Genomic DNA, 115,343 nt, shown 5'->3' with positions numbered 1-115,343 from the left:
GTGCGGCCGTTGGAGGTCGGCACCGAGTTCTCCTTCCTGACCAGCCCCTGCGAGCAGGCGCCGGAGCTCGGCGCGGCGATCGAGCGCGGGCCCGCCGTGGCGTCCCCGTCCACCACCACCGACCCGGTCGGGGTGGGTGAGGAGTCCACCGAGGACCTGATGCGGCGGCTCACCGCCGAACGCGCCGAGCTGCCGATCGAACTCGTCAGGCCGGACAGCCGCCTGCTCGACGACCTGCACCTGAGCTCGATCACGATCGGCCAGGTGGCCAACCAGCTCGCTCAGCGTCTGGAGCTGCCACCGGCGCAGATGCCGATCAACTTCGCGACCGCCACCGTCCGGGAGCTCGCGGAGACGATGGAGACCCTGGCGCGTACGGCCAGGGACAGCGACGCCACCGCCACGCCTGTGGTCGCGGGTGTGGCCGGCTGGGCGCGGCCCTGGCGGCTCGACCTCGACGAGGTGCCGTTGCCGCCGGTTCCCGGCGACGCCACCGCCGCGAACGGTCGGTGGCACGTGCACGCGGCCTCCGACCACCCGTTCGCCGCGACCCTCGCCGCGTCGCTCGAACAGGCCGGGCTCGGCGGCGGCGTCCTGGTCTGCCTGCCGCCGGACTGCACCGAGGAACAACTGGAGCCGGCCCTGCGGGGAGCGCAGCAGGCCCTCGCCGCCGGCAGCACCCGCTTCGTCCTGGTCGGGCACGGCCGGGGCGCGGCGGCAATCGCCAGGACGTTGCACCTCGAGGCGCCGTCCGTGCTTGTCACGGTCGTGCACCTGGCCGCCGACGGCGACGGGGCGGTGGAGCTGGTGGTGCGGGAGGTCGCCGCGACCACCAGCTTCACCGAGGTGCACCACGAGGATGGGGTACGGCGCGTACCGACGCTCCGCGCGCTGCCGGTACGCCCCGCGACGACGGAGGCCCCGCTCGGCGCGGACGACGTGCTGCTGGTGACCGGTGGGGGCAAGGGCATCACTGCCGAGTGCGCCCTCGCCCTGGCCACCGACAGTGGCGCCAGCCTGGCGGTGCTGGGCCGTTCCGACCCGGCCGAGGACGCCGAGCTGGCCGCGAACCTGGCCCGGATCGCCGCCGCAGGCGTCACCGTGCGGTACGCCCGCGCCGACGTCACCGACGCGGCAGCCGTCCGGCAGGCGGTGCGGGACCTCTCCGCCGAACTCGGACCGGTCACCGGGGTCCTGCACGGCGCCGGCCGCAACGAACCCGCCGGACTGGCCAGCCTGGACCCGGCCGCGTTCCGCAGCACGCTGGCACCGAAGGTCGACGGCCTGCGGGCCGTGCTCGACGCGGTCGACAAGTCCCGGCTCCGGTTGCTCGTGACGCTCGGCAGCATCATCGGCCGGGCGGGGCTGCGCGGCGAGGCGCACTACGCCACCGCCAACGACTGGTTGGCCGAGGAGACCACGGCCTTCTCCTGGGCGTACCCCGGCTGCCGCACCCGGTGCCTGGAATGGTCGGTCTGGTCGGGCGTCGGCATGGGTGAACGGCTGTCGGTCGTCGAGTCGCTCAGCCGCGAGGGCGTCACGCCCATCACCCCGGACCAGGGCATCGCGATCCTGCGGCGTCTGGTCGCGGACACCACGGCGCCTGTCGTGGTGGTGATCAGCGGGCGCACCGAGGGCATCCACACCGTCCGGTACCACCAGCCGGCGCTGCCGTTGCTGCGCTTCGTCGACCGCGCGTTGGTCCGCTACCACCAGGTCGAACTCGTGGTGGAGACGGAACTCAACGTCGGCACCGACCGCTACCTCGAAGACCACGACCTGGACGGCAACCTGCTGTTCCCCGCCGTGTTCGGGATGGAGGCCATGGCACAGGTGGCCGCGGCCCTCTCCGGCGCCGACGTCCTGCCGGTCATCGAGCGGGCGGAGTTCCTGCGGCCCATCATCGTCGCGCCGCACGGTCACACGAGGATCCGGGTGGCGGCCCTCGTCACCGACGACGACGTCGTCGAGGTCGCGATCCGCAGCGAGGAGACCGGCTTCACCGCCGACCACTTCACCGCCCGGCTGCGCCTCGGCGCGGACGCCGTGCCCGACGGCCCTCCGGACCAGGTGCCGGACGGTCTGGCACCGGTCTCCATCGCCCCGCTCGACGACCTGTACGGCGGCACCCTGTTCCAGGGCCCCCGGTTCCAGCGGATCCGGCAGTACCACCGGGCCGCCGCCCGCCATGTCGACGCGGTCGTGGAGGCCGACGACTCGACGGCGTGGTTCGCCCCGTACGTCTCCGCGACGCTGCTGCTGGGCGACCCCGGCGTCCGCGACGCGCTGATGCACGGCAACCAGGTGTGCGTGCCGGACGCCACGCTGCTGCCCGTCGGCGTGGAGCGCATCCACCCCGGCGGGGAGAAGCTGTCGTCCGCCCGCGAGCTGCGGTACTGCGCCACCGAACGCGAGCGCGACGGCGACACGTACGTCTACGACATCGCCCTGCGCACGGAGTCCGGGATGACAGTCGAGCGTTGGGAGGGGCTGCGGCTGCGCGCGGTCCGCAAGCAGGACGGCGCCGGCCCCTGGGTGGCGCCGCTGCTCGGCCCCTACCTGGAGCGCGGGCTGGGAGACCTCGGGCTCACCGACGTCGCCGTCGCCATCGAGCCCGCCGACCCGGCACCGGAGCCGGGCGAGCGCTCCGCCACGCGCCGACGCGACAGCGCCCGCGCCGTCGGGCAGGCGCTCGGACGGCCGGTCGAGATCACCTACCGGCCGGACGGTCGGCCCGAGGTCGCCGGGGAGCACACCGTCTCGATCGCGCACGGCGCCGGCGTGACCCTCGCGGTCGCCGGAGTGGGCGTCCTCGGCTGCGACCTGGAGAGCGTGGCGCGGCGCAGCCCGCAGGAGTGGAAGGGCCTGCTCGGCCCCCATGCCGGGCTCGCCGAGCAGCTCGCCGGCGACTCGGGCGAGGACGCCGACACCGCCGCGACCCGGGTCTGGACCGCCGTCGAGGCGATGCAGAAGGCCGGCCTGCCGATGCGCGGTCCACTCGTCCTGGGCGGTACGGCCCGTCCCGGCTGGGTGCTCTTCGCCGCCGGGGGCGCCCGGGCCGCCTCGTTCGTCACGAGCCTGCGCGGCTTCGACGGACGCGTCGTCATCACTGTTCTGGCCGGTGCGGAGGGATGAGCATGGAGAGCTACTACGAGCTGCGGCACACCGTCGGGTTCGAGGAGACGAACATCGTCGGCAACGTCTACTACGTCAACTACCTGCGGTGGCAGGGCCGCTGCCGGGAGATGTTCCTGAAGGACCGGGCGCCGAGTGTCCTCGCCGACCTGCAGGACGACCTCAAGCTGTTCACGCTCAAGGTCGAGTGTGAGTTCTTCGCCGAGATCACCGCGTTCGACGAGATCGTCGTCCGGATGCGGCTGCTCGAACTGGCCCAGACGCAGCTCGAGTTCGGCTTCGACTACGTGCGTACCGGCCCGGCCGGCGAGACGCTCGTCGCCCGCGGCGCCCAGCGCGTCGCCTGCATGCGCGGCCCGAACAACCGGACCGTTCCCACCCGGGTCCCGGAAGCGCTCGAACGCGCTCTCGAACCCTACGCCGCCGCCGGGGTCCGACGATGACGACATTCGGTACGGACGAGTTGGCCGACCCGGTGCTGATGCGCCGCGTCTGCGGGACCTTCGCCACAGGTGTCACGGTGGTCAGTGTCGGCGGGGACGAGCCGCACGCCATGACCGCGAACTCGTTCAGCGCGGTGTCCCTCGACCCACCGCTGATCCTGGTGTGTGTCGGCAGGGACGCCCTCATGCACCAGGCGCTCGGCCGGGCCGGCGCGTTCGGCGTCTCCGTGCTGGCCGCCGACCAGGAGGCGGTGGCGCGTTACTACGCCGACCGGCGCCGCCCACTCGGGCAGGAACAGTTCGAGTTCACCGAGTGGCGGCCGGGCGCGCGGACGGCCGCGCCGCTGCTCGGCGGGGCCGCCGCCCACATCGAGTGCGAGCTGTGGCGGTCGTACGACGGGGGTGACCACACGATCTTCCTGGGCCGTCCGTGCGGGATGCGCCGGTACGACGACGGCGACGGCGAGGCCCTGGTGTTCCTCGGTGGCCGGTTCCGCCGGCTGGAGAGGGTGCCGTCGGCAGTGGTGACGTCATGACCGCCGTCACCCGTCCGACCCCGTCCCTGCCCGGGCCGTCGCGCGCGTCGGCGGTCAGCATGCTCATCACGATGGGCCGTGACCGCCTCGGCATGATGACGTCGGCGGCAGCCCGCTACGGCGACGTCGCGCTGCTGCCTGTCGGTCCGAAGGAGCTCTACTTCTTCAACCACCCGGACCACGCCAAGCACGTGCTCGCCGACAACGCGGCCAACTACCACAAGGGCATCGGCCTGGTGCACGCCCGCCGCGCGCTCGGCGACGGGTTGCTCACCAGCGAGGGTGAGCTGTGGCGCAAGCAGCGCAGGGTGGCGCAGCCGGCGTTCCAGAGCCGGCGCATCGCCGCGCAGGCCGGCATCGTCGCGGAGGAGGCGGTGGCCCTCGTCGACAGGCTGCGGACGCTCGGTCGCAGCGGCCCGGTGGACGTGCTCCAGGAGATGACGGGGCTGACCCTCGGCGTGCTCGGGCGCACCCTGCTCGACACCGACCTCGGGCGGTTCCCGTCGATCGGCCGCGACTTCGCAGTGGTGCAGGACCAGGCCATGTTCGAGCTGGCGTCGCTGAGCGCCGTACCGCCCTGGGTGCCGCTGCCGCGTCAGGTGCGGTTCCGACGGGCCCGCCGCCGCCTGCAGACGATCGTCGACCAGCTCGTCGCCGAGCGGGGGACCCACACCGGTGACCGCGACGACGTGCTGTCGCGGCTCATCGTGTCGGCCCGGGCCGAGGCCGACCCACGGGTCGGACGGCAACGGCTGCGCGACGAGCTGGTGACCCTGCTGCTGGCCGGGCACGAGACCACGGCCAGCACGCTGAGCTGGGCGCTGCACCTGATCGACAGGCATCCCGAGGTGCGCCACCGGCTGCGGGAGGAGGCGATCGCGGTGCTTGGCGACCGGCTGCCGACCTTCGAGGACCTGGGCCGACTGCGGTACACCGCGATGGTCATCGACGAGGTGGTGCGGATGTACCCGCCGGTGTGGATCCTGCCCCGCAAGGCGCTCGCCGCCGACGTGGTGGGCGGCTACCCGGTGCCGGCGGGCGCCGACGTGCTGATCTGCCCCTACACGCTGCACCGGCACCCGGACTTCTGGGACCAGCCGGAGCGCTTCGATCCGGAGCGCTTCGACCCGGCCCGCACCACCGACCGTCCGCGGTACGCCTACATCCCGTTCGGGGCGGGACCGCGGTTCTGCGTGGGGAACCACCTCGGCCTGATGGAGGCCGCGTTCGTTCTCGCCGTACTGGCCCGGGACCTGACGCTCACGACTGTCGCCACGCACGACGTCGTACCCGAGCCGATGTTGTCGCTGCGCATACGCGGCGGCCTGCCGATGACCGTGCGTCCGGCGGACTGAGGACATCACCGGGTGACCGCGGACCGCTGTCACCCACGACCGCACCACCCGACAGCCCGACCCGGCCGGGTCGGGCGCAACCCGAGGGGGATCGTTGCCACCGAAACCAGTGGGTCCGCTGCGCAGACTCATTCCCGTCGTCTTCGTCCTGGTACTCGTCGCGGGGCTGTTCACGATCTCGCGGCTGCCGTCCGCATCAGCGGCGGACCGACGCGCGATGGCGTCGCAGTTCGCGTTCACCGAACTGCCAATCGCCCTGCCGCCGGGTCTGCCGCAGCGCACGATCCGGACGGTGAACCCGAAATACGAGCACATCCGGTCCTGGATCTCGTCGGTCGGCGCCGGAGTGGCGGTCAACGACCTCGACGGGCAGGGCGGCGCCAACGACCTCTGCCTCGTCGACCCCCGCAGCGACAGCGTCATCGTGACTCCGGCGCCCGGCGGTGGCGCCCGCTACGCGCCGTTCGTACTGGATCCGGCGCCGTTGCCGATGGGATCGGCGATCGCCCCGATGGGCTGCACGCCCGGCGACTTCAACGTCGACGGCCGTACGGATCTGCTCGTCGTCTACTGGGGACGGACACCTGTCGTGTTCCTGCAAGCCGGCGACGCGGCGAGCCTGAGCCTCGCGTCGTACCACCCGGTCGAGCTGATCCCGCAGCAGCAGACCACCGACGGCCGCTACCGGGGGCCGCTGTGGAACACCAACGCGACAGCGGTCGCCGACTTCGACGGCGACGGCCGGCCCGACATCGGAATCTTCAACTACTTCCCGGACTCCCAGGTGCTCGACGCGCGGGGCCTGCCGAACGTGCAGATGAACCACTCCATGTCCCGCGCGCAGAACGCGGGCGGAGCGCACATCCTGCGGTGGACGGCGGCCACCACCGGCGCCGAGCCGAGTGTCACCTACGAGCAGCAGAGCGCGATCGACCCCCGGTACGCCACCGGCTGGACGCTCGCCTCGGCCTCCGCCGACCTCGACGGGGATCTGCTACCCGAGCTGTACCTCGCCAACGACTTCGGCAACGACCGCTTCTTCCACAACGTGTCGACCCCCGGCCAGATCAGTTTCGCCCTGGCGGAGGGCCGCCGTGGCCCGTTGGACCCCAAGTCGCTTGTCGTGGGTCACGACTCGTTCAAGGGGATGGCCGTCGACTTCGCCGATCTGCGCGGCAGCGGCCGGTTCGACGCCTTCGTCAGCAACATCACCGAGTCGTGGGGGCTGGAGGAGAGCAACTTCGTCTGGCAGAACACCGCGGCGAACCCGCAGGAGGCGCGGGATCGGCTCTCGAAGGGCATCGCTCCCTTCGAGAACAGGGCGTCGGCGAAGAACCTCGCCTGGGTCGGCTGGGGCTGGGACGTCAAGATGGCCGACTTCGACAACAGCGGACGGCTCGTCGTCGTGCAGTCCTGCGGCTTCGTCAAGGGCACCGTCAACCGGTTCAACTGGCTTCAGGAACTGGCCGCCAGCAACGACCTGATGCTGCGGGAGCCGGACATGTGGCCCAACGCGCAGCCGGGCGACGACATCGCCGGCTCGAACGCGCTGGCGTTCTGGGCGCCGGAGGACAACGGCCGCTACGTCGATCTGAGTCCGCAGCTCGGACTGGACGACCGAACCCCGACCCGCGGTATCGCGGTGGGTGACACCGACGGCGACGGCCGCCAGGACTTCGCGGTGGCACGCCAGTGGGGACCGCCCGCCTACTACCACAACACCAAGGCGCAGGTAGGCGAGTTCCTCGGGCTGCGGCTGCACCGGCCCACTCTCGGCGCCGCCACGGGCAACGACGCCCGCACCCCGGCGTACGGCGCGCAGGCCCGGGTGACCACGGCCGACGGCCGCACCCAGCTCGCCCAGCTCGACGGCGGCGGCGGGCACTCGGGCAAGCGCAGCTTCGACCTGTTCTTCGGACTCGGTGACCAGGGCGGCACGCCCGTCACCGTCGAACTGAGCTGGCGCGACCTCGACGGCGTCCAGCATCAGCAGACCCTGCCCCTCTCCGCCGGATGGCACGACCTCACGCTCACCGACCGAGCCCAGGAGCTGACCACACCATGACGGACGTCAAACGCGCCCCGGTGGGCGTGACCACCACGGCCGAGGTCGCCGACGCGACCCGCAACGGCAGCAGGCCGGACCGGGCACTTGCAGGCGTCGACACGCGACCGCCCGTACCCCGGGTGGACAAGCGCGACCCCCGCTACCTGGCCCTGCGGAACTTCGCCATCTCCATGTCCATCCTCAACGTGCTCGGCTACACGGTGCTCGGGTTCGAGCAGCCCTGGACCTGGCCGCTGTTCGCCCTGGCGATCGGGTACACGGTCGAGTTGGCGATCGAGGCGGTCGCCGCCCGCTCCCTGGGCCGCCGGCCGGCCTACAGCGGCAACGGCGCGTGGGGCGTCTACACGTTCCTCCTGCCGACCCACATCACCGCGCTCGCGGCCAACATGCTGCTGTACGCCAACGACATGTTCTGGCCGATCGCCTTCGCCGTGGTCGTGGCCGTCGGGCAGAAGGCCGTGCTCCAGGCCCCGATCGCCGGACGTATGCGGCACTTCATGAACCCGTCGAACTTCGGCATCACCATCACGCTGCTCGCGTTCTCCTGGGTCAACGTGGCGCCGCCGTACCACTTCACGGAGAACGTGCCGGACGTCTTCCGGATGTTCATCCCGATGGTCGTGCTCACCGCGGGCACGATCCTCAACGCGATGCTCACGAAGAAGGTCGCGCTGATCGTGGGCTGGGTCGGCGGCTTCGTCATCCAGGCCCTGATCCGGCACTACGTCTGGGACGTACAGCTCTGGTCGGCGCTGAGCATCATGACCGGGGTGGCGTTCGTGCTCTTCACCAACTACATGGTCACCGATCCGGGCACCACGCCCTCCAAGCCCCGCTTCCAGTTCATGTTCGGCGCCTCGGTGGCCATGGTGTACGGCGTCCTGATGCTGTTCAACGTCGTCTACACCCTGTTCTTCGCGGTCACGATCGTCTGCCTGGCACGGGGTCTGTTCTGGTGGAGCAGGTGGCTCACCGAGCGGCGCGGCGCCCGCACCGCGGTGCAGCCGGTGCCGCCGCCGGCGGCGGTGGAGCTGCCGATCGCCCGCTGACCCCGCCGATCGACCGAACCGGCCGGTCGTCCTCCCCGCGCGGGATACCGCAAGCAGGAAGACGACCGGCCGGTTCGCGGCGCGGAGAATCAGTCACTGCATCCCGCCGTCACAGATTTCGGAAAGAGGCTGCCATGACCGCCACACAGAGACCGGCCGTGCAGACCCCGATCTCCCCGACCCCGACACGCGCCGGCCGGCGCGGCGCGCTGATCGTGGGCAGTGTGCTCGCGGGAATCGCGCTGGCCCTGCTCTGGTCGTACCAGTTCGTCGACCAGACGATCGGCGACAACGTCGCCAACACCCTGCTGGGCCACGACGCGAAGGCGACAGCGATCGGCGGCACCGCGGCGGGCCTGCTGTTCGCGTTCGTCTCGGGATTGGCGGGCACGTTCACGGCCTGCAACATCGCCATGGCCGCCTCGGTCGGGCCGATGACACACGCCGGCGCGGGCGGCTCACCGGCGGCGGGGCTGCGCTTCATGCTCCGGCCGGTGGGCCTGCTGGCGCTGGGCATGGTCGTCGTCTCCGCCACGTACGGGTTCGTCGGAGTCCTGCTCGGCGACTCGCTGCCGCAGTTGTCGACGGCGACGACCGCCGGCGGCATGCCCGTGCGACTCGTGCAGTCCGTGGTGGTGTTCGGCCTGATCGGTCTCGCGTTCATCTATCTCGGTCTCGCAGCTCTCGACAAGGTCCCGGACCCCTTCGCCCGCCGCCCGTTCGCCCGCGTCTTCGTGCTCGGCATGCTTGTCGGCGCCTTCCTGATCGGCCGGCCGTACCCGTTGTTCCACAAGCTCTTCAAGTGGGCAGCCGACAACGGCAACCCCCTCTACGGTGCCGCGGCCTTCGTGCTCCAGTCGCTTGGCAACATAGCGATCGTGGGCATCCTGTTCGCACTCGTCGTCCTCGTCACCCGCGGCGGGCTGATCCGCTGGCTGTCCGCGCGACCGGCACGCACCCTCGCGGTCACCGGCTCGTTGCTGCTCGCGCTTGGCGTCTTCACACTCGTCTACTGGACCATCCGGGTTCCGGCGATGTTCGGCTACGGCTGGTTCCCGACGATGCCCTACAACTGAGCGCTGCCGTCGGCCTCGTTAGGCGATGGCAGGATCTCGACGTACCCGTCGGTGCCGTGCACGCGGATCCGCTGCCCGTCGCGGATCAGCCTGGTCGCGTCCGCCACCCCGACCACTGCGGGCAGCCCGTACTCCCGGGCGATGACCGCCCCGTGGGTCATGAGGCCGCCCACCTCCGTCACCAGGCCCTCGACCGCGACGAACAGCGGTGACCAGCTCGGGTCGGTGTAGGAGGTGACCAGGATGTCGCCGGGTTCCAGCTCCGCCTCGGCGATGTCAGGCAGGACGCGGGCCCGGCCCTCGACGACCCCACCGGAGACTCCGAGACCGACAAGCGCGCCGGTCGGCACATCGTCGCGCCGGTACGCCCCGGCGATGGCCTCACCCTCCGAGGTGAGCACCCGTGGCGGCGTGAGCGTCTGGTGCCACCGGAACGCGTCCCTCCGCCGCGCGACGAGGTGGTGGTCGACCTGGTGCGTCCGCACGACGTCGTGCAACTCCGAGAAGGTGAGATAGGCGATGTCGTAGTTGTGGCGCAGCACGCCGGCCCGCACGAGACGCTCCGCCTCGGCCAGCAGGGCCTGCTTGTATCCGAAGTAGCGGCTGATGATGGCGTACTTCGGATACTCCCGGTACCCGATGAAGGTGCGGACCCGGTCGATCATCCGCGCGGTCTCCTCGGCCTTCCGGTCCCCGTCCGGCAGGGCGCGCAGCCGTCGCAGCAGTTCCTCGCGCTTCTGCTGCGCCTCCTGACGCCCCTGCGCGAAGCGCCGTCCGGCGGCGCCCGGCTCGACGAGCCTGATGTTGTCGAGGATCAGGGGCACGAGCGTGGTGGGGCGTTCGCTCCAGCGTGGTCTCGTGATGTCGATCTCGGCGACGCAGCGCATGCCGTACCTGTCGAGGTAGGCCCGGATGGCGTCGCGCGCCCGCGTCCCGCCCGCGAGCCTCGGCAGCGCGTCGAGGAAGCCGTCGTCGTCGACCTCCTTGAGGAAGGCCACCACCTCCGGGTACGGGCGGATCACGTCAGCGACGTCGAGCAGCGCCAGCCCCATCTCCGACGTGATGTTGCCCGGGGCGGAAAGCGTGAGGGTGTCGGCGGCGTTCCTCTCGCCCAGCCATTCCCCAAGCTTCTCGTTGAGCCACCAGGTGGCCTGCATCCCCGCCATGATCGCCTGCATGCTCAGGGGATCACTGAGGAGTCGCTTGTGCTCCTCGAACGCGTCCAGCAGGAAGTCGAACAACGCCGGTCCCGTCACCGTCGCGATGTCACGCCGCAGGGCCGCGAGCGACGCCTCGCTGCGCTCGACCAGCTCGGCGACGATCGCCGGGTCGTTCTCGATCGTGGCGGGCGCGTCGCTGAGCCGCGGGAGACCGGGGCCGTCCTCCGCAAGCGTCGGTACGAAGTCGGGGCGGGCGAGGACGGTCTCCAGCGCATCCTTGGTCAACGGATCTGACGTCTCCGCCATCCGGAGGAAGCCGGCGCGGCTCGCGGGCGATGCCAGGAGCCGGGTGGCGTCGACGAACAACCTCCCGCCGGCCTCGTGCATCGGCGCCATGGCAGTCAGTTGCCACATGGAGAGCCCCAACGGCTTCATGGCGTCGGTCATCATCTGCTGGTGGCCGACGGAGAGGTAAACGTGGTTCTCCCCGTCCCCGGCCGTCGCCGGGATGGGGAACAGCGTCGTGATCGGCCGACTCTGCACGATCTCGATCTCACCGTCGACCAGGCACCATTCGACGTCCTGCGGGTCGCCGAAGTGCGCCTCGATCCGCCGCCCCACCTCCACCAGCCGCAGGACCTGCGCGTCAGTCAGCGCCGGCTGCTCCTGTCGTTCCGGGCTGACCGCCTCCTTCGTGGTCCCGCCGGTCGGCAGCGCCCGAATGGCGAGACGCTTGGCGGCGATCGTCCTGTCGACGATCGCGCCGTCGCGCACCCGGTAGGCATCCGGGTTCACCAGACCGGAGACCAGGGCCTCGCCGAGGCCGAAGCTGGCCTCCACGGAGGCGACCTTCCGGTTGGACGTCACGGGGTCGGCCGTGAAGAGGACGCCCGCCGCCTGCGCACATGCCATCTTCTGCACGACGACGGCCAGGTGGACCGTCCGGTGGTCGATGCCGTTGCGCTGACGGTAGGTGACCGCGCGCTCGGTGAAGAGCGACGCCCAGCACCGGCTGACGGCCGTTCGGACTGCCGCCGGGCCCCGCACGTTCAGGTACGTGTCCTGCTGGCCCGCGAAGGAGGCCGTCGCCAGGTCCTCCGCCGTGGCGCTGGATCGCACGGCGTAGGCGTCTTCCTCGCCGTGCTGACCGAGTGCCCGAGTGATGGCCGCCTCCACGTCGTCGGGCAGGGCGGCCCCTTCGATGATCCGCCGGATCTCCGCGCTGCGGTCGCGGATCGCCTCCCGGTCGTCCGGCTTCAGCCGCGACAGGTGGTCGAGCTGATCCTCGATCGAGGGCACGTCGGCCAGGACCCGTCGGAAGGCGTCGGTCGTCACGCAGAAGCCAGCAGGTACGCGGATGCCGTCGAGCCGCGACAGCGCCCCCAGCCGGGCGCCCTTGCCGCCGACGGTCGCGACATGCGTCTCGTCGACCTCGTCGAGACCTCGCACATACTGGTCGATCATCGTGCCCCGTTTCGTCGTCCGTTCCGGTGTCCGGCGGACGATTCTGCGGCAAGACCCGGGTCTTGCGGCAAGGCCCCCGTTGCGATATACGTTGAAGTGGGAACGGATACCAGTGGTGTTTTCCCCCTGGTCCCCGCCCTTGCGGCAGGCCGTCTCGCACGTCCCCTCCGGCCTCCACGCACTGCGCGATCCCCGTCGAAGCGCAATGCGGCAACGCCGCTCACACCGCCGTCGGCGCACGTTGCCGCGTCGACGCGGCGCGCACCGGGTATCGGAACCCGATCGGGTGAGTACGCGAGAGGGGACCGTGATGGCAGCGACAGCGCAGATCCTGTTCGTTCAGGGTATTGGCGCCGGCACGCACGACGAGTGGGACAACAGGTTGTTCGACAGCCTGCGGCACGCGCTCGGGGACTCGTACGAGGTTCGTTACCCACGGATGCCCGACGAGGACGACCCGAGCTACGTCGCCTGGAGCGCCGCCCTCCGGCGGGAGATCGCGGCACTTGACGACGGCGCCGTCGTCGTGGGCCATTCGATGGGCGGGGCGATCCTCGTCCACGCGCTCGCCGAGCGGCCACCCGAGCGGGACCTCGCGATGATCGTGCTGGTCGCCGTCCCGTTCGTCGGCGCGGGCGGCTGGCCCGGTGACGAGTTCGAGTTGCCGCACGACCTCGGCGCCCGGCTGCCGCGGGGCGTACCGGTGCGGGTGTTCCACGGGCTCGGGGACGAGACGGCCCCGCCGTCGCACGCGGACCTGTACGAGGGCGTCATTCCGCAGGCGCGGGTGTACCGGCTGCCGGGGCGCGACCACCAACTGAACGACGACCTCGGTGAGGTGGCCGCGGTGATCAGGCTCGGAGACGACGCCGGCACGTCACCGCCGCGCTGACCCCGCCTGCTTGCTGGCCGGGGGCGTCAGGGGTGCGTCCGACGTCACTTGACACGGTCGGCTAATCGTATTAGCTTGAAGCTAACGCAATTAGCCAACCGTGGAGGTTCCGATGACCGAGTACCTGACCGTCGAAGGCGGCACCCTCGCGTACGAGGTGACAGGCGCCTCCGGGCCGCTCGTCGTCCTCGCTCACGGCATGGGTGACAGCCGTGCGGCGTACCGCTTCGTCGTGCCGCGCCTGGTGGCCGCCGGGTACCGGGTGGCAGCGGTCGACCTGCGGGGTTGCGGCGAGTCGAGCGCGCAGTGGTCCTCCTACAGCCGCACCGACATCGCCGGGGATCTGCTCGCGGTGATCCGCCACCTCGGCGGTCCGGCCGTGCTCGTCGGTCACTCGATCTCCGGCGGGGCAGCCACCATCGCCGCCGCCCGGGCGCCCGAGATGATCACCGGCATCGTCGAGCTGGCACCCTTCACCCGCAAGCAGTCGATCAAGCTGAGCGATCTGCGGGTCGCCCGTTACCGCAAGGGCATGGCCCGTCTGCTCGGCACCGGCCTGCTGGGCAGCGTGCCGCTCTGGCGCAGCTACCTCGACATCGCCTACCCCGGGCGAAAACCTGCCGACTGGACCGCCCGTACGGCCCGGATCGACGCCATGATGCGCGAGCCCGGTCGAATGGCGGCGATGCGCAAGATGGGCCAGTCGGCGCCCGTCGACGCGGGGGCCCAACTGGCTAACGTCCGCTGCCCGGCCCTGATCGTCGAGGGCACGCTCGACCCGGACTGGGCCGACCCGAGGGCCGAGGGGGAGGCGATCGTGGCCGCGCTGCCCGCCGGGCTGGGTCAGCTCGAGGTCATCGAGGGCGCGGGTCACTACCCGCACGTGCAGTACCCCGACGAGACCGTGACCCTGCTGCTCGCCTTCCTGGGCACGCACGCCCGCGCCTAGGGCTCGCCCCGCCTCCGGAGCGCGCCGTCGACGCCGCGGTCAGGCCAGCAGTTGCTCCCGCATCCGCGCGCCCAGGTTGATCCGTCCCACCGCGCGCGGGCCGGCCGGATCGTGCACGTCCACCGTGTTGTTGCGGCGCATCAGCGCACGGACCGGCGGTGGCAACCGGGGCGGATCGTCCATCGCGGCGAGGATCTGCGCGGCGCTGGTGATCAGTCGATCGACGAGGGCGGCGGCGTCGGTGTCCACCCGCACCCGGCCGTACTCCCAGCCGGCGGTGGTGAGGTCGAGCACCTCGAACACGTGGGTCACCAGCGGGTTCGGGTCGGTCACCCGATCGAGGCGGGCCGCCCGGCCGCCGACCACCGCGACGGCGGCGGCCACCTGGGCGTACGGGTGGAAGCCGCACGGCAACGCGAACAGCGGCCACCGCAGGCCGGGACCGGCCTCCATCCACAGCGGCCGGTAGTTCCGCCTGTGCACCAGGAGCCGCCGGCCCGTCCGCCGGTGGATGTCCTGCGCCTGCGCCCGCAGATCCATGTGCGCCTCGTCGGCGACCTGGTGCAGAACCCGGGCCGCCACCACCAGGCCGTCGTCGCCGTCCAGCACTCCGGTCGCCGCGTCGACCTGCGCGGGGAACGGAACCCGCGCGTGGTTGCCGTATCCGTGCTGGAGGTCCCGCAGCAACGCCTGCTGCCGCTCCGGGTCGAGTTGCACCCGCCCGCCGCCCAGCAACCGCTGGAGCCAACGCATGTCGCCTCGTTTCAGCAGAGCCGTCCCGAACCGTGGCAATGCTATGCGCCTGACGATCCTCGGGTGCCGCAGGGGTGAGCGCGGCGTGTGCCGGCCGGGCGACGCGCGGGTCGGTGCCCGCGACCGCGCCCGGCCGGCCATGCCCTGCCCCCGGCTACCGGGGTCGGCCGCTCAGCTGCGGCTCCACCGCTGGCTGGCTGCGCCGTTGCAGTCCCAGATCTGGGCGCGTGTGCCATTCGCCGTGCCGTTGCCCACCAGATCCAGGCAGCGGCCTGAGGCGACAGCCGTGATCGAGCCGTCGGCGTTGAACCGCCACTGTTGGTTCGCCTGGCCGTGACAGTCCCAGATGATCACCGACGTCCCGTTGGCGGTAGCGGCGTTGAAGACGTCGAGGCACTTGTTGCCGTAGACCCGCAGCTCCTGAGAGCTGGTCGAGGTCCAGGACTGGTTGGCCTGACCGTGGCAGTCCCAGATGATGGCCGTGGCGCCGTTGGTCTGGGACGCGCCGTTGACGTCCAGGCACCGGCCGGCGGAGGTGCTGCGGATCGCCGACGTCGTGCTCGGCGGGGGAGTGGTCGGCGGGGGAGTGGTCGGCGGAGGAGTGGTCGGCGGGGGAGTGCCGCCGCCGGTGACCAGGAACATGGCGGCGCCATGTGCCGGCACCGACGCGCTGATCGTGCCTGTCGACGTCGAGGTGGTGTGGGACCACAGGTCACGTACGGCGTACGAGCCGGCGCTGCCGAGCCCGAGCGCGCTGGCCGTGGTGGAGATCGTGGTGGTGCCGCTGCCCCGGTTGAGCAGGACGGTGGCCACCCCGCCGGTGGACATCGGCTTGCGCCAGACCTCCAGGTCACCGGTGTCACTGATCTTGCGGCCCTGCTGACCGCCCCAGTCCTGGTTGACGGCGATCACGTCGGTGTTGGTCAGGATCGTGCGGGTGGCCGCCGACATGGTGCGGATGTCGTTGCCGGCAAGCAGTGGGGCGTTCAACAGCGCCCACAGGCTGAAGTGGGCCCGGGACTCGGTGTCCGTGGGTCCGTTGCCGACCTCCAGCATGTCCGGGTCGTTCCACGCGCCGGGCCGGGCGTACGACTCCTTGCCGACCTGCTGGTCGAGGATGCCCATGATGGAGTTCCAGTTTCCACCGATGTCGCCCGTGGTACGCCAGGAGTTGCCCACCCCCGCGCCCCAGGTCCAGACGCTGTCCTGCCCCCAGCTGCACAGGCTGTAGAGGATCGGCCGGTTGGTGGCGGCGAGCGCGTCCCGCATCGCGGTGTAGCGCTGCTGCGCGCTCCGACCGAGATGGTCGCCGCAGTTGTCGTACTTGAGGTAGTCGATCCCCCAGGACGCCCAGAGGTTGGCGTCGCGTTGCTCGTAGTTGATGCTGGCCGGGTACCCGGCGCAGGTGAGGGTCCCGGCCGAGGAGTAGATGCCCAGCTTGAGGCCCTTGTCGTGGACGTAGTCGGCGAGGGCCTTCATGCCGCTCGGGAACTTCTGCGGATCGGCGACCAGGTCACCGCTGCCGTTGCGCTGCTTGGTGGACCAGCAGTCGTCGATGTTGACGTAGCGGTATCCGGCCGCTGCCATGCCGCTGGAGACCAGCGTGTCGGCCGTCTGCCGGATGAGCGTCTCGTTGACGCTGCATCCGAACGAGTTCCAGTCGTTCCAACCCATCTGCGGTGTCCGGGCCAGCCCGTTCTCCAACGCCTGCGCGGGTTCGGTGGTGGTGAGCACCAGCGCGCCACTGACCACGGCGGTGCCGAGGGCGGCCGCGAGGAACGCGGGAAGCAGTAGGGCGATTCTTCGTCTGAGCATGTGCACTCCTTGCGGGTGGTTGGCGGCGAGGGCCCCCGGCCGGCCCGCAGGAGCCAATTGCATAGACCATCGACAATTTAACCCGTATGACATATGACGTCAACGTCCCCGGCATGCGGCGCTGGTCGAGGGTCGCCGGAGTTCGCCGCGCAGCCCTTCCGGCCCACACCGTGGGACAGTGTTTAGTGAGGGCTGTCTATATTGACGTCGCTCGGCGACGGCGACAGGATCTCGGCACCACCACCGCCGCGATCTCCCCTGGGAGGCGTCATGCCCCGTCCCCGCCTGCCGCTCCTGCGGGCAGCCACCCGACTCGCCGCGCTCGCCGCGGCCACCGCCGGTGTGCTGCTCGCCGTCGCCACACCCGCCAGCGCCGCGGTCCCCACCGGCCGCTACGTCGCGCTTGGCGACTCGTACACCGCCGGTCCGCTGATCCCCAGCCAGGTCGACCTGAACTGCCTCCGGTCCAACCGCAACTATCCCTCGCTGGTGGCCGCGGCCGCCGGCTCGGCGTCGTTCGCCGACGTGAGCTGCTCCGGCGCCACTACCGACGACATCCTCTATGGCGGCAGCGGCCAGCTGGGCATCACGGTGCCACCGCAGCTCAACGCCGTCACGTCGAGCACGGCGCTGGTGACGGTGCAGATCGGCGGCAACGACATCGGCTTCTCCGGAATCATCAGCGAATGCGCGGAGGCGAGCCTCAGCAGTCCCCTCGGATCGCCGTGCAAGAACCGGTACACCGCCGGCGGCACCGACCAGTTGCAGGCCCGGATCGCGGGCACCGTGCCCAAGGTGACCACAGTGCTGCAGGCGATCCGCCGGGCCGCACCGGGCGCGCGGGTCGTGGTGCTCGGGTATCCGGCGATCCTCCCCGACAGCGGGTACGGCTGCTGGCCCGTGGTCCCGATCGCCTACCAGGACGTGCCGTACCTGCGGACCATCGAGAAGTCGCTCAACGCCATGCTGGCCGGCGCCGCGGCGGCGAACGGCGCCACCTACGCCGACGTCTACACGCCGTCGATCGGTCGCGACGCGTGCAAGAGCAGCGGCACCAGGTGGATCGAGGGGCTGGTGCCGCAGAACTCGGCCGCGCCCTTCCACCCGAACGCGCGCGGTGAGCAGGGCATGGGCAGCGCGCTGCTCGCCACCCTGAACAGCTGACCGAACACGTTCGGGCCGGCCCCGTCGCGCGACGACGGCGGGGCCGGCAGGTCACGCAGTGGTACGGCGTCGGCGCGAGCCCTCACCGCTGCCGATGCTTGAGCCGGGCGGCCTGGCGTGTCAGGTGGTCGCGCTCGGCGAGGTTGGGTGCCCGGTGGGCCGCCTCCACGTACAGGCGTGCCGCCGTCGCGAGGTCGCCGTCGCGCTCGTGCAGGTAGGCCGCCACCGCCGTGTGACGAGGCAGCGCGTCGTCGAGCGCCGCGAGCGCCGCCAGTCCGGCGCGGGCGCCGTCGGCCTCGCCGACGGCCACCGCCCGGTTGAGTCGGACGACCGGGCTGTCGGTCAGGCGCGCCAGCTCGTCGTACCACTCGACGATCTGCACCCAGTCGGTCTCCTCGGCGGTGGGCGCGTCGGCGTGGAGCGCGGCGATGGCGGCCTGGGCCTGGAACTCACCCAGGCGGTCGCGGGCCAGGGCGGTCTGGAGGATGTCCACTCCCTCGGCGATGATCCCGGTGTCCCACCGGCCGCGGTCCTGCTCGGCGAGGGGCACCAGGCTGCCGTCGGGCGCGGTCCGGCTGGCACGGCGGGCGTGGTGCAGCAGCATGAGGGCAAGCAGCCCCGCCACCTCGGGGTGGTCGATCGCGGCGGCGAGCTGCCGGGTGAGCCGGATGGCCTCGGCGGCGAGGTCGACGTCGCCCGTGTAGCCCTCGTTGAAGACCAGATAGAGGACGCGCAGCACGGTGGCGACGTCGCCGGGTTGGTCGAACCGCACAGTCGAGACGATGCGTTTGGCCCGGCTGATGCGTTGCGCCATGCTCGCCTCGGGCACCAGGTAGGCGTGGGCGATCTGGCGGGTGGTCAGCCCGCCGACGGCGCGGAGCGTGAGCGCGACGGCGGACGACGGCGTCAGCGACGGGTGGGCGCAGAGGAAGTAGAGCTGGAGGTTGTCGTCCACCGCAGGCGTGGGTCCCGGCGCCGGCTCGGAGTCGACGAGGTCCTCCCGACGGCGACGGGCGGCGTCGGCCCTGGTGGTGTCCAGGAACCGCCGCCAGGCCACGGTGATCAGCCAGCCCTTGGGGTCCCGTGGCGGGTCGGCCGGCCAGACGCGGACGGCCTCGACAAGCGCGTCCTGCACGGCATCCTCGGCCGCCGCGAAGTCAGCTCCGCGGCGGACGAGGATCCCGAGCACAGCCGGCGTGAGACTCCGGAGCAGTGCCTCGTTCATCGCCCAGGTCACTCCGAGATGGTGGGCGGCTCGGTCAGGAAGGGGCGCACCTCGAGCCACTCGTGGATCGGCTTCCCGCCCGCCCCCGGAGCGGCGGACAGTTCCCCGGCCAGCTCGACGGCGCGCTGGTAGCTGTCGACGTCGATCACCATCCAACCGGCGATGAGGTCCTTGGTCTCGGCGAACGGGCCGTCGGTGACCGGCGGCCGTCCCGGGCCGTCATAGCGGACCCACGCTCCCTCGGGGGCGAGCGCCTGTCCCTCGATGAACTCGCCGGTCTCCTCCAACCGGGACGCGAAGTCCCTCATGTACTGCATGTGCGCCGAGATCTCCTCCGGCGTCCACTTGTCCATCGGTACGTCGTTGACCGCGGCCGGAGCGCCGCGGTAGTGCTTCAGCAGCAGGTACTTCGCCATCGTCGTGTTCCTCCTCGCTCGTGTGACCCGTTCCGGTCACCTTCACCTCGGGGACGGAGCCGCGCGCCGTTTCTCGACATGGCCGTAGAGAAATCTTGGTGCCGGGCGGAGGGAGGCGCCGGCGCACCGGGGCGAGCCGGCCCGCGCTCAGTCGGTCGGTCGCGCTGCCGGGCGGTAGTCGAACCAGTCGAAGGCGGCGCTGCCCTCGGTCACGTACATGCCGACGACCCGGCCGGTGAAGCCACCGGCGACCTCGGTGGACAGGTAGCGCCCGTCGAGTTCGGCAAGCAGGACGCGCCCCTCGGCGGTCTCCACCTCGAACGCGATCATGTCGGAGGTGGCGGGGCGTACGCCGAAGGGTTCGGCCGCGGACGCCAGGTCCGCCGCGGAGGTCACGGTCGGCGGGTAGAGGTCGTGGGTCCGGGTGGCGATCGTCAGGACCAGCGGGCCAGCGGGTACGTCGAGGGACGCGAAGACCTGCCGGAACGGGCCGACCCGGCCGACGACGCGGACCGTGCCGGCCCGAACCTCCAGGTCGTAGTGGTGCGCCTCGTCGATGCGGATGGTGAGCCCGGCCGTGCCGCTGCCCGGATCCACACGCGTGCCGGCGCGGCAGTCATGGTGGCGCTGGCGCGTGGCCACGATCGTCGCGCCGGCGCGATCAAGCGTCGTGCCGGCGGCGTGCAGGGTGAGCCATCCCGGCCGTTCGGTAAGCGACCAGGCCGTGTCGGGGCGGGAGCGGGGCGAGATCCAGCCGGGTGCGAGGGCGCTCGCGTCGAAGTCGTCGTGGTGGGCGCCGGGGTCGGGCGGGGCCGCGAGGGCCGGCGCGCTCCCGGCGGGTGCGGCGGTGACCTCCCGGACAGGGTCCACGACGGGCCACCCGTCGACCCAGCGGACCGGTGCGAGGAACGTCTCGCGGCCGAGCACGTGGAAGGGCGGCCACTGGCCCTTCGCCCGGATGCCGAGGAGCACCATCCACCAGCCGCCGTCCGCGGCCCGCACCAGATCGGCGTGCCCGGCGGCCTGTACGGGCAGGTCGGTGCCGCGGTGCGTGAGGACGGGGTTTGTCGGGGCGGGCTCGAAGGGCCCCCGTGGGCTGCGGGAACGGGCGACCGAGACGGCGTGGCCGGTGTGCGTGCCGCCCTCGGAGAGCAGCAGGTACCACCAGTCGCCGATCCGGTAGAGGTGCGGAGCCTCCGGGTACTGGCCGCCGGTGCCGGACCAGAGCGGGATCGGCCCCTCCAGCACCCGCCCCTTGTCCGGGTCGATCCGGTAGGCGTCCACTCCGGAGGTCGTCAGCCAGCAGGTGCCGTCGTCGTCCCACGCCAGGGACGGATCGACGTGTGGGAGGTCGAGGTAGACCGGCTCGGACCATGTGCCGGTGGGGTCCTCCGCGGTGACGATGAGGTGTCGGCCCAGGCTGACGTTTGTGGTGATCATCCAGAACCGGCCGTCGTGGTGGCGGATGGTCGGCGCGAAGACGCCTCGGGACGCGTCGGCGTCCGGCGGGATCTCCAGCTGGCTGGGCCGGTCGAGGATGTTGCCGATCTGTCGCCAGTTGACCAGGTCCCGACTGTGCAGCAGCGGTACTCCCGGAAAGTACTCGAAGCTGGAGCAGACCAGGTAGTAGTCGTCGCCGACCCGGCAGACACTCGGATCGGGATAGAAGCCGGGCACGACCGGGTTGTGATAACCCGGGACGGCGGGTGCGCCTGCGAGCACTGGTGTCACCTCCCGGGCGGTGGATGCCAGGATGCCATGAAATGTTGGCGATAACATCGTGTGCCCCGGATGCTACGAAGATGCCCGTCGGGATGGCAACCCTCTCCGGGCGCCGGGCCGGGGCGACAGGCCCGCGACCCCCGGCGGGAAACATGGCCGACATCTATTGACGAGCGGCATCGCCATCTACGAAGGTCTATAGAGGGTGAGATGACGCGCCGCCGGGAGCTCGGTGCGCCGGTCTCCGGCTGTGACACGTTGCTGCGGGGTGCGAACGGGCGGCACTGTTAACGCTAACAGCGCGGGGTGCCCACTCCACGTCCGACGGCGGCAGCCGCGCGTCTCGCACGAGACCGCGAACGGCGCGCGTCCACGACATTCGACTTCTCGGGGCGGTGGCCCGGCAACGGCACCGTCCCTCACCTGCCTGCGCCTCTGAGCTGCGCTGATTGGAGAGACCATGCCTGACGTGACACGAAGGAACGTGCTGAGGGCCGGTGCGGCGGGTGCCGGAGCCGCGCTGCTGCCGGTCGCGTGGTCCGCCGTCGCCCGCGCCGGCTCGGTGGCGCCGCCGCAGGTGCTCGCCGCCGACGACCTGGCCCTGTGGTACGACGAACCCGCCGGCACCGACTGGCTGCGGGCGCTGCCGATCGGCAACGGCCGGCTGGGCGCGATGGTGTTCGGCAACATCGACACCGAACGGCTCCAGCTCAACGAGGACACCATCTGGGCCGGCGGCCCGTACGACTCCGCCAACACCCGGGGCGCTGCCAACCTCGCGGAGATCCGGCGGCGGGTCTTCGCGGACCAGTGGACCCAGGCGCAGGACCTGATCAACCAGACGATGATGGGCAACCCTGGCGGCCAGCTCGCCTACCAGCCGGTGGGCAACCTCCGGCTCGCCTTCTCCTCCGCCAGCGGCGCCTCCCAGTACAACCGGACACTCGACCTCACCACCGCCACCGTCACCACGACGTACGTGCTGAACGGCGTCCGGTACCAGCGTGAGATGTTCGCCAGCGCGCCCGACCAGGTGATCGTGATCCGGCTGACCGCCGACCGGGCCAGCTCGATAACGTTCAACGCCACCTTCGACAGCCCGCAGCGGACGACTGTGTCGAGCCCCGACGCCGCCACCATCGGCGTCGACGGCATCTCCGGCGCCATGGAGGGCGTCAACGGGTCGGTGCGCTTCCTCGCCCTGGCCCACGCCGTCGCGACGGGCGGCACGGTCAGCAGCTCCGGCGGAACCCTGCGCGTCTCCGGCGCCACGAGCGTGACAGTGCTGATCTCGATCGGTTCCAGCTACGTCAACTTCCGCACCGTCAACGGCGACTACCAGGGGATCGCGCGCACCCGCCTCAACGCCGCCCGCGCCGTCGCCGTCGACCAGCTACGCAGCCGCCATCTCGCCGACTACCAGGCCCTGTTCAACAGGGTGACAATCGACCTGGGGCGTACGGCCGCCGCCGACCAGCCGACCGACGTGCGGATCGCCCAACACGCGAGCACCAACGACCCGCAGTTCTCCGCCCTGCTGTTCCAGTTCGGGCGGTACCTGCTGATCTCCTCCTCGCGACCTGGCACGCAGCCGGCGAACCTACAGGGCATCTGGAACGACTCGATGACCCCGCCGTGGGACTCGAAGTACACAATCAACGCCAACCTGCCGATGAACTACTGGCCCGCCGACACGACGAACCTGGCCGAGTGCTTCCTGCCGGTCTTCGACCTGGTCCGGGACCTCACGGTGACCGGTGCGCGCGTCGCCCAGGCGCAGTACGGCGCCGGTGGCTGGGTCACCCACCACAACACCGACGGGTGGCGGGGCGCCTCGGTGGTCGACGGGGCTTTGTGGGGCATGTGGCAGACCGGCGGCGCCTGGCTGTCCACCCTCATCTGGGAGCACTACCTCTTCACCGGCGACGTCGGCTTCCTCCAGACCAACTACCCGGCCCTCAAGGGTGCCGCCCAGTTCTTCCTCGACACCCTGGTCGCCCACCCGACGCTCGGATACCTGGTCACGAACCCGTCGAACTCGCCGGAGCTGCCGCACCACTCGAACGCCAGCGTGTGCGCAGGCCCCACCATGGACAACCAGATCCTGCGCGACCTGTTCGACGCGGCGGCCCGGGCCGGTGAGGTGCTCGGCGTCGACGCCGCGTTCCGCTCTCAGGTGCGCACGGCCCGGGACCGGCTGGCGCCCACGAAGGTCGGCTCCCGGGGCAACGTCCAGGAGTGGCTCGCCGACTGGGTCGAGACCGAGCGGAACCACCGACACGTCTCGCACCTGTACGGCCTGCACCCCAGCAACCAGATCACCAAGCGCGGCACCCCGGCGCTGTACGAGGCCGCGCGCCGGACGCTGGAACTGCGGGGCGACGACGGCACCGGCTGGTCCCTCGCCTGGAAGATCAATTACTGGGCGCGGCTGGAGGACGCCACCCGCGCCCACAAGCTTCTGAAGGACCTGGTGCGGACCGACCGGCTCGCGCCGAACATGTTCGACCTGCACCCACCGTTCCAGATCGACGGCAACTTCGGCGCCACCTCAGGAATCGCCGAGATGTTGCTGCACAGCCACACAGGCGAGCTGCACGTGCTGCCGGCGCTGCCCAGCGGGTGGCCCACCGGGCAGGTAGCGGGCCTGCGCGGTCGGGGCGGATACACAGTCGGCGTGCGCTGGACCAGCGGGCAGGCCGACGAGATCAGCGTCCGGGCCGACCGGGACGGCACGCTACGGCTGCGTGCCCGGCTCTTCACCGGCTCCTTCACACTCGTCGACGCCACCGACGACAGCACACCGTCCACCACCCGACCGGACACGGACGTCGTCCAACTCGCCGTCCGCGCCGGGCACACCTACCGCGCCGCGCGGCCCGGCGTGACACCGTCGCCGACGCTGAGCAACACCCCCACGCCCACAGTCACCCCGACCCTGAGCCCGACGCCGACCCTGACGCCGACCCCGACACCGACAGTGACGAGCACGCCCTCGCCGTCCGGCGCGCGGGCGACGTACACGGTGACGAGTTCGTGGTCCGGCGGCTTCCAGGGCGAGGTCACCGTGACCGCGGGCGCGGCGCCGACCCGCGGCTGGACCGTCTCCTGGACCTTCCCCAACGGGCAGGTGATCAGCCAGATCTGGAGCGGCGCACACACGCAGAGCGGCGCGAACGTGCGGGTGACGAACGTCGACTACAACGGGTCCCTGCCGGCGGGCGGCTCGACGACGTTCGGCTTCATCGCCTCCACGACCGGCGCCAACAACCCGCCGACCGACATCACCTGCACGACGACCTGATCCGGCTCCCGTCCCGCCCGCCGTCGGCCCGCTGCCGGTGGCGGGCTGGGCCGGCCGGCGGCTGGCGTCCGTGACACGTCGTCGCGGACCCTCGGCTACCGCCCCGGCTCACCGCCCGTGGGCCCGGCCCGCCGTCGCCACCGACGGTGGCGCCAGACGGCGACCGCGCACGCCACGGCGACGAGTAGCGCGGCGGCGCCCTTCCACGTCCGCTCGAACCACTGTCGGTCGGTGCCGAACGCCGCTTCGCCGGCGGCCATGAGCCACAGCCCCGCCCACGCCCACTGCCAGCCGCGTGGCCACGAGAAGGACTCGGGCGGGTCGGTGAAGGCGCCGACCGCGACGAACGCGGCGCCGACGACGACGATCAGCGGTACGCCGATGCGCGAGACGACCTCCCAGAGCGACACGTGTCGATCATCTCCGGTGGGCGCAAGCGCCGGCGGCCCGGTCCGCCGACAGCCAGCGACCCGATCGCGGGGACGCTCAGGAGACGGCGGCCCGCACCAGCTCGATGACCCTCTTCTCCACCTCGGGGCTCCACGTCCGCAGCGCGTACGCCACCGGCCAGAGGTCTCCGTCGTCGAGGTTGGCCGTGTCCTGGAAGCCCAGGGTCGAGTAGCGGTAGTTGAACTTGCCGGAGTCCTGGAAGAAGACGACGATCTTGTCAGCCGCGTTCGCGTAGGCGGGCATCCCGTACCAGGTCTTCGGCGACAGTTCAGGGGCGGCGGCGGTCACCGCGACGTGCACGCGCTCGGCGAGCGCGCGATCGTCGGGCGCCATCTGCGCGATCCGGTCGAGGAGCGCCTGCAACCCGTCGGCCTTCTTGGCGCCCTTCTTGCCCTCGGCGCGCAGTTCGGCCGCACGCTCCTTCATCGCGGCGCGCTCCTCGGCGCTGAAGCCGTCGGACTCGGTCGTCGGGGTCTTCGCTGACATGTCGGGCTCCCTCTCGATGTTTCCCGGCCCGGCGTGGTGCCGGCTACCTGGGAAAAGGCTAGGCCGGGGTGCCGGCCGGGCGCTTCTTGATTCCTGACCGGGTCGGGTCGGTGGGACGGGCGGATCGGGCCGGCGGGACGGGCAGGTCGGGTCGGTGGGACGGGTCGGGTCGGGCCGGCGGGACGGGTCGGGTCGGTGGGGCGGGCGGGTCGACCGGGTCAGGCGGGGCGTTCGGACGCCGACGCGGAGCGCTTATGCTCGGGGCCGGAGCTGGGCGCGTCCCCGTCGGGGCAGGAAACGATTCGAGGGCGGCGTATGAACATCGGGGAGATCGCCCGTCGGGCGGGGGTGTCCCGCAGCACCGTGTCGTACGTGCTGAGCGGCAAGCGAACCGTCTCGGAGGCGACCCGGCGGCGGATCCAGGCGGTCATCGACGAGCTGGACTACCGGCCGAACGCCAGTGCCCGCGCACTGAAGGAGGGGCGTACCCGCACCCTCGGGCTGGTGATCCCACCGGCGAGCCAGCGGTTGACCGACATGCAGTTGGGCTTCGTCGCCAGCGTCGTCGAGGCCGCCGCCCGCCACGACCTGGATGTGCTGCTGTCCCCGTCCGGCGGCGACCACGACCGGTCGTTCGAGCGGATCGTCAGCGGGCGTCGGGTGGACGGCGTGGTCCTCATGGAGATCCGGTTGGAGGACGACCGGGTCACGCGGCTGGCCAGGACGGGCCTGCCGTTCGTCACGATCGGGCGGACGGCCGAAGCGCACGGCATGAGCTGGGTCGACATCGACTACGCCGGGCTGATCGCGCGCTGCGTGCACCACCTGGCCGACCTGGGGCACCGGCACGTGGCGCTTGTCAACCGCTCCGCCGAGCTGGTGGCGGCGGGTTACGGGCCCAGCCATCGCGCGCTTGCGGGATTCCAGGCGGCGGTGGTGGAACGGGGCCTGAGCGGCGTGGACGTCTGCTGCGGTGATGACACGACCTCCGGTGAGGCGTGCGTGGAGCAGTTGCTGGTGACTCATCCGGCAGTCACGGCGGTGGCCACCATCAACGAGGCGGCGCTGCCCGGGATGCAGCGCGCGCTGACCGGCGCCGGACTGTCCGTGCCTGCCGACTTCTCCGTCACCGGGGTCGCCGCCCAGCACTGGGCGGAGGACTTCCGCCCGCCGCTGACCGCCGCGGACGTGCCCATGCGGGAGATGGGCGCGGAGGCGGTGGCGCTGCTGCTGGAGATCATCGCGGCTCCCGAGAGTGTGCCGCGGCACCGCCTGTACAGCCCGCCCATCTCCTTGCGGTCCAGCACGGGCCCGGTCCGGACGCGCTGACGCGGGCCCCGGCGGTCGTCGGGGCCCGCGCCGGTCGCTACCGCCGCGCGGCTCGGCGCTCCTCCTGGGCGGCCGCGAGGATGAGATAGCTGCTGGCCGTCCAGGTGTACGCGCGGTCCCGCAGCCCGGCGCCGGTCTCGGCGTCGAAGTTCTCCGCGAAACCGGACTTCTCGCACAGCGCGAGGAAACGCTGGCTGATGTCGTCGGCGATCCCGGTGTGCCCGGCCCGCCGCAGCCCGTCCTCGACAAGCACTGTGGAGGGTGCCCAGATCGGCCCCCGCCAGTAGCCGTCGGCGAGGTAGTGGTCCGAGTCGGTCGGCTCGGTGGCCAGCCCGTGCGTGGTGAGGTGGGTCTCGACGCCCCGGGCCAGCGCGTCGGCGATCGGGGCGGGCAGGTCGGCGCCGAGAGCGACGGGCATCAGGTCGAGCAGGCTGCGGCTCGTCCGCCGCTGCCCGGTGTGCGGGCTGCGGGAGGTGAAGCGCTCGCCGTCCCACAGCTGCCCGAGCATGGCCGCGTGGATCCGGTCGGCCTCCCGCGACCACCTGTCGGCGGGTTCGCCCAGCTCGGTGGCGAGGTCGGCCAGGCACCGCAGCTGGGAGACCAGGAACGCGGCCAGGTCGGCGGTCTGCAGGACCCGGTCGTCGTCGAAGGTGGTCGCGTTGTCCCAGCCGCTGTCGTTGCCGTGCTGGTAGTGCGGCAGGTCGTGGCCTGGCGCGCGACGCGCGTCGAGCCAGAATTCGGTCCAGCGGGCCAGCCGGTCGTACGTCCGCGCGAGCTCCACGGAGTCCGGTGGCTGGGGAAGGCGTCGGCGCAGGTGACGCAGGGCCCAGCCGTGGATGGGGGGCTTGACGTAGTTGTGCAGGACCTCCGAGTGGGTGACCGAGTCGGGCAGGGCTCCCGCGCCGTCCTGGTGGTCGAAGGGCAGCTGGAACTGGTGCCAGGCCAGCTCCGGCTCACCTGCCGCGAGCGCTATCGCGTTGAAGCAGTGGTCCCAGCTCCACACCTTGTCCATCCAGTGCTTGGACATCAGGACGGCGGGCCGGGTGACGAAGCCCGCCGGGGCGACGGTGGCGGACCACAGCACGTACGCGGCCAGTTCGGCGGCCGGGGTGTCCGCGCCGCGCCACGGCGCGACGGCGTCGACGAACGCGGCGAACTCGGCGCTGCGGTCGCGGCACACCTGGTCGAAGGGGACGGCGGCGGTGAACGGCCGGCGGGCGGTGGCGTACTCCTCGATGGCGACCTCCCAGGGTTGGTCGCCGGGGAGGTCCAGGAAGCGGTCGGCGACGCCGAGCGCCTCGACGCCGTCGGCGAGGCGCAGCGCGCCGGAGAGCACAGTGACCCGGTAGCGGCGTCCGGTCTCGTACGAGGTGAACACGTGTGAGCCGTCGACCGGGTCGAGGTAGAGGTAGGTGCCACTGAACGGGGTGAGGGTGCCGGCGGCGGCGGCGATCCGTAGGCCGAGGTGCCGGCCCCGGATCCGCAGGGTTTCCGGTCCGTCGTAGACCGCCTCGATCCGGCCGGGACCGGCATGCCAGCTCAGCAGCGCGGGCGTGGCGACGACTGTGGCGCCGGGGGCCGTGGGGGAGAGGCGCAGCACCGGGTGCAGCCCGGTCTGGTGCGACACCAGGTGCAGGTCGTCGGCGTACGTCTTCTCGGCGACCACCGGGGAGATGTTGAGCCAGGATCCTCGGTAGCTGAACGGGATGTCCTGGATTCCGAACTCCGGACCGGACGGGGCGACGGTCATGGGTGGCGGTTGCCTTTCTGTGGTGCGGGTGGTCAGTCCTCGACCGCCGCGGGTGGTCAGTCCTTGACGGCGCCGGCGGTCACGCCCATCGAGACGTACCGCTGGGCCAGGACCAGCAGCACGGCGGCCGGGATGGAGGCGACGACAGCGGTGGCCATGATGGCGTTCCACTGCTGGTTGTTGTTGCCGATGTAGTGGTAGATGCCGAGGGTGATCGGCTGGTGGTCGCCGCCGCCGGCGAGGGTCGAGGCGAAGATGAAGTCCGACCAGGACCACAGGAACGCGAACAGCGACACCGTTACGATCGAGTTGCGGCTGACCGGCAGCACGACCGACCAGAAGGTGCGCAGCCGTCCCGCGCCGTCGACCACGGCGGCCTGGAGCAGCTCGTCGGGGATGCCGGACATGAAAGCCGTGAAGATCAGTACGGCGAACGGCACCGCGAGTGTCGTGTCGGCCAGGATCAGACCCGGCAGCGTGTTGAGGACGCCGAGGGTGAGGTAGATGGCGTAGAAGCCCATCGCCATGATGATTCCCGGGATCATCTGTGCGATCAGCAGGAGGAAGCTCAGCGCCGGGCCGCCGGGTGGCCGCAGCTTCGCCAGCGCGTATCCGGCGGGGGCGGCGAGCGCCACGGTCAGTGCCACAGTGCCCAGCCCGACGAGGAAGCTGGTGCCGAGGTACGGCAGTTGCTGGTCGAGGACGGCCCGGTAGCCGTCAAGCGTGCCGTCGGTCGGGAACAGGTGCGGCGGACTGGCCCGCATGTCCTGGTCCCGGGTGAACGACACATTGATCATCCAGTACACGGGGAAGAGCATCAGCCCGGTCAGCACCAGACCGACTCCGGTCTTCCACCAGACGCGACGCGGTGACGTGATCATCGTTGGTACTGCCTCCGCTGGGACCGGATGTAGACGAGCCCCGCGATCAGGGCCATAACGATGAGCAGGTTGCCGACGGCCGCGCCCGGACCGAACTCCGGCAGCATGTTGCCGAAGCCGAGGCGGTACGACCAGGTGGCGAGCGTGGCGGACGAGCCGGTCGGGCCGCCCCGGGTCATGATCCAGATGATGTCGAAGACCTTCAGCGTGTAGATCAGCCCCAGCAGCAGCGTGATCGCGGAGACCGGGCGCAGCAGCGGGAACGTGATCGACCAGAACCGTTGCCAGCCGCTCGCGCCGTCGAGCGCGGACGCCTCGTACACCTCGACCGGGATCGCCTGGAGGCCGCTGTAGAGCACCACCAGGTTGAACGGGATGCCGATCCAGACGTTCGCGATGATCACCGAGGTGAGCGACCAGGTCGGCGAGGTGAGCCAGTTGACCGGGTCGATCCCGACGACGCCCAGCGCGGCGTTGACCAACCCCGAATCGCTGTTGAGCAGCCACGACCAGGTCGAGGCCGACACGATGAGCGGCAGCAGCCACGGTACGAGGATCAGCGCCCGCAGGGTGCCCGACAGCGGGAAGTGCTGGCGGAAGAAGAGAGCCAGGGCCATGCCGATGGTGAACTGGAAGACGAGCGACGCGCCGGTGAAGATCAGGGTGTGCGCCAACGTCGGCAGGAACGCCGGGTCGGTCAGGACGGTGCGGTAGTTGTCCAGGCCGGCGAAGGGTGCGCCGCCCTGCACGAACGAGCGGACGGTGTACGCGCGCAGGCTCAGCTCGACGTTGCGGTAGAGCGGGTAGGCGTAGAAGGCCAGCAGGTAGACGACAGTCGGCGCCAGGAAGCCCCACGCGATCAAGCGTCCGGGCCGGCGGGTTCGAGGCGCGGGGGGCCCGGGTGGGGCGGTGTCAGCCGCCCCACCGTGGCCTCGCGTCGTGGTGGAAATCCGTGTCGTGGGGGTCATCGTGTCGGTTCGGCCCGCTTACTTGCTCGTGGCCGAGGCCTGCGCGGCGGTCAGCGCCTCCTGCGGCGACTTCCCGCCGCTCAGGGCTGCCTGCACGGCGGTCCACAGGGGCTCGGAGATCTTCGGGTACTTCGTGCCGAGGTTGTCACCGGTGCGGCCCTTCGCCGCCCGGACGGCCTCCACCCAGACCTTGAGTTTGGGGTTCTCGGTCGCCTGCCGGTCCTGTACGGCGGTGACGGGCGCGACGTAGGAGAGCGTGGTGTCGGTGGTGAGCAGATTGTCGGCGTTGGTCAGGCAGGTGACGAGCTTCTGCGACGTCGCGTACCTGTCGGTCTTCTTCTGCACCGGGATCGAGACGAACTCGCCGCCGGTCGGCGCCGGGGCCGGCCCACCGGCGCTGGCCGGAATGGCGATGGTGCCGTACGAGAAGCCGAGCTTCTCCGCGTTGGCCAGCTGCCAGGTGCCGTTCTCGGCGAACGCGAAGTTGCCGGAGGCGAACTCCTGCCAGCTCGTGGTCTGGGTGTTGTTGATGACCGAGTTCGGGGCGAGGCCCTGGTTGAGCCAGTCCTTCCACAGGGTCAGCGCGGACACCGCCTGCGGCGAGTCCAGGCTGGTCAGCTGCGCGCCCGATCCCCAGTACCAGGGCAGGAACTGGAAGCTGCCCTCCTCGGTGCCGATCGCGGAGAAGGTGATGCCCTTCTTGCCCTTCGCCTTGACCTTCGTCAGCGCCGCGGTCAGGGACGTCCAGTCGGTGACCGAGGCCGGGTCGACGCCGGCGGCGGTCAGCAGGTCCTTGTTGTAGTAGAGCGCCAGGGTGTTGGCCCCGATCGGCACCCCGTACGTCTTGCCCCCGCTCTGGCCGGCGCCGAGCAGGTTCGGCGCCATGCTCGACACGTCCAGCTTGTTCTCTTCGGTGGTGGTGAGCGCGCCGGCCTCGGCCAGTGTCGAGATGACCGGATTGTCGACGATCAGCACGTCCGGCGAGTTGCCCTGCTGGGCGGCGAGCAGCGCCTTGTTGGTGAGGTCGGTGGTGTCGTAGCCGGTCCGCTCGACGGTCACGCCCGCCGAGGTTCCGCACTTCTTGAGCAGGGCGACCCAGTCGGAGTCGTCGGCGAACTGCGGATACGGGTCCCAGACGAGGTAGGCGCCGCCGCCACCGTCGGAGTCGCCGGACGACGACGAGCAGGCGCCGGCGGTCACCGCGGCGAGCGCTATCACGGCAACGGCGGCCAGGCGCCGCCGTCGGTTGAGTCCTGTCATGTGCTGCCTCACTTAGAGTCGATCGTCAGGTGGGGTGTCGTGGGTTGACCGTCGGGGGCCGGACCACGTCCGACCATGAGGCGAACCGATTCGACGAAACGGTTCGCACGAAGATAGGACCGCCCGTGCTCGGTGGTCAAGGGTTGGCTGAGCTGCCCGGGCGGCGCTGCTGGGAAACACCGGCTTCACCCGATCGTCACTTCATTGACATGAGTGAGTCCCCGACCTACGATCCGTGCGAATCGATTCGCAAGCGCAGCCCTCCGGAGAGCGTCCCCCGCGCCCCACCAAGGAGCCGCCCGTGAAAACCCCGTCCCGCAGCAGGTCGGGGCGAGCCCACGCGCTCGTCGCCCGACTCGTCGTCGGCCTGCTCGCCGCAACCACCGCCGTCACCGTCGCCGCGTCCCCGGCCCAGGCCGCCGACGAGTCGATAAGTGTCAACTTCTCCACCACCACCGGCACGCCCACCTACCGCGCGGCCGGCTGGATCTACGGCATGACCGAGAACGCCAGTGGCCCGCCCGACCACTTCTACCGCGACGTCAACTTCCGCTACATGCGCGCCGGTGGCGCGCAGCTGCCCGGCAGTGGCTGGGTCGGTGGAAACTACGATCGCCGCTGGAACGCCACTGTCGCCCAGGCACGTCGGACCGTCGCCCTCGGCGGGCAGTTCATCCTGCTGCCGCACGACCTGTGGGGCGCCGACGGCGCCGGCATCTCCCGCTTCCCCGGTGACAACGGCAACTGGACCGACTACGACAACTTCCTGACCCGGGTCATCAACGACGTCCGGGCGTCCGGCCTGTCGGTGCAGTGGGACATCTGGAACGAACCCAACATCACCATCTTCTGGAACCGGCCGATCTCGCAGTACCTCGAACTGTGGCGGCGCACGTACCAGCGCCTCCGGACGGAGTTCCCCAGCCAGCTCATCGTCGGGCCGAGCTGCGCCTGCGTGCCGTCGACAAACCACGCGTTCTGGAACCAGTACCTGGACTTCGTGCGCTCGACGAACACGGTGCCGGACATCATCAGTTGGCACTCGCTGCCCGGTGACCCGGTCGCCAACGTCGCCGCGGCCAACGCCACCCTCGACCCGCGCGGCATCCCGCATCCCCGCCCGTACCAGATCAACGAGTACGGGGCGTCGAACGAGCAGAACCCGGCCGACGGCGCCTGGTACATCGCGCGTCTGGAGCGGGCCGGCGCTGACGGTCTGCGGGCCAACTGGGCCAGCGCCGGCAACCTGCACAACGACCTCGGCAACCTGTTGACCCGCAACTCGGCCGGCCAGCACCAGCCCAAGGGCGAATGGTGGGCCTACCGCTACTACGCCTCGCAGACCGGCCAGAACGTCTCGGTGACCGGCAGCCAGTCCTACGACGCGTACGCCACGAAGGCCAGCGGGGTGGCGAAGGTCCTGGTCGGTGGCGGTCGCACCACCGGGAACCTGAGCGTCAACCTGCAACGCCTCGACACGACAAGTGGCGTCGTGCAGAACAACCAGGTGCGGGTGCTCACGCAGCGCATCCCGTACAACAACGGCGGTGCGGTGCAGGGCCCGGTCACGGTCTCCAACAGCGTCGTCACCCTGTCCAACAACAACGCCACGGTGAACCTGCCGTACGGGAACCAGAACGACACGTACACGGTGACCCTGCTGCCGCCCTCCGACGCGGGCTTCCAGTCGGTGGCGGTGGCCCAGCACTCCCAGCAGTGCCTGGACAACACTGGCCTGAGCACCGCCGACGGCAACGTCCAGCAGCAGTTCTACTGCGAGGGCGGCGCCCAGCAGCTCTGGAACTTCCAGCCGGTCGCCGGAGTGGCGAACACGTACACAGTTGTCAACCAGCAGAGCGGCAAGTGCCTCGACGTCAGCGGCGCCTCCACAGCCAACGGCGCCGCCGTGGGCCAGTGGACCTGCCAGAACGGGCTCAACCAGCAGTTCACCCTCCGGAAGGTGACCTACTCCGGTAACGACTCGCACGACTACCAGCTCGTCGCCCGGCACAGCGGCAAGTGCGTCGACGTCAACGGCGTCTCCACGGCGGCCCGCGCGACTGTCCTTCAGTGGCCCTGCAACGCGGTCGGCCAGGGCAGTCCGCTGAACCAGACCTGGCGGATCTGGGGGCGGTAGGCGGCGCGGAAGAGGTCAGGCGGTGGCCGTCGGCACGGGCGGCCACCGCCGGACTCCCGCCGAGCGGGCTTACATTGACACTCATCGAAAATTGATCCTACGATTGCTGCGCATCGATCCGGCCGCCCCGCCACCACCACCTGCGGCGTCGGCACATCCACGCGCTGCCACGACTCCGAGGAGCCACCTCGTGCGAACCCCGTCCCCCGCCGGGCCCGGCCTGGCCCGCGACCCCATCCCGAGACGTCGCCTCCCACGCCTGGCCGTCCTGGCCAGCGCCCTGGCAGGCGTCCTCGTCCTCGCCACCGTCGGCGCGACGGCCGGCGCCGGATCGTCCGCCGCCGAGGCCGCCACCGCACCGATGGCGGCCGCCGCCATCGTGGCGGGGCAGAGCACCACCATCGTCGGCGCCCCGTCCGGTCGATGCGTCGAGGTCCCCAACTCGAGCACCACAAACGGCACCCAGACCCAACTCTGGGACTGCAACGGCGCGGCCGGCCAGACCTGGACCTGGACGTCGAGCAAGCAGCTCACGGTGTACGGCAACAAGTGCCTGGACGCCTCCGGCCGCGGCACCACGAACGGCACCGCGGCGATCATCTGGGACTGCAACGGCCAGAACAACCAGCAGTGGAACGTCAACAGCAACGGCACCATCACCGGCGTGCAGTCCGGGCTGTGCCTCGATGCCAACGGCGCGGCCACCGCCAACGGCACCAAGCTGATCCTGTGGGCCTGCAACGGCGGCGCCAACCAGCAGTGGGCCTCGCCGACCACCCCGCCGACCACCGCTCCGCCGACCACCCCGCCGCCGAGCGGCGCGCGCCCGTGCGACATCTACGCCTCGGGCGGCACCCCGTGCGTGGCGGCCCACAGCACGACGCGAGCCCTCTACGCGACGTACGCCGGCAACCTCTACCAGGTCCGACGCTCGTCGGACAGCACGACCCGCAACATCGGGCTGACCGGCACGGGCGGCACCGCCAACGCCGCGACGCAGGACTCGTTCTGCTCCGGCACGACCTGCGTGATCACAGTCGTCTTCGACCAGTCCGGGCGCGGAAACGACCTCTGGTACCAGGGGTCCAGCGTCGTTCCGGGCTCGCCGCAGAGCAGGCCGGCGACCGCGACCACGGAGTCCCTGACGGTGGGCGGCGCCAAGGCGTACTCGCTCTACATCAACCCTGGCAACAGCTACTGGCGCGACGGGCACCTGACCGGCGTGCCGACCGGCTCGGCGCCCGAGGGCATGTACATGGTGACAAGCGGGACCCACGTCAACAGCGGCTGCTGCTTCGACTACGGCAACAGCGAGACGACGCGCAAGGCCGACGCCGCCGGCGCGATGGACGCCATCAACTTCGGCAAGCAGTGCTGGTTCGGCGGTTGCTCCGGCAGCGGCCCCTGGGTGCAGGCCGACCTGGAGTGGGGTCTGTTCCCCGGTGGCAGCAGCTCGTGGAACCCGAACCAGCGGGCGTTCACCAGCAAGTTCGTCACGGCGACGCTCAAGAACAACGGCACGTCGCGCTTCGCCATGAAGGGCAGCGACGCGCAGTCCGGCAGCCTCTACACGCTGTGGGACGGCTCGCTCCCGTCGGGGTACAACCCGATGAAGAAGCAGGGCGCGATCATCCTGGGTAGTGGCGGTGACTGCTGCAAGCCCGACGGCGGCGCGAACCTGAGCGCCGGCACGTTCTACGAGGGGGCCATGGTCGCCGGTTACCCGTCCGACGCGACGGAGAACGCGGTGCAGGCCAGCGTGGTGAGCGCCGGTTACCGCTGATCAATCGACGGCGGGCCTCGTCCGCCGGTCCCCACCGCCCAGCGCGGTGGTGACCGGCGCGACGGGGCCCTTCGTCGTCAGGTGCTCGCCGCGTCGACTCGTTCGCCGTCGATGATCAGGCCGACGGGGGAGCGACCTCGGCGAGCGCGGTTCGCACGATCTCCAGCAGGTCGTGGCCCGGGTGGTCGATCCAGTGCTGGATGGCGACGCGCAGGGCGGCCAGGAACGTCGCGGTCAGCAGGCGGGAGCGCAGCGCCACAGCCGTGCCGCTGAGCCGGTGGGCGAGGTCCGCGGCCAGCTCGCGCTCGATCGCGGTGTACGCCGCCACCTGGTGCGCGGCCAGGCCGGGGTGCCCGCGCAGCTGCCGGCGTCGGGTCAGCCAGCTGTGGTCACGATCATCCGATGATTCCCTGGTGAACTGTTCGGCCGCCCGGCTCAGCGCGGTCCATGGCGTCTCGCTGCCGGGCCGCTCGTGGACCAACTGCAACAGCCGGCGCAGGCGCACCGTGTCGCCGTGGAAGAGCGCCTCCTCCTTACTGGAGAAGTAGTTCGAGAATGTTCGCCGGGAGACGTTCGCGGCGTCGGCGATCGCCTCGACTGTCACGCCGTCCGGGCCCTGTTCGGCGGCGAGGCGCAGGGCTGACTCGTGCAGGGCGAGGCGGGTGGCCGCCTTCTTGCGCTCCCGTAGGCCGGTGATCTCGTCCATCGCGCTCAGCGTACGTCGAGTGACCGGCTTCTCAATGGGCAAACTTGCCGACTGAGCAAGATCGGTAGATGCTTGCGTGAGGCAACCAAGTCAGGAGCGCGAATGCGCGGGTTCGTGAGACCCGTGCAGCCCTGGTCGACGTCGCCCTCGGAAAACCACGACAAGCTGGAGGCCGCGCGATGAGCGCACCCACCACCACGGCCGGCACCGAGCCGATGACCCATCGGCAGACGCTCGAGGCGCTCAGCGGTCTGCTGCTGGTGCTCTTCGTCGCGATGTTGAGCAGCACTGTCGTCTCGACCGCATTGCCCAAGATCATCGGGTCGTTGAACGGCTCCCAGAACCAGTACACCTGGGTCGTCACCGCGACCCTGCTCACCGCGACCGCCACCACTCCGATCTGGGGCAAGCTGGCCGACCTGTTCAACAAGAAGCTCCTGATCCAGGTCGCCATCGTGGTCTTCCTGCTGGGCTCGGTCATCGCCGGCTTCTCGCAGAGCGCGGGCCAGCTCATCGCGGCCCGCGCGTTCCAGGGCATCGGGGTCGGCGGCCTGCAGGCCCTCGTCCAGGTGGCGATCGCCGCCATGATCCCGCCGCGTGAGCGGGGCCGATACAACGGCTACCTCGGCGGCGTCATGGCTGTCGCGACCGTCGGCGGCCCGCTGCTCGGCGGCCTCATCGTCGACACGTCCTGGCTGGGCTGGCGCTGGTGCTTCTTCGTCGGCGTGCCGGTCGCCGTCATCGCGCTGATCCTGCTCCAGGCGACCCTGCACCTGCCGACGCTACGGCGCGAGAACGTCAAGATCGACTACCTGGGTGCGGGCCTGATCGCCGCAGGCGTCAGCGTGCTGCTGATCTGGATCTCCTTCGTCGACGGCTCGTTCGCGTGGCTCTCCTGGCAGACCGTGGCCATGGTGGGCGGCGCGCTGCTCCTGCTCGCCCTCGCGGTCTGGGTGGAGTCGCGGGCGGCCGAGCCGGTCGTTCCGCTCGCCATCGTGCGCCAGCACACCACCGCGCTGGCCATCCTCGGCAGCCTCGCCGTCGGCATGGCCATGTTCGGCGGCGCGGTCTTCCTCGGCCAGTACTTCCAGATCGGCCGCGGCTACAGCCCGACGGAGGCCGGTCTGCTCACCATCCCGTTGATGGCAGGTGTCCTCGGCTCGTCGATCGTCGCCGGCCGGCTGATCACCAGGACCGGGCGGATCAAGCCGTATATCGTCGCCGGGTCGATCATCCTGGTCGCCGGGTTCGCGCTGCTCGGCACCATCGACCACGAGACGTCGCTCGTCCTGGTCGGCATCGGCATGTTCATCGTCGGCACCGGCGTCGGCATGACCATGCAGAACCTCGTCCTCGCCGTCCAGAACACGGTGGCCCTCAAGGACATCGGCGCGGCCAGCGCCAGCGTCGCGTTCTTCCGGTCGCTCGGCGGCACCATCGGTGTCTCGGTGCTCGGCGCCGTCCTCGCCCACCGGGTCACCGACCAGATCACGCGCGACCTGACCGCCGCCGGGATCCCGGCCTCCGGCGCCGGGGGCGACAGCAACCTCAACATCGCCGCGCTGCCCGACGGGATCCAGCACATTGTGCGGGCCGCGTACGGTGACGCCACCGGACACATCTTCCTCATCTCCGCCGCCATCGGGGTGGTCGGCGTCATCGCGGCGCTACTGCTCAGGCCGGTCACCCTGCGGACCAGCCTCGACCTGCCGGACGCCGCCACGTCGACAGCTGTCGGCGCCGACGCGGTCGACGGGGCGCCCCCGTTCGACCAGGTCTCCGTCGACCCCGCGCCGAAGGGCACGCCCGACCGGCGCTAACGTCCGGACCGCAGCGGGCCGCCACCGTCCGGAGACGGTGGCGGCCCAACCGACCCGGCGACGTGACTGAATCGAGGCGCCTATGGAGATCGCCGAGCTGGCGGTGCCGCAGCCGGTGGCACCCGGCCGACGGGCCGCTCCGCTGCGCCGCGCGGCGCGCGAACTGCTGCTCGTCGCCACGCTGTTCCTCCTCTACAAGATGGCGCGGATGGCGGTGGCCGGTCGGGTGTCGACCGCGCTGGCCAACGGCGACTCGGTCTGGCACCTGGAGCGGCTGTTGCACCTGCCCGACGAGGCGGCCGTCCAGCATCCGCTGCTCGCGTACGGCCTGGTGGCGCACCTGGCCAACGGCTACTACGCGTACGTGCACTTCCCCGCCACGGTGATCACCCTCGTCTGGCTGTACCTGCGGCACCCGGCGCACTACCTGTGGACGCGTCGCGTGCTCGCCTGTCTCACCGCGGGGGCCCTGGCACTGCACCTCCTGGTCCCGCTGGCGCCGCCCCGGCTCACCGCGCTGACGGGCCTGGTGGACACCGGCCGCCGGTTCGGGCCCACCGTCTACGGCCCACCCGATACGGACACCCTCAGCAACCAGTACGCCGCCATGCCGTCCCTGCACCTCGGGTGGGCGCTGGCCGTGGCCGTCGCGCTCGTCGCCGTGACCCGCGGTCGCCTCCGGTGGCTGTGGGTGGCCCACCCGCTCGTCACCCTGCTGGTAGTCGTGGCCACCGGAAACCACTACTGGCTCGACGGTGTGGTGGCGGCGCTGATGCTCGGGGTCGTCCACCTGGTCCTGCCGACGCCCGCCGAGCGACCCCACCGGGAGGGGGCCACGGCTGGCCCGGGGCGGGCGTGGCTACGACAACGGACTCATTCGGTGCGGCGCTCCGGCCACCCGGGCCACCGCCACTCGTCGACGTCGGCCCAGGCGCCGCGCAGACCGGCCGCGAGCACGCCGCCGAACGCCACGGTCCCCTCGTGCGAGGCGTACGAGATCCAGTCGTGCTGCTCGTCGGTCCACACGCCTTCGGCGCCGGTGTAACGCGGCGCGAAGATTTCGACGTCGAGGACGTGGTCGGGCCCCACTCGCGGATCACGACCACACGCCGTCGACGCAGGCCCAGCAGCGCCCGACGTACCTGGTCGACCCCGCGCGCGCCACGCCGACGACTCCTCCGGCGTCAGCACACGGCGGTGCGGGTGGTGGTGCCGACCGCGACGGCCGAACGAGATCTCAGCCCACCGGTACGCCGTACTCGCGCTCGGTGAACAGGTCGACGTCTCGTGGGCCCAGCTTGGCGACCCGGCGGGCGTGCAGGGCGAGCTGCCGACGTGCCTCGCCGAGGCGGCGGCTGGCGATCGTCATCTCGTCGGACGCCTCGAACGGCTCCGTTCCGCTGGCCAACAGCGCGGCGGCCAGCACCGCGTTGAACGCGGTCATGAGCCCGTTGGCAAGCGCGATGCCGTCCTGGTCCGCGCGCGTCCAGATCTCCGACCAGGCGGCCTCCACGGTGACCATGTCCCGGGCCAACCAGTCGTGCAGCACCATCGGCCCCAGCGGCTTGTGCCCTCCGAGCAGGTCGTTACCCGCCTCCGGCAGGCCGGACCGCCAGTACCTGGTCTGCCGCAACGCCTCGGCCTTGTGGGCGAGCCGGAGGGCGCCGGACAGAACCAGGATGTACGCCCGCTGCAACTCGGCCCGCTCCCGCTGCCGCCGCTTGATCCGACTGTGCACCCACACCACGAACAGCGATGCGAAGGCGGTGATCGCGGAGCCGAGCAGGGCGGCCAGGGTTGAGTTCACGCCGGACATGATGCCTGCCGCCGGTTGGCGTCGCCGCGCGGGCTCACCCCGGTCGGATCATCGCTCCGGTTCCGTTGCGGCGACCGGCTTTCGGGCCCCACATGTTACCGATAACAACGCCCTCCACACGCGCGCCTGGGCGCGTTCGGCGGTTCTTGCGGCGAGTTGTCAGTCGTCATTCGTTACGACTTGACGAACGGCATGTTATCGCTCACAGTCGATGCGAGGCGAACGGCGTCCATGGCTCACCGGGCGAGCCAGCCGATTCCACCCTCGCGATCACGACGTTCCGCAGGGCAGGCGGACGTTCCATCAAGACCTGTCAGCAGCCGCCGGCCACGCGCGGTGGGTGTCGCGCGCCCGCGTGGTTCGTCGTGCGGATGACCCGTCCCAATCTCTTCCCGCGCGACACCCCCACCACCGACTGACTCACCGAAACAGAGGGAGTGGTCAATGTTCAGACACCGGTTCACCTCCGGGTCCATCGCGCTCGCGGCGCTGCTCGTCGTGGCGGCGGGCGCGACCACGCTCAACGGCGGCCTCGGCGCCACCACCCCCGTCGCGGACGTGGGCGCCGCCGCGGCGACCGCCGGCTGCGGCAAGGCCCCGACGCTGCGCAGCGGTACGCAGACGATCCAGAGCAACGGCAAGAGTCGCAGCTACATCCTGCGGATCCCCAGCAACTACACCAACACCAACCCGTACCGGCTGATCTTCGCGTTCCACTGGCGGGGCGGCACCGCCACCGAGGTCGACTCCGGAGGCACCAGCGGACGACCCTGGTCCTACTACGGCCAACTCGAGCAGTCGAACGACACCGCCATCCTGGTCGCACCCCAGGGCTTCGGCAACGGGTGGGGCAACTCCGGTGGCGAGGACGTCACCTTCGTCGACGACATGATCCGCCGCATCGAAGGCGACCTCTGCGTCGACACCACCCAACGCTTCGCCCTCGGGTTCAGCTGGGGTGGCGGCATGAGCTACGCGCTCGCCTGTGCCCGCGCCACCACCTTCCGCGCCGTGGCCGTCTTCAGCGGCGCGCAGATCAGCGGCTGCAGCGGCGGCACGCAGCCCATCGCGTACTTCGGCCTGCACGGCATCACCGACAACGTCCTCAACATCTCGCAGGGCCGCGCGCTGCGCGACACCTTCGTCCGCAACAACGGGTGTACGGCGCAGAGCCCGCGCGAACCGGCCGCGGGGAGCCGGAGCCACATCACCACCACCTACTCCGGCTGCCGCGCCGGATACCCCGTCCAGTGGGCTGCCTTCGACAACGGCCACATGCCCGGCCCGGTCGACGGCACGTACGCCGAGAGTGGCATCACCACCTGGACCAAGGGCGAGGTCTGGAAGTTCTTCGCCCAGTTCCAGGGCACTCCACCGCCGACCACGCCCCCGCCCACCACGCCGCCGCCGACGACCCCTCCGCCGGTTCCGGGCGGGTGTGCGGCCTCGGTGTCGTTGAACTCGTGGACCGGCGGGTTCGTGGCCACCGTGAAGGTGACCGCCGGCTCCGCCGGCACGAACGGGTGGGCGGTGAGCATGACGCTTCCGAGCGGCGCGAGCGTCACCAACACCTGGTCCGCCACGGCGAGTGGTAGCACCGGGGCCGTGCGCTTCTCGAATGTGGACTACAACGGGCGGCTCGCCGCCGGCCAGGTCGCCGAGTTCGGCTTCCAGGGCAGCGGCAGCGCCACCGGCCTGACCCCCACCTGCACCGCCAGTTGACACACCCGACCCGGGTGGCGGACCGCACCCGGCCCGCCACCCCCGACGCCACCGGGACCGGGGGACCGAGACGGCCGCACCGCTGTGTGACCAGGGCCCACCGTGCCCAGACCCGTTCCAAGGAGACACACATGCCAGGAATCACACGTCTGATCCGCCGTTCGTCAACCCTCGCGCTCCTGGTCGTCGGCAGTGTGCTGGCCGCCAGTGGCGTGGTGGGCGGGCTCACGACACCCGCGCAGGCCGCCACCTCGATCACGATCAACGGGTCGTCGGGTGGCCGTACGTTCGACGGGGTCGGCGCGGTCAGCGGCGGCGGCGGCAACAGCCGGCTGCTGATGGACTACCCCGAACCCCAACGCGGCCAGATCCTCGACTACCTGTTCAAGCCCGGCTACGGCGCCGCCCTGCAGATCCTCAAGGTGGAGATCGGCGGCGACACCAACTCCACAAGCGGATCCGAGCCGAGCCACTCCCACTTCCGCGGCGACCTGAACTGCGACCGCGGCTACGAGTGGTGGATCATGGAGCAGGCCAAGGCCCGCAATCCCAACATCAAACTCGTCGGGCTGGCCTGGGGCGCGCCGGGTTGGATCGGCAACGGCAACTTCATGTCCCAGGACTCGATCGACTACCACCTGTCGTGGCTGGGCTGCGCCCGCCAGCACAACCTGACGATCGACTACCTCACCGCCGCCCAGAACGAGCGCAGGTACGACGCGAACTGGACCATCAGCCTGCGCAGCGCGCTCAACAACAACGGCTACGGCAACGTAAAGCTCATCTTCGGCGACGACTACCCGGGCAGTTGGAACCCGGCGAACGTGGCCGTGAACAACGCCGCGCTGCGCAACGCGATCGACGTCATCGGCGGCCACTACCCGTGCGGTTACCTGGCGGCGCAGTCGACCTGCACGGTGTCGGCAAACGCGACAGCCACCGGCGAGACGCTCTGGAACAGCGAGGGCGGCTCACAGGACTACAACGACGGCGCCAAGCCGCTGGCGCGGGGCATCAACCGGGGCTACCTCGACGGGAAGATGACCGCGTACATCAACTGGAACCTGATCGGCGCGACAACCCCGAACATCCCCTGGGCCACCGTCGGGCTGATGCTCGCCAACCAGCCCTGGTCGGGCTGGTACGCCGTCGGCAAGAACACCTGGACCCTGGCGCACACCACCCAGTTCACCGCGCCCGGCTGGAAGTACCTCGACTCGTCCAGCGGCTATATCGGCGGCGTCCGCAACAACGGCAGCTACGTGTCGCTGAAGTCGACCAACAACTCCGACTACACCACCGTCATCGAGACCATGGACGCGACCGCCGCGCAGACGCTGAACCTCACCGTCACCGGCGGCCTGTCCACGTCGGCGGTGCACGTGTGGTCGACCAACCTGAACTCGTCCAACACCGCCGAGCACTTCGTGCGCGGCGCCGACATCACCCCGTCCGGCGGCGCGTACTCGCTCACCGTGCAGCCGGGGCGCATCTACACCATCACCACCACGACCGGCGCCGGCAAGGGCACCGCCACCAGCCCGTCGCAGGGCCAGCTCGGCCTGCCGTACAGCGACACCTTCGAGAGCTATTCGGCCGGCAAGCTGGCGAAGTACCTGCAGGACAACCAGGGCGCGTTCGAGACCGCGACGTGCGGCGGCGGACGGACGGGCATGTGCCTGCGCCAGGCGTCCCCGATGGCGCCGATCACCTGGAAGACCCTGGCCGACCCGAGCACGTACGGCGGCAACCTGAACTGGAACAACTACACCGTCTCGGCCGACGTCATGCTGGAGAAGTCCGGCTACGTCCAACTGGAGGGGCGTGTCGGCAGCCAGACCCTGGACCCGGTGAGCGCCCAGAACGCCTACTTCCTGCGCGTCACCGACGGCGGGGCCTGGTCGATCCTGCGCAACAGCACCAGCAACCAGCTCACCACCCTGCGCAGTGGCAGCGTCGCCGCCCTGGGCACCAACCGTTGGCACACCCTCGCTCTCGGCTTCTCCGGCAGCACGATCACGGCCACCGTCGACGGCGCGACAGTCGGCACGGCCACCGACTCCGCGTACTCCGCGGGTCTGGTCGGTCTCGGGACCAGCCAGGGCCAGACCGCGCAGTTCGACAACCTGAACGTCGTCGCCGGTTCGGGCGGCGGCACGACGGCGGCGCTGCGCAACACAGGCGCCGGTCGGTGCCTGGACGTCCCGTCGCAGTCGCAGACCAACGGCACCCAGGTGGCGTTGTGGGACTGCAACGCGGGCGCCAACCAGCAGTGGTCGTCGACCGCCGGCAAACAACTCCAGGTGTACGGCTCGAAGTGCCTGGACGCCGAGAGCGCCGGGACCACCGCGGGCACCCGGGTGATCATCTGGGACTGCAACGGGGGCACCAACCAGCAGTGGAACGTCAACACCGACGGCTCGATCACCGGGGTGCAGTCCGGCCTGTGCCTCGCGCCGAACGCGGCCGGTACGGCCAACGGCACCCAGGTGGTCCTCGCCACCTGCAACGGCAGCAACAGCCAGAAGTGGACGCGAAGCTGAGGGCGTACCCGATCCCGTCGCCTGTGGCGGGTGGGGCGCGTTCGCGGCGCACGGCCTGAACGCACGAGTGGCCCGGCTCGGGATCTCTCCCGAGCCGGGCCACGTGGCGTAGCGCACCTGGTCGCGGCCGTCACCCGCCGGGGCGGGGTGGCCGCGGAGGCTCAGCGGTAGCCGGCGGCGACGATGTTCGCCTGCACCGCGTTCTCGGTCGCGTCGGACGGGTAGCCCGCCACCATCGCGCCCTCGTAGAAGGTGCCGACACTCTGGTTGGAGTTGTCGATGCAGCAGTCGCCACCACTGCCCAGGATGATGGCGCCCTGCTTCCTCATCGGGTTGTAGCCCGGGGGCAGCGACCCGTCCCAGAGCGTGTAGAGGTTGCCGGACTGGGCGTTGCTGCCCTTGATGGCGAAGCGCGTCGTGCCGTTGTTCTTCAACGTCGCCGTCACGAACTTGCTGGTGAAGGGCCGCTGGTTGGGGTTCCACGAGCTGCTGCCACCGGGGAACAGGCCCCACTCCAGGTCGGCCTGCACCCAGGGGCCACTGCCGGAGCAGCCACCGAACCAGCAGCTCGTGCCGAAGTAGATGGCGTCCATCGTGCCCCGGCCGTCGGCCCGACGGGTGGTCTCACTGTTGCCGTAGTCGAAGCAGCAGCCGCTGTTGACGTGGGTGCCGCTTGTCACCATGTACATGCCCTCCGGCGCGGCCCCGGTCGGGATGCCTGTCAGGTGCCCGTCGCGCCAGTAGCTGCTGTTGCCGTTGATGTAGAGCGAGTAGACCTTGTTGCCGCCGACAGTCAACGACTCCCTGGTCGCGACAGCGGGCTGCACCGCGCCACCGATGCCCCCCGCGCCCTGGTAGCCGAGGTTGTTGCCGCGCCCGGACTGGTCGTAGATGACCGTGATGACGCACGTGGTGTTCGCGCAGAAGCTGTCCTGGGTGGCGGAGTTGGCTCGTCCTCCGGTGCTGAGCACCCCGATGTTCCTGGTGCTGTTGTCCGAGGATCGACGTACCTGGTAGAGCGAGCCGTTGTAGGAGGCGTACAGGGCGCGGGTGGTGCTGTGCGCCGCGACGCAGGGCGTACCGCCGGCCGTGTAGATGTCGCACGGCAGGGTCGTGCTCGGCGGCGGTGTGGTGGGCGGGGGTGTGGTGGGCGGCGGCGTCGTCGGCGGGGGTGTGGTGGGCGGCGGTGTGGTGGGCGGCGGCGTCGTCGGGTCCACTACTCCCGTACAGGTGGTGCCGTTCAGGGCGAAGGATGCCGGTACGGGGTTGCTGCCGGTCCAACTGCCGTTGAAGCCGAAGCTCGTGCTGCCGTTTGTGGGAATGCCGGCGTTGTAGGGGGCATTGGTGACGGCGACGTCGCCGCCCGCCTGGGTGAAACTGCCGTTCCACAGCTGGGTGATGGTCTGGCCGGCGGCGAAGCTCCAGGTCAGGCGCCATCCGTTGACAGCGTCGCCCAGGTTGGTGACGGTGACGTTGGCGCCGAAGCCGCCCTGCCACTGGGAGCTGACCGAGTAGGTGACCTGGCATCCGGCGGCGGCCGCCGAGGCGCCGGTCTGGGTGAGGGCGGCGCCGACGAGCACGAGTGTGGCGGCGCCGACGACGAGCGCCGACCGCCGGTGCCGGGGGTGTCTGATTCGCACGTGCTCTCCTCATCGGTGCGGTTGACGATGTGGCGGAGCCAGTCCCGTTCCCCCTGCTCGGGCCCGGACTCTGAGCAGGGGGAACGGCGGGACGTGGCCCGGTCTGCGGCCGCGTACGGCGACGCCGAGGCCGTCCGGCGCCGGGGTACGCAGTCGGTGACGGCGTGGTCGGCGGGCCAGACGGTTCTGCACGCGGCGTTACGGTTGCCGATCACCGCCCACGGTCCTGCCCGGGGACGCGGAGGTGATCGATGAAGATGGCCGTGGCCTGGAATCGTCCGGCCCTCGGCGCGGGTCGCCCGGTGGTGATCTCGGGCCGTCCCGTGCCGGCCACGCTCCACCCGCCCCACGCCGCGAACGATGTCGACCGCACAGCCGGGACCAGCGGTGACAGGCCCTTCGTGACGGTCGGATTACGCTCCGATATCGACGGTCGTCGGCAACGTTAGCGTTAACAGGATGACATGTCTATAGATGTCCATCGGCGTATTGCCCGCTCTGCTTCCTGGTCGGCGGCGCTCGGCGCTCCGCGCCGGCGGCCGGCCGTTGGCGTCGACGCCGACCGGAGGGTGCCGTCCGGGTCGGTCGGCCCCGGGGGATCCGGCTGTTCGAGGGGCCGAGTCAGGTGCGTGCCTGGTGTTGAATGTGGAGAGTGAGCGAACAGGTGCCGGAAGGGGTGGCGACGGTGGAGCTGACGATTGTCGTGGAACCCGAGCTTCCGCTGACCCCCGAACGGCTCGACGCCCTCACCCAGGGGTTCGCCGAGGATCTGCGGGCCCTTCCCAGGCTGCGCGTCGCTTCCGCCACGGCGCCCGTCCCCGGCCCGGGGAAGTCACCCGAGGCGTGGGAGCTGGGAATGCTTGTGGTGGGCGGTCTCTTCTCGGCCACCACGATGCGCGCGATCGTCCAGATCGCCGTCGCGTACACCGAGCGGACCAGGGCACGGTCGATCACGGTGCGCAGCGGCGAGGTCGAGGTGGTGATCACGGGAAGCACCCGGATCGACGACCCCCTCCTCGTCGAGCTGGCGCGGGTGATCGAGGCGCCGCACCGATCCGACCCGGCTCTCGCCTCGCCCGAGCCGGACCAGGCCGCGATCGTCCCGGGTCAGCGCCCGGGCGATGTCCGGGCGTAGGCGGTGGGCCAGCGCCTGGCTCTGCTCATCGCCAACGACCGCTACATCGACGACTCGCTGGCGGACCTCTACGCGCCCCGCGAAGAGGCCCGCGACCTGCAGAGTCTGCTGGCCGACGCCAACATCGGGGCCTTCGACCGCACGGTGCTGCTGGAGAACGAGTCGAAGAGCTCGGTGGAGCGCACGATGGAGACGATGCTGCGCAGCGCCGGGCCGGAGGATTTGATCCTGCTCTACTTCTCCGGGCACGGGATCCGTCGCGGCAGGCGGGGCCGGCTCTACCTGGCGGTCGCCAACACCGAGGTCGACTGCCTGTCGTCGACGTCGATCTCCGCGTCCTTCGTCCACGAGCTGCTCGACGAGTCCGAGGCGGCCAGCTCGGTCATCCTGCTCGACTGCTGCTACAGCGGCGCCTTCGACCAGGCCAAGTCACCCGCGGATCTCAACCTCGACGGGGAGCTGAAGACCGGCGACGGCCGCTACGTCATCACCGCGACAAACGCCGTCGAGCGTGCCGGCGACGGCCAGCCGGCCACGGCCGCCACGCCCCGGCAACGATCCGCCTTCACCGAGACGATCATCGAGGGGCTGAGCACCGGTGCCGCCGACCTGACCGGCCGCGGTCGGATCACCCCCGAGGATCTCTGGCAGTACGTGCATCTGGAGTTGCCGAAACGGACTTCCGAACAGTCTCCGTGTCAGTTCGGCCGGGCGAGCAGCGAGGTGCACATCGCGTTGTCCCGGGACGGCCACCACCGCCAGCGGGATCCACGGGATCCGCGCGACCCGCGTCTCGGCGATCTGCTGGGCCCGTTGCAGGCGCGGGAGGACGTGAAGCTGTGCGCGGTCGAGTGGCGTCAGCGCGGGCCGCTCAAGGTGCCTGTCGGTCTCAACCACCGCATCGACCAACCGGCCGGGGAACCCGTCTCGCTCGATCTCGCCTCGTCGGAGGGGCACCTGCTGATCGTGGGACGTCCGGGAACGGGAAAGACCACCCTGCTACGCACGATCATCGGCGGGCTCGCGCTCACCCACTCCACCGACGAGGTCGTCTTCCACTGCCTCGAGTCCGGCGGCAACTGGCTCGGGCCGATGCGGCGGCTACCCCACGTCGAGACGGTCCTGGGTGACGACGAGGTGGTCGAGCTGGGCACGCTGCTCGGCCAGCTCGAGGACGACGTGCTGCGGCGCAAGCGCCTGTTCCGTGAGCACGAGCTGGAGTCACCGGCAAGCCTCCGGGCGCGGCGCGGCAGCCTGAACGCCGGCCCCCAGCCGGACATCTTCCTCGTCGTGGACCGTTGGCAGGACTTCGTCGCGCTGCAACCCGACTTCACCGCGCGCGTCATCGAGCTGGCGAACAAGGGACTGGGGTACGGGTTCCACCTCGCCGTGGTCGAGCGCAGTTGGCGGTCCATCCCGCAGGAGCTGATCGAGTTACCGCAGTTGCGGATCGAGACCCGCCTGTCGGAGCCGCAGGAGTCGATGGTCGACCCGGACCATGCCGCCCGCCTGCCGCTGTCGATGCCCGGCTGGGCCATCCAGGGGCGGCGCACCTTCCGCATCGCCCTTCCCGAGCTGACCGTGACCGAGGTCGACCCCGACCTCAGCTCGGAGTTCGGCGTTCCCGTCATCGACGGCGCGACACCGATGATCTCCATGATCGCCCAGGCGTGGGGCCTACCGCCGGTGTCCCCGCCCCAGGGGGCTCGTCGTGGCACCCGCGAGTCCCGGGACGAGGCGCTGGAGGTCCTCGGCCTCGCCGACTACCCGGCACTTGTGGCCTTCGCCGGCCCCGCCGCGTCCACGGGCCCGGAGCAGCACCTTCAGGTCCCCATCGGTTTCGAGTTGGACGGGAAACCGGTCCTGCTCGATCTGAAGGAGTCGGCCCAGGCGGGGGTGGGTCCGCACGGCCTGGTCATCGGCGCGACCGGCTCCGGCAAGAGCGAGCTGCTGCGGACGATCGTCGCCGCGCTTGCGGCACGCCACTCGTCGGAGGAGTTGAACTTCGTCCTTGTGGACTTCAAGGGCGGCGCCACGTTCGCCTCGCTGGACGCGTTGCCGCACACCAGCGCGGTGATCACCAACCTGGCCGACGAGCTGCCGTTGGTCGACCGCATGCGCGACGCGCTCGCCGGCGAGATGGTGCGCCGGCAGGAGCTGTTGCGCGGGGCCGGCAACTACGTCTCCCGCTTCGAGTACGAGAAGGCCCGGGCGGCCGGCGAGCCGTTGGCCCCGATGCCGAGCCTGTTGATCATCTGTGACGAGTTCAGCGAGTTGCTGGCCGCGAAGCCTGACTTCATCGACCTTTTCGTGATGATCGGCCGGGTGGGTCGGTCGCTCGGCGTGCACCTGTTGCTGGCCTCGCAGCGCCTGGAGGAGGGCAAGCTGCGCGGTCTGGACAACCACCTGTCGTACCGGATCGGTCTGCGGACCTTCTCGGCGGTGGAGAGCCGGATCGTGCTCGGTGTGCCGTACGCGTACGAGCTGCCGAACGCGCCGGGTCACGGCTACCTGAAGACAGGCAACTCCGCGATGGTGCGCTTCCGGGCGGCGTACGTGTCACGAACGCCAGGCCACGACGAGGCCGAGCCGGGCTCCGCGGTGGCGGAGGCCATCGCCGGCAGGACGGTGCTCGACCTGCTGGTGGAGCGGCTGCATGGCCGTGGCCGCCCGGCGCACCAGGTCTGGCTGCCGCCGTTGGCGGAGCCACCGAGCCTGGATTCGCTGCTGCCACCCCTGAGCGTGCACCCGCGCTTCGGGCTGTGCACCGCCGACTGGACCGGCCGGGGTGGGCTCACCGTCCCGGTCGGCGTCGTGGACCGCCCGTACGAGCAGCGCCGCGACCCGATGATGGTGGACCTCGGGGGGTCGGGCGGCAACGTGGTGATCGTGGGTGCCCTGCTCAGCGGCAAGAGCACCCTGCTGCGCTCGCTTATCGCCTCGCTGGCGCTCACCCACACCCCACGCGAGGTGCAGTTCTTCTGCCTGGACTTCGGCGGTGGCGCGCTGCGCAGCCTGGAGGGGCTGCCGCACGTGGCGGGGGTGGCCGTTCGTCGGGACACCGAGCGGGTCCGCCGAACGGTGGCCGAGGTGGTCGCCGCCCTCGACGACCGGGAGACCCGGTTCGCGCGGCAGGGCGTCGACTCGATGGCCGACTACAGGCGTCGGCGGGCGGCCGGCGAGTTTTCCGACGACCCGTTCGGCGACATCTTCCTGGTCGTCGACGGCTGGAACACCCTGCGCCAGGAGTACGAGGAGCTGGAACAGACCATCACCAACCTGGCCGGTCGAGGGCTGGGTTTCGGCATCCACCTGGTCGTCACCGCCGTGCGCTGGGCGGAGGTCCGGATCACCATGCGGGATCTTCTCGGCACCAAACTGGAGCTGCGGCTCGGCGACGCGGCCGAGTCGGAGATCGACAGGCGCGCCGCGCAGAACGTCCCGGTCGGCGCCCCCGGTCGTGGTCTGACGCGCGACAAACTGCACTTCCTCAGCGCGCTGTCCCGCATCGACGGTCTGCACGACACCGAGGACCTGAGCGAGGCGTCGATAACGCTGGCGCGGCTGGTGGCGGTGAGCTGGCCGGGCCCTCCGGCGCCGAAGGTACGTCTGCTGCCGAAGAAGCTGACAGTGGCCGAGCTGGCCAAGGTCGTCGACCGAGCCACACCGGGTCTGCCCATCGGGGTCAACGAGTCCGCGCTCGCGCCGGTCCACCTCGACTTCGCCGTCGAACCGCACCTGTCGGTATTCGGGGACGCCGAGTGCGGCAAGAGCAACCTGTTGCGGCTGATCGCCCAGGGCATCGTCGAGCGGTACACGCCGAACCAGGCCCGACTGGTGATCGCCGACTACCGACGCAGCCTGTTGGGTGCGGTGGAGGGGGAGCACCTGCTCGACTACGTCGCGTCCAACCAGGTGTTCAGCCAGAGCATGATGTCCATCCGCGGCGCTCTGCAGAATCGCCTGCCCGGTCCCGAGGTGACCACCGCCCAGTTGCGCGACCGGAGCTGGTGGGTGGGTCCGGACCTCTACATCCTGATCGACGACTACGACCTGGTCGCCTCGGGCGGCAGCAACCCGGTGAGCGCTCTGCTCGACCTGCTGCCCCAGGCCGGCGACATCGGCCTGCACCTGATCGTCACGCGCCGGGTCGGCGGCGTCGCCCGCGCGCTCTACGAGCCGGTTCTGCAACGCCTGCGCGAACTCGACTCGCCGGGCCTGCTGATGTCCGGTCACCGGGAGGAGGGTGCCGTCCTGGGCAGTCTGCGGCCGAGTCCGCAGCCGGCGGGTCGCGGCACGCTCGTGCGCCGCCGCGACGGCCAGCAGCTCATCCAGACGGCGTGGGTCGATCCGGGCTGACCACCGGACAGACTCACCTCGGGTGCGGCAGAGGAAGTCCCGCGAGGTCCTCGGCGGCGCGCTGCTCGGCGGCCTCCGCCCGCGCCGTCGCATCGACGATCCGGGCGGTCAGCCGGCCCGCCGTCGCGCGTACCGCCATCGGCGGGGTCACCGCACCCGACGGCGGTACGACCTCCCCGGCCGGGGTGACCACGAGCCCCGCGAGGCGCGCTTCGGCCACCGCCTCCAGGGCGAGCCGACGCGCCTGCGCGAGGTCGCGCTCTCGGCCCGCAACCGCGGCGGCGATCCGGGTGTAGGCGTCGTACGCCTCGTCGAGCTGGCGGACCAGGCGGCGGAGGACCTCGTCGGTCTCCTGCTGGCCGGAACCGGCCTGCCAGTGGCCGGGAAGCAGGCGATGCAGCCGGCGCAGCTCGTCGGCGGCCTCACCGACCACCTGCGCCGCCCGCGTCCACCGCTCGCCCTGGTCGGCGTGGCCCGGAGGTGGCACGGCCACCAACCGCGAGTAGGGAAAGGCCACCGTGCCGTCCGTCGTCATCCGTCGCCACTGCGAGCGAATCGGGCCCATATCTCGCCCTCCGTGACGGAGACCGAACCCGCGACGGTACGGATGACATCGGCGAACTGGTGCAGCTCACCGGCGAGTCGGGGCAACTCGTCGAGCCAGGCCACGATGGGGGCCGGCGGATTCTCATCGGCGGGGGACTCGACCGCGCCGAGCCGGTGCGCGACGGTGTCGACGTCGAAGGCGACCTGCCGGAGACCCTCGGGATCCAGGTCGAGTGATCCGTCGCTCATGGTGTGCCCACCTCCCGGCAGCGCCTCGCACCGGCGCGGGCGCCCTCGGCGCGGCCGGGCCGGTCAGCTCTGCTCACGGTACAGGTCAGAGTGGCCAGTGCTGGGAGACGATGTCGATGACGCCCCGCCTTCACGGTGGGCAGCAGCGCGTCGAGCCGCTCGGCGAGGCCGCGTTGTACTGCACGAAGGCCGCGTTGTCGCTCGCCATCGCCTGCTGACCACCAGGGATCGTGTTGTGGACCACGACCGACCGGGTGGCTGATCCGGGGTCGCCATCCTGGGCGTCCGGCCCGGGTCGGCGAGGATTGCCGAGCGGATCCGGCAGGGAGTGGCCCGGCCGGCGTCGGCCTGCGGTCAGTGGGCCTCGGGTACGGCCATCTCGCCGAGCAGCGACCAGTCCTGCTGCTCGACTGTGGAGTTGACGATGCGCGGCGTCTCGGCCAGGTGCGGCGGCAGCGTCTCCTGCGCGGCGCGGAAGTGGGCAGACTGGACGTGTGCCGCGCCTGCCTCGTTGTCACGGAAGGCCTCGACCAGGACGTACTCGGTCGAGTCGTCGACGCTGCGGGACCAGTCGAACCACAGGCAGCCGGGCTCGGCGCGGGTCGCCTCGGTGAACGCGGCGGCGATCTGCGGCCACTGGTCGGCGTGCTCGGGCAGCACCCGGAACTTCGCGGTAATGAAAATCATGGGCTGAAGGCTACCCAGCGGCGTCGACCGAGCGCTCAGGACGCCTCACGGACGCGCGAGTCGGCCAGCCACACCTCGGCCAGGTCGCTGAGCGCGACGCCGAGGACCTCGCTGAGGCAGACCACGGTGCCGAACGCGGGTGCCGGAAGCCGGCCCACCTCTATCTTGCGCAGCGTCTCCGGTGACATGCCGGCCGCCAGCGCCACCTCGACGAGGCTGCGGCCGCCCCGGGCGACCCGAAGCGCCGCCCCGAGGCGTTGCCCCGCGGCGATCTGTTCCGGTGTGAGGGGTGGGCGAACCATGTGAGCAGGATAGATGCGCCGGCACGGGGCGGCAATGTCGACCCGCCGACCCCCCCTGCCCGACGTGGTATAAATATACCGCACCGGAGATGAGAGGGCTGATCGTGATCGAGCTTAAGACCGCTGCGGAAGTCGATCGAATGGCCGTGACAGGCCAGTTCGTCGGCGAGCTGCTGGCCGAACTGCGTGCGGTGGCGGCCGTCGGGGTCAACCTACTTGACCTGGAGCACCACGCCCGCCGCCGGATCAGGGAGCGGGGCGCCGAGTCCTGCTACTGGGACTACACGCCGTCGTTCGGTCGTGGCCCGTTCCGCAACGTGCTGTGCCTCTCGGTCAACGACGCGGTGCTGCACGGTCTGCCGCACGACTACGTCCTGCGCGACGGTGACCTGCTGAGCATCGACATGGCCGTCGGAATCGACGGCTGGGCCGCCGACTCCGCGCTGTCCGTCATCGTCGGCACCCCCAGCCCGGCCGACCTGAAGCTGATCGAGGCCACCGAGGTCGCGCTGGCGGCCGGCGTCGACGCCGCGCGGCCGGGCAACCAGCTCGGCGACATCTCCGCCGCCATCGGCGAGGTCGCCCGTCGCTACGGCTACCAGGTCAACGACGAGTTCGGCGGCCACGGCATCGGCCGGACCATGCACGAGGCGCCACACGTGCCCAACAGCGGCCGACCCGGGCGGGGGATGACGCTCAAGCCCGGCCTGACGCTCGCGATCGAGCCGTGGTTCTGTCGCAGCACCGGCAAGATCAAATTTGACCAGGACGGGTGGACGATCCGGTCCGCTGACGGCTCGCGCACGGCCCACTCGGAGCACACGGTCGCGGTCACCGAGGTCGGCCCCCGGGTGCTGACCAGCCGCCCCGGCCAGGGCGTACGGCCGGACAGCCGCAGCGGGCAGTCGGCCGCGACGTCCTGACGAGCGCCGCCGTGGCCGGTGTCCAACGTCTCCGGGTCATCCTGACTCGATCGGGATCGTGACCGTGGCCCGGGTCGGGCCGCCGACCGGGCTGTCCAGCGTCAGGCGGGCGTCGATGGCGTCGAGTCGGCCGATGATGCCGCGCAGGCCGGTGCCGCGGCTCGGGTCGGCGCCGCCGCAGCCGTTGTCGTCGACGTGGATCCGTAGCAGGTCGCCGACCAGGTCGTCGAAGGTCACGCACGCCGCGGTGGCGCCGCTGTGTTTCGCCACGTTGGCCAGGGCTTCGGCCACCGCGAAGTACGCCGCCGTCTGCACCGCCGGTGGGAGCTGCGCGGGCGGGTCGCCGGCGACGGTGACGGGCACGGCGAGGTCGAGCGCCAGGGCGCGAACGGCGTCACCGAGGCCGCGGTCGGCGAGGACCGCCGGGTGGATGCTCTGGGTGACGGTGCGAAGGTCGTCGAGGGCGGCGGTCGCCGTGGCGCGGGCCTCCGCCAGCAGCTGCGCGGCGCCGTCGATGTCGCGGCGCAGCAGCTCCCCGGCCAGGCCGAGGGTCAGCGCCAGGGACACCAGGCGGGCCTGGGCCCCGTCGTGCAGGTCGCGCTCGATCCGTTTCAGCTCGGCCGCCTGCTGGTCCACGGCGCTGCGGCGGGAGCGGGTGAGCGTGGCGATCCGCTCGGTGAGTTCCCGCTCCCGGGCGCCGGGAGGGCGGCTGACCACCCAGGCGTGCAGCCCCACGATCGTCGCCATGCCGAGCAGCGTCCAGAACGGCCAGAAGTAGCCGCCGCCGGTGAGCACCCAGACGCTGAGGTCGGCGCACCCGATCAGGGTGCAGGCGGCGGCGTCGAGGGCGAGCCACAGACGCCGGCCCGGTGGCACCCGCAGGGCCCGCCGCAGCAGGAACCGGCCGAGCAGGACGATCCCGACGGCGAAGTACACCCATCGGGGCCAGAACACGCCGCGGCCGGTGACCAGCCACGCGACAGTGGCCGCGACGCAGAGCGTCCCGGCCACGGTCCTGCGGGTGATGGCGGTCATCGGCGGGCGGTGCGGTAGGTGACGCGTCGCAGCAGCGTCTCCGCCGGCCCCCGGTGACCCGTGACGCTCAGAGCCCAGGCGACGGCCAGCGAGACCAGCCAGGTGACGAGCGCCGCGCCGGCGGCGGCGTACGTGCCGTCCAGATGCAGCGCGAACGGCGCGAACAGGACCAGCCACACCGCGGACTGCGACAGGTATCCGCTCAGCGACCGTTGCCCGAGCGCGACCACCGGGGCGAACAGGGTACGACCGCGACGGGCGCGGTCGAGGCGCAGTGCCAGCAGGCCGAACAACGCCACGTAGCCGGGCCCGCCGTACTCGCCGCTCACCGCGTGGACCAGTGCCATCGCCTCGACCGTAGCGGCGTCGACGTGCACGGCGCCAGCGGCGACGAGCGTGTAGGGGAGCGCGCCGACGACGGAGATGCCGAGGCAGCCGACAGTGACGCGGCGCAGCAGCGTGCGGTGCGCGGCGGGGTTCTCCAGGACGCGTCGCCGGCCCGCCCAGATGCCCAACCACACGATGACGATGAACGGGAGCACGGTGGCCGTGTGCACCGGCCACTCGGCGAGGCGGTCGAGGACGGACTGGCCGTACGACGAGGCGGCGAGCGACGGGTTCGGCGTGTTGGTGAGGACGGCGTCGCCGCCGCGCGCGCCGACGAGCGCGGTCACCGCCAGGACCACGGCGTACGCGGTCTGGATGCCCCACAGCCACAGCACGACGCGGTGGAACCGGTCGCCGCGACGCAGCAACAGCAGGGTGGCGGCGATACCGACGATGCCGTACGCGCCGAGGAAGTCCCCGAAGTACAGCAGCGCCGCGTGGAACAGGCCGAAGACGATCAGGGCGGCGTTGCGCCGCAGCAGGATCCGCCGTGCGCCGTCGCCGTGGCGCCGGGCGATCTGCACGAGGCCGTACCCGAACATGACGGCGAAGACCGGGTAGGCGCGGCTGTCGACGACCATCGCCAGGACGGCGTTGACGACGCGCTGCGCGCCGTGCGGCGTGCCGTCCAGGCCGGGCTGGCCGGCGAACGCGGCGTTCGCGGCGTTCGCGAGCGCGATGAAGAGCAGCATGACGCCGCGGGCGAGGTCGGGAGCGAGAGCGCGGTCGGCCCGGGGAACGGGGCCCGCGTGGAGGGCCCTCGTGCTTGTGGTTGCGGTCATGTCCTCAGGCTCGTCGCCGACGAGACCCGTTTCGAGGAGCCTGGAACCCCTCCCGTGGTGGTACCAGTACCCCTATGCGTCGAGGTAGGCGAGGACGGCGAGGACGCGCCTGTTGTCGTCCTCGGACGACTGCAGCCCGAGCTTGGCGAAGATGCTGTTGGTGTGCTTCGCGACGGCCTTCTCCGTGATGAACAGGGCCGCGCCGATCGCCGCGTTGGACCGGCCCTGCGCCATCTGCCCGAGCACCTCCCGCTCGCGGGGCGTCAACCGGTCCAGGGGCAGCACCCGCGTCCGGCTGTCGAGCAGCTTCGCCACCACTGTCGGGTCGAGCGCGGTGCCGCCGGCGGCGACCCTTCGGACCGCGGCGACGAACTCGCCGAGGTCGGACACCCGGTCCTTGAGCAGGTAGCCGATCCCGCCGTGACCGTCGGCGAGCAGCTCCCGCGCGTACAGCCGCTCCACGTACTGCGAGAGCACCAGCACCGGCAGCCCCGGCACCTCGGCCCGCGCCGCGAGCGCGGCCCGCAGACCCTCATCGGTGTACGTCGGCGGCAGCCGCACGTCGACGACTGCCACGTCGGGGCGCCGCGCGACGAGTTCGGTGAGCAGGTCCGGCCCGCTGCCCACGGCGGCGACCACCTCGAAGCCGTGGGCCTCCAACAGCCGGATCAACCCGTCCCGCAACAACACCAGGTCCTCCGCCACCACCACCCGCACCCGGCAACGGTAGCGGTCCCGCCGTCGGGCGTGGGTACGCGCAGTCAGCGCAGGCCGGCGAAGAGGTCGTCCTCGGGCACCGGCGCGTCGGTGGTGTCCCGCACCCGGACGAAGGTCTCCCTGCCCATCAGCTCGGTGAACCGCTCCTGGCCCAGCTGGAGGAAGAAGATGTTCTCGGTCTGGCTGGCGTGCGCGGCAAGCGCCTCGAACTTCTGCGCGCCGTAGCTCCGCGTGTCGACCCAGGTGGTGATCTCGTCGTCGGGCAGCCCCAGCTCGGGCTCGCCGGACGACGGGTCCGGCTCGGCCCACTCGACGCCCAGCTCCTTCATGATCCGGCCGAACTCGGTGAACGCCGTCCGCGGCACGGTGGTCCAGTAGACCTTCGCGGGGACGTCGGTCTGCGCGACGGCGGCCATGGTGATGCGGTGCGCCTGGATGTGGTCCGGGTGGCCGTAGAAGCCGTTCTCGTCGTAGGTGACGATGACGTCCGGCCGGTAGCGGCGGATGAGGTCGGCGAGCCGGTCCGCGGCCTCTGCCACAGGCGTCGTCCAGAAGGAGCCGGGCTGGTCGTTCGTCGACCACCCCATCATCCCCGAGTCGGCGTAGCCCAGAGTCTCCAGGTGGGTGACCTTCAACGTCGCGCAGCTGGCCTCCAGCTCGGTCTGACGCATCGCCACGACGGCGGCCGGGTCGTGGCCGGGCTCGCCGGGCTTGACCCCGCCGGGGCCGTCGCCGCACCGCCCGTCGGTGCAGGTCACGAGGACCGTCGTGACGCCTTCGGCGGCATACCGGGCAAGGACGCCACCTGTGCTCGTCGCCTCGTCGTCGGGGTGGGCGTGCACCGCCATCAGGGTCAGGGATCGCTCAGCCATGCCATCACCCTACGACCAGGGTCGCGCACGCACGGCGAGTGTCCTGTTCGGGGACGCATTCTAGCCATTCGCCCGACAGCACTGCCGTTCTTGCGCAACCCGCTGTCGGGCGGCTCGCGGCTCCCTACGCTTTCGGGGCTGGGCCGGTGGTCCGGGGCCGCATGGCGACAGCGGAGATCAGGCGAAGAGGGGGACCCGTTCCATGGCATTGTTCGATGACGTGCGACAGATCGACGCCGGGGTCCTGAACGTCGGATACGTGGACGCCGGCCCGGCCGACGGCGCCCCGGTGATCCTCCTGCACGGCTGGCCGTACGACATCCACAGCTTCGCCGACGTCGTGCCGCTGCTCACCGGCGCAGGCCACCGGGTCGTCGTGCCGTACCTGCGGGGTTTCGGCACGACGAGGTTCCGGTCCGACGACGCCCTGCGCAACGGCGAACCGGCGGCCCTGGGGCTCGACCTCGTCGCACTCATGGACGCCCTGGACATCGACAGCGCGAAGCTGGCCGGGTTCGACTGGGGCGCGCGTACGGCCGATGTCGTGGCCGCCCTGTGGCCGGAGCGCTGCCGGGGTCTGGTGTCGGTCAGCGGCTATCTGATCGACGGCCAGGAATCGGGCCGGACGCCGCTGCCGCCGAAGGCCGAGTTCTCCTGGTGGTACCAGTACTACTTCGCCACCGAGCGCGGGCGGCAGGGGTACGACAAGAACCGCCGCGACTTCGCCCGGCTGATCTGGCAGACCGCGTCGCCGCGGTGGACGTTCGACGACGCGACCTTCGAGCGCAGCGCCGCCGCGTTCGACAACCCCGACCACGTCGACGTCGTGATCCACAACTATCGCTGGCGGCTGGCCCTCGCCGAGGGCGAACCGCAGTACGACGAGGTGGAGAAGCGCCTGGCCGCCAAGCCGACGATCACGGTGCCCAGCATCAGCCTGGAGGGGGACGCCAACGGCGCGCCCCACCTGGATCCCAGTGTCTACGGTAAGCAGTTCGCCGGCCGGTACGAGCACCGGACCGTCGGCGGCGGCATCGGGCACAACCTGCCCCAGGAGGCGCCCCGGGCGTTCGCCGACGCGGTCCTGGAGGTCTGAGCCCGCGCCTACGAGGTGATCCGGAAGGTGGCGTCCTGCCGCTCGGCGGCGCTGGAACCGGCGCTCAGCGGGTCGATGCGCAGCAGGTAGTTGGCGTGTCGCAGGTAGCGGGTCGGGAAGTTGTAGGAGCGGAACGACGTCCACGCGGCGTCGGCCAGGCCGGCGGTGCGGTAGAAGGTCGCGTCGGCGCGGAACACGGAGCTGTTGTCGTTGACCTCCAGCCGGACCTCGTAGTTGTAGTGACGCAGGAAGTAGCCGGGCTTGTTCACCGACTCGAACGACACCCCGGCGGAGTCGGCGAGACCGGAAACCATCCGCCAGAGCTGATCCTGGTACGGGTCGAACGGGTACGTGTCGACGCGGGCCACGTAGTTGTAGTGCCGCACGTAACGGTCGGGCAGGTTGGAGGACTTCAGCCGGACCCAGTTCGGCGTTCCCCACCGCGAGACGAGGCCGTTGTACTCCGCGTCGGTGATCCCGGTCATCGACCCGTGCTTCGCGTTCAGCGGTGGGGTGTAGTCGCGCTGGTTCAGCGGCGTCCAGGAGTTGCCCCCGATGGCTGTGGTCGACCAGGCGTAGAAGTCGTTGTTGATCGGGCTGTACGAGTCGCCCCACAGGCGCCAGCCGCTGCCGTCGACCGCCTTGACCAGCAGCGGCGCCTCGATGCCGCTGCCCTGGAGGAGCCCGGAGGTGTACGTGGTGAAGCTGTTCGGCGTGCCGGTGCTGGACCGGGCGCCGTAGAGGTTCCCGTTGGCGAGGTTCTTGTAGTAGAGGTAGGTGGTGCCGCCGTCCACCACGACATCGCCGTCGAGGACGCCGAAACCCGGGCTGAAGAACACCTGCGGCGAGCTGACCGTCCGGAAGTCGCTCGTGTAGTTGACCAGGAACACGTCCTGGCCGTTGTTCGCCGAGTAGACGATGGCGTACTGCCCGCGGGCGGCGTCCCAGAAGGCGGTGGGCGCCCACGTGTGGGTGTTCAGGGTGTGCATCCGGATCCGCCGGTAGCCGGTGAAGCTGGTCAGGTCGGTCGAGTCCCAGACGTGCAGGTACTGGCTGGTCTGGTTCCAGTTGGTGCCCTTGAGGTCCGTGGCCAGTACCACGAAGGTGCCGTCGGTCCTGCGGAACACGAACGGGTCCCGCAGGCCCAGCTGGCCGGCGGTCGGCGTGACGACTGGGTTGTTCTGGTTCAGCGGGGTCCAGTTGAGACCGTCGCGGCTGACGGCGAGGTGCAGGCCGTAGTCCGCGCCCAGAGCCTGCGGCGACTCGGTGAAGTAGGCCATCGCGTAACAGGTGTTCGGCGCGGCGAGGGCCGTGCGGGGGAGGGTCAGCGCGCCGGTGGCGGCGGCAGCGGTGGACAGTGCGCCCAGGGTGAACGCGCGTCGGGTCAGAGGCACGGCGGTGGCCTTTCTGCGGCGGGACGGGGTGGGGTGGGGCGGCGGTGGGGCGGAGCGGCGGTGGGGTGGGGCGGCGGTGACCGGCGCCCGTGCCGCGGCTCGGCCGACCTGCTGCGACGGCTCCGCAGGGGCGCGCATTCCATCAGACTCTATCGATGTGATCGCTAACATACGGCGTCGCTCGACGCGCCCGCAACCCCTCGCGCCGACGACCCGGCGCGCACCCGGCGACCGGGCGCCCCAGCACCCGGCGACCGGACCTCCCAGCACCGAGCGACCGGACTCTCAGCGACCGGATGTCCTCAGCGACCGACCGGACCCTTCAGCGGCCGGAGGCTGGCCGTCCACGCCGCCGCCGGCTCGGCGCGGCCGCTGGTTCCGGGCGTTCGGTGCGGGTCGGGTCGCCCCGCACGAGGTCGTCGTGGATACGCCGGCGGGCGGTGGTGACCGCGCGGCGGGCCGCCTCGTCGCCGCGCTCGACACGCTGCCGTAGCAGGTGCAGGGCGATGCGCCGGTTGAGGCTGAACTGCCGTTCGTCGTCCACCACCACGACGAGACCCGAGGGGCGGTGGGTGGCGCGTACCGCAGTGCTGGCCTTGTTGCGGTGCTGGCCGCCGGGACCGCCGGTGCGGCACCCGACGACGTCGACGTCGGCCTCGGCGAACGTCGTCGTCGGCGCGTCGCTGGGCGGCGGCTGAGCTGTCACGTACCAGTTCTTCCGACCGGCGCTCGTCCGGTAGGGGCTGGGCGCCTGCCAGCAGAGCGTGCCCGTCCAGGAGGTGGCGAACGCCTCGACGTCGGCGCCGGACATCCGGATCAGCGCCGACCGGTAGGTGCCGGGCCGGTCACCGGGCACCACGTGGACCCGCTGGACCGTTACGCCCCGCCGGGTGGCGTCGTCCTCAAGGCGGCGCAGGAGTTGGGCGAGCGCCCAGGCGCACTCCCGCGGGCCACGGCCGGCGGACAGCAGCAGCTGCGCGCTCACGACCGACCCCGCCCGCGGGGCTTGTCGCGCCGATCCGACCGCGATGCGTTTCCCGCGTCCGGCGTCTTGTAGGTGACCAGGGGGATCGTGGTGGCCACAGGCGTGGCGAGCCGGTGCTCGACGAGATCGCCGATCACCTGCTCGATCCGCTTGTACGCCGTGGGCGCCTCCTCGAAGAGCAACTGGCGGTCGCCGCAGACCACCAGGGAACCCACAGGCGTACGCCGCAGCTCCTCGACCGTGTGCTTGGCCCGGCCCCGGTGCAACGCGTCGGCGCGGGACATCTTGCGGCCCGCGCCGTGCGCCACCGAGTGGTTGGCGTCCGCCCCGGAATGGGCGGCCACGAGGTACGACGCGGTGCCCCGCGTGCCGGCGACGAGCACGTCGCGGCCGTCGCCGGGCGCCGCCCCCTTGCGGTGCAGGTAGACGCCGTCGCGTACCTCGACCAGGTTGTGGCACTGGTCGACGACAGGCTCGGTCGGCTCGGCCCCCAGGGCGTACGCGACCCGGGCGGCAAGCAGCCGTCGGTTGAGCGAGCCCCAGCGCACCGCCTCGTCGTGCCGGGCCAGGTAGTCGGCCGGATCCGCGGCGGGGCCCGCCCCGTGCGCCTCGGTGTGCGTCCGCAGGATCCGCTCGCCCAGGCCCCGCGAGCCGCTGTGCACGACGAGGACGAGGTCACCGGTGCTCAGCCCGAGCCGGTGCGCGTGGTCCGGTGCGAAGACGGTGTCCACGCGTGCCAGCTCGACGAAGTGGTTGCCCCGGCCGACCGTGCCGAGACCGTCCAGATGACCGGCGGGAACGTCGCCCGCGACGACGGCCCAGGCCCTGTCGTCGGCGTCCCGCTCCGGGTCGAGCGCGCGGTCGAGGTCGGGGAACCGGGCAGCCAGCCGCTCGGGTACGACGCGCCGGAGTCGAATGGGGAACACCGCGATACCGCAGCCGATGTCGGAGCCCACCAGGAACGGGTACAGCACGGTCGACGCCATGGCCGCGCCGATCGGGGCGCCCTTGCCCGGGTGCAGGTCCGGCATGCCGGCAACGTGGATCATGCCGTCGAGGGCGGCGACCCGCCGACACTGGTCCAGGGCTGCGGACTCGATCCAACTGGAGGGGGACGCGAACACGGCGACGGTGGCCGGGGCGGACGGGAACAGGGACTCCCGAGGGGAGTGGTGCTCAGACAACGACGCTCACTTCTCGTTCAAGCGAAAGGGACGGACGGCAATACGGCGCCGGTCGGCTCGGCGAAACGGCCTCGGCGCGGTGCTCAGGTGGTGTCCGTCAGTACGTCATGGGCACCACTCTGGCGACGCCCGTCGGCTGTGGCAACCGATTATCGACCGGGGCCCACGCCTGTCCGGCCGCACGGAAGCGGCTGGCCAGGCACGATTGCCGCCGAGTGACATGTGTCGGATGGATGATGGTCCGCGGGCGAGGGGGCGGGTCATCATCCGGGAATGCTGACGGGGCGTGACGGCCTGCTCGCGGAGGCCCGCACCGCGCTGGTGCGGGCCGACGGCGCCGTCCTCATCGGTCCGGCGGGGGTCGGCCGCACCGCCCTCGCCCGGGCTGTCGTCGCCGACCTGACGCCCCGGCTCTTCGCCGCCGTGTGGATCACCGCCACCGAGGCGAGCAAGGCGGTGCCCTTCGGCGCGCTCGGTCAACTCCTCGCCGGCGGCCACCCCGCCCTGCACCCGGCCCTCGTGCACAGCACCGTGCGGGCCAGCCTGGCGCAGCGGTGCGGCGCCACCCGTACCCCGGTCCTGGTCATCGACGACGCCCATCTGCTCGACGGGCCGTCCGCAGGCGTGCTGCTCGGTCTCGTCCAGGCCCGTGCCGTCCGCGCCGTGGTCACCGTCCGGTCGGGGGTTTCGGCCCCGGACGCGGTCGTCGCGCTGTGGAAGGACGCGGGACTGCCGCGGCTGATGGTGCCCGCCCTGGCCGAGGCCGAGGTCGGCGCGCTTGCCGAGGAGCTGTTGGCAGGCCCGGTCAGTCGATCCACCACCCAGCTGCTGTGGCAGTGGACGGGCGGACTGCCGCATCTCGCGGTGGCGTTGATCGACCACGGGCGGGAGGTCGGTTCGCTGGTGCGCGACACCGACCAGTGGCGCTGGCGTGCCGTCCTGGCGGTGCCGGCGCAGGTGGCCGACCTGCTCGACCGGGAACTGGAGGGAATCGGCCGCACCGGCGAGGAGGCGCTGGCCGCGCTGGCGCTGGGTGGGCCGCTGCCGCTGTCCGTCGTGGAGGCCGCCGCGTCGCCGGAACTGCTCGCCGATCTCGAACAGCTCGGCATGGTCCGCAGCGAGGAGCGCGGGCAGCAGATCCTGGTGCGGTTGCGTGATCCGATGCTCGGCGCCGCGGTTCGTCGGCGGATGTCGCCCGCGCGGCGTCGGCGCGTGTCCGCCGCGCTGCTGACCAGCACACGGCAGACGACCCTGCACGGCACACACGAGATGGCAAGCGCCCTCTGGGCGGTGCACGCCGGGCAACCGATCGGCCCGCCGGAGCTGGTCAGGTCGGCCAGCCTCTGCCTGTACGCCGACCCGGCCGCCTCGGAACAACTGGCCCGGCGTGCCTGGCAGGAGGGCGGCGGAGCCTCGGCGGCGGTCGCGCTCAGCGCCGCCCTCGTCGAGCAGGGCCGCGCCGTCGAGGCGTACGAGACACTGCGGGCCGCCGAGCGGGACGCCGAGGCGGTCGGCGACCGGGCCGCCCGGGTGACTGTGGGAACGGCGCTGGCCGGACACCGCACCTGGGTCGGGCGCGAGCCACGGCAGGCGTACGACGATCTGCGGCGACTGCGCGCGGACGCCGAGGCGGCCGGTGACCTGGCCGGGCGGGCGGAGCTTGCCGCGGTCGGGGTTGTCGTCCAGTTGTTCAGCGGCGAGGCCGGGCGGGCGCTGCACCGCGCACGGGATCTGTTAGGGGAGTCGCTGCCCCGCGGCGCGCACCTGCGGGTCACCCTGGCGTCGGTCGCCGCGCTGGTGCTGACCGGCCGCACCGAGGAGGCGGTACGTGTGGGCCGTGCGGTGGTCGCCGCGGTCGAGCGGTCCGGCTCGTCGGCGTTGCCGCAGGTCCGGGGCATGGCCGGGGCGGCGCTGGCGTTGGCCGAGCTGTGGCGGCAGCCCATTCCGACCGGTCCGGTCACAGACCCGGCCGCCGGCCGCTGGCCGTTGCCGCCGGACCCGCTCGTCTCCGGTCTGTCGCACACCGCCTGGCCCCTCTTCGACGGGTACGCCCAGCGGGTCAGTGGCGACCGGGCGGGAGCCATCAGCCGGCTCCGGGACGCGGTCGCACAGCAGGCCGGCGGCACCGGGATGTTCCGCTCCGAAGCCACCGGCTGGCTCGCCGTCACCCTGGCCGAGGACGGCCGTCCGGACGAGGCCGAGGCGGTGCTGCGGGACCATCCCGTCGACGCGGTCGCGCTCGTACCGGGACTGCGGCCGTGGGCGCTTGCCGCGATCGCCGCGGCGGCCGGCCGTCGGGTGCGGGCGGGACAGCTGATGAACGAGGCGATCGTCGTCGCCCACGCCTCCGGCTGCTGGCTTGTGGAGCTGGGCTACCTCATCTACGCCGCACACCTGGACCCGGTCGCCGGTCCCGCGCGTTACGCGGGCCGTATCGCCGAGGCCATCGGGTACGTGGACGCCGAGCGGCTCGTCGCCGCCGGGCGGGCGGTGATCGCGTTGGCGGGCCGCAACCCGACAGTGATGCTCGAACACGCCCACCGCCTCGTGGACCTGAACATGACGGGCGAGGCGTTGAAGGTCGCCGACGAACTCGGCCGGCAGGCCGTCACCACCGACAGCGTCCGGCTCGCCGTCGACCTGCGTGCCCGCCTGGGCGCGGCGGTGCACGGGAACCCGGCGACTGTGGCGGGGCTGACCGCGCGTGAGACCCAGATCGCCGGCTTCGCCGCCCGGGGCCTGTCCGACCGGGAGATCGCCGACCAGTTGGTGCTGTCGGTGCGTACCGTGCAGACACATCTGGGCCGGGCGTACCGCAAGCTGGCGGTGACCTCGCGACGGGACCTGTCCGACGCGTTGCGGCCGGTCGGCTGACCACGCGGCGGCCGTGGCGCACCGTGCGCCACGGCCGCCGGCCGTCGGTGCGGACGCTAGGAGTTCTTCGTGTAGCAGGTGACCCGCCCGTTGGAGTCCTCGTGGCACTCCGCACCCTTGGCGCCGAGGACGTTGATCGTGCCCGCCAGGACGCTGATGCCCAGCGCGGTCAGGATCCCCATGCCCACCTTCTTGGCCAACTCGGCGAAGTTGGCAGTGACGTCGAGCCGGAAGCTGACAGGCGCGTACCGGATCTGCTCCCACAACTCGGCGATGCGCGGCTCCTGGCCGGTGATGCTGAAGTCGTCGCTGCTGTGGTCGTCGGTGACCCGGCCGCTCGCGATGGCCACGAACACGTTCTTGTTCTGGTCCACCACGTTCGGTCCGGCGGCGAAACTCCAGCTGTGGCTGAGGAGACCGTTCTCGTGCACGTGCCCCTGGAACCAATAGTGGCCGTCGCTCGCCATTCGGAGCCACGCCGTGCCCTTGACGCTTGACGGCAGCAGGCTTCCGGAGAACGTGTGGCTCCACTCCTGCTCCAGCCGGTCCATCGCCGTCCGGGTCGAACCGCCCGGTTGCCCGACCTGTGCGCCGACGTGGCGCAGGGTCAGCGGCGCCCGGATGTCGAGGTACTGGGCGGCGGCAGTGCGGACGCTCGTCATGCCGTCACTCCCTCGACTTCCACATGTGGATGGTGCCGTTCTCGTCCCGGTAGGAGTGGACCTTGCCCGGCTGGCCGAGGAACGCTACCCACCCGGCGACCACCGCACCCACGATGACAAGCGGAATCCACTTCAGAATGTTGCCGATGAGCTGCCCGACGTTCATCGTCACGCTGAGCCGGAAGTTCACAGTGGCGGTGTTGAGCTGGTCCCAGTACTGCCCGATCCGTGGATCCTGGCCCAGCTCGGCGAAGTCGTCACTGCTGCTGTTGTCCGACACCTTGCCGCTGGCGGAGAAGACGAAGGCGTTGCCGTCGGCGTCCACGAAGGCCGGCGTGGCCACGAACGACCAACTGTGCGAGACCGCGCCGTTCTCGTGCACGTGACCCTCGAACATGTAGTGGCCGTCGCTGAACAACCGCAGCCACGCGCTGCCCTTCACGCTTGAGGGCAACAGGCTGCCGGAGAACCACTCGCTCGACGTCTGGTCCAGTTGCACAAGCAGCCGTCGGCTGGACCCGGTGGGATGGCCGATCTCGCCGCCGACCTCCCGCACCGTCATCGGCGCCTCGAACCGGAGATACTTCCCGGCCGCCTGACGCAGGCTGGTCATGACGTGGTCACCAGGATCGGCACCAGCGCCCGACCGGTCGGCAGCGGACCCAGCGCCTTGCCCAGGATCGCCCCGACCGCCTTGAGCGGGTCGGCCACCCGCATGGCGTGCCCCCGGGTGGGAGAGGTGGTCAGCAGGTCACCGGGGCGCACCGCGCCGTGCGTCGCGTCGACCAGGCAGTAGACCTTGCCGGCCAGGGCCAGCGGCCGACGCGTGTCGCTGTCCGGACGCCGGTCCAGCACCATCGCCGGGGCGAAGCTGCCGGCTCCGGAGACCACGCCTGCCACCGCGCTGTCGTACGGCTTGTCGGCCAGTTCCAACGCGCCGGTCTCGCCGATGACCAGCACCGCGCCCGGGATCGCCGAGTGCAGGTGGCCGGCCGCGACGTCGAACTCCTCGGCCAGGTCGGCGTTGCTGAGCGAGATGTCGCCGTGCACACCGTCGATGACCACCGTGTACGCCCGGGTGTCCGGGTTGGCGAAGGACATCGAGCTCTGGTCGCCGCTGATCCCGACGGTGTAGGTGCGGGTCTTGCTGTGGCAGAACTTGATGTGGTTGTTCGTGCCGTCCAGATCGACCTGGTTCGCCGCGACGATCTTGGAGCTGACCGCGTTCGTCGCGGACATGTTTGTCGCCGTGACGCTTGGGCTGTTCAGGTTGTTGGCCGCCCACAGGTCACCTGTCGTGCCGTTGAGCAGCAGCTTGTACTGCCGCGTGTCGGGGTGGGCGAAGGACATCGAGCTGTGCTCGCCGTCGATGCCGACGGTGTAGGTGCGGGTCTTGCTGTGGCAGAACTTGATGTGGTTGTTCGGGCCGTCCAGGTCGACCTGGTTGGCGCTGAGGCTACGGCTGTTGACGTTGTTGGCCGCCCACAGGTTGCCGTTCTGCCCGTCCAGGATCGTCGTGTACGCGCGCTTGTCGTTCGCCAGGCTGATGGTGCTCGTGCCGCCGTTCATCCCGATCGTGTACGCGCGGGTCGTGAAGTTGGTGAGCACCAGGGCGTTGTCGGCGCCGTCGAGCACGACGGCCCGGGCGGCGACGGTGTCGGCGGTGATTGTCGTCGGCGGCCCAGGCGTCGGTGTGGCAGGTGCCGCCTGGGCGTCACCCTTGGCGACCGGCGCCGCCGTGGCGGGCGGCCCCTCGGCGCGTTGCGCCTGCTCCGCCTGGCGGGCCTGCTCGGGCGCCCGCAGCGGCGGTGGCGCCGGCGCGGCGATGTCCGCCCGGTCCGGCGCGTCGTCGGTCCGCTGCTGCGGCGTGATCGGTGTCGTGGTGGGCCGGGCGATCGCCTCGGCGCTGTCCGGGTTGCTGGCCTTCGCGGCCTCGTTGCTTGTCATGTGTCAATTGCAGCGGCCGGCCGGCCACCGATCGTCCGCAGTCACTACGTAGCTCGGTCCGCCCGACTACGCAGTGGCCCGCGGGCGTACGCTGCCGCGATGACCGCACCGCGTCGCATCCTGATCTACGGGGTGTACGGCGCCGGCAAGTCCACTCTCGCCGCGCGGTTGGCGCAGCGCCTCGGGTTGCCGTGGTATCCGGTGGACGACCTGTTGTGGTTGCCGGGGTGGGTCGAGGTGCCGGTCGCCGAGCAGCGCCGCCGGATCGAGGAGATCTGCCGCCGGGACACCTGGATCATCGACGGCGCGTACCACGGCTGGCGGGACGTGCCGCTTGCGCGCGCCGACCTGGTGGTTGCCCTGGACTACCCGCGGTGGCGCTCGTTCTGGCGGTTGCTCCGCCGTACGCTGCGCCGCCTGGGCACCGGCGAGGTGATCTGCAACGGGAACCGCGAGTCCCTCGGCAGTGTGCTGTCCGGGGACTCGATCCTGCTCTGGCACGTCGGCGCGTTCGGCCGGGCACGGCGGCGGATGCGGGCCTGGCACGCCGATCCGGCCGGGCCACCGGTGCTGCTGTTCGCGAACCCGGCGGCCCTGGACGACTGGCTGGCGGGCCTGCCAACCCGATGACTGGACCCGACCGCCGTCGCCCGGCCGGCCCGTGGCGGCACCCCGACGGCCAGCCGGAGCCGACTCCGCGCCCGCATCCTTGATCGGTGGCAGCTGAGCGACTCGACACGCCGCGCATCGCCCTGCTGAGCTGCCACCGATCGCCGCGCCGGCTCCCGTACGAACCGACATCGATCGGGGCCCGGCCGGCAGGTCACACCGGCCGGGCCCGTCGATCAGGAGGTCCGTGACCGTCGACGTCGGGCGAGGAAGAGCGCGAGCCCGCCCAGGGCGACCAGCACACTTCCCATGCTCGTCATTGCGGGCACCACGCCGCTGCCGGTGACCGGAAGGATGTTCCTGCCCGATCCGCCGGGTGCGCCAGGTGCTCCTGGACTACCGGGGGCGCCAGGTGCCCCAGGGCTGCCGGGTGCGCCGGGTGCTCCTGGGCTGCCGGGTGCCCCTGGGCTGCCGGGTGCGCCGGGCGCTCCGCGCGCGCCAGGGCTGCCGGGTGCGCCAGGCGCTCCGGGACTACCAGGTGCTCCGGGGCTGCCTGGTGCTCCGGGGCTGCCTGGTGCTCCGGGGCTGCCTGGTGCTCCGGGGCTGCCTGGTGCGCCGGGGCTGCCGGGTGCGCCGGGGCTGCCGGGTGCGCCGGGGCTGCCGGGTGCGCCGGGGCTGCCGGGTGCGCCGGGGCTGCCTGGTGCTCCGGGGCTGCCGGGTGCGCCGGGGCTACCAGGTGCTCCGGGGCTGCCTGGTGCGCCGGGACTGCCAGGTGCGCCGGGACTGCCGGGTGCTCCGGGGCTGCCGGGTGCGCCGGGACTGCCAGGTGCTCCGGGGCTGCCGGGTGCTCCGGGGCTGCCGGGGACGCCAGGGCTGCCGGGTGGGCCGGATGGTCCGGCTGGTCCGGTGGGTCCGGCTGGTCCGGTGGGTCCGGGCGGACCGGTCGGTCCGGCGCACACGGGTGCGGAGATGGTGTTGGTGTCGAGGGTGACGGCGGCGGTTCGCGCCAGCGCGCGGCCCTGCAGTGTCGCGCCCGTGGCCATCGTGATCGCGGCCTGGGCCATGATGGTGCCGATGAATGTGGTGCTCGTGCCGATCGTCGCCGAGCTGCCGACCTGCCAGAACACGTTGCAGGCCGACGCTCCGTTGATCAGGACGACGCTGCTGCTCGACGCCGTCGTCAGCGACGAGTCGATCTGGAAGATGAAGACGGCTGCGGGGTTGGCCTGGCCGTTGAGTGTCAGTGCTCCGGTGAGCTGCGCGGCCCCGATCCGGTAGACGCCCGCGTTGAGCGTGTTGCCTCCGAGTTCGGCGGGCAGGTTGGTGAACGGGGTCCGGCCGGCGGCGTCGTTGTAGGCAGTGATCAGATCACTCTGGGCCTGGAGCGCCGCCGCGTCACCGAGGTGGATCTCACCACCGATGGTCGCCGTTCCGAAGCCCGACGCGGCGCTGCCCGGGAACCTGCCGAGGCTCTGGGCGAGGAAGCTGGGGCCGGTGTTTGTCGGTTCGGCTCCGGCCAGGACGGAGAAGTTGCCTGCCGTCCCCAACCCCACCGGGGCGTCGGCCGCGTTGGCGGCGGTCGAGCTGAACAGAAGCAGGCTGGCTGCCACGGCGACGGCCACGGAGGCCCCGAGGGCCGGCAGGACCGCACGCCTGAGACGACGAATGCGTTGTGCTGTCACAAATCAACCTCCGTGCTGAACTCGCAGGAGGCGCGGCGCGTCCTGCTCAGAACGGCCTGGTGACACGGCCGGGTGCGTTGACCACGACATCATGAGATAGCGGCATTTGTTGTCAAAACGGGACAATAATGAGTAAATGTGAGGTAGGACGAGGTTCGCATTCGCGTCATCCACAGAGGCCGGACGCTCAGTGCCGCCGCTGTTCCAAACGGGTCGCCCGGCCCAGCACGCACGGCGAGGAGGGGCTGGAGCTGGTGGCCGGGAACCGGAAGCGACGCAGTTCGTCGATGGCGAACCCGCCCGCCCGGATGGCGGCAGTGGTGTCGCGGCCGGTGTGGCAGCCGGCGAACAGTCTGGGCCACACCGTCGCGTCGGACAGCCGCTGGACCCTGCGTAGGCGGCCGGGCTCCTCGGCGGCGACGTGCTCGAAGAAACGCAGTTGCCCGCCGGGGCGCAGCACGCGGCGGATCTCGGCGAGTGCGGCCGCCTGGTCGGGCACTGTGCACAGCACCAACGCGACCACGGCGGCGTCGAATTCACCCGCCCCGGCGGGCAACGCCTCGGCCAGGCCGTCGACCACAGTGACCGGCACCGGCGCGGCCGGGGCCGCCCGGACGGCGGCGGCACGCAGCCGTCGCTCCGGCTCCACCGCGACGACCTCGGTCACCGTCGGCGGGTAGTGGGCGAACATGCGGCCGTTGCCGGCGCCGACCTCGATGACCCGGCCGGTCAGGCCAGCGGCCAGGTCACGGCGGAACGCGGCGGTGCCGGCGCGGTCCATGGCGACAGAGAGCCGCTCGTAGACCCGGGCGAACACCGGGTGGGACACCGCGGCCACGTCGACCTCCAGAGGTGCGCGGGGCTGCTCCCGACGGCAGGCCGCCCCCGACGAGCACGCTACCCAGGCCGCCGGACGACCACAATCATGAGCGGCGATGGTCGACGCCGCCACGGTACGGCCGGCGCGGTAGCGCATCCTCACGTGGGCGTGGTGCCTGGATCGTGCCGCAGGCGTCGCGCCAGGTCCCGCACCGCGTCGACGAACTGTTCGTCGGACTCACACGGCCAGTGCCCCTGGATGGGCGGTGGAACGCTGTCGCCCGGTGGCGTCACCACGTCACGCGGGTCGCGCTGTCGGCGGTCGACCTCCTCGGCCGGGTCGCCCTCCGACGCCTCGGACCCGTGGCCGGGGAAGATCCGCCCGCCGATCGGGTCGGTGTCGCGCCACAGGTTCACCCACCGCCAGCCGACCTGGCGGCCGATCTCGTGCAGCACCGCGTCGTCGATGTACGCGGGGAACAGCCGCGCGTAGAGCCGGCGCAGGGGTGAGCCGTGCGTGAGCAGCGCGACGCGGCTGCCGATCGACTGTGGAAGCTGGAGCACTGTGGCGGCGAGCAGGACCGAGCCGTGGCTGTGCCCGGAGAGCAGCACCGCATCGCCCCGTTCGACCAGGTAGGTGATGCGCCGGGTCAGCTCCGGCACGGCCCGCTCGGCGTAGCACGGCGGCGCGAACGGGTGGGCGGCCCGGGGCCAGAAGGTCCCGAGGTCCCAGATGACGCCGATGTGCCTGCGGAACGGGACGGTCCGGTAGGCGAAGATCCCGCCCAGGAGCAGGCCGAGGAGCGCCGCCGCCATCGCCCAGCTGGCGAACGCGATGCCGAAGGTGACGGCGTCGGCCGGCACGCGGGCGTAGCGTTCGACGACGTCGCCCGGAAAGACGCCCAGCAGACCGAGGGTGGTGGTGGCGGTGCCGATGCCGGCGAGGCAGCCGAAGACCACTGCCAGCAGCACCAGTCGCTCGGTGAAGCGGGCCCGCGCTATCACCCTGCGGACCTGTCGCAGCCTCGGCCCGGCCTCCGCCGGGGGGTGCGGGTAGTCGCTCGCGACGACCGCCGCCGCCGCTCGCGAGCGCCGCCGACGGGAGACCACGACGACCAGACCGGCGACGACAACGGTGACCACCACGGTGCGGAGGAAACCGAAGAGCGCCCAGGTGTACGCCCGGGGCGGGCCGGTCGCGATGCCCTCCGCGGTCGGCATGTCGCGGTCGAGGTAGTCCGCCACCCGGTAGACCAGCTCGGCCGAGTAGACGACCGCCATGGTGATCGCCGTGCCGGCGATGACGAGCGCGCCCAGCCCGAACAGAGGGCTGCTTCCTCGCCGCCGGTCCCGCCGCCAGAGCAGCACGACCCCGAGCGCGACCAGCAGTGTCGTCTGGAGCGCGAACAGCCAGGTCAGGGTCGCGTCGTAGCCGGGCAGGTCGCGCTCGGAGTGCCACCGCGCGGAGCTGGTCAGCACGTGGGCCACGACCAGCGCGGTCAGCACGATCGCGGTCGTGCGCAGCGTGCTGGTGACCGCGTCGAGCCGCCGGTCGCCGGGAGACCTGTCGATCAGCGGGGGCGTGCAGAGCAGCACCACGCCGGTGGCCAGGACGACGCCTGCGGCGACCGCCAACGCGACAGTGGTGGTCGAGGCGCCGTTCGCGGCCCGGGCGGCGAGCAGGACGAGGCTCAGCGTCCCGAACGCCGCCGCGACGTGCACCGACCGGAGCCGTCCGACCAGCGGCTCGGCGTCCCACTTGCCGATCGTGCCGAGCCGGTTCCCGGAGAGGTTCTCGTCGGGGCCGCGGAACGCCTCGAACGACCTCCCCGGGCGGGTGCTGATCCGCCAGATCAGCGCGATCCCGGCGGCCGGGAACACGGCGAGCACCGCCAGCCGCAGCCCGGCCGGCTGCCCGCTCAGCCAGGACAACCAGCTCCGTCCGGCCAGGCAGCGGGGCGCGGTCAGGCACTGCCAGGCGACCAGGTCGAGGGCGACGCCGACGATGGCGAGCACGTACAGCACGGTAAGTGTCAGCGCCAGCAGCCGGCACAGGGACTTGACGACGGCCTCCGTGCCCGGCTGCGCCGGGCGCATCCAGATCGCCACGTTTACCAGCATGAACGGCAGCAGGAGAACCAACGCCAGGGTCTGGGCCACGCTTCCGGAGGGCAGGTCACCCCAGCGGTACGCCTCAACCGTCACGCCCCGCGCGTCGGCGTCGGGCCCGCCGGGACGGAGCCGGACGAAGCCGCCACTGCGGTCTCCGGCTACCTGCGTCGTCTGTTCCAGGTTGAGTACCTGGTCGACGCTCGCGCCGGAGACGCCGTGCACCCGCAGCTCCACGACGTCGCCGGAGCTGTCGGGCCCGCTCAACGGCGCTGATCCATCGGCAATCCCCCCGAAGGCGTCCCGGCCGTCCGCTGCCGGCTGCCCAGCCGAGGACGGTCCGCCACCGACGTGGCAGACCGGGGTCTACCCGTCCCGGCCGCTCACAATCGCACCGGCACGTCCGGACGCCTGCCCGGCCCGGGTGCTTGCGGCAAGCTGTCCGCGGTAGGCGCGCGGCGAGACACCTGTGACGCGTTTGAAGGCGACGCTGAGCGCGCTCTCCGAGCCGTACCCGACGGCCAGGGCGATTGTCGCGACGGTGTCCGAGCCCCGGCGGATGCGGTCCGCCGCGAGTTCGATCCGCCAACGTGTCAGGTACTCCAGCGGGCCTACGCCGACGACCTGCCGGAAGCGGGCGGCGAGCGTCGACCGGGAGACGGAGGCGGCGCGCGCGATCTCGTCCACCGTCCAGGACTGCGCGGGCCGTCCGTGTATCGCCCGCAGCGCGGGAGCGACCACCGGGTCGGCGAGCCCGGCCAGCCAGCCGGACGTGTGCTGCGGATCGCGGGCCAGGTGCAGCCGCAGGACCTGGATCAGCAGGACGAGCGCCAGGTGTTCGGCGACGAGCCGCGACCCGAGCTGAGGCTCTCGCAGCTCGCTGTCGATCTCGTCGAGCGCCCACCGGACGGTGGCGGCCGCGGGGGTGTCGGCGGGCACGTGGATGATCGGCGGAAGGCTGTCCAGCAGGAGGCTGCGACCCCGGTCCCCCAGGGAGAACGCGCCGCCGATGAGGAACATGTCGTCGCCGTCGCCCGCGTGCGCCACGCCGTCGGCGGCGGCCGCGAAGATCGGGTACGCCGGCTGGACCGGGGCGTCGGGGTCACTGAAGAGCGTGTACGCCACCGGCCGGGTGAGCAGGTAGCAGTCGCCCTCGGCGAGGCCGATCGGCTCGGGCTCGCCGTCGACACGCAGGAAGCAGCGGCCGCGCCGGATGGCGTTGAACTTGGCGCCCGCCGGTGGGTCGAACCGGACCGCCCAGCGCCCACCGGCGACGAGGCCGGCGGAGACGTGACTCGTCGCGCCGAGCAACGCCAGGACGTCCTCAAGGGGATCCATGCCCGCCTCCTGGACGCTCGCGAAAGTATTGCGGACTCCAGACTATAGGCAGTCCAGAGCCGGGTTCATAGCCTGGCTGACATGACAGCGAACCCACGCCTCACCACGTCGTACACCTCCCGCACCACGGCCGCCGAGATCCTCGAGAGCGTGGACCTCGGCGGGCGACGGATGATCGTCACCGGCGGGGCCTCCGGCCTCGGTGTCGAGACGGTTCGCGCCCTGGCCGGCGCCGGCGCCGAGGTCACCGTCGCGGTCCGTGACCCGCAGCGGGCCGCCGGGCTCGTCGAGGAGTTCGCCACCGATGCCACCCGGGGCGTCGTTCGGTCGGCCGCGCTCGATCTGGCCGATCTCGCCTCGGTCGACGCCTTCGTCGCGGCCTGGCGGGGCCCGCTCGACGCGCTGGTCGCCAACGCCGGCGTCATGGCGCTCCCCACCCGGCAGCTCTCCGTGCAGGGCTGGGAACTCCAGCTCGCGACCAACTACCTTGGTCACTTCGCGCTCGCCGTCGGTCTGCACGACAACCTGCGCGCCGCCGGGGCGGCCCGGGTCGTGGTGGTCAGCTCCGGGGCGCACCTGGGCGCTCCGTTCGACGTCGGGGACCCCCAGTTCGAGCGGCGCCCGTACGACCCGTGGGCGGCGTACGGGCAGTCGAAGACCGCTGACGTCCTGCTCGCGGTCGGCATCACCAGGCGGTGGGCGAAGGACGGGATCACCGCAAACGCCCTCAACCCCGGGTACATCCACACCAGCCTGCAGCGCCACCTCGACGACGACATGATGCGCGCGGTCGGCGCGATGGACGAGGCGGGCAACCTCGTCGTGCCGGACTACTACAAGACGCCGGCCCAGGGGGCGGCGACCACAGTCCTGCTCGCCGCGTCGCCCCTCCTCGACGGCGTCGGCGGCCGGTACTTCGTCGACAACCAGGAGGCGGAGGTGGTGCCCGGCGGCCCGGACGCCACCGGCGGGGTGGCGGCACACGCGGTCGATCCGGTCGCCGCGGACCGGCTCTGGGCGTACGCCGAGAAGATGCTCTCCGCGCGCTGAGCGCGACGACCGTCGGACGCCGGGCGCGGCGCGCTCCCGCGGGGCCGCGCCCGGCGGCCAGGATTGATCGGGGTACGGCGGGGTAGCCGCCGCCATGGTCGCTGCCGGTCGGCCCGGTACGGACGGGGGTGCTCCGGCGCGTCCCGGCGCCGGGGCGCACGCCACTTCGGCGACTACAGTCGCCCGGCTCCGCGCCCGCCTGTCGGGCGGGTTGCGGGACCGGGCACGGAGGGTACGGGGCATCGGCGGCCTGGCTCTGCAGGCCGGTCTGGCCGCGGCGCTGTCCTGGTTCGTGGTGCGCCAGGTGCTGCACGTCTCGCAGCCGGTGTTCGCGCCGATCTCGGCGGTCTCGACCCTCGCCGCGTCGGTCGGCCAACGGTTGCGCCGCACCGTCGAGCTGATCCTCGGCGTCACCGTAGGGGTGCTGGTCGGCGACCTGCTGCTCACGGTGACCGGCACCGGGTGGTGGCAACTCGCCCTGATCGTCGTGCTGGCGATCCTCGTCGCGCTGTTCCTCGCCGGCAGCGCGGCGGTGGTGATCCAGGCCGGGGCGACTGCGGTGCTCATCGCCACGTTGAGTCCGTCCGTGCGGGACCTGGAGATCCCCCGCTTCGTGGACGCTCTCGTCGGGGGAGCGGTGGCGCTGGTGGTCACCGCCGTCCTCCTGCCGTTGAGCCCGCTGCGGGTGCTCAACCGGGCCGCGCGGCCGGTGTTGGACCTGCTCAGCACCCAGCTCGACGCCACCGCTGGCGCGTTGGCCGACGGCGACATCGACCGTGCGCTGACCGCCCGCACGAAGCTGCGGGAGAACAAGGACGAGCTGCGGGCCCTCATCGAGGCGACCCAGGGCGCCCGGGAGGCCAGCACGCTCTCGCCTGTGCACTGGCACGAGCGGCACGGGCCGGTGGGCCGGTACGCGCAGACGGCGGAGCCGATCGACCGGGCGATGCGCAACGCCGGAACGCTGATCCGCCGCGCGGTGACCGTGATCGAGGACGGTGAGCCGGTCCCGAAGGCCCTGCCGGGGGCGGTCGCCGACCTCGCCGAGGCCGTACGCGTGCTCAAGCGGCAGTTCGCCGCCGGTCACGAACCCACCGAGGCGCGGGCGCGGGCCCTGCGGGCGGTCTGCGCCGCCGGTGACGCCTACCGGGAGGGGGTCGGTTTCTCCGGTGCCGTCGTGGTGGCGCAGGTTCGCACGACGGTAAGCGATCTGCTGGTGGCCACCGGGCTGACGCAGGAGGTGGCGAACCGGCTGGTCCGCCGCGCGTTCGACGCTCCGGAGCGCTTCGCAGGCGATCGACGATGACTGCCGTGGCAGCACTCTGAGCCATTGGCTGTTGCATATTGAGCCAAAGTGGTGCCATGATGGTGCCATGGACTTGAGGCCGTACGTCGAGAACCTGCGCAACGAGTTCGCCGTAGCCGCCGAGGGTGTCGACCCGGAGGGCCGGTTGCTGGCCGAGCGACTCTTCACCCAGTTGGAAGCGGCGACCCACCTCACGCTGCTCGAGGCGCTGTCCGACGCGGCCGACGAGATCACGCGCGATCTCGCCCCCGGGTCGGTGCACGTCCGGCTGCGCGGGCGCGAGCCCAATTTCGTGGTGACGCCCGCGAACACGCCGACGGACAGCACGGGTGCGGTGAGCGAGCCGCCTCCGGCGCCCGTGCCGCTGCTGCCGCCCGATGGCGACGAGGGCGGCACGTCCCGGATCAACCTCCGCCTCCCCGACCATCTCAAGGCAAGCGTCGACGGGGCCGCCAGCCGGGCCGGGCTGTCCGTCAACGCCTGGCTGGTGCGGGCCGTCGCCGCCGCCGTCGCCGCCGGCGGCACGGAACGCCAGCCACCGCGCCGGCCCGAGCCGCCGCGGTCCGGCCAGCACGTCACCGGCTGGGCGCGCTGACCGCCGCGCCCTTCCCCACCCCGTTCGCCTTCGCCACGCACCTTCCGGGAGACCACCATGCCTGTTTTCGAGACACCAGAACCGATTTCCGTCCAGGTCGAGCTGCCCGTCGGGGACGCCTGGATCGCCGCGACCGAGCGCACCGACACGGTCGTGCAGGTGCGGCCCCGCGACCCGTCGAGCAAGGCCGACGTGAGCGCCGCGGAGCAGACCACAGTCGAGTACGCCGCCGGGCTCCTGCGGATCAGGGTGCCGAAGAGCTGGCGCCGGTACGGCTTCGGCTCGGGGCCGTCGGTCGACGTCCTCATCGAGGTGCCGAGCGGAACGCGGCTGCATGCGGAGGCGGCGTGGGCGGCGTTCCGCGGCGAGGGGCGGCTCGGTGAGTGCCGCATCAAGACCGGCAGCGGGATCCGGCTCGAGGAGACCGGGCCGCTGGAGATCGACAGCAGCCACGGCGAGGTCGCGGTGGAGCGTGTCACCGGATCGGCCCGGGTGAAGGCGTCCTCCGGAAAGGTGCGCCTCGGCGCGGTAGACGGCACCGCGGAGATCAAGAACTCCTCCGGCGACTGCTGGATCGGCCGCAGCGGCGGCGACGTCCGGATCAACACCGCCTACGGCGACATCACCGTCGACGCGCCGATGGCCTCGGTGGCGGCACGCACCGCGTACGGCAACGTCCGGCTGGGCGAGGTCGTGCGCGGGTCGGTCGAGTCGCACACCTCGTACGGCGCGATCGAGGTCGGGGTCCGACGGGGCACCGCCGCCTGGCTCGACGTCAGCTCCCGGCACGGGCGCGTGCACAACGCGCTCGAGTCGGCCGACAGCCCGGCCGAGACCGACGAGACGGTCGAGATCCGCGCGAACACCTCCTTCGGCGACATCACGATCCGCCGTGCCTGATCGGCCACGACCCCCCACCACGAATGAGGAGACCATGACCAGCAGCAGGAAACCCGCGATCGTGACCACGGACCTGCGGAAGTCCTATGGTGCCAAGGTCGTGCTCGACGGCATCGACCTGATGATCACCGAGGGAACGATCTTCGCGCTGCTCGGCCCCAACGGCGCGGGCAAGACCACCACCGTGCAGATCCTCTCCACCCTGCTCCGCGCCGACGGCGGCCACGCCCGCGTCCTCGGCCACGACGTGACCCGCGAGCCCGACGCCGTACGGGAGCTGATCGGCGTCACCGGCCAGTTCTCCGCCGTGGACAACCTGCTGACCGGTCGGGAGAACCTGAACCTGATGGCCGACCTGTGGCACCTGGACAGGGCGACTGGCCGACGACGGATCGCCGACCTGATCGAGCAGTTCGACCTCTCCGAGGCGGCGGACAAGCCGGCCGCGACGTACTCCGGCGGCATGCGTCGCCGGCTCGACCTCGCGATGACCCTGGTCGGCGACCCCCGCGTCATTTTCCTCGACGAGCCGACGACAGGCCTCGACCCGCGCAGTCGCCGCGCCATGTGGCACATCATCCGGGCTCTCGCCGCCGAGGGCGTCACCATCCTGCTGACGACGCAGTACCTGGAGGAGGCCGACCAGCTCGCCGACCGCGTCGCGTTCCTCGACCACGGCCGGCTGATCGCCGAGGGCACCCCGCACGAGCTCAAGCGGCTCATCCCGGGCGGCCACGTGGTGTTGCGGTTCGCCGACCAGGAGGGGCTCGACTCGGCGGCCCGTACGTTCGCGGCGGCCACCCGGGACGACACCGCGCTCACCCTTCAGGTGCCCAGCGACGGCGGGGTCGGTTCGCTGCGATCCGTCCTCGACCACCTCGACCGCGATGCGATCACCGTGGCCGGCCTCGCCGTGCACACCCCCGACCTCGACGACGTCTTCCTCGCCCTCACCGGCCAACCCGACGGTCGAGTCGACCAACCAGACACCCGGGCCGGTCGGTCCGGTCAGGAAAGGGCTTCCGCGCGATGAGCACCCTCACCTTCGCCCTGCGCGACTCGAACACCATGCTGCGGCGCAACCTTCTGCACATGCGGCGCTATCCGTCGCTGACCCTCATGCTCATCGGCATACCTGTCATCCTGCTGCTGCTCTTCGTCTACGTCTTCGGCGGCACGCTCGGCGCCGGCCTCGGACCCTCCGGCGACCGTGCCGACTACGCCAACTACGTCACCCCCGGCATCCTGCTCATCACGGTGGCCAGCGCGGCGCAGGGCACCGCGATCTCGGTCGCCATGGACATGGCCGAGGGCATCATCGCCCGTTTCCGTACGATGGCGATCTTCCGGCCGTCGGTTCTCACCGGCCATGTCGTGGGCAGCGTGCTCCAGTCGATGCTCAGCCTCGCGGCCGTCACCGGTGTGGCGCTCCTCGTCGGGTTCCGTCCGACCGCCAGTGCCGTCGAGTGGCTCGCCGCGACAGGCGTCCTCACCATGATCACCTTCGCGGTCACCTGGCTGTCGGTCGCCCTCGGCCTGGTCTCGAAGAGCGTCGAGACGGCAAGCAACCTGCCGATGCCGCTGGTGCTCCTGCCGTTTCTCGGCAGCGGGTTCGTCCCCACCGACTCCATGCCGACGCCGGTGCGCCTGTTCGCCGACTACCAACCCTTCACGCCGGTCATGGAGACCCTCCGGGGCCTGCTGTTCGGCACCGGGATCGGCGTCAACGGGCTCCTCGCGGTCGGCTGGTGCGCCGTCATCACGGTGACCTGCTTCCTCTGGGCCAAGGCGCTCTACAACCGCGGCCGCACCGCCTGACCCGACCGGCCCCCGGCCCGGCCCGCGGGGGGCCGGGCCGGGGGCGTGATCGACTCGATGTCGCTGACGTGGCGGTGTCCCGACGACGGGACACCGCCACATCGCCGACCCGGGGTCGATCACGCTGGACCACCGTGGGCGAGACCGACCCCGGCTGTCGTCGCTTCTCCGCGAGCGGCGACCGCGATTGATCGACATCGAGCGATGCGGGCCCGGTCGGATCGGTGCCTCCGGGATCCCCGGAAACGTCGAATGTTATCGATAACACGCCGCGCGGATCGGGCGCGTGAGGGGTCTGTCGGCGGCCGGAGTACGCGCTCATGGGCTCGGCGGCGGCCGTGGCGTACGGCATAGATCTGATCATGGGCGGGCGGCGGTCGCGGCGATGTTATCGCTGACATCGCCACCGATGGGTCGACAGTCGCGTTCGGACCGGCGCCGCAGAGGGCGGGCACGGTACTGCCGTCACCCGGACAGTCGAGCGGTGCGGGACCGACCGCCGGCCGGGAGGCGCCGGGCGTCAGTCGGTGCGATGTCAGCCCTCCGGCGCGCCGCCAGCAAAGGGGCGAGTCGGAATCGCGGACTTTGCGCCAGTGCGATAGGGAAGCGCCCGACTCGACCCGCCCGAGCCGGCGCGCCCCCCGCGTTCCGTTACGGAGCTGTTGCAGCTAGATGTCTTGACGGCGCTGGATGTGAGCGTTAACACTATCCCCGTTAACGGTGGAGGTGAACATGGAGCGTGTGGACGGAGCTGCCGAAAGCTACGTCGTGGGTGTCGATTTCGGCACTCTCTCCGGGCGGGCCCTCGTGGTCCGGGTGTCCGACGGTGCCGAGCTGGGGACCGCGGTGCACGAGTACGGCGACGGGGTCATCAGCGAGACGCTGCCGGGAGGTCGATCGCTGCCCCCGGACTGGGCTCTGCAGAACCCGGACGACTACCGCGACGTGCTGCGCCACGCCGTTCCGGCGGCGGTGTCCGCCGCCGGGGTGGACCCCGCAGCGGTGGTGGGCATCGGCATCGACTTCACCGCCTGCACCGTGTTGCCGACCGACGCCCACGGCACCCCGCTCTGCGAGGATCCCGAGCTGCGCGACAGGCCGCACTCCTGGGTCAAGCTGTGGAAGCACCACGCCGCCCAGCCGCACGCCGACCGGATCAACGCGCTCGCCCACGAGCGGGCGGAGCCGTGGATCGGCCGGTACGGCGGCAAGATCTCCGCCGAGTGGCAGTACGCCAAGGGTCTGCAGATCCTCGAGGAGGACCCGGAGATCTACCACCGGGCCGAGCGGTTCATCGAGGCCGCCGACTGGATCGTCTGGCAGCTCAGCGGCACCGAGACCCGTAACGTCTGCACCGCCGGCTACAAGGGCATCCTGCAGGACGGGCAGTACCCGTCCGAGAGCTTCCTGACCGCGCTCAACCCCGACTTCGGCGACTTCGTGGCCAAGCTCGACGGGCCGCTGCTGCCCCTCGGCGCCCGCGCCGGCACGCTCACCGCAGACGCCTCGGCCTGGACCGGCCTGCCGGCGGGGATCGCGGTGGCCGTCGGCAACGTCGACGCGCACGTCACCGCGGCGTCCGCGCAGGCGGTGGAGCCCGGTCGGCTGGTCGCCATCATGGGCACCTCGACCTGCCACGTCGTCAACGGCGCGGAGGTCGCCGAGGTGGCCGGCATGTGCGGTGTCGTGGACGGCGGCATCAGCCCCGGCGCCTGGGGCTACGAGGCCGGGCAGAGCGGCGTCGGCGACATCTTCGGCTGGTTCGTCGAGCACGGCGTCCCCGCCGGGCTCGACTCGCACGAACGCCTCACCGAACTGGCCGCCGGCCAGCCGGTCGGCGCGCACGGCCTGATCGCCCTGGACTGGTGGAACGGCAACCGCTCGCTGCTTGTCAACCACGACCTCAGCGGGATGATCGTCGGGATGACCCTGGCCACCCGGCCGCAGGACATCTACCGTGCGCTGCTGGAGTCCACGGCGTACGGCACCAGGATGATCATCGACGCGTTCGTCGAGGCGGGTGTGCCGGTGAACGACCTGGTGATCGCCGGCGGTCTCACCAACAACAAGCTGCTGATGCAGATCTACGCCGATGTGACCAGGCGACCGCTGAACATCATCGCGTCCGCGCAGGGGCCGGCGCTCGGATCGGCGATCCACGCCGCCGTCGCGGCCGGGGCGTACCCGTCGATCCACGAGGCGTCGCAGGCGATGGGGCGTGTGCACGAGGCCGTCTACACGCCGGATCCCGACCGGGCGCGCGCCTACGACGCCCTGTACGCCGAGTACCGGGCCCTGCACGACCACTTCGGTCGGGGCGGCAACGACGTCATGCTCCGCCTGCGGGCGATCCGCAACGCGGCGGTCGAGGCCGCCGCTGCCACGTACGAGGCCCCGCTGGAGGTCGTCGCATGAACGCGGAGACACGTCGACAGATCGGCGAGCTGCGCGAGACCGTCGCCCGGCTGCACACCGAGCTGACCCGCTACAACCTGGTCGCCTGGACGTCCGGCAACGTCTCCGCGCGGGTTCCCGGCCAGGACCTCATGGTGATCAAGCCGAGCGGTGTGGGCTACGACGACCTCACGGCCGACACCATGGTGGTCTGCGACCTCGACGGTGTCCTCGTCGAGGGCGACCTCGCCCCGTCCAGCGACACGGCCGCCCACGCCTACGTCTACCGGGCCATGCCCGAGGTCGGTGGGGTCGTGCACACGCACAGCTCGTACGCCAGCGCCTGGGCCGCCTGCGGAGAGGCGATCCCCTGCCACCTCACGGCGCAGGCCGACGAGTTCGGTGGGGAGATCCCGCTGGGCCCGTTCGCACTGATCGGCGGCGACGACATCGGCAAGGGGATCGTCGCCACGCTCGCCGGGCACCGCTCACCCGCGGTGCTGATGCGCAACCACGGCGTCTTCACCATCGGCCGGGACGCCCGGGCGGCGGTCAAGGCCGCGGTCATGTGTGAGGACGTGGCCCGCACCTCGTACCTGGCGCGGACCCTCGGGCAGCCGGTGCCGATCGCGCCTGCCGACATCGACGCCCTCTACCACCGATACCAGAACGTCTACGGCCAACAAACAGTCGCACCGGCAGGTCCCTGACCGTCTCCATCGGCCATCCGGGCCCGCCGGTCTGCTCCACCGACGCACCAGCACGCACCACCCGCGTACGCCACCCTTCGCACGTCGGCGGCTCGCGCGGTCCCACCACACCCAGCCAAGGAGAACTGATGGGAAAGATGCGAACGCAGTCCGCTCCGTGGCGCGCTGTCGCGGTCCTCGCCAGCGTGCTGCTCGTCGGCGGCGTGGCGGCCTGCGGCAACAGCGACACCGGCGGCGGCGGGTCCAAGGACGACGGCAAGATCACGATGGGCTTCTCCCAGGTCGGTGCGGAGAGCGGGTGGCGTACCGCGAACACCACCTCGATCAAGGAGTCCGCCGCCGCGGCAGGCATCGAGCTGAAGTTCGACGACGCGCAGCAGAAGCAGGAAAACCAGATCAAGGCGATCCGCAACTACATCCAGCAGAAGGTCGACGTCATCGCCTTCTCGCCGGTGGTGGAGTCCGGGTGGGACACCGTGCTCAAGGAGGCCAAGGACGCCGGCATTCCGGTCATCCTGACCGACCGTTCGGTCGACTCGGCCGACAAGAGCCTGTACAAGACGTTCCTCGGCTCGGACTTCGTCAAGGAGGGCCGGCTCGCCGGTGAGTGGCTGGTCGAGCAGAAGAAGGGCGCGACCGGCCCGGTGAACATCGTCGAGCTGCAGGGCAACACGGGCGCCGCTCCGGCCAACGACCGCAAGAAGGGCTTCGGCGAGGCGATCGCCGCCAACCCGAACCTGAAGATCATCGCTTCCCAGCCGGGTGACTTCACCCGGGCGGGCGGCAAGCAGGTCATGGAGCAGTTCCTCAAGGCCAACCCGAAGATCGACGTGCTCTTCGCGCACAACGACGACATGGGTCTGGGCGCGCTCGAGGCCATCACCGCGGCCGGCAAGGTGCCCGGCAAGGACATCACCATCATCACCGTCGACGCGGTCAAGGACGGCATGCAGGCCCTCGCCGACGGGAAGTTCAACTTCATCGCGGAGTGCAGCCCGCTGCTCGGCCCGCAGCTGATGGACCTGGCCAAGAAGGTCAAGGCGGGCGAGACGGTGCCGCCTCGGATCGAGACCCAGGAGACCACCTTCACGACCGAGCAGGCCAAGGAGGCTCTGCCCACCCGCAAGTACTGATCGACGCAGGGGGGTCGCCGCGCTCGCGTGGCGGCCCCGCCGCGTCGCCCCATAAACCCGAACGGACCGGGCACGACCCGCGACGACCCGCGCCACGCCCGCCCGAGCCTCCCCCCGGGGCGGCCGGGCGGGCGCGGTGGGAGCGCAGCGGCCCTTCCGCGTCGACAACCCCCAGAAGAGGTCTGATGGGATGACGGATAGCCGTCCGGTCCTGACGATGACCGGGATCAGCAAGTCCTTTCCCGGGGTGCGTGCACTCCACAACGTCAACTTCCGGCTCTTCCCCGGCGAGGTGCACGCCCTGATGGGCGAGAACGGCGCCGGCAAGTCGACCCTGATCAAGGTGCTGACAGGCGTCTACGACACCGACGAGGGCACGATCACCCTCGACGGTGAGCCGGTGTCCTTCAGCGGGCCGATGCAGGCGACGGCCGCCGGGGTGAGCACCGTCTACCAGGAGGTCAATCTCTGCACCAACCTCTCGGTGGCGGAGAACATCTTCATCGGACGCGAGCCGCGGCTCCTCGGCGCCGTCCGCTGGGGTGAGGTCCGCCGACGCGCCCGCGCGCTCCTGACCCGCCTCGACCTCGACCTCGACGTCAGCGCGCCGCTGGGCTCGTACTCCCTCGCGATCCAGCAGATGGTCGCGATCGCCCGTGCGATCGACATCCAGGCCCGGGTGCTGATCCTGGACGAGCCGACTTCCAGCCTCGACGCGGGAGAGGTAGCGCAACTGTTCCGCATCATGCGGCAACTGCGCGACGAGGGCATCGCGATCCTGTTCGTGACCCACTTCCTCGACCAGGTCTACGAGATCGCCAACCGCATCACGGTGCTGCGTAACGGCGGGCTCGTCGGTGAGTACATGACCGCCGAGCTGCCCCAGCTCGGCCTCGTCGAGAAGATGATCGGCAAGGAACTCGACGTCCTCGAGGGAATCGAGGAGCACTCCCGGCGGGACCTGGGCGAGCTGGAGGAGGGCACCCCCCTGGTGGCGGTGTCGAACCTCGGGCGGGCGGGCGCGGTCGCGCCGTTCAGCCTCACCATCCACGCCGGCGAGGTGGTCGGCCTGGCCGGTCTGCTGGGCTCCGGGCGTACCGAGGTGGCGCGGCTGTTCTTCGGCGCCGACCGGGCCGACGGCGGGCAGGTCGCCATCGACGGCACGTCGAGCAGTCTGCGTACCCCCGCGCAGGCCATCGACCAGGGCGTCGGCTTCTGCTCGGAGAACCGCCGCGCCGAGGGCATCGTTCCCGAACTGTCGGTCCGCGAGAACATCATCCTCGCCATGCAGGCCGCCCGCGGCTGGCTGCGGCCCATCCCGCGCCGCCGGCAGGACGAGCTGGTCGACAAGTACGTCAAGGCCCTCAACATCCGTCCGGCGGACCCGGAGGTGCCGGTCCGCAACCTCTCCGGCGGCAACCAGCAGAAGGTGCTCCTGGCCCGGTGGCTGATCACCGAGCCGCGGCTGCTGATCCTGGACGAGCCGACCCGGGGCATCGACATCGGCGCGAAGACCGAGATCCAGCGGCTCGTGACGCAGTTGTCCGACGGCGGGATGGCGGTGCTGTTCATCTCCGCCGAGCTGGAGGAGGTGCTGCGCCTCAGCCACAAGGTGGCGGTGATGCGCGACCGGCAGATGGTCGCGCAGCTCGCCAACGACGAGAGCCTCGACGCCGAGCGCATCATGCAGACGATCGCGAGTGGATCTCACCGGGAGGAGGTGGACCGATGAACGACACGAAGGGCCGCTATCGGACGATGATCGGTCACCGGCTGTTCTGGCCCGTCGCCGTGCTTGTCGTCATGCTCGCCGCGAACACCATCTACCGGCCCGGGTTCCTGTCCATCGAGCTCAAGGACGGGCACCTGTACGGCTCGCCCATCGACATCCTGCGGTTGAGCGCGCCGTTGATCCTCGTCGCGCTGGGCATGACCCTGGTCATCTCGACCGGTGGCATCGACCTGTCGGTCGGCTCGGTCTGCGCGATCAGCGGCGCGATGGCCTGCATGTACATCAGCAAGCAGCCCGACCAGAACAGCCTCACAGTGGTGCTGACCGCCCTCGCGATGGCGTTGGGGGTCGCGCTCGTGCTGGGCGTCTGGAACGGGGTGCTGGTGGCCGTCATCGGGATCCAACCGATCATCGCCACCCTGATCCTGATGGTGGCCGGCCGCGGTCTCGCCCAGCTCATCACCCAGGGTCAGATCATCACCATCAACTCCGGGCCGTTCCGGTCGATCGGGTTGGGTCACCTGTTGACCCTGCCGCTGGCGATCTTCATCGCCCTCGCCGCGGCACTGCTCGTCGCCGCGTTCACCCGCCGCACCGCGCTCGGCATGATCATCGAGTCGGTGGGCGGCAACGCCGAGGCGAGCCGACTCGCCGGCATCCGCTCCGGTCGGGTCATCTTCCTCGCGTACGTCGTCAGCGCCGTCTGCGCGGCGGTCGCCGGCTTCATGATGACGGCGAACGTCTCCAGCGCCGACGGCAACGCCGTCGGCCTCTGGGTCGAATTGGACGCGATCCTCGCGGTCGTCATCGGCGGCACGTCCCTCGCCGGCGGCCGGTTCTTCCTGAGCGGCACCATCCTCGGCGCGCTGATCATCCAGACCCTGACCACCACGGTGTACGCCATGAACATCTCGCCGCAGACCTCGCTGCTGTTCAAGGCGGTAGTCGTCATCGCCGTCTGCCTCATCCAGGCGCCGGCCTTCCGCGCCAAGTTCAGCCGGCGCAGGAGAAGCGCCCCGCCACCGCGCCCCGTCGCCGACAAGCCGAAGGAGCAGGTGCCGGCATGACCACCGGATCGCTCACCGCCCCCCGCCGCACCCGGATCCGGCTGCCCCGGCGGCAGGTGCCGGTGCTTGCCACGCTCGCCCTGCTCCTGGTGATGTACGGCATCGGCGTGTCCCAGTACACGGCGTTCTCGAACGTGCAGGTCATCTTCAACGTCTTCATCGACAACGGCTTCCTGCTCGTCGTCGCGGTGGGGATGACCTTCGTGATCCTCACCGGTGGCATCGACCTGTCGGTGGGGTCCGTGGTCGCCATGACGGCGATGGTGTCGGCGGACCTGTTGCAGAAGGGCCTGCCCGCGGCGCTCGTGCTCGTCATCGCCCTGCTCATCGGCCCGACGCTCGGCCTGTTGATGGGGTGCGCCATCCACTTCTTCGACATCCAGCCGTTCATCGTCACGCTCGCCGGGATGTTCTTCGCCCGCGGGATGTGCACGTTCATCTCCGGCTCGTCCATCCCGATCACCGACGGGTTCTGGACCAGGATGTCGCAGGAGCGGATCGGGGATCCCCAGGGCAACTTCGTCTCGATCAGCGTGTTGATCGCCTTCGCGGTGGTGCTCGTCGCGGCGTACGTGCTGGCGTACACCCGGTTGGGCCGCAACGTGCACGCAGTCGGCGGCAACCCGCAGTCGGCGCTGCTGATGGGCCTGCCGTTGGGGCGGACCCGGATCGCCGTCTACACGATCAGCGGCCTGTGCTCCGCGATCGGTGGCATCCTGCTGTCCTTCTATACCCTCTCGGGCGCGCCGCTGATCGCCGTGGGTATGGAGTTGGACGTCATCGCCGCGGTCGTGATCGGAGGCACCGTGCTCACCGGTGGCTCGGGTTACGTCTTCGGCACGGTGCTGGGCGTGCTGGTGCTGGGTGTGATCCAGACCCTCATCACCTTCGACGGGAGCCTCAACTCCTGGTGGACCAAGATCGTGATCGGCGGTCTGCTCTTCGCGTTCATCCTCCTGCAGCGCCTCATCGGAATCCGTTACAAGTGACAGTTCCTCTCGCGGAAGGCAACCCCATGGCACCACAAACCCAACCCGAGATCTGGTTCCTCACCGGCAGCCAAGGCATGTACGGCGAGGAGACGCTCCGGCAGGTCGCCGAGCAGTCCCGCCAGATCGCGGCCGCGCTCGACGACTCGCCGCAGATTCCCGCCCGGGTGGTCTGGAAGCCCGTCCTGACCAACAGCGGTGAGATCCTGCAGGTCTGCCGGGACGCCGCCGCCCAGGGTGCCGTCGGGGTCATCGCCTGGATGCACACGTTCTCGCCGGCGAAGATGTGGATCTCCGGTCTGGACGCGTTGCAGACGCCGCTGCTGCACCTGCACACCCAGGCGAACGTCCTGCTGCCGTGGAACGACATCGACATGGACTTCATGAACCTGAACCAGGCCGCCCACGGCGACCGTGAGTTCGGGTACATCCAGACCCGCCTCGGGGTGGCCCGCAAGACGGTCGCCGGGCACGTCAGTGACCCGCGGGTGACCACTCGGATCGGCGCGTGGGCCCGCGCCGCGCTGGGCTGGTCGGCGATGCGGTCGCTGCGGCTGGCCCGCTTCGGTGACAACATGCGCGACGTCGCGGTGACCGAGGGCGACAAGGTCGAGGCGGAGCTGCGCTTCGGGGTGTCGGTGAACACCTACGGCGTCAACGACCTGGTCCAGGTGGTCGGCGAGGTCGCCGACGCCGACGTGGACGAGCTGGTCAAGGAGTACGGCGACACCTACCGCGTCGGCGACGAGCTGCTTCCCGGGGGCGAGCGGCACGACTCGCTGCGCTACGCGGCCCGCCTGGAGCTGGGCATGCGTTCGTTCCTGGACACCGGCGGGTTCCGGGCGTTCACGACGAACTTCGAGGACCTCGGTGGCCTGCGTCAGCTGCCCGGCATCGCCGTGCAGCGGCTGATGGCCGACGGCTACGGCTTCGGTGGCGAGGGCGACTGGAAGACGTCCGTGCTGGTCCACACCCTCAAGGCGATGTCGGTGGGGGTCGAGGGCGGCACGTCGTTCATGGAGGACTACACCTACGACCTCACCCCGGGTCAGGAGCTGGTGCTGGGGGCCCACATGCTTGAGGTCTGCCCGACCATCGCCTCCGACGTGCCCAACGTGGAGATCCACCCCTTGAGTATCGGTGGCCGGGAGGACCCGGTCCGGCTGGTGTTCGACGCCGCGCCCGGTCCGGCCGTGGTGCTGGGGTTGGCGGACATGGGGGAGCGCTTCCGGCTGGTGGCCAACGAGATCGACGTGGTGGCTCCGCCGCAGCCGCTGCGCCGGTTGCCTGTCGCCCGTGCCGTCTGGCGGCCGCGACCGGACCTGCCGGTCTCGGCCGAGGCGTGGATCACCGCCGGCGCCCCGCACCACACCGTGCTGTCGCAGGCGGTGGGCACCGAGGAGCTGCACGACCTGGCCGAGATGAGCCGGACCGAACTCGTCGTCATCGACGCCGACACCGAGCCGCGTCGCTTCGCCGACGAGATCCGCTGGAACCAGGCCTACTACCGGCTGGCCCGCGGTTTCTGACCCGCGCGGTCGGATCGTACGGGAAACGGGTGGTCCATCCCTGCCTGCGGGCGGGGTGGGCCACCCGTTCGCGTGTGCGCCAGCAGGACCACGAGGCGATCGTGTTACGCCTTGACTAACAGCATGTTATCGCTCACAGTCTATAGCCAAGATGGTCGATGTCGTTGGCTGGTCCGGCCGCGCGCGCGTCCTACCCCGCGGTTTCGGCACCTCGTCACCGCGACGGTCGGGCGATCGGTGTTAGCGATCACATGGCCGGGCGTGGTCAGCTCGGTGCCCCGCCCGGTGCCGCGGACGCCGACCCAGACCGCACGGTTCGCGTCAGCAGAGGAGGATCATGCTTTCCATCGGTCGGGTTCCCCGGGGTGCGCCAGGACGGCGCGGGTGGCTGTCGAGGCTCGCCGTCGCCGCGATGGTGCTTGTGGTCGGTGGCGCGGCGGCGGCCGTCGCCTCGTCGCCCGCGTCAGCGGCCACGGTCGACACGAGTGCCTGGTACGTGTTGGTGAACCGCAACAGTGGCAAGGCCGTGGACGTGTACAACCTGGCCACGAACGACGGTGCGCGGATCACGCAGTGGACGCGTAACAACGGTAACCAGCAGCAGTGGCAGTTCGTGGACTCCGGGAGTGGTTACTACCGGATCAAGTCGAGGTTGTCGGGCAAGGTGCTGGATGTGTCCGGCCGTTCGACGGCCAACGGCGGGGCGATCGTGCAGTGGTCGGACAACAACGGGACCAACCAGCAGTTCCGGTTGACCGACTCGGACAGCGGGTACGTGCGGTTGATCAACCGCAACAGCAACAAGGCGATGGAGGTGCAGGGCGCCTCGACCGCCGATGGTGGCAACATCGTGCAGTACGACGACTGGAACGGCACCAACCAGCAGTGGCAACTCGTCCGCGTCGACGGCGGGACCGACCCGACGACGCCACCGCCCACCACGCCGCCGCCCACCACGCCGCCCCCGTCGAACGGCACGTACTCGAACCCGGTGGTCTGGCAGGACTTCGCCGACGTCGACATCATCCGGGTGGACAACGTCTACTACATGTCGGCGTCCACCATGCACTACTCGCCGGGCGCGCCCGTGCTGCGCTCGTACGACCTGGTGAACTGGGAGTACGCCGGGCACTCCGTACCCCGGTTGGACTTCGGGTCGAAGTACGACATGAGCGGCGGTAACGCGTACGTCGACGGGATCTGGGCCTCGACCCTGAACTACCGGCCGAGCAACAAGACGTACTACTGGGCCGGGTGCATCGACTTCGCGCAGACCCACATCTACACCGCGTCGGCAGTCGACAGCACGTGGAGCAAGCTCACCACCATCCCCAACTGCTACTACGACGCCGGCATGCTCATCGACGACAACGACACGATGTACGTCGCGTACGGCAACAGCAACATCAGCGTCGCGCAGCTCTCGGCCGACGGGAAGACCCAGGTCCGCAACCAGCAGGTCTACTCGACCCCGTCGAGCATCGGGACGCTTGAGGGCTCGCGCTTCTACAAGCGCAACGGCGCCTACTACATCTGGCTCACCCGGCCGGCCAACGGCCAGTACGTGCTGAAGTCGACGAACGGCCCGTTCGGCCCGTACGAGCAGCGTCAGGTGCTGCTCAACCTGCCCGGCCCGATCTCCGGTGGCGGCGTGCCGCACCAGGGCGGACTGGTGCAGACCCAGAACGGCGAGTGGTACTACATGTCCTTCGTCGACGCGTACCCCGGTGGTCGGATGCCCGCCATGGCCCCGATCACCTGGACCAGCGACGGCTGGCCCGTGCTGCAGACGGTGAACGGCACGTGGGGCACCACGTACCCGAAGCCGAACCTGCCCACGCCGCCGCGGGCGGTCAAGCCGCTCACCGGCACCGACACGTTCGCCGGCACCACCCTCGGCCCGCAGTGGGAGTGGAACCACAACCCCGACAACAGCAAGTGGTCGGTCAACAACGGGCTGAACCTGCAGACCGCGACGGTCACCAGCGACCTGTACAAGGCGCGCAACACGCTCACCCACCGGATCCAGGGCCCCACCTCGACCGCCACCATCGAGTTGGACTACTCCACGATGCGCGACGGTGATCGCACCGGCCTGGCGGTGTTGCGCAACTCGTCCGCCTGGATCGGTGTCCGGCGGGACAACGGATCCACCCGTCTGGTCATGCAGAACGGGCTCACGATGGACGGCAGCTGGAACACCACAAGCACCGGCAGCGAGGTGGCGAGCACCGCCGTCTCCGGTGGCCGGATCTGGTTGCGGGCCAACGCCGACATCAGACCCGGGTCCGGTCGGCAGGCCCGCTTCTCGTACAGCACCGACGGGGTCAACTTCACCTCGTTCGGCAACGCCCTGACCCTGGCGAACAACTGGCAGTTCTTCATGGGCTACCGGTTCGCCATCTTCAACCACGCCACGCAGGCCCTCGGTGGCGCGGTCACCGTGCGCCAATTCGACCTGACGACACCGTGACCCCGGTCACACGACAGTAATCTGCCGGTGACGCGAACGGGCCATCCCTCCTGCCACGGAAGGTGTCCGCGTCGTCACCTCCGGCCCGCCGCCGCCCTGTTCCACGCTCTGTCCAGGAGCGCGGAGCGGGGCGGCGGTCCGCTGTGGCGGCTCGGGTCGAGGGCGGGCGGTACGCGTGGCACGGGGTGCCTGCCGTCCGACCTGGCACACGCCGTGTCGTTCACGCTCAGCCGTGCCGTATTCGAGGCGGTGCCTGGCGTAGACTGTCGGCGATCCAGCGCTGGTCACCTGCGATTCAGCACCGGCGTGGTGGCTGAGCGAGGGGGTCGGGCCGGGCCGCTCCAGTCAACGTCGACGGGCCGCGGGTCGGGTTGCAGGCGGGGGGAGTGAAATGGCCGTCCACGGTCCCGCGATGACAGACGTCGCTCGTCTGGCCGGTGTCTCCCACCAGACGGTGTCGCGGGTGCTCAACGGGCACCCCAACGTGCGTGAGCAGACCCGGTTGCGGGTGCGGGCGGCGATCGCCGAACTCGGCTACCGTCCGAACGGCGCCGCGCGCGCACTGGTGACCGGCCGGTCCCAGGTCATCGGTGTGGTGGCACAGAACACGACCCTCTACGGCCCGGCGTCGCTGTTGGCCGCCCTGGAGCAGACGGCCGCGGAGGAGGGCTTCGCGGTCAGCGTGGGAAGCGTCCGCAACCTCGACCACCGGTCCATCTCGGCTGCCGTCGAGCGGCACCTGGCGCACCGGGTGGCCGGCATCGTCGTCATCGCGCCTGTCGAGTCGGCCGGCGAGGCCCTGGAGCGGCTGCCGCAGGACGTCCCACTGGTGACTGTCGACGGCGATCCGCAGCGGCCGGTGCCGTTGGTGACAGTCGACCAGGTGGCTGGCGCGCGGGAGGCGACCCAGCATCTCCTGGACGCGGGGCACCAAACCGTCTGGCACGTCTCGGGGCCGTCCGACTGGTTCGACAGCGCCGGTCGGATCGAGGGCTGGCGGGCGGCGCTGCTGGGCGTGGGCATCGACCCACCGCCGCTGATGCACGGGGACTGGTCGGCGGTGTCGGGCTACCGGTGCGGGCAGATGCTCGCCCGGATGCCGGAGGTGACCGCGATCTTCACGGCCAACGACCACCTCGCGCTGGGCGTGCTGCGGGCGTTGCACGAATTCGGGCGGCGGGTGCCGGCCGAGATCAGCGTCGTGGGTTTCGACGACGTGCCGGAGGCCGCGTACTTCATTCCGCCGCTGACCACCGTGCGGCCGGACTTCGACGCGGTGGCCCGGGCGAGCCTGCAGATGTTGCTGACCCAGATCGAGTCGGGCATCGGTGGGGGCGCCCTGCGGCAGACCATCGCCCCGACCCTGGTCTCCCGCGACAGCGTCGCCCCGCCGCGCCACTGACGGCGCTGGTGCCGCACTCCGCCGCGGGCTGGCCGCTCAGCCGTCCCGGCCGCCCTGCCTCGATCAACCACGCGGCGGGCCTCGTCGTCGGTTCCGCCGTCGCGTGCCCCGGCGTGCGTCTCCGCGCCCGCCGATCCCGAGTACGTAATGGTGGCCGTCGATCGACCGCCGACCGGGGTTTGGCGAGGTCGTGTCGGTGGCGAGGCCTCCGTTACGAGACCGTGACACCGGTATTTCGGATCAAGTGTTGACGTGCACTATGTGAGCGCTAACACTACCCGAAAGGTGACAGGTGGCCCCGGCGGTCAGCGGGGGGAATCGGGAGAGGAGAAGCCCGTGAGCAGGAAATTCCTGGTTGCTCTCGGTAGTGCGGCGCTGGCGCTGAGCCTGGCGGCGTGCAGTGGTGGAGGTGCCGGCAGCGGCGGCGACACCGGTGACAAGAAGCCGGGGGACCTGACGATCGGCGTCTCGATGCCGACGCAGACCTCCGAGCGGTGGATCGCCGACGGCAACGCGGTGAAGTCCAAGCTGGAGGCGAAGGGCTACAAGGTCGACCTGCAGTACGCGGGCGACGACATCCCCACGCAGTCGCAGCAGGTCGACCAGATGATCACCCAGGGCGCCGACGTCCTGGTCATCGCGGCGATCGACGGCACCGCGCTCAGCAGCCAGCTGCAGGCCGCCGCGGCCGCGAAGATCCCGGTCATCTCGTACGACCGGCTGATCCGCGGCAGCAAGGACGTCGACTTCTACGTCAGCTTCGACAACTACAAGGTCGGCGTAGCCCAGGGCACCGCGCTGCTCGTCGGTCTCGGCCTGCTGAACAAGGACGGCTCGAAGGGCACCGCCAAGGGGCCGTTCAACATCGAGCTGTTCGCCGGCTCGCTCGACGACAACAACACGCAGTACTTCTTCGGCGGCGCGATGGACACGCTGAAGCCGTTCGTCGACGCCGGCACGCTGAAGGTGAAGTCCAAGCAGACGACCCCCGAGCAGGTGGCGACCCTGCGGTGGCAGCAGGAGACCGCGCAGAAGCGGATGGAGAACCTGCTCACCTCCAGCTACAACGACGGTTCGAAGGTCGACGGCGTGCTGTCGCCGTACGACGGCATCTCCCGGGGCATCATCACCGCCCTGCAGAACGCCGGCTACGGCAGCGGCGCCAAGAAGCTGCCCGTCGTGACCGGTCAGGACGCGGAGATCGCCTCGATCAAGCTGATCAACGACGGCGTGCAGAACTCGACAGTCTTCAAGGACACCCGCCTGCTGGCCGACCAGGCCGTGAACGCCGCCGAGGCCTTCCTGCAGAAGAAGGAGCCGCAGGCGAACGACACGAAGACGTACAACAACGGCGTCAAGGTCGTTCCGGCGTACCTGCTGCCGATCGCGACCGTCTACAAGGACGACATCAAGGCTACGCTGATCGACTCGGGCTACTGGACGGCGGAAGAGGTCGCCGCCGGTCAGGCCAAGAAGTAAGTCACCCCGTCGGGCTCGGCGGTCCTCCGCCGAGCCCGACGCCGTGACGGACCGCGTCCACACCCGACAGAGGACAGTGACCATGGACGACACCATCCTCGAGATGCGTGGTATCACGAAGACCTTCCCCGGGGTGACCGCGCTGGAGGACGTCAGCCTCGCGGTGCGCCGGGGGGAGATCCACGCCATCTGCGGTGAGAACGGCGCCGGCAAGTCCACCCTGATGAAGGTGCTGTCCGGCGTCCACCCCTCCGGCTCGTACGACGGGGAGATCCTCTTCGACGGTAAGCCGATGCAGTTCCGGGGCATCCGGGACAGCGAGGCCAACGGCATCGTCATCATCCACCAGGAACTCGCCCTGGTGCCCTACCTGTCGATCGCCGAAAATCTCTTCCTCGGCAACGAGCGGCGTGGCCGTGGCGGGCTCATCGACTGGAACAAGGCAAACGCCGAGGCGGCCGAGCTGCTGGCGTCGGTCGGGCTGCACGAGAACCCGGTGACCCCGGTCATCCAGCTCGGCGTCGGCAAACAGCAGCTGGTGGAGATCGCCAAGGCGCTGTCGAAGAAGGTGCGCCTGCTCATCCTGGACGAGCCGACCGCCGCTCTCAACGACGTCGACTCGGCGCACCTGCTCGGCCTGCTGCGACAGCTCAAGGAGCAGGGCATCACCTGCATCATGATCTCGCACAAGCTCAACGAGATCACCGCGATCGCCGACTCGACCACTGTCATCCGCGACGGTCGCACCGTGGAGACCCTGGACATGCGCGCCGACGACGTGAATCAGCAGCGCATCATCCGCGGCATGGTCGGTCGCGACATCGAGAGCTTCTACCCCGATCGCGTCTCGTCGCCCGGGGAGGAGGTGCTGCGGATCGAGGACTGGTCGGTGCGGCACCCGACCCAGGAGCGGATGGTCGTCGAGGGCGTCAGCGTGTCGGTGCGTGCCGGTGAGGTCGTCGGCATCGCGGGGCTGATGGGCGCCGGCCGGACGGAGCTGGCGATGAGCGTGTTCGGCCGCTCCTACGGCCGTGACATCAGCGGCAAGCTCTTCGTGCACGGCCGGGAGGTCAACGCCCGTACGGTCGCGGAGGCCATCGACAACGGCATCGCGTACGTCACCGAGGACCGCAAGCGCTACGGCCTCAACCTCATCGACGACGTCCGGCGCAACGTCTCGGCCGCGGCCCTGGACCGCCTGGCCCGCCTGGGCTGGGTGAACGGCAACGAGGAGATCAAGGTTGCCGAGGCCAGCCGCAAGGAGATGAACATCCGCACGCCGAGCGTCATGGCGGTGGTCGGCAAGCTCTCCGGGGGCAACCAGCAGAAGGTCGTGCTGTCGAAGTGGTTGTTCACCGACCCGGATGTGCTGATCCTGGACGAGCCCACCCGGGGCATCGACGTCGGCGCCAAGTACGAGATCTACACGATCATCAACCGGCTGGTGGCCGCAGGTAAGGCGGTGATCGTGATCTCGTCCGAGCTGCCGGAGCTGCTCGGCATGTGCGACCGCATCTACACCCTCGCCGCGGGCCGGATCACCGGCGAGAAGCCGGTGGGCGAGGCGACCCAGGAAAGCCTCATGGAGCTGATGACCAAGGACAAGGAGCTCGTCGGATGACAAGCATCAAAACCCCTTCGACGGAGCGCCCGACGCCCCCGGACAGCACACCCGCCGTCGCCCTGCACAGTGGGACGAGCGACCTGCGGGCGCTGGTGTTGAACAACCTTCGGCAGAGCGGGATCTACGTCGCCCTGGTCGTCATCGTCGCGCTCTTCGCGCTCCTGACCGACGGGGTGTTGCTGAGTCCCGGCAACATCACCAACATCGTCCTTCAGTACTCGTACATCCTGGTGCTCGCGATCGGGATGGTCATCCTCATCATCGGCGGGCACATCGACCTGTCGGTGGGGTCGGTCGTCGCCCTCACCGGCGCGGTCTCCGCCGTCCTGGTGATCCAGCAGGGTCACCCCTGGTGGATCGGCGTCGTGGCCGCGCTTGTCGTAGGCGTCGCGGTCGGCGCGTGGCACGGCTTCTGGGTGGCGTACGCCGGCATCCCGGCCTTCATCGTGACCCTCGCCGGCATGCTGCTCTTCCGGGGCCTCACCCTGCAGGTGCTCGACAACATCTCCCTGTCGCCCTTCCCGGCCGAATACCAGAAGGTCGCTGCGGGCTTCCTCAACGGGCTGCTCGGCGGTCAGGGCTTCGACGCGTTCACGCTGCTCATCGGCGCGCTCGCCGTGGCCGGGTACGCGGTGAGCGGCTTCCGCACCCGCCTGGCGCGCATCCGCTACCAGCAGCCGGTCGAGTCGTTCCCGCTGTTCGTCGCCCGGGTCGTCCTGGTGGGCGCGGTCCTCATGTACTTCGCCTGGCAGTTGGCGCACGCCCGAGGACTGCCGATCGTGCTGATCATCCTGGCCGTCCTGGTGCTGGTCTACGGCCTGCTCACCAGGCGTACGGTCTTCGGCCGTCAGGTCTACGCGATCGGCGGCAACCTCTCGGCGGCGGCGCTGTCGGGTGTCAAGGTCCGCACGGTCAACTTCTGGATGTTCGTCAACATGGGCTTCCTCGCGGCGGTGGCGGGCGTCATCTACTCGTCGCGGTCCAACGGGGCGCAGCCCGCGGCCGGCAACATGTTCGAGCTGGACGCGATCGCCGCGGCGTTCATCGGTGGCGCCGCGGTCACCGGTGGCGTGGGCACCGTGGTCGGCGCGATGGTCGGTGGTCTGATCATGGCGGTGATGAGCAACGGCATGCAGCTGATGGGCATCGACCAGTCGACGCAGTCGGTGGTGAAGGGCCTCGTCCTGCTCGTCGCCGTCGCGTTCGACGTCTACAACAAGCGCCGCGCCGGCACGGCCCGCTGACACGACGACAGCGCGAACGTGTGCCCCTCCCCGTCCCACGGGCAGGGGCACACGTCGTTCGGCCGTGCGGGGCGTCCGGCGGTGCCGGTGTCGCGCGGGCGGTGCGAGTGACGGCGACTCGGTGCTGTGGTGTCGGGTGCGCCGCCGCGAGGTGTGGTCCCGCCGCACCGCTGCCGGTGCGGCGGGATCACGCGCTCAGTGGCAGGCGCCGGTGCCGCTGTCGTTGTAGGTCTGCCCGGCGACCGGCACGAACTGCCAGTCGTAGCTGCCGGAGTGCAGGGTGAACTTCAGGACCCCGAACGCCGAGCTGTTGCGGGCCTCGCTGTTGGGCTGGATGGTGCCGAAGCCGTAGTGGTCGGCACCGCCCATTCCGGCTACGAAGCTGCGCATCCCCCGGCTGGCGTCGTAGCCGCCGGCCGGGTTCATCGGGCCGAACCGCTCGTACACGTGGTTGTGGCCCCAGACCACGACGTCGGCGTTGTAGTCGTAGAGCGCCTGGTACAGCGGGCGCGTCGACGTCGACGGCGCGTGGTCGGAGCTGGACGTGAACAGCGGGTGGTGCCAGTACGCAAGCGTGCACGGCTTGCTGCTGGCCGCCAGGTCGGCGCGTAGCCACTGCTCCTGCGTCGACCCGGACGACATGCTGACGTTCGAGTTCAGCGACACGATGTGCCAGTTGCCGAGGTCGAAGGAGTAGTACCCGCGACCGCTCGGTCCGGCGGACGTGCCGAAGTAGTTGTAGTAGCCGGTGGCGCCGGACGTGTTGTAGTCGTGGTTGCCCGGTGACGGTCGGGTGCGCGCCTTGTGCCGGCCCCAGGTGGGCTCGTAGTAGCTGGCGAACTGGGACGCGGTGCCGCTGTCGTAGACGTTGTCGCCGGTCGTGAAGACGGTGCCGGAGATGCCGTCGAGCAGGGCGGCGGTGGCGGTGTCACCGGAGCCGGAGGTGGCGATGTCACCGGCCCCGACGAGGACCGGGTCGCCCGACGGCGGTGTCGTGGTGCCGGTCGTGACCACCAGCTGCGGGGCGTCGCCTCCGCTCTCCCGCGTGTCGTAGTAGGCGCCGTCGCCGCTCGCGGAGGTCGCGCCGAAGCTGTACGTCCCGTTGCCGGTGACCGCGGAGGTGACGTCGACCTCGTACCAGGTGTTGCCGGCCACCGCGCCCAGTGACCCGAGGGTGGCCCCGTCGATGGTCGGCTGGTTGCTCCAGGTCGTGCCGGTCTCCGACCAGGTCGTGTTGGACATCGTCCGGAACGTGCCGCCGGCGTCGCTGCCGCTGTTGCCGCTGATCGTGCGCAGCCGCAGTTTGGCGCTGGTCACGGTGCTGCTGACGCCGCTCACCGTGAAGCGCAGGAACATCCGCCGCGCTGGCGAGTTGTCGACCACGACCTGCGTGGACGTGCCGTAGTTGGTGGACGCCGTGTCGCTCTGGACGTAGGTGTCGGCGACCGGCGTGAACGTCACGCTCGCCGCGGAGGCCGCGCCCGAGCCGGTCAGGACGACGGCGGCGGTGGCGGCGACGAGCACCGCGACAGTCCCGATCGTGACCGGCGGGCGGGCGATTCGAATGTCCATCCAGGACCCCTTCGTTGCGGGTGGAAAGCGCAAGGAATGTAGGAAGGTCGATGAACCGGCGGACTGCCGCCAGATGAACAGTACGCTCGGACAGCGAAACATCTGGATGTTTGTCAGATGTTCACCCACCGCACGCCTGTCCGCCCCGCACGGTCCCTTGTGCAGCCCGCGATCGGATCGTCACGATGGCTGACCGTCGCCCACCGAGCAGAGGAGATGCGCGTGTACCTGTCGACCGTCTCCCGGCCGGGCGCCGACCCGCCCGACGCCGGGCCACGACGCCAGCGGCTCGCGCTGGTCAGCGGCAACGTGGTCGCGCTCGGCACGGTCAGCCTGATCACCGACATCTCGGCCGAGATGGTCGCCGCCGTCCTGCCGCTCTACCTGGTGCTGGGTCTGCAACTCAGCCCGGTGGCCTTCGGCGTGCTCGACGGGGTCCACACAGGCGCCACCGCGTTGCTGCGGGTCGTCGGGGGCTTCGTCGCCGACCGGTTCCGGCGGCGCAAACTGGTCGCCGGCGTCGGCTACGCGCTCTCGGCCGTCGCCAAGCTCGGCCTGCTGCTCGCCGGCCGGTCGGTGCCCGCGATCGGCGCCGTCGTCGCCGTCGACCGGCTCGGCAAGGGTGTGCGCAGCGCGCCCCGCGACGCGCTCATCACGCTCTCCACCCCTCCCGAGGCCCTGGGTCGGGCGTTCGGGGTGCACCGGGCGATGGACAGCGTCGGCGCGTTCCTCGGGCCACTCGCCGCGTTCGCCGTCCTGCTGGTCGTCGGGCAGTCGTACGACGCGGTCTTCGTCACCAGCTTCTGCGTCGCCGCCCTGGCCGTCGTCGTGCTCGTGCTGTTCGTCCGCGAACAGCCGACCACCGGGCCGACCACCGGGCCGACCAGCGACCCGACCGCCGACCCGGACGAGCCTCGGGTCTCCGTCCGCGAGGCGTTCGGCCTGCTGCGCAGCCGGCCCGCCCGTCGGCTGCTGCTGGCCGCGACGATGCTCGGGCTGGCCACCATCGGCGACGGCTTCGTCTACCTGGTGCTCCAGCGCCGAGAGGACCTCGGTCTGCGGTGGTTCCCGCTGCTGGCGGTCGGCACCAGCCTGGCCTACCTGCTGCTCGCCGCCCCACTCGGCGTCCTCGCCGACCGGATCGGGCGGCTGCCGGTCGTGGTGGGCGGCTATGTGGCCCTCGGCGTGACGTACCTGCTGCTGTCCGGCCCGGTGCACGGATGGCCTGCGCTCGCGCTGACGTTGGCGCTGTACGGCACGTTCTACGCCGCCACCGACGGCGTGCTCATCGCGCTCGCCGGACCGGTGCTGCCGCCGCGGCTACGGACCACCGGGATCGCACTGGTCCAGACCGGGCAGGCGCTGGCGTACCTCGTCTCCTCGGTCGTTTTCGGTCTGGCCTGGCAGGCGTGGGGGCCGCAGACCGCGGTCCGGGCGGCGGCCGTGGTCGTCGTCGGCGTCCTCGTCGTGACAGTGCTTCTGCTGGCCGCCCCGTCCCGCCCGCACTCCCGGAGGGTGTCCCCATGACCGTGATGTCGACCCGGGCGAAGCTCGGCGTGGTGGCCGCGAGCGCGGTGCTGTTGGCGAGCGTGGCGGCCGGCTACGCCGCCATCGCCGCCGAGCCGGCCCGGACCCCGCCGCCGGCCGCCGTCGGGGACCAGGCGGTCACACTGGCGCCGGGCCCGCGCCTGCTGGCCATCACCGACAGGTACGTCTCAAGCGTCGCGACAGCCGATCCCGGCGGGCCGCGTACCGTCTCGGGTCTGGAATGCCTACGGGTGTACGCGGCCGCCGGCACCGGCGTCTGCCTGAAGCCTGTGACCGCGTGGTCGTACCAGGTCGTGGTGCTCGACGCGGCGCTGCGCCAGAAGCGGACGCTCAGCGTGCCCGGCCTGCCCAACCGGGCCCGGGTCTCGGCCTCGGGCCGGATGGTCTCCTGGACGACGTTCGTCGGGGGAGACTCCTACACGGCGAGCGGCTTCTCCACCCGCACCGGGATCCTCGACACCGTCAGCGGCGCCACCGTGACGTCGCTCGAGGAGTTCGCCATCACGCGCGACGGTCGCGGCTACCGCAGCCCCGACGTCAACTACTGGGGCGTCACCTTCACCGCCGACGACAACCACTTCTACGCGACCATGGCCACCGGCGGCCGGCGGTACCTCGTCCGCGGCGACATGGCCGCCCGGACCGTCGAGACGATGCGGACGAACGTGGAGTGCCCGTCCCTGTCGCCCGACGGCACCCGGATCGCCTTCAAGGAGGCGATCGACGCCGACCCGACGAGGGGCTGGCGGCTGTCGGTCCTCGACCTGGCATCCGGGCGGGTCACCGCGACGGCGGAGACCACAAGCGTCGACGATCAGGCCGCCTGGCTCGACGACGCCACGCTTGCCTACACGCTGCGCCAGAGCGACGGGCGGCCCGACGTCTTCAGCGTCCCGGCCGACGGCTCCGGGGCGCCGAAACTGCTGATCCCCGGCGCCGAGTCGCCGTCGCCGCTTACCTGACGACCCGTCGGCGACCTCTGGCGGCCCGGTACACCTGACCGCCTTGCCACGGTCAACGTCCCGTCATGTCGGCTTCCGCGCCGCAGCCTTCGCCGTTCATCGACGGCCCCGAAGGTATGGACCATGACAAGGCTGAGCCGTCGCATCTTCGTCCTCAGTGGACTCGCTGCCGCCGGCGCCGCGGTGACACCCTGGCAGGGTGCCCGCGCCGCGGTGCCGTACCCCTTCAAACTCGGTGTGGCGTCCGGTGACCCGGCGTCCGACAGCGTGGTCCTGTGGACCCGCCTGGCGCCCTCGCCGCTCAACGCCGACGGGCAGGGCGGCATGGCCAACGCCGACGTGACTGTCGAGTGGCAGGTGTCGACGACCGACCGTTTCTCGTCGCTCGTCGCGTCCGGCTCGGTGGTCGCGCGCTATGCCGACGCCCACTCGGTACACGTCGTCGCGGGCGGCCTCGCCGCCGACTCCGACTACTACTACCGGTTCCGGGCGCAGGGGCAGATCTCCCCGGTGGGACGGACCCGCACCGCGCCGGCCCCGGGCACCTTCGGCCGCGACCTGGTGATGGCCTTCGCGTCCTGCGCCCACTACGAGGCCGGCTACTACACCGCGTACCGGCGGATGGCCGAGGAGAACCCTGGGCTGATCCTGCACCTCGGCGACTACATCTACGAGGGCGGCGTCGGCAGCTCCACGGTGCGGCAGCACGTGGGTAACGAGATCGTGTCGCTTGCCGACTACCGCCGCCGGTACGCCCTCTACAAGTCCGACCCGGACCTGCAGGCGGCGCACGCGGCAGCGCCCTGGCTTGTCGTGCCGGACGACCACGAGGTGGAGAACAACTACGCGAACATGGTCCGGGCCGACAGCAGCCCGACGCTGACGGCGGCCCAGTGGACCGCCCGGCGCACCGCCGCGTACCGGGCCTACTACGAGAACATGCCGCTGCGGCCTGCCTCCGCGCCGAGCGGCAACAGCATCCCGCTGTACCGCCGCGTCCGGTGGGGGCAGCTCGCCACCTTCCACATGCTCGACACCCGGCAGTTCCGCGACGACCAGGCGTGCGGTGACGGCTGGAAGGTCTGCGCGGACGCGGACCTGGCCTCCCGGTCGCTGACCGGCGCGACCCAGGAGGCCTGGCTGCTGGACGGTCTGGCGCAGCACTACGGCACCTGGGACATCCTCGGTCAGCAGGTGTTCTTCGCCCGCCAGTACGAGGCGAGCGGGGCGGCGAGCATGGACGCCTGGGACGGCTACCGGGCGTCGCGCAGCCGCATCCAGACCGGCTGGCAGCAGCGCGCGGTGCGCAACCCGCTCGTGCTCACCGGGGACGTGCACAAGTCCTGGGCCAACGAGCTGAAGGCCGACTACGCCAACCCGTCGTCGGCGACGATCGGCACCGAGCTGGTCTGCACCTCGATCACCTCGACCGGCAACGGCACCGGCAGCACGACAATCCCGAACGCGGCCACCAACCCGCACCTCAAGTTCTACTCCGACCGGCGCGGCTACGTCCGTACCACGATCGGTCGCAGCCAGGTCCGCGCGGACTTCCGGGCGGTCAACACGGTGACCGAGCACGACGCGCCCGCGTCGACGGTGCGCTCGTTCGTCATCCTCGACGGCCAGCCCGGCCTGCAGGCCGGGTAGAAGGAGCACCCCATGACCGCACTCACGACACTGCTCGCCGCGTCCCTGCTGGCCCCGACAGTCGTGGCGCCGGCCCCGACCGCCATGACCGCCGAGGCGGTCACCTGGACCACCGCCAACAGCGTGGCGACAGGTGACCAGGACCTTCCCGCCATCGCCATGAACCGCAACGGTCAGGTAGCTGTGGTGTGGGAGGACGACCGGGACAGCACCGCGCCCGAGGACGACACCCACACCGAGATCTACCTGCGCCTGTTCCGCGACGGCACACCCGGCTACGAGCTGAAGCTCTCCACCGGTGGCACCAGCGGAGCCGCCTGGCGGCACATCAGCCCCGACGTCGGGCTCGACGACCGGGGCAACGCCGTGGTCGTCTGGGCCGCCGACGGCGACGGCAACGGCGTCTACAACATCCAGTACCGGGTGGTGTCCCCGGCCGGCGCGATCCTCGGCTCGGGGCAGGCAAACGCCAGCGACGCCGGGCAGCAGATCTGGCCGAAGGTGGCCGTCGACCCCGACGGCGCGCCGACCACCGCCGGCGTCGGCTTCACAGTCGCCTGGGAGGACGTGCAGGGAACCGCTCCGGCGACCGTCAAGGCCGCCGGCTTCACCGCCGCCACCACCAAGGCGTACGAGGTGACGGCCTCGCAGACGACCGGCTCGCACCACCGCCCCGACGTGGCGGTGTCCGCCTCCGGCGAGGCGCTTGTGGTCTGGGACGAGGACGCCGACGCCAACGGCTCGTACAACATCGGTCTGACCCGGCTCGCCCGGTCGAACGGCGCGGTGGTGCTGTCCCGGCGCACCGCCAACGCCCAGAGCGGCGGGCAGCAGCAGCGGGCGTCGGTCGCCGCGACCTTCGCCGGTGACTTCACCGTCGGGTGGGAATCGGACCACACAGGCACCCGGGGCGTCTGGGAGCGCTCCTTCACCGCCGCCGGTGTCGCCCGGCACGGCGAGGTCCAGGTGTCCACCGGAACCGGGGCCGTCGCGCCCGGTGTCGGCATCGACGACGAGGACAACGTCGTGGTGGGCTGGACGGTGTCCGGCGCCAACCCGGACGTCTGGGCACGCGGCCTCAACCCGGACGGCACGGCCACCGGTCGGCTGCCCGCCCAGGCGCTCAGCCAGACCACCACCGGTCGGCAGGAGAACCTGGCCGTCGCCGCGTCCCCGTGGGGCGAGGTGAGTCTCTGCTACACCGACGACAACGACGGCAACGCCTTCGACCAGGTGCTCCTCGGTCTCGGGGCGACGAACTCCACCTGGCTGATGACCGCCGACGAGCTGCGCCGGCGCAAGGCGCGGGCCGCCGTCGTACCGGCGGGCTGAACCGCACCGATGGGAAGGGCCGCGTCTCGACGTCGAGGCGCGGCCCGTGGGCCGAGCGGGGTCAGCCGCCGTGGTCGGGCTGGCCGCTGCCCGTCGTCGCGCCGTCGTCCCGGGCGGACGACGGACTTGTCGTCGCGCGGAGGGTGACCGTGTCGTCGGAGTGGTCGACCTCGAACAGTGTCCCGGCCGGGAAGGCCGCAAGCGTCTCCGGCGGCAACTGGATGGTGCCGTCCCCGGCCACCACTGCGAAGTCGCGGCCGTCGCGCCCCTCGGCGCCGACCCGACCGTCGCGGATGGTGACGGCCCGACCCAGTCGGGCGCCCACCTCAGCGTCGTGGGTCACCACGACCACCGTGGTGCCCCGCTCGGCGTTGATGGTCGCCAGCGCCGCGAGCACCTCGTCGCGGCCGGACGCGTCGAGCTGACTGGTGGGCTCGTCGACCAGGAGCAGGCCGGGCCCGGCGGCGAGCCCCTGTGCCAGCGCCGCCCGCTGCCGCTGACCCGGCGACAGATCGGCCACCCGCCGCTTGCCCGCTCCGGCGAGACCGACGAGATCCAGGATCGCCTCCGGCGGGTCGAGCCGCCGCCCGGCGAGGCGTGCCGCCGGTCGCTGCGCCAACCAGATGTTGCGCGACACCGACACGTACGGCAGCAGGTTGCGCTCGGCGCCCTGCAAGACGGTGCCGACAGTGGCCCCGCGCAGGGCGGCCAGGCCGGAGGAGGAGAGGCGGGACAGCTCGTGGTCACCCACGTACACGCGGCCGGCGCTGGGCTGCAGGAGGCCACCCAGGATGGACACCAGAGTGGACTTGCCCGAGCCGGACGGACCGACCAGGGCCACCATCTCACCTGCGGCGATCTCCAGGTCCACCCCGGAGAGCGCGACGACGTCGCCGGTCCCGGTGGAGTAGATGTGGATCAGGCGGTGGCAGGTGACCGCGACACCCGCGGTCTCGGCGGTCATCGGCCGGTCCGGCGGCGAATCGAGGCGGCGACGATCCGCGCCAGCACCGCCGCGGTCAGGGCGAAGAGCGCGACCGTGGGCGCCACGAACAGGAGCAGGCGGCCGACGTCCGGCCATTCGGGCAGCGGGAGCGGTGACCGGCCGCGGCTGAACAGGCGCTGCCCGTCGCGGGTGAGCAGCCAGATCACCACTGTGGCGATGCCGCCCGACGCGGTGGCGACCGCGACCGGCCAGCCGTAGCCGCCACGCACCGCCCGCGGTGGCAGGCCCTGCCGCCGCAGCGCCACAAGCATGGCCACCCGGTTACGCTGCTCGGCTGCCGCCAGCGCGACCAGCCCGGCCGCCCCGATCAGCACCCCGGCCAGGGCGGCGAACAGGTTGAAGCGCAACGCGATCGCCGCGCCCTGTCGGTCGTAGTCGTCGCGTACGGCGGTGATCGTCCGGTCGTGCTTGACGACCAGCCCCTGGGCGCGGAGCCTGTCGAGGACGTCGGCCGGCGCGGTACGCGTCAGCCACACCTCCTTGGTGCCGTTCTGGCCGGCGACGGCGAGCCGGTCGGCGTACTCCAGGTCGACGACCACACCGGACCCGCCGAGGCGCGGCAGGCGGTCGGCCAGACCCATGACCCGCACCTCGCCAGGCGTTCCGTCGATCGCCTCGTATCGGTGGGCGGAGCCGAGTCTCTGCCCCTTCGAGCGGGTCAACCAGCCGGGTAGCGGGGACGGCGAGTCGGCCACGCTGATTCCCGCCGGCCTGGCCCGTCGGCCGTCCGGGATGTCGATGACGAGCCCCGCGTCCTTTCCTTCACCGGAGGAGAGGAAGCTGGAGTTCGGGTCGGTCTGCCGCCAGCGCTCCAACTCGGCGAACTGCGCGCCGGTGAGTCGCACCCGGTTGCCGTCGAAGTCGCCATCGCCGTCGGTGTCGCCGTCGCCGATGAGGAGCTTGTCGAAGCGCACCACAAGCGGCTGCGGGACGACCTCCGCGACGATCTCGATCTTGACCAGCCGACAGGTCTGCGCGCACTCGGGGACCGGGAAACGGTATTCGTCGTGGCCGGGCTGGACGTCCTGGTGCGCGACCACCACTCTGGTGCCGTTGCTGCTGGCGACGGTGACGACGAGGCGGACGCGGTTCCCGCCGAAGGCGGCCTTGTCGAAGTCGGCGGTGGCGAGCACGGTGAGCAGTCGGCCCCGCAGGTCCAGCGGCTCGCCTGGCGGATCGGGCCGGATCGCGCGCTCGACGTCCGCCAGGGAGGCGCCGTAGAACGACCGTGGCACTGTCACCGTCGCCAGCCGGCCGGAGTCCACGGCGAGGACCGGCGTGTCGGCCTCGGAGGCGGCGTTGGTCACCACCGCGGCCATCGCGAAGCGGCCCTCGGGATCGACGGCCCGGACGGCGTTCAGCAGATGGGAGCGCGACGTCGCGTCGACCTCGACGACCCGGGGCGCACCGACCTCGATTGTCGCCCGATCGGCGTAGGCGGCCGACGCGACCTCGCTCGTCGCCGCGGTGAAGGCGAGCATCGCGACGGCCACCGTGAGCAGCGCGATCAGGGGTCGGAACCGGGGCTGCCGGGCCACCTGCACGAGGGCGAGACCGGAGGCCGTCCGGCCCCGTGCCAGCAGCGCCGCGCCCACCACCGCCCCGCCGAGCATGGCGATCCGGGCCAGCAGGAGACCGGCGGCCAGGGCGCCGACGACCGGCGCCACCAGGGCCAGCCCGCTGGGGGAGCCGCCGGAGCGCAACTGCACCACAGCGGCCACGGCGACGGCGACGGCGACCATGTCGCCGACTGTCGCCCGCCACCGCCGTGCCCGCGCCGGAACCCGGCGCAGCAGGTCGACGACGGGCGCGGACATCGTCCGGGCCTGGGCCAGCAGCACCGCGACGAGCGCGCCGAGCGCCCCGACGGCGGCGTAGCCGACCACCGTCGCGTCCACCGTGACGTCTGCCTGTGTCGGCAGGGTGTGCGCGGCGAGCAGTCGGGCGGCGGCGATGCCGCCGAGGCAGCCGAGGGGGATCGCCACCAGCACGGGCACGGCGTACTCGCCGATCGCCAGCGCCCACAGTCGTCGGCGTTGTACGCCGCGCAACAGCAGCAGGCCCTGCTCCGGCCGGCGTTCGTCGGCGCCCGAGCTGACCGACACGAAGAGCACCAGCCAGCTGAGCAGGACGAGCAGCCCGGCGCCCAGCGCCACACCGTCGGCCAGTTGCCCACGTTGGAGCGCGACCCGGTCGAAGAAGGGCGACAGGGAGGTGCCGGAACCGAAGCCCCGAAGGCTGGATTCGCGTGCCAGCACCGCCACCATCGACTGGAGGTCCCGCACGGAGTGGTTGTCCAGCACGCGCTCGGTGAGGTAGAGGTCCGCCGTCGCCCGATGCGCGATGGTCTGCTCGTCGACGAGGGGCGAGGACTCGGCGGTGAAGACGGCGTCCTCGGCGCTGCCGGGCTCCGCCGTGGTCGCCACACCCGCCGCCGGCGGCCGGATGAACTCCGCGCCCACCCAGAACGGGTCGGTCACGTCGAGGGGCCGGTAGACGCCGGCGACCCGCACCGGCACCGCGCCGAAGGTGAACTGGCCACCCGGGGCGACACCGAGACGTGCCGCGGTGTGGGTGCTGACCATCACCTCGGGTGGTTGCCGCTTGGCGGTGACGCGGGGACACGCGCCCGCCACGGAGACCCGCTCGCAGACCCCCGACCGGAAGACCAGGTTCGAGGTCACCGTCCCGGCCCGACCGGTCGCCACGCCACCGCTATGCGCGCCGAACACCACCTCGAAACCGGCCGGCGCGATTCGGCTGACGTCTTTCCCGAAGATGGTCCGGGACGGATCACCGGGCATTCCCGGGGAGTCGGTGGACTCGACGAGACGCAGTTGACTGTCGGTGGGCGCGGCCGTGGCCAGCTCGTTTCTCGCCACGGCCTGGCCGGCCGCCGCAACGTAGCTCGGCGCGGCCGCGGCGGCGGCGCTGGCGAGCACCGCGAGCAGCAGCACCGCCAGGGCCTGTGCCCGGCGGGCCGCGAGCGCTCCCCAGATGATCGCCAGCATCGGATGTGACGCTATCGATCGGCCACCTCACCCACTGTCCCTGTCGACGGACCGAGATCGGCCCGTGACCGGGGCAGCCTCAGTCGCGGACGACCTCGGCGCGCCCCTCGACGAGGTGCAGCTCCGCCTCGCAGGCGGCGGCCACCTCCGGATCGTGGGTGGCGAAGACGACGGCCGCCCCGCGCCGCGCCTCGTCGTGCAGCAGATTCAGCACTCGTTGCCGGTTGCCCGCGTCCAGCTCGCTTGTCACCTCGTCGGCCAGCAGCACGCCGCCGCGCAGCGCGAGGCCGCGGGCGATGGCCGTCCGTTGCTGCTGACCGCCGGACAGTTCCTCGACCAGTTGGTCGGCCTGGGTGGCGAGGCCGAGCTGATCCAGCGCCGTCGCGGTCTGCCGCCGCGCCTGCGGTGCCGCCACGCCGTCAGCGACGAGCGCCACCTGCAGGTTCTCGGCCGCGGTGAGGATCGGGGCCAGGCCGTTGTCCTGCGGAACGAGGACGATGCGGTGCTCCACCGCGTGATCACGGTCGCGCAGCGGCTGCCCGTCGACGTTCACCACGCCGTCGCGTGGCCGCAGCAACCCGGCCATGGCGTGGAGCAGGGTCGTCTTGCCCGCGCCCGACGCCCCGGTCACCGCCAGGACCCGACCCGGTCGGACCGTCACCGAGACGTCCCGCAGGACGACCGGACCGTCACCGTAACCGATGGACATGCCGTCGACTGTCAGCATCTGCACGCGCCCCCTCCGCTACCGGCGTCCGGCAGAGTGCCACGCCCGGACGTGGGCACACAATCCCCGTCGGTACGCCGTCAGCCGCCCAGGGGGTCGCCGAAGAGCAGGTCGAGATGGGCGTCAAGGGCGGTCAACGCCTGCTCGGCGGTGTACTGCCCACCGAGCAGGTGAACGCCCAACCCCTCCATCAGCGCCAGCAGTCCGGTGGCGGCGGCGTCGCCACGGCCGTCCGGCAGCACGCCGGCGATGAAAGCGGTGAGCTGGGCCGTTTCCTCGCGCAGACCAGGCGCTGCCGACGGGCGCACCGCCGTGTACGCGAGGAACGCGAGCGCCACCCGACCGTCGTCGCGGGTGTGCTCGTCGAGCGGCAGGAGCGCGGCGATCATCGTGCGCAGCAGCAGCCGGGGGGAGGGATTCTCGCCCAGTCCCGCCACCGCCTCGGTGACCCGGGCCTGGCTGCGCTCGCGGACCACGCTCAACGCGAACGCCATCATCTCGTCCTTGGTGCGGAAGTAGTGCTGGACCATCCCGGCGGACACGCCGGCCGCGCCGGCCACGTGGCGGAGGCTGACCGCCTCCAGGCCCTGGTCCGCGGCGACCCGCATCAACGCGTCCGCGATGAGGGTGCGTCGCTGCTGGTGATCGACCTTCTTGGGCATGACCTCGATCGTTTCACAGTGGGCGGTCGGCAGGCCCCGCCGACGTGCGGCCCTGGTGACGGGTGGTGGTGTCGCCGGTGGGTGTGCCCCGGGCGCTGCGCAGCAGTCCGTCGGGGTCGTCCGCGTACAGCCTCAGCTCGTCCATCGGCTCGGACCGGCCCGAGGGCAGGTCGAAGGCCGTCGGCCGGCGCAGCAGGACGTCGACGCTTGTCTGACTGCCGACCGAGAGGTGCAGGACGCGACGGTCACCCTCCCTCTTCACCTGGATGGACCTGCTTGAGGGCAGTGAGCGGTGGCGCTTGCGCAGCGCCTCGACGTCCGTCCACGGGATCCAGATGTCGATGCCCGAGTTGACCCGCACCCGCAGCCCGTTGTCACCCACGACGTGTGGGTGGATGGTCATGTTGGCGAGGAGGCCGACCATCCAGAGCAGGCCCCAGACGCCGAGGCCGAGCACGATCCAGCGGGCCGGTCGCCACGGCACCACGTGGGTGACGATCAGGTCGAAGATCGGGATCTCGACGACCGACAGGCCGATGAAGATGCCGAGGATCGGCTTGACCACGCCGAGGTAGCCGAACGGCTCGTCGCCAGGCCCCAACGGCAGTGGGCGGCGCCGCGTCCACACGTAGAGGCTGCGCCACATCGTGGCCTCGGCCACGGCCGCCCGGCGCAGCAGCGCCCCAGCGGTCGCCCGGACCGGCGTCCTCGTGTCGGTCATCGTCGTCCTCGCGGGTCTCGGTTTCACAATGCAGCTGCATCGCATCCCACGTTAACTCCTTTGCGATGCAACTGCAATGTCACCCCCTCGGTACAGCCCGCGGTCGTGGCGTTGCCGGCGTCTGCCATGCTCGGGCCGGTGACGACCGGCCGCCCCACCACAGCCCCCAGCCACCGCCGCACCCGCAGCCGGGCGATCCCCGTTCTCCTCGCGCTCGTCGTGACGGCGGCAGTCGTCGGCGTGGCCGTGGTCGTCGTGCCGTTGCTGCGGCCGGCAGGTCCCCGTCCGCTGTTCCAGCTCCCCGTCTCCTGTGGCGAGACGTGGCAGCTCGGCACGTACCCCGGCCATGACGACTTCGACGTCGATCTGTTTCCCATCGAGGGCGAGGCGTGGGGGCGCCCGGTGCTCGCCTCCGGGGCCGGCACGGTCACCGTGGCGGGCATCAACGGTTCGCTGGGTGGACGTACACCGGAGAATCCGGAAGGCCCGCGAGGTCGCGGTGGCGGCTACTGGGTGAAGATCGACCACGGCGGGAAGTGGGAGACGCAGTACCTGCACATGCTCGAACCGCCGCTGGTCAAGGCCGGCCAGCGGGTCGCCCAGGGCGAGCAGATCGGTCGGCTCGGCAGCACCGGCGACTCGGGCGCGCCGCACCTGCACTACGAGCAGCGCCGCGGCTGGGACAAGGTCGAGACCCACTTCGACGGTACGGCGTCGGGCATCACCACAGACGATCGCGAGTACACGGTCAGGCGGACGAGCAACAACTGCCCGGTCGTCTCCTGAGGACGGCGGTTTGCCCACCACCACTCTGGGCACTGAACGGTTGACAGTTCAGCCGCAGGGGAGGAGTGGGCGATGGTCAAGGGTGACGTCGACACGTACCAGGAAGACGGGCAGTGGAAGAACCGCCCGGAGGGCAACGACCGGGCCAGCAGCACGCACGACTCCAAAGCCGATGCGCAGGCGCAGGGTCGTGAGATGGCGGCCGACCGGGGCGTCGAGCACGTGATCAAGAAGCAGGACGGCACGATCGGTGAGAAGAACACGTACCCGCGCAGCCGCGACCCGCGGGACATCGCGGGCTGACAGCCTTCGGCGGACTGACCTCCCCGGCCGCGCCGGCGAGGTCAGTCCGCGTCAACCCAACCGGCGACCCGGCGTGAGACGTGTCGGTTGTCGGCGGGCGAGATACCAGCCGACCAGTACGACGAGCACCAGCAGTGCCGCGATGCCTGTCGCGTAGGCGAGCCAGACCCCCCTCGGGGACTCCTCCACCGCCATCGGTGCCGCGACGGGCAGGGTGATCCGTCCCTCCGCCTTCCGTTCCACAAGCCCGCTGGCGAGGAGCACCTGTACGTCCCAGACGCCTGCGGGCAGGGCCTGGTTGACCTCGATGCGGACCTTGCCGCTCTGGCCGGGCAGGATCGTCAGGCCGTTGGTGACCTTGAACGGCCCGGCCTGGACCGCTCCCTTGCTCATCGTCAGGCGTCCGGTCATGTCCAGCGCACGTTCACCGGTGTTGGTGACATTCGCGGTGACCACCGGAAACTCGCCGATCCCGCGCTCGGCTGCCAGGTCACCGATGCGAAAGTCCGTCGGTGGCTCGCCGCCCGGACCGACGTCGAGATAGACGCGGATACCCACTCGGTGCACCTGCACCACGTTGCCGCTCTGCTTCGACCCGCTTGTCACCTGCGCCCAGATGGCGGCGTACCGCTCGCCCCTGGACGCCTTCTTCGGGACGGCGATCTCCACCGCGACCGAGTCACGTTCGCCCGGGGCGAGCTCGATGGCGGCCGTCTTCAGTCTGATCCAGCCGCTGAGGTCGTTGCCGGTGCGGTCATCGGGCACGGTGAAGCCGTCGTTCTCGACCGAGGCCGCCCCGGCGTAGAGCTCGATCTTCTGCGTCGCCGGGGAATCGTTGCGCACCTCGACCCGGCGGCTGATCGTCGCGCCCGGCTTGAGGTGGTCGATGATGTAGACCCGGGCGCGGGGATCCTCGGCCCGGGCGGCGGGGATGTCCAGCAGTCGAAGGTTGATCGCGGCGGGATCGTCCCCAGGTTCGTACCGCTGCTCCCGCGCGGCAACGGCTGGTGCCGCCGACGCCCCGACCGCTACGAGAGCGACCGAGGCCAGCAGCACCAGCCGGCCGAGCGGCTCAGACCACCGAATGTGTCACCGTCCCGGTGTAGGTGCCCTCGACGGTGCCATCCGGGATGTTCACCTGCAGCGTGGGATTCCAGCTCGCGAAGTTGTTGCCGGTGCCACCCGTGTGGCTGAACGCCGTCCGCGGAACGTTGATGATCACGGCCTGGGCTGCGGTCGGCTGTCCCGGCGTGAAGGTACCGCCGCCGGCCGTTCCGGTCGTGGGGCCCGACCAATACAGGACGTTGATGGCCGGGATCGTCTCCCCGGAGGTGCCACCGCCGCTGACGAAGTCGGTGGAGACCACGGTGGCGGTCCAGTTCGGGGTGAGCGACCCCCGTTGGTCCAGCACGGTGACCGGACCCAGTTGGCCGGAGACGGTCGTGCCCTCCACGCCGTTTCCGATGTTCGCCGTGGCCGGCACCGTGATCGAGAGACCGCCGGCGGCGTTGACGGTGAGGGTCACGATCGTGTCGCCCGTAGTGTCCGCGGCGGCTGGCCCGGCGAGGGCCACGGCTGCGGCGATACCGGCCAGGCCGGCGGCGAGAAGTTTCCTTCGCATCAAGTCTCCTTCATCCTGAAAACCCCCATTGGGCCCGGAACAAAGGTTATGCATGCACGAACGCCTAAAACGGACGAAACTGCTCTTTTCGTCCTACGGAGAGCGCCGCGACTCCGAGTCGCCGGGGTGGCGAGGGCGGCTGCCGACGCCTGCTCCGTCGCGTCCCCGACCGTCAGGCTGGGACGACGTACGGGAAGCCGTCGGCGCGCGCGGCCTTCGTGACATCGGGTGTGAGACCCGAGGTGGTGCCGGTGTTGAGGACCAGGGAGAACATCACCTCGGGCGCGTTGTCGGCCATGGTGCGGCCGTTGTGCACAGCGAAGCCGTAGTTGGCGGCCGTGCCGACCGTGTACGACAGCACGTCCGGGTAGAGCGTCCGGGCGACGCTCCAGCCGTACGCCTGCGGGTCCGGCGCGGTGCCGTTCGCCGCGACGACCCCGGCGACCGCCTTGGCGATCTCCTCTCCGTCCTCGGGGAGGTCCTGGCTGGGGTGTCGGAAGTTCGCCGGGTCCGAGAAGTCGGTGTCGTGCGGCCAGAAGACGGGCCACATCATGGGGTGGCCCGCGCGGTTGATCTGCCGCCACCCGCCCGCGTCGGTGGCCAGCAGGGTCCGACACCAGACGCCGATCTCGGTGCCCTCGCGCAGCAGCGGTTCGTCGTGGGAGACCTCCAGCACGATCGACTCGACAGTGGTGCCGGCGAAGCTGTTCTTGGCCTGGTCGACCCGCCACGCCGAGCGGTCCACACGCGCGCCGTTCTTGACCGCGCCGTTGATCGTGGCGAGCTCGTCGAGGTCGATGTAGAACGGGTCGGTGATCCGGCCCGCCCAGATCCGGACGCGCTGCCCGGTCGTCATCTCGCCGGTCCTGCCCTGGGCGATGGGAGTGCCCATCGCGGCGTCGTCGCGGGCGTCCGCGCCGGTGAGTTCGTACAGCTCGAGGGTCTGCGTGGCGTTGCCGTCCGGCTCGCCGAAGGCGAATCGGTAGGTCAGCTCCTCCAGGTCCGAGCCGTTGAAGTGGATCTTGAACTCGTAGCGGGCCTCCGCGTGGAAGCCGCGCTTGATGTCGGCCTTGGTCACCGAGCTGTTGACGTCCATGACGAACACCGTGGCGCGGTCGCCGTTGAAGACGTACAGGTCGTCGATGTAGAGCTGGCCGCCCTGGGCGGCGAGGGGCGTATCGAGGTGGTGTGACATGGGCTCACTCCCGTAACGGCTGTATCCGGATTAAACCGAACATAGCGGGCGTGACGCGGCTACCTGGTTCATCGACCGAATCGGGCTGCCCAATACGCACGCGGCGGTGGGCCGTCCGAGGCTCTGCCCGGACGGCCCACCGCCGCGTGCCGGTCTCGTCAGAAGCGGGACCACTTCTGGTTGGCCGCTCCGAGGCAGTCCCACAGGTGCAGCTTGCCGCCGTTGTTGGGGTTGGCGTCCCGCACGTCCACGCACTTGTTGGCGCTGAGGTTGACCAGGTCGCCCGCGCTGT

The 115,343-nt window shown here is 71.1% G+C and carries 91 protein-coding genes and 1 pseudogene (2 of these 92 only partly in view); 49 read left to right on the top strand and 43 right to left on the bottom strand.

The window, feature by feature from the left end:
• The 7 genes from OOJ91_RS30875 to OOJ91_RS30845 form a co-directional block, all read left to right on the top strand.
• Nucleotides 1-3,135 carry the 3' portion of a type I polyketide synthase gene (locus OOJ91_RS30875; RefSeq protein WP_266250552.1) on the top strand. Its footprint begins 2,649 nt before the window's first position, so 3,135 of the gene's 5,784 nt are visible here — the last part of the coding sequence; the start codon falls outside the window, past its left edge; the stop codon is at nt 3,133-3,135.
• A gap of 2 nt (nt 3,136-3,137) precedes the next feature.
• Nucleotides 3,138-3,578: an acyl-CoA thioesterase gene (locus OOJ91_RS30870; RefSeq protein ID WP_266250550.1), complete on the top strand. Its 441-nt coding sequence runs from the start codon at nt 3,138-3,140 to the stop codon at nt 3,576-3,578.
• A complete protein-coding gene (locus OOJ91_RS30865; RefSeq protein WP_266250548.1) occupies nt 3,575-4,114 on the top strand; it encodes a flavin reductase family protein in 540 nt (179 codons plus the stop codon). The genes OOJ91_RS30870 and OOJ91_RS30865 overlap by 4 nt, the downstream gene beginning before the upstream one ends.
• Nucleotides 4,111-5,469, top strand: coding sequence for a cytochrome P450 (locus OOJ91_RS30860; RefSeq protein WP_266250546.1), 1,359 nt, complete (start codon nt 4,111-4,113; stop codon nt 5,467-5,469). Before OOJ91_RS30865 ends, OOJ91_RS30860 begins: the two co-directional genes overlap by 4 nt.
• A gap of 94 nt (nt 5,470-5,563) precedes the next feature.
• Nucleotides 5,564-7,534, top strand: coding sequence for a CRTAC1 family protein (locus tag OOJ91_RS30855; RefSeq protein WP_266250544.1), 1,971 nt, complete (start codon nt 5,564-5,566; stop codon nt 7,532-7,534).
• Nucleotides 7,531-8,586, top strand: a complete 1,056-nt coding sequence (locus OOJ91_RS30850) for an enediyne biosynthesis protein (RefSeq protein WP_266250542.1) — start codon at nt 7,531-7,533, stop codon at nt 8,584-8,586. Before OOJ91_RS30855 ends, OOJ91_RS30850 begins: the two co-directional genes overlap by 4 nt.
• 134 nt (nt 8,587-8,720) lie before the next feature.
• On the top strand, nt 8,721-9,662 hold the full coding sequence (locus tag OOJ91_RS30845; protein WP_266250540.1) for a hypothetical protein: 942 nt from the start codon (nt 8,721-8,723) through the stop codon (nt 9,660-9,662).
• Here the strand turns inward: OOJ91_RS30845 and rph are convergent.
• Nucleotides 9,653-12,286: a rifamycin-inactivating phosphotransferase gene (rph, locus tag OOJ91_RS30840; protein WP_266250538.1), complete on the bottom strand. Its 2,634-nt coding sequence runs from the start codon at nt 12,284-12,286 to the stop codon at nt 9,653-9,655. The genes OOJ91_RS30845 and rph overlap by 10 nt on opposite strands.
• Nucleotides 12,287-12,596: 310 nt before the next feature.
• Between rph and OOJ91_RS30835 the strand changes: the two genes are divergently transcribed.
• On the top strand, nt 12,597-13,178 hold the full coding sequence (locus OOJ91_RS30835; RefSeq protein ID WP_266250536.1) for an alpha/beta fold hydrolase: 582 nt from the start codon (nt 12,597-12,599) through the stop codon (nt 13,176-13,178).
• Nucleotides 13,179-13,290: 112 nt separating this feature from the next.
• Nucleotides 13,291-14,127 (top strand): alpha/beta fold hydrolase, encoded by an 837-nt coding sequence (locus tag OOJ91_RS30830; RefSeq protein WP_266250534.1) that lies wholly within the window; start codon nt 13,291-13,293, stop codon nt 14,125-14,127.
• Nucleotides 14,128-14,166: 39 nt separating this feature from the next.
• Here the strand turns inward: OOJ91_RS30830 and OOJ91_RS30825 are convergent, their stop codons facing one another.
• Both OOJ91_RS30825 and OOJ91_RS30820 read right to left on the bottom strand, forming a co-directional pair.
• Nucleotides 14,167-14,880, bottom strand: a complete 714-nt coding sequence (locus OOJ91_RS30825; RefSeq protein ID WP_266250533.1) for a hypothetical protein — start codon at nt 14,878-14,880, stop codon at nt 14,167-14,169.
• A gap of 171 nt (nt 14,881-15,051) precedes the next feature.
• Nucleotides 15,052-16,695, bottom strand: a complete 1,644-nt coding sequence (locus OOJ91_RS30820) for a glycoside hydrolase family 27 protein (RefSeq protein WP_266250531.1) — start codon at nt 16,693-16,695, stop codon at nt 15,052-15,054.
• Between the two features lie 270 nt (nt 16,696-16,965).
• Here OOJ91_RS30820 and OOJ91_RS30815 point away from each other — a divergent pair, with 270 nt between their 5' ends.
• Nucleotides 16,966-17,859 (top strand): SGNH/GDSL hydrolase family protein, encoded by an 894-nt coding sequence (locus tag OOJ91_RS30815; RefSeq protein WP_266250529.1) that lies wholly within the window; start codon nt 16,966-16,968, stop codon nt 17,857-17,859.
• A gap of 82 nt (nt 17,860-17,941) precedes the next feature.
• Here the strand turns inward: OOJ91_RS30815 and OOJ91_RS30810 are convergent, their stop codons facing one another.
• The 3 genes from OOJ91_RS30810 to OOJ91_RS30800 all read right to left on the bottom strand — a co-directional run bounded on the left by OOJ91_RS30810 (nt 17,942) and on the right by OOJ91_RS30800 (nt 21,222).
• Complete coding sequence (locus tag OOJ91_RS30810; protein WP_266251501.1) at nt 17,942-19,084, bottom strand: RNA polymerase sigma factor; 1,143 nt, start codon at nt 19,082-19,084, stop codon at nt 17,942-17,944.
• A gap of 8 nt (nt 19,085-19,092) precedes the next feature.
• Nucleotides 19,093-19,500: a YciI family protein gene (locus OOJ91_RS30805; protein WP_266250528.1), complete on the bottom strand. Its 408-nt coding sequence runs from the start codon at nt 19,498-19,500 to the stop codon at nt 19,093-19,095.
• 147 nt (nt 19,501-19,647) lie between these two features.
• On the bottom strand, nt 19,648-21,222 hold the full coding sequence (locus OOJ91_RS30800) for a glycoside hydrolase family 43 protein (RefSeq protein ID WP_266250526.1): 1,575 nt from the start codon (nt 21,220-21,222) through the stop codon (nt 19,648-19,650).
• Between the two features lie 460 nt (nt 21,223-21,682).
• Here OOJ91_RS30800 and OOJ91_RS30795 point away from each other — a divergent pair, with 460 nt between their 5' ends.
• A complete protein-coding gene (locus OOJ91_RS30795; protein ID WP_266250524.1) occupies nt 21,683-24,526 on the top strand; it encodes a glycosyl hydrolase family 95 catalytic domain-containing protein in 2,844 nt (947 codons plus the stop codon).
• 95 nt (nt 24,527-24,621) lie between these two features.
• Here the strand turns inward: OOJ91_RS30795 and OOJ91_RS30790 are convergent, their stop codons facing one another.
• The gene (locus OOJ91_RS30790) at nt 24,622-24,936 is read right to left on the bottom strand and encodes a hypothetical protein (protein ID WP_266250522.1); all 315 of its coding nucleotides are present in this window, start codon (nt 24,934-24,936) and stop codon (nt 24,622-24,624) included.
• 76 nt (nt 24,937-25,012) lie between these two features.
• Nucleotides 25,013-25,462, bottom strand: a complete 450-nt coding sequence (locus OOJ91_RS30785) for an iron chaperone (RefSeq protein WP_266250520.1) — start codon at nt 25,460-25,462, stop codon at nt 25,013-25,015.
• A 315-nt stretch (nt 25,463-25,777) separates the two neighbouring features.
• Between OOJ91_RS30785 and OOJ91_RS30780 the strand changes: the two genes are divergently transcribed.
• A complete protein-coding gene (locus OOJ91_RS30780) occupies nt 25,778-26,791 on the top strand; it encodes a LacI family DNA-binding transcriptional regulator (protein WP_266250518.1) in 1,014 nt (337 codons plus the stop codon).
• Between the two features lie 37 nt (nt 26,792-26,828).
• On the opposite strand, the gene OOJ91_RS30775 is transcribed toward OOJ91_RS30780, so the two are convergent.
• The 4 genes from OOJ91_RS30775 to OOJ91_RS30760 form a co-directional block, all read right to left on the bottom strand.
• Nucleotides 26,829-28,541 carry an amylo-alpha-1,6-glucosidase gene (locus OOJ91_RS30775; RefSeq protein WP_266250516.1) on the bottom strand — a complete coding sequence of 571 codons (1,713 nt, stop codon included), beginning with the start codon at nt 28,539-28,541 and terminating at the stop codon, nt 26,829-26,831.
• Between the two features lie 56 nt (nt 28,542-28,597).
• Nucleotides 28,598-29,422 carry a carbohydrate ABC transporter permease gene (locus OOJ91_RS30770; RefSeq protein WP_266250514.1) on the bottom strand — a complete coding sequence of 275 codons (825 nt, stop codon included), beginning with the start codon at nt 29,420-29,422 and terminating at the stop codon, nt 28,598-28,600.
• Nucleotides 29,419-30,285 carry a carbohydrate ABC transporter permease gene (locus OOJ91_RS30765; protein ID WP_266250512.1) on the bottom strand — a complete coding sequence of 289 codons (867 nt, stop codon included), beginning with the start codon at nt 30,283-30,285 and terminating at the stop codon, nt 29,419-29,421. Before OOJ91_RS30765 ends, OOJ91_RS30770 begins: the two co-directional genes overlap by 4 nt.
• A gap of 123 nt (nt 30,286-30,408) precedes the next feature.
• Entirely contained in the window at nt 30,409-31,650 is a 1,242-nt protein-coding gene (locus tag OOJ91_RS30760; protein ID WP_266250510.1) for a sugar ABC transporter substrate-binding protein, read from the bottom strand.
• Between the two features lie 301 nt (nt 31,651-31,951).
• On the opposite strand from OOJ91_RS30760, the gene OOJ91_RS30755 reads away from it, so the two are divergent.
• Both OOJ91_RS30755 and OOJ91_RS30750 read left to right on the top strand, forming a co-directional pair.
• Nucleotides 31,952-33,787 carry an RICIN domain-containing protein gene (locus OOJ91_RS30755; RefSeq protein ID WP_266250508.1) on the top strand — a complete coding sequence of 612 codons (1,836 nt, stop codon included), beginning with the start codon at nt 31,952-31,954 and terminating at the stop codon, nt 33,785-33,787.
• Nucleotides 33,788-33,977: 190 nt separating this feature from the next.
• A complete protein-coding gene (locus tag OOJ91_RS30750) occupies nt 33,978-35,570 on the top strand; it encodes an arabinofuranosidase catalytic domain-containing protein (RefSeq protein WP_266250506.1) in 1,593 nt (530 codons plus the stop codon).
• A gap of 115 nt (nt 35,571-35,685) precedes the next feature.
• Here OOJ91_RS30750 and OOJ91_RS30745 read toward each other — a convergent pair whose 3' ends face one another.
• The gene (locus OOJ91_RS30745) at nt 35,686-36,276 is read right to left on the bottom strand and encodes a TetR/AcrR family transcriptional regulator (protein ID WP_266250504.1); all 591 of its coding nucleotides are present in this window, start codon (nt 36,274-36,276) and stop codon (nt 35,686-35,688) included.
• Between the two features lie 179 nt (nt 36,277-36,455).
• On the opposite strand from OOJ91_RS30745, the gene OOJ91_RS30740 reads away from it, so the two are divergent.
• Nucleotides 36,456-38,096 carry an MDR family MFS transporter gene (locus OOJ91_RS30740; RefSeq protein ID WP_266250502.1) on the top strand — a complete coding sequence of 547 codons (1,641 nt, stop codon included), beginning with the start codon at nt 36,456-36,458 and terminating at the stop codon, nt 38,094-38,096.
• Nucleotides 38,097-38,178: 82 nt separating this feature from the next.
• The gene (locus OOJ91_RS30735) at nt 38,179-39,141 is read left to right on the top strand and encodes a phosphatase PAP2 family protein (RefSeq protein ID WP_266250500.1); all 963 of its coding nucleotides are present in this window, start codon (nt 38,179-38,181) and stop codon (nt 39,139-39,141) included.
• 192 nt (nt 39,142-39,333) lie between these two features.
• Here the strand turns inward: OOJ91_RS30735 and OOJ91_RS30730 are convergent, their stop codons facing one another.
• Complete coding sequence (locus tag OOJ91_RS30730; RefSeq protein WP_266250498.1) at nt 39,334-39,903, bottom strand: hypothetical protein; 570 nt, start codon at nt 39,901-39,903, stop codon at nt 39,334-39,336.
• A 453-nt stretch (nt 39,904-40,356) separates the two neighbouring features.
• Between OOJ91_RS30730 and OOJ91_RS30725 the strand changes: the two genes are divergently transcribed.
• Together OOJ91_RS30725 and OOJ91_RS30720 are read left to right on the top strand one after the other, a co-directional pair.
• Nucleotides 40,357-41,634, top strand: coding sequence for a cellulose binding domain-containing protein (locus OOJ91_RS30725; RefSeq protein WP_266250497.1), 1,278 nt, complete (start codon nt 40,357-40,359; stop codon nt 41,632-41,634).
• 131 nt (nt 41,635-41,765) lie between these two features.
• The gene (locus OOJ91_RS30720; protein ID WP_266250496.1) at nt 41,766-44,177 is read left to right on the top strand and encodes a ricin-type beta-trefoil lectin domain protein; all 2,412 of its coding nucleotides are present in this window, start codon (nt 41,766-41,768) and stop codon (nt 44,175-44,177) included.
• A 161-nt stretch (nt 44,178-44,338) separates the two neighbouring features.
• On the opposite strand, the gene OOJ91_RS30715 is transcribed toward OOJ91_RS30720, so the two are convergent.
• Nucleotides 44,339-45,817, bottom strand: coding sequence for an arabinofuranosidase catalytic domain-containing protein (locus tag OOJ91_RS30715; RefSeq protein ID WP_266250494.1), 1,479 nt, complete (start codon nt 45,815-45,817; stop codon nt 44,339-44,341).
• 652 nt (nt 45,818-46,469) lie between these two features.
• On the opposite strand from OOJ91_RS30715, the gene OOJ91_RS30710 reads away from it, so the two are divergent.
• Together OOJ91_RS30710 and eccCb are read left to right on the top strand one after the other, a co-directional pair.
• A complete protein-coding gene (locus OOJ91_RS30710; protein ID WP_266250492.1) occupies nt 46,470-46,952 on the top strand; it encodes a hypothetical protein in 483 nt (160 codons plus the stop codon).
• A gap of 3 nt (nt 46,953-46,955) precedes the next feature.
• Nucleotides 46,956-51,311: a type VII secretion protein EccCb gene (eccCb, locus tag OOJ91_RS30705; RefSeq protein ID WP_266250490.1), complete on the top strand. Its 4,356-nt coding sequence runs from the start codon at nt 46,956-46,958 to the stop codon at nt 51,309-51,311.
• A 13-nt stretch (nt 51,312-51,324) separates the two neighbouring features.
• Here the strand turns inward: eccCb and OOJ91_RS30700 are convergent, their stop codons facing one another.
• From OOJ91_RS30700 to OOJ91_RS30685, 4 genes are all read right to left on the bottom strand, one after another.
• On the bottom strand, nt 51,325-51,846 hold the full coding sequence (locus OOJ91_RS30700; RefSeq protein ID WP_266250487.1) for a hypothetical protein: 522 nt from the start codon (nt 51,844-51,846) through the stop codon (nt 51,325-51,327).
• A complete protein-coding gene (locus tag OOJ91_RS30695) occupies nt 51,843-52,106 on the bottom strand; it encodes a hypothetical protein (protein WP_266250484.1) in 264 nt (87 codons plus the stop codon). The genes OOJ91_RS30700 and OOJ91_RS30695 overlap by 4 nt, the downstream gene beginning before the upstream one ends.
• Nucleotides 52,107-52,460: 354 nt before the next feature.
• Nucleotides 52,461-52,793: a putative quinol monooxygenase gene (locus tag OOJ91_RS30690; RefSeq protein WP_266250482.1), complete on the bottom strand. Its 333-nt coding sequence runs from the start codon at nt 52,791-52,793 to the stop codon at nt 52,461-52,463.
• Between the two features lie 35 nt (nt 52,794-52,828).
• The gene (locus OOJ91_RS30685) at nt 52,829-53,095 is read right to left on the bottom strand and encodes a helix-turn-helix domain-containing protein (RefSeq protein ID WP_007457542.1); all 267 of its coding nucleotides are present in this window, start codon (nt 53,093-53,095) and stop codon (nt 52,829-52,831) included.
• A 104-nt stretch (nt 53,096-53,199) separates the two neighbouring features.
• On the opposite strand from OOJ91_RS30685, the gene map reads away from it, so the two are divergent.
• The gene (gene map, locus OOJ91_RS30680; protein WP_266250479.1) at nt 53,200-54,018 is read left to right on the top strand and encodes a type I methionyl aminopeptidase; all 819 of its coding nucleotides are present in this window, start codon (nt 53,200-53,202) and stop codon (nt 54,016-54,018) included.
• Nucleotides 54,019-54,054: 36 nt separating this feature from the next.
• On the opposite strand, the gene OOJ91_RS30675 is transcribed toward map, so the two are convergent.
• The 4 genes from OOJ91_RS30675 to OOJ91_RS30660 form a co-directional block, all read right to left on the bottom strand.
• Nucleotides 54,055-55,053: a sensor histidine kinase gene (locus tag OOJ91_RS30675; protein ID WP_266250476.1), complete on the bottom strand. Its 999-nt coding sequence runs from the start codon at nt 55,051-55,053 to the stop codon at nt 54,055-54,057.
• Nucleotides 55,050-56,222, bottom strand: a complete 1,173-nt coding sequence (locus OOJ91_RS30670) for a DUF418 domain-containing protein (RefSeq protein ID WP_266250473.1) — start codon at nt 56,220-56,222, stop codon at nt 55,050-55,052. Before OOJ91_RS30670 ends, OOJ91_RS30675 begins: the two co-directional genes overlap by 4 nt.
• Nucleotides 56,223-56,294: 72 nt before the next feature.
• Entirely contained in the window at nt 56,295-56,939 is a 645-nt protein-coding gene (locus OOJ91_RS30665; RefSeq protein WP_266250471.1) for a response regulator transcription factor, read from the bottom strand.
• Nucleotides 56,940-56,983: 44 nt separating this feature from the next.
• Complete coding sequence (locus tag OOJ91_RS30660) at nt 56,984-57,811, bottom strand: PIG-L family deacetylase (protein WP_266250468.1); 828 nt, start codon at nt 57,809-57,811, stop codon at nt 56,984-56,986.
• A 202-nt stretch (nt 57,812-58,013) separates the two neighbouring features.
• On the opposite strand from OOJ91_RS30660, the gene OOJ91_RS30655 reads away from it, so the two are divergent.
• Nucleotides 58,014-58,907, top strand: a complete 894-nt coding sequence (locus tag OOJ91_RS30655; RefSeq protein WP_266250465.1) for an alpha/beta fold hydrolase — start codon at nt 58,014-58,016, stop codon at nt 58,905-58,907.
• 8 nt (nt 58,908-58,915) lie between these two features.
• On the opposite strand, the gene OOJ91_RS30650 is transcribed toward OOJ91_RS30655, so the two are convergent.
• From OOJ91_RS30650 to OOJ91_RS30640, 3 genes are all read right to left on the bottom strand, one after another.
• Entirely contained in the window at nt 58,916-60,439 is a 1,524-nt protein-coding gene (locus OOJ91_RS30650; RefSeq protein WP_266250463.1) for a glycoside hydrolase family 43 protein, read from the bottom strand.
• Between the two features lie 184 nt (nt 60,440-60,623).
• Nucleotides 60,624-61,286: a peptide chain release factor H gene (gene prfH, locus OOJ91_RS30645; protein ID WP_266250461.1), complete on the bottom strand. Its 663-nt coding sequence runs from the start codon at nt 61,284-61,286 to the stop codon at nt 60,624-60,626.
• The gene (locus OOJ91_RS30640) at nt 61,283-62,470 is read right to left on the bottom strand and encodes an RNA ligase RtcB family protein (protein ID WP_266250457.1); all 1,188 of its coding nucleotides are present in this window, start codon (nt 62,468-62,470) and stop codon (nt 61,283-61,285) included. The genes prfH and OOJ91_RS30640 overlap by 4 nt, the downstream gene beginning before the upstream one ends.
• 273 nt (nt 62,471-62,743) lie before the next feature.
• Between OOJ91_RS30640 and OOJ91_RS30635 the strand changes: the two genes are divergently transcribed.
• Nucleotides 62,744-65,344 (top strand): LuxR C-terminal-related transcriptional regulator, encoded by a 2,601-nt coding sequence (locus OOJ91_RS30635; RefSeq protein ID WP_266250454.1) that lies wholly within the window; start codon nt 62,744-62,746, stop codon nt 65,342-65,344.
• A 56-nt stretch (nt 65,345-65,400) separates the two neighbouring features.
• Here the strand turns inward: OOJ91_RS30635 and OOJ91_RS30630 are convergent, their stop codons facing one another.
• The 3 genes from OOJ91_RS30630 to OOJ91_RS30620 are packed head-to-tail and all read right to left on the bottom strand — an operon-like array spanning nt 65,401 to nt 67,953.
• Nucleotides 65,401-66,006 carry a hypothetical protein gene (locus tag OOJ91_RS30630; protein ID WP_266250452.1) on the bottom strand — a complete coding sequence of 202 codons (606 nt, stop codon included), beginning with the start codon at nt 66,004-66,006 and terminating at the stop codon, nt 65,401-65,403.
• 4 nt (nt 66,007-66,010) lie between these two features.
• Nucleotides 66,011-66,619 (bottom strand): hypothetical protein, encoded by a 609-nt coding sequence (locus OOJ91_RS30625; RefSeq protein ID WP_266250450.1) that lies wholly within the window; start codon nt 66,617-66,619, stop codon nt 66,011-66,013.
• Entirely contained in the window at nt 66,616-67,953 is a 1,338-nt protein-coding gene (locus OOJ91_RS30620; RefSeq protein WP_266250448.1) for a hypothetical protein, read from the bottom strand. Before OOJ91_RS30620 ends, OOJ91_RS30625 begins: the two co-directional genes overlap by 4 nt.
• Before the next feature lie 99 nt (nt 67,954-68,052).
• Between OOJ91_RS30620 and OOJ91_RS30615 the strand changes: the two genes are divergently transcribed.
• Together OOJ91_RS30615 and OOJ91_RS30610 are read left to right on the top strand one after the other, a co-directional pair.
• Nucleotides 68,053-68,583 (top strand): adenylate kinase, encoded by a 531-nt coding sequence (locus OOJ91_RS30615; RefSeq protein ID WP_266250446.1) that lies wholly within the window; start codon nt 68,053-68,055, stop codon nt 68,581-68,583.
• Nucleotides 68,584-68,938: 355 nt separating this feature from the next.
• Nucleotides 68,939-69,553: a hypothetical protein gene (locus OOJ91_RS30610; RefSeq protein ID WP_266251565.1), complete on the top strand. Its 615-nt coding sequence runs from the start codon at nt 68,939-68,941 to the stop codon at nt 69,551-69,553.
• A gap of 37 nt (nt 69,554-69,590) precedes the next feature.
• Here the strand turns inward: OOJ91_RS30610 and OOJ91_RS30605 are convergent.
• The 4 genes and pseudogenes from OOJ91_RS30605 to OOJ91_RS30590 all read right to left on the bottom strand — a co-directional run.
• A pseudogene (locus OOJ91_RS30605) lies at nt 69,591-70,115 on the bottom strand (ice-binding family protein); the annotation flags it as partial.
• A gap of 316 nt (nt 70,116-70,431) precedes the next feature.
• The gene (locus tag OOJ91_RS30600) at nt 70,432-71,082 is read right to left on the bottom strand and encodes a class I SAM-dependent methyltransferase (protein ID WP_266250444.1); all 651 of its coding nucleotides are present in this window, start codon (nt 71,080-71,082) and stop codon (nt 70,432-70,434) included.
• Nucleotides 71,083-71,222: 140 nt separating this feature from the next.
• The gene (locus OOJ91_RS30595) at nt 71,223-73,439 is read right to left on the bottom strand and encodes a hypothetical protein (protein ID WP_266250442.1); all 2,217 of its coding nucleotides are present in this window, start codon (nt 73,437-73,439) and stop codon (nt 71,223-71,225) included.
• Between the two features lie 99 nt (nt 73,440-73,538).
• Complete coding sequence (locus OOJ91_RS30590) at nt 73,539-74,510, bottom strand: AraC family transcriptional regulator (RefSeq protein WP_266250440.1); 972 nt, start codon at nt 74,508-74,510, stop codon at nt 73,539-73,541.
• An 81-nt stretch (nt 74,511-74,591) separates the two neighbouring features.
• On the opposite strand from OOJ91_RS30590, the gene OOJ91_RS30585 reads away from it, so the two are divergent.
• From OOJ91_RS30585 to mmsB, 18 genes are all read left to right on the top strand, one after another.
• Nucleotides 74,592-75,560 carry an SDR family NAD(P)-dependent oxidoreductase gene (locus tag OOJ91_RS30585; protein ID WP_266250438.1) on the top strand — a complete coding sequence of 323 codons (969 nt, stop codon included), beginning with the start codon at nt 74,592-74,594 and terminating at the stop codon, nt 75,558-75,560.
• A gap of 94 nt (nt 75,561-75,654) precedes the next feature.
• Nucleotides 75,655-76,866: an FUSC family protein gene (locus tag OOJ91_RS30580; RefSeq protein WP_266250436.1), complete on the top strand. Its 1,212-nt coding sequence runs from the start codon at nt 75,655-75,657 to the stop codon at nt 76,864-76,866.
• A gap of 67 nt (nt 76,867-76,933) precedes the next feature.
• Complete coding sequence (locus OOJ91_RS30575; protein ID WP_266250434.1) at nt 76,934-77,461, top strand: hypothetical protein; 528 nt, start codon at nt 76,934-76,936, stop codon at nt 77,459-77,461.
• Nucleotides 77,462-77,518: 57 nt separating this feature from the next.
• Nucleotides 77,519-78,361 carry a DUF4097 family beta strand repeat-containing protein gene (locus OOJ91_RS30570; RefSeq protein WP_266250432.1) on the top strand — a complete coding sequence of 281 codons (843 nt, stop codon included), beginning with the start codon at nt 77,519-77,521 and terminating at the stop codon, nt 78,359-78,361.
• A 34-nt stretch (nt 78,362-78,395) separates the two neighbouring features.
• Entirely contained in the window at nt 78,396-79,394 is a 999-nt protein-coding gene (locus OOJ91_RS30565) for an ATP-binding cassette domain-containing protein (RefSeq protein ID WP_266250430.1), read from the top strand.
• Nucleotides 79,391-80,179, top strand: a complete 789-nt coding sequence (locus OOJ91_RS30560; protein ID WP_266250428.1) for an ABC transporter permease — start codon at nt 79,391-79,393, stop codon at nt 80,177-80,179. Before OOJ91_RS30565 ends, OOJ91_RS30560 begins: the two co-directional genes overlap by 4 nt.
• A gap of 732 nt (nt 80,180-80,911) precedes the next feature.
• Entirely contained in the window at nt 80,912-82,594 is a 1,683-nt protein-coding gene (gene araB / locus OOJ91_RS30555) for a ribulokinase (protein WP_266250426.1), read from the top strand.
• Nucleotides 82,591-83,283 (top strand): L-ribulose-5-phosphate 4-epimerase, encoded by a 693-nt coding sequence (locus tag OOJ91_RS30550; RefSeq protein ID WP_266250424.1) that lies wholly within the window; start codon nt 82,591-82,593, stop codon nt 83,281-83,283. Before araB ends, OOJ91_RS30550 begins: the two co-directional genes overlap by 4 nt.
• Nucleotides 83,284-83,411: 128 nt before the next feature.
• Nucleotides 83,412-84,416 carry an ABC transporter substrate-binding protein gene (locus OOJ91_RS30545; protein WP_439117143.1) on the top strand — a complete coding sequence of 335 codons (1,005 nt, stop codon included), beginning with the start codon at nt 83,412-83,414 and terminating at the stop codon, nt 84,414-84,416.
• A gap of 190 nt (nt 84,417-84,606) precedes the next feature.
• On the top strand, nt 84,607-86,148 hold the full coding sequence (locus OOJ91_RS30540) for a sugar ABC transporter ATP-binding protein (protein WP_266250422.1): 1,542 nt from the start codon (nt 84,607-84,609) through the stop codon (nt 86,146-86,148).
• Complete coding sequence (locus OOJ91_RS30535; protein ID WP_266250420.1) at nt 86,145-87,215, top strand: ABC transporter permease; 1,071 nt, start codon at nt 86,145-86,147, stop codon at nt 87,213-87,215. The genes OOJ91_RS30540 and OOJ91_RS30535 overlap by 4 nt, the downstream gene beginning before the upstream one ends.
• Nucleotides 87,212-88,204: a galactofuranose ABC transporter, permease protein YjfF gene (yjfF, locus tag OOJ91_RS30530; protein WP_266250418.1), complete on the top strand. Its 993-nt coding sequence runs from the start codon at nt 87,212-87,214 to the stop codon at nt 88,202-88,204. Before OOJ91_RS30535 ends, yjfF begins: the two co-directional genes overlap by 4 nt.
• A gap of 26 nt (nt 88,205-88,230) precedes the next feature.
• On the top strand, nt 88,231-89,733 hold the full coding sequence (gene araA / locus OOJ91_RS30525; protein WP_266250416.1) for an L-arabinose isomerase: 1,503 nt from the start codon (nt 88,231-88,233) through the stop codon (nt 89,731-89,733).
• A gap of 337 nt (nt 89,734-90,070) precedes the next feature.
• Nucleotides 90,071-92,206 (top strand): family 43 glycosylhydrolase, encoded by a 2,136-nt coding sequence (locus OOJ91_RS30520; RefSeq protein ID WP_266250414.1) that lies wholly within the window; start codon nt 90,071-90,073, stop codon nt 92,204-92,206.
• A gap of 412 nt (nt 92,207-92,618) precedes the next feature.
• Nucleotides 92,619-93,608, top strand: a complete 990-nt coding sequence (locus OOJ91_RS30515) for a LacI family DNA-binding transcriptional regulator (RefSeq protein WP_266250412.1) — start codon at nt 92,619-92,621, stop codon at nt 93,606-93,608.
• 336 nt (nt 93,609-93,944) lie between these two features.
• Nucleotides 93,945-95,087, top strand: coding sequence for a multiple monosaccharide ABC transporter substrate-binding protein (chvE, locus tag OOJ91_RS30510; RefSeq protein WP_007457606.1), 1,143 nt, complete (start codon nt 93,945-93,947; stop codon nt 95,085-95,087).
• Between the two features lie 82 nt (nt 95,088-95,169).
• The gene (mmsA, locus tag OOJ91_RS30505) at nt 95,170-96,708 is read left to right on the top strand and encodes a multiple monosaccharide ABC transporter ATP-binding protein (RefSeq protein WP_007457609.1); all 1,539 of its coding nucleotides are present in this window, start codon (nt 95,170-95,172) and stop codon (nt 96,706-96,708) included.
• The gene (gene mmsB, locus OOJ91_RS30500) at nt 96,705-97,955 is read left to right on the top strand and encodes a multiple monosaccharide ABC transporter permease (protein ID WP_266250408.1); all 1,251 of its coding nucleotides are present in this window, start codon (nt 96,705-96,707) and stop codon (nt 97,953-97,955) included. Before mmsA ends, mmsB begins: the two co-directional genes overlap by 4 nt.
• A 195-nt stretch (nt 97,956-98,150) precedes the next feature.
• Here the strand turns inward: mmsB and OOJ91_RS30495 are convergent, their stop codons facing one another.
• Nucleotides 98,151-99,527, bottom strand: a complete 1,377-nt coding sequence (locus OOJ91_RS30495; RefSeq protein ID WP_266250406.1) for a CBM96 family carbohydrate-binding protein — start codon at nt 99,525-99,527, stop codon at nt 98,151-98,153.
• A 216-nt stretch (nt 99,528-99,743) separates the two neighbouring features.
• Here OOJ91_RS30495 and OOJ91_RS30490 point away from each other — a divergent pair, with 216 nt between their 5' ends.
• From OOJ91_RS30490 to OOJ91_RS30475, 4 genes are all read left to right on the top strand, one after another.
• On the top strand, nt 99,744-101,054 hold the full coding sequence (locus OOJ91_RS30490; RefSeq protein ID WP_439117142.1) for an MFS transporter: 1,311 nt from the start codon (nt 99,744-99,746) through the stop codon (nt 101,052-101,054).
• Complete coding sequence (locus OOJ91_RS30485; protein ID WP_266250404.1) at nt 101,051-102,037, top strand: TolB family protein; 987 nt, start codon at nt 101,051-101,053, stop codon at nt 102,035-102,037. Before OOJ91_RS30490 ends, OOJ91_RS30485 begins: the two co-directional genes overlap by 4 nt.
• A gap of 123 nt (nt 102,038-102,160) precedes the next feature.
• Entirely contained in the window at nt 102,161-103,687 is a 1,527-nt protein-coding gene (locus tag OOJ91_RS30480; RefSeq protein ID WP_266250402.1) for an alkaline phosphatase D family protein, read from the top strand.
• A 12-nt stretch (nt 103,688-103,699) separates the two neighbouring features.
• On the top strand, nt 103,700-105,019 hold the full coding sequence (locus OOJ91_RS30475; protein ID WP_266250400.1) for a hypothetical protein: 1,320 nt from the start codon (nt 103,700-103,702) through the stop codon (nt 105,017-105,019).
• A gap of 61 nt (nt 105,020-105,080) precedes the next feature.
• Here the strand turns inward: OOJ91_RS30475 and OOJ91_RS30470 are convergent, their stop codons facing one another.
• From OOJ91_RS30470 to OOJ91_RS30450, 5 genes are all read right to left on the bottom strand, one after another.
• A complete protein-coding gene (locus OOJ91_RS30470; protein ID WP_266250398.1) occupies nt 105,081-105,983 on the bottom strand; it encodes an ABC transporter ATP-binding protein in 903 nt (300 codons plus the stop codon).
• Nucleotides 105,980-109,036 (bottom strand): ABC transporter permease, encoded by a 3,057-nt coding sequence (locus OOJ91_RS30465; protein ID WP_266250396.1) that lies wholly within the window; start codon nt 109,034-109,036, stop codon nt 105,980-105,982. Before OOJ91_RS30465 ends, OOJ91_RS30470 begins: the two co-directional genes overlap by 4 nt.
• A gap of 79 nt (nt 109,037-109,115) precedes the next feature.
• Nucleotides 109,116-109,763 carry an ABC transporter ATP-binding protein gene (locus OOJ91_RS30460; RefSeq protein ID WP_266251496.1) on the bottom strand — a complete coding sequence of 216 codons (648 nt, stop codon included), beginning with the start codon at nt 109,761-109,763 and terminating at the stop codon, nt 109,116-109,118.
• Between the two features lie 80 nt (nt 109,764-109,843).
• Nucleotides 109,844-110,425 carry a TetR/AcrR family transcriptional regulator gene (locus tag OOJ91_RS30455; RefSeq protein WP_266250394.1) on the bottom strand — a complete coding sequence of 194 codons (582 nt, stop codon included), beginning with the start codon at nt 110,423-110,425 and terminating at the stop codon, nt 109,844-109,846.
• Nucleotides 110,426-110,438: 13 nt separating this feature from the next.
• The gene (locus OOJ91_RS30450; protein ID WP_266250392.1) at nt 110,439-111,146 is read right to left on the bottom strand and encodes a hypothetical protein; all 708 of its coding nucleotides are present in this window, start codon (nt 111,144-111,146) and stop codon (nt 110,439-110,441) included.
• 126 nt (nt 111,147-111,272) lie between these two features.
• Between OOJ91_RS30450 and OOJ91_RS30445 the strand changes: the two genes are divergently transcribed.
• A complete protein-coding gene (locus OOJ91_RS30445) occupies nt 111,273-111,932 on the top strand; it encodes a M23 family metallopeptidase (protein WP_266251495.1) in 660 nt (219 codons plus the stop codon).
• Nucleotides 111,933-112,004: 72 nt separating this feature from the next.
• Nucleotides 112,005-112,235, top strand: coding sequence for a DUF2188 domain-containing protein (locus OOJ91_RS30440; protein ID WP_007457642.1), 231 nt, complete (start codon nt 112,005-112,007; stop codon nt 112,233-112,235).
• A 51-nt stretch (nt 112,236-112,286) separates the two neighbouring features.
• Here OOJ91_RS30440 and OOJ91_RS30435 read toward each other — a convergent pair whose 3' ends face one another.
• From OOJ91_RS30435 to OOJ91_RS30420, 4 genes are all read right to left on the bottom strand, one after another.
• Complete coding sequence (locus OOJ91_RS30435; protein ID WP_266250388.1) at nt 112,287-113,291, bottom strand: hypothetical protein; 1,005 nt, start codon at nt 113,289-113,291, stop codon at nt 112,287-112,289.
• A gap of 16 nt (nt 113,292-113,307) precedes the next feature.
• Nucleotides 113,308-113,856 carry a hypothetical protein gene (locus OOJ91_RS30430; RefSeq protein ID WP_266250386.1) on the bottom strand — a complete coding sequence of 183 codons (549 nt, stop codon included), beginning with the start codon at nt 113,854-113,856 and terminating at the stop codon, nt 113,308-113,310.
• Between the two features lie 172 nt (nt 113,857-114,028).
• Nucleotides 114,029-115,051, bottom strand: a complete 1,023-nt coding sequence (locus OOJ91_RS30425) for a DUF4331 family protein (RefSeq protein ID WP_266250384.1) — start codon at nt 115,049-115,051, stop codon at nt 114,029-114,031.
• Nucleotides 115,052-115,209: 158 nt separating this feature from the next.
• Nucleotides 115,210-115,343, bottom strand: the end of a protein-coding gene (locus tag OOJ91_RS30420; protein WP_266250383.1) for a family 16 glycosylhydrolase. It continues 1,123 nt past the right edge of the window; only the last 134 of its 1,257 coding nucleotides appear in the window; its start codon lies off the right edge, out of view — the gene reads right to left on this strand; the stop codon is at nt 115,210-115,212.

The sequence above is a fragment of the Micromonospora lupini genome (assembly GCF_026342015.1).
Lineage (GTDB): Bacteria > Actinomycetota > Actinomycetes > Mycobacteriales > Micromonosporaceae > Micromonospora > Micromonospora lupini_B.
The sequence above is the reverse complement of the archived record's forward strand: the minus strand, read 5'-3'. Positions and strand labels throughout refer to the sequence as shown.

Bases quoted from the DNA above. Each gene is read 5' to 3' on its own strand.
- OOJ91_RS30870 (WP_266250550.1), top strand. From the start codon at position 3,138: ATGGAGAGCTACTACGAGCTGCGGCACACCGTCGGGTTCGAGGAGACG.
- OOJ91_RS30865 (WP_266250548.1), top strand. From the start codon at position 3,575: ATGACGACATTCGGTACGGACGAGTTGGCCGACCCGGTGCTGATGCGC.
- OOJ91_RS30860 (WP_266250546.1), top strand. From the start codon at position 4,111: ATGACCGCCGTCACCCGTCCGACCCCGTCCCTGCCCGGGCCGTCGCGC.
- OOJ91_RS30850 (WP_266250542.1), top strand. From the start codon at position 7,531: ATGACGGACGTCAAACGCGCCCCGGTGGGCGTGACCACCACGGCCGAG.
- OOJ91_RS30845 (WP_266250540.1), top strand. From the start codon at position 8,721: ATGACCGCCACACAGAGACCGGCCGTGCAGACCCCGATCTCCCCGACC.
- rph (WP_266250538.1), bottom strand. From the start codon at position 12,286: ATGATCGACCAGTATGTGCGAGGTCTCGACGAGGTCGACGAGACGCAT.
- OOJ91_RS30835 (WP_266250536.1), top strand. From the start codon at position 12,597: ATGGCAGCGACAGCGCAGATCCTGTTCGTTCAGGGTATTGGCGCCGGC.
- OOJ91_RS30830 (WP_266250534.1), top strand. From the start codon at position 13,291: ATGACCGAGTACCTGACCGTCGAAGGCGGCACCCTCGCGTACGAGGTG.
- OOJ91_RS30825 (WP_266250533.1), bottom strand. From the start codon at position 14,880: ATGCGTTGGCTCCAGCGGTTGCTGGGCGGCGGGCGGGTGCAACTCGAC.
- OOJ91_RS30820 (WP_266250531.1), bottom strand. From the start codon at position 16,695: ATGCTCAGACGAAGAATCGCCCTACTGCTTCCCGCGTTCCTCGCGGCC.
- OOJ91_RS30815 (WP_266250529.1), top strand. From the start codon at position 16,966: ATGCCCCGTCCCCGCCTGCCGCTCCTGCGGGCAGCCACCCGACTCGCC.
- OOJ91_RS30810 (WP_266251501.1), bottom strand. From the start codon at position 19,084: ATGAACGAGGCACTGCTCCGGAGTCTCACGCCGGCTGTGCTCGGGATC.
- OOJ91_RS30805 (WP_266250528.1), bottom strand. From the start codon at position 19,500: ATGGCGAAGTACCTGCTGCTGAAGCACTACCGCGGCGCTCCGGCCGCG.
- OOJ91_RS30795 (WP_266250524.1), top strand. From the start codon at position 21,683: ATGCCTGACGTGACACGAAGGAACGTGCTGAGGGCCGGTGCGGCGGGT.
- OOJ91_RS30785 (WP_266250520.1), bottom strand. From the start codon at position 25,462: ATGTCAGCGAAGACCCCGACGACCGAGTCCGACGGCTTCAGCGCCGAG.
- OOJ91_RS30780 (WP_266250518.1), top strand. From the start codon at position 25,778: ATGAACATCGGGGAGATCGCCCGTCGGGCGGGGGTGTCCCGCAGCACC.
- OOJ91_RS30775 (WP_266250516.1), bottom strand. From the start codon at position 28,541: ATGACCGTCGCCCCGTCCGGTCCGGAGTTCGGAATCCAGGACATCCCG.
- OOJ91_RS30770 (WP_266250514.1), bottom strand. From the start codon at position 29,422: ATGATCACGTCACCGCGTCGCGTCTGGTGGAAGACCGGAGTCGGTCTG.
- OOJ91_RS30760 (WP_266250510.1), bottom strand. From the start codon at position 31,650: ATGACAGGACTCAACCGACGGCGGCGCCTGGCCGCCGTTGCCGTGATA.
- OOJ91_RS30745 (WP_266250504.1), bottom strand. From the start codon at position 36,276: ATGGACGAGATCACCGGCCTACGGGAGCGCAAGAAGGCGGCCACCCGC.
- OOJ91_RS30740 (WP_266250502.1), top strand. From the start codon at position 36,456: ATGAGCGCACCCACCACCACGGCCGGCACCGAGCCGATGACCCATCGG.
- OOJ91_RS30735 (WP_266250500.1), top strand. From the start codon at position 38,179: ATGGAGATCGCCGAGCTGGCGGTGCCGCAGCCGGTGGCACCCGGCCGA.
- OOJ91_RS30725 (WP_266250497.1), top strand. From the start codon at position 40,357: ATGTTCAGACACCGGTTCACCTCCGGGTCCATCGCGCTCGCGGCGCTG.
- OOJ91_RS30720 (WP_266250496.1), top strand. From the start codon at position 41,766: ATGCCAGGAATCACACGTCTGATCCGCCGTTCGTCAACCCTCGCGCTC.
- OOJ91_RS30700 (WP_266250487.1), bottom strand. From the start codon at position 51,846: ATGACGACGGACGGCACGGTGGCCTTTCCCTACTCGCGGTTGGTGGCC.
- OOJ91_RS30695 (WP_266250484.1), bottom strand. From the start codon at position 52,106: ATGAGCGACGGATCACTCGACCTGGATCCCGAGGGTCTCCGGCAGGTC.
- OOJ91_RS30690 (WP_266250482.1), bottom strand. From the start codon at position 52,793: ATGATTTTCATTACCGCGAAGTTCCGGGTGCTGCCCGAGCACGCCGAC.
- OOJ91_RS30685 (WP_007457542.1), bottom strand. From the start codon at position 53,095: ATGGTTCGCCCACCCCTCACACCGGAACAGATCGCCGCGGGGCAACGC.
- OOJ91_RS30675 (WP_266250476.1), bottom strand. From the start codon at position 55,053: ATGACCGCCATCACCCGCAGGACCGTGGCCGGGACGCTCTGCGTCGCG.
- OOJ91_RS30670 (WP_266250473.1), bottom strand. From the start codon at position 56,222: ATGACCGCAACCACAAGCACGAGGGCCCTCCACGCGGGCCCCGTTCCC.
- OOJ91_RS30660 (WP_266250468.1), bottom strand. From the start codon at position 57,811: ATGGCTGAGCGATCCCTGACCCTGATGGCGGTGCACGCCCACCCCGAC.
- OOJ91_RS30655 (WP_266250465.1), top strand. From the start codon at position 58,014: ATGGCATTGTTCGATGACGTGCGACAGATCGACGCCGGGGTCCTGAAC.
- OOJ91_RS30650 (WP_266250463.1), bottom strand. From the start codon at position 60,439: ATGCGCGCCCCTGCGGAGCCGTCGCAGCAGGTCGGCCGAGCCGCGGCA.
- OOJ91_RS30635 (WP_266250454.1), top strand. From the start codon at position 62,744: ATGCTGACGGGGCGTGACGGCCTGCTCGCGGAGGCCCGCACCGCGCTG.
- OOJ91_RS30630 (WP_266250452.1), bottom strand. From the start codon at position 66,006: ATGACGAGCGTCCGCACTGCCGCCGCCCAGTACCTCGACATCCGGGCG.
- OOJ91_RS30625 (WP_266250450.1), bottom strand. From the start codon at position 66,619: ATGACCAGCCTGCGTCAGGCGGCCGGGAAGTATCTCCGGTTCGAGGCG.
- OOJ91_RS30620 (WP_266250448.1), bottom strand. From the start codon at position 67,953: ATGACAAGCAACGAGGCCGCGAAGGCCAGCAACCCGGACAGCGCCGAG.
- OOJ91_RS30615 (WP_266250446.1), top strand. From the start codon at position 68,053: ATGACCGCACCGCGTCGCATCCTGATCTACGGGGTGTACGGCGCCGGC.
- OOJ91_RS30590 (WP_266250440.1), bottom strand. From the start codon at position 74,510: ATGGATCCCCTTGAGGACGTCCTGGCGTTGCTCGGCGCGACGAGTCAC.
- OOJ91_RS30585 (WP_266250438.1), top strand. From the start codon at position 74,592: ATGACAGCGAACCCACGCCTCACCACGTCGTACACCTCCCGCACCACG.
- OOJ91_RS30580 (WP_266250436.1), top strand. From the start codon at position 75,655: ATGGTCGCTGCCGGTCGGCCCGGTACGGACGGGGGTGCTCCGGCGCGT.
- OOJ91_RS30575 (WP_266250434.1), top strand. From the start codon at position 76,934: ATGGACTTGAGGCCGTACGTCGAGAACCTGCGCAACGAGTTCGCCGTA.
- OOJ91_RS30570 (WP_266250432.1), top strand. From the start codon at position 77,519: ATGCCTGTTTTCGAGACACCAGAACCGATTTCCGTCCAGGTCGAGCTG.
- OOJ91_RS30565 (WP_266250430.1), top strand. From the start codon at position 78,396: ATGACCAGCAGCAGGAAACCCGCGATCGTGACCACGGACCTGCGGAAG.
- OOJ91_RS30560 (WP_266250428.1), top strand. From the start codon at position 79,391: ATGAGCACCCTCACCTTCGCCCTGCGCGACTCGAACACCATGCTGCGG.
- araB (WP_266250426.1), top strand. From the start codon at position 80,912: ATGGAGCGTGTGGACGGAGCTGCCGAAAGCTACGTCGTGGGTGTCGAT.
- OOJ91_RS30550 (WP_266250424.1), top strand. From the start codon at position 82,591: ATGAACGCGGAGACACGTCGACAGATCGGCGAGCTGCGCGAGACCGTC.
- OOJ91_RS30545 (WP_439117143.1), top strand. From the start codon at position 83,412: ATGGGAAAGATGCGAACGCAGTCCGCTCCGTGGCGCGCTGTCGCGGTC.
- OOJ91_RS30540 (WP_266250422.1), top strand. From the start codon at position 84,607: ATGACGGATAGCCGTCCGGTCCTGACGATGACCGGGATCAGCAAGTCC.
- OOJ91_RS30535 (WP_266250420.1), top strand. From the start codon at position 86,145: ATGAACGACACGAAGGGCCGCTATCGGACGATGATCGGTCACCGGCTG.
- yjfF (WP_266250418.1), top strand. From the start codon at position 87,212: ATGACCACCGGATCGCTCACCGCCCCCCGCCGCACCCGGATCCGGCTG.
- araA (WP_266250416.1), top strand. From the start codon at position 88,231: ATGGCACCACAAACCCAACCCGAGATCTGGTTCCTCACCGGCAGCCAA.
- OOJ91_RS30520 (WP_266250414.1), top strand. From the start codon at position 90,071: ATGCTTTCCATCGGTCGGGTTCCCCGGGGTGCGCCAGGACGGCGCGGG.
- OOJ91_RS30515 (WP_266250412.1), top strand. From the start codon at position 92,619: ATGACAGACGTCGCTCGTCTGGCCGGTGTCTCCCACCAGACGGTGTCG.
- mmsA (WP_007457609.1), top strand. From the start codon at position 95,170: ATGGACGACACCATCCTCGAGATGCGTGGTATCACGAAGACCTTCCCC.
- mmsB (WP_266250408.1), top strand. From the start codon at position 96,705: ATGACAAGCATCAAAACCCCTTCGACGGAGCGCCCGACGCCCCCGGAC.
- OOJ91_RS30495 (WP_266250406.1), bottom strand. From the start codon at position 99,527: ATGGACATTCGAATCGCCCGCCCGCCGGTCACGATCGGGACTGTCGCG.
- OOJ91_RS30490 (WP_439117142.1), top strand. From the start codon at position 99,744: ATGCGCGTGTACCTGTCGACCGTCTCCCGGCCGGGCGCCGACCCGCCC.
- OOJ91_RS30485 (WP_266250404.1), top strand. From the start codon at position 101,051: ATGACCGTGATGTCGACCCGGGCGAAGCTCGGCGTGGTGGCCGCGAGC.
- OOJ91_RS30480 (WP_266250402.1), top strand. From the start codon at position 102,161: ATGACAAGGCTGAGCCGTCGCATCTTCGTCCTCAGTGGACTCGCTGCC.
- OOJ91_RS30475 (WP_266250400.1), top strand. From the start codon at position 103,700: ATGACCGCACTCACGACACTGCTCGCCGCGTCCCTGCTGGCCCCGACA.
- OOJ91_RS30470 (WP_266250398.1), bottom strand. From the start codon at position 105,983: ATGACCGCCGAGACCGCGGGTGTCGCGGTCACCTGCCACCGCCTGATC.
- OOJ91_RS30465 (WP_266250396.1), bottom strand. From the start codon at position 109,036: ATGCTGGCGATCATCTGGGGAGCGCTCGCGGCCCGCCGGGCACAGGCC.
- OOJ91_RS30460 (WP_266251496.1), bottom strand. From the start codon at position 109,763: ATGCTGACAGTCGACGGCATGTCCATCGGTTACGGTGACGGTCCGGTC.
- OOJ91_RS30455 (WP_266250394.1), bottom strand. From the start codon at position 110,425: ATGCCCAAGAAGGTCGATCACCAGCAGCGACGCACCCTCATCGCGGAC.
- OOJ91_RS30450 (WP_266250392.1), bottom strand. From the start codon at position 111,146: ATGACCGACACGAGGACGCCGGTCCGGGCGACCGCTGGGGCGCTGCTG.
- OOJ91_RS30445 (WP_266251495.1), top strand. From the start codon at position 111,273: ATGCTCGGGCCGGTGACGACCGGCCGCCCCACCACAGCCCCCAGCCAC.
- OOJ91_RS30440 (WP_007457642.1), top strand. From the start codon at position 112,005: ATGGTCAAGGGTGACGTCGACACGTACCAGGAAGACGGGCAGTGGAAG.
- OOJ91_RS30430 (WP_266250386.1), bottom strand. From the start codon at position 113,856: ATGCGAAGGAAACTTCTCGCCGCCGGCCTGGCCGGTATCGCCGCAGCC.
- OOJ91_RS30425 (WP_266250384.1), bottom strand. From the start codon at position 115,051: ATGTCACACCACCTCGATACGCCCCTCGCCGCCCAGGGCGGCCAGCTC.